This is a genomic window from Rhizobium tibeticum (genome assembly GCF_900110205.1).
In the GTDB taxonomy this organism is placed as follows: Bacteria; Pseudomonadota; Alphaproteobacteria; order Rhizobiales; family Rhizobiaceae; genus Rhizobium; species Rhizobium tibeticum.
This window is the reverse complement of sequence record NZ_FOCV01000001.1, coordinates 1-113,769: the sequence shown is the minus strand read 5'-3', so window position 1 is coordinate 113,769 and position 113,769 is coordinate 1. Positions and strand designations below refer to the sequence as shown.

The following is a 113,769-nucleotide window of genomic DNA, read 5'->3' as shown; positions in this document are numbered from 1 at the left end:
GGCGCTCTGCCCTTAACCGCCAGACGGAAACGCGAAAGGGGCGGGCATGAAGGTTCTGTTGATCGGATCGGGCGGACGCGAACACGCATTGGCCTGGAAGCTGGCGCAATCGCCGCTGATGACGGAATTTTACGCCGCGCCCGGCAATCCGGGCATTGCCGAACACGCGACGCTCGTCGTCGTCAATGTCGATGACCACGATGCGTTGATCGCCTTTTGCAAAGACAAGACGATCGATTTCGTCGTCGTCGGCCCCGAAGCCCCGCTAGTGGCCGGGATTGCCGACAAGCTGCGCGCAGAAGGATTTGCCGTCTTCGGCCCGTCGGCTGCGGCGGCCCAGCTCGAGGGCTCCAAGGGCTTCACCAAGGATATCTGCGCCCGCTACGACATCCCGACCGGTGCCTACCAGCGCTTCAACAATGCGCCGAAGGCCAAGGCCTATATCCGCCAGCATGGCGCCCCGATCGTCGTCAAGGCCGATGGCCTTGCTGCCGGTAAGGGCGTGACCGTCGCCATGACCGTCGATGAAGCAATCGCCGCCGTCGACGATTGCTTCGAGGGCGCTTTCGGTGCTGCGGGCGCCGAGGTGGTTATTGAGGCCTATCTCGATGGCGAGGAGGCGAGCTTCTTCTGCCTCTGCGACGGCAAGCACGTCCTGCCGCTCGCAACCGCCCAGGACCACAAGCGGGTGGGCGAGGGTGACACCGGCCCGAACACCGGGGGCATGGGCGCCTATTCGCCGGCTCCAGTGATGACAGCCGACATGGTCGAGCGCACCATGAAGGAAATCATCGAGCCGACCATGCGCGGCATGGCCGAAAGCGGCTATCCCTTCTCGGGCGTCTTCTTCGCCGGCCTGATGATCACCGCCAAGGGGCCGGAACTCATCGAATACAATGTCCGCTTCGGCGATCCGGAGTGCCAGGTGCTGATGATGCGGCTGAAGAGCGATCTGCTGCCGCTTCTCTTTGCCACCGCCAACGGCACACTCGATCAGGTGTCCGCCGAATGGACCGACGACCCGGCCCTGACTGTCGTCATGGCGTCGAAGGGTTATCCGGGCTCCTACGACAAGGGGACGCCGATCCGCCATATCCCGGAAGCGGGTGATGGCGCCAAGGTGTTTCATGCAGGCACAGCCCTGAAGGACGGTGCGCTGGTCGCGACCGGCGGCCGGGTGCTCAACGTCACGGCCACGGGCAAGACGGTTGGCGAAGCACAGGCGCGCGCCTATGCGCTGCTCGACAGGGTCGATTGGGACAACGGCTTCTGCCGCCACGACATAGGCTGGCGCGCGATCGAACGGGAAAAAAGCGCTGTTCGGTAGATCTGCCACCAACTTGCTTTTGTGTCTCGATACGCCCTTTGCGGGCAGCCTGGAACGACGTGGCACCCTTGATGTGAATAGGAACTCAAGCCAGCGGCGTGATGTTCTGATTGAGACGGAACATATTATGCGGATCGAGCCGCGTCTTTAGGCGCGCAAGCCGCTGGTACTTCTCCGGACCATATGCATCTAAAGCTACGACCGTGCCGGCGTCGGCCTGCTCGTTGACGTAATTCCCAGCCATCGAGAATGTGGAAAGCGATTTGCCGGTGATCCGCCCCCAGGCAATGCATCGATCGTCATCGGCAGCCTCGTCCCAAACCGGCTCTGCAAGCCAGTAGTAGCTTGCGCCTCTTCCCGTATACGCAGTTGCCTCGTCCGCTACATCGGCAACTGCTCCGCCGAGCTGCAACACGTAAATTTCGGAATCTGGCGTTGGTGCATCGGCGATGGAAAGCAGTAAGGCGTCGATTGCTTCATCGGTGATATCGGACCAGAATCCTCCCTTGCAATAATAGCGTCGCGACCAGCAAAGATGCTCGTCGTTGCGGCTCTGCAGGCTGAGATAGGGCAGCTTGTCGACGCTCCCGATACCGCCATCCGTCAGCGCTCCGAACGGTGACAGAACTGAGTAAGCGAGGGCAGCATCCCCCGACCAAACGGCCGTCACGCTGAGACCTGTGGCTGTCGCGGTGAAGTTGAGCGTAAAGTCGCGCGGTTGGCCATGCGCGCGGTCGCGCAGCGCCTGTAGGGCTTGCCGCATGTTGGCCGCAGGATAGTTCCATTCGCCGACTATGATGGAACCCAGCGGATGCATCCTGAACTTAAATCGGGTGACGACGCCGAAGTTGCCACCGCCGCCGCGGATGCCCCAGAAGAGTTCGGGGTTAGACGTTGCGCTTGCCCAAACGATGTCGCCAGCCGCGGTCACGATCTGCGCGCCCAGCAAGCTGTCGATGGTAAGGCCGTATCTCCTGCTGGCCCATCCCATGCCTCCACCCAGGGTCAAGCCTGCCACACCTGTATGCGAAATCACGCCTGCCGGTACCACGTAACCTTCGGGAACTGTCGCGCGATCGAGGTCGCCAAGTAGTGCCCCGCCGCCGACCTCGATCGTGCGCGTATCTCGATCGATGGCGATGGCAGTTAGGTCCGATAGATCGAGAACAAGTCCCCCATCGCAGGTTGAGAATCCCGCAAGACTGTGGCCGCCGCCGCGCACCGCAAGCAGGGCGCGAGACGCAGCCGCCGCATGCACGGCCTTCCGGACGTCATCTACACTCTGCGGGCGAACGATCGCAGCAGGCCGCCGATCGGCGACACCATTCCATATTTTGCGATAGCGATCATAATCCTGATGGTCCGCCGTGATGATAGGGCAGCGGTGCCCTGCTAAAGAAAGTTCTCTCAGCAATAAGTTGGACATGTTGCGTCCCCCGACCCTCGCACAACCTCTAGCACATCCCGGTCCGATCCAGAAACATCCTCCGATCGAAAACAATGGAGCTTGCAGCTGCTTTTGTGCGCCGAAGCGGTCACAGGTGGCATGTGCTACCGAACAGCGCGAAAAGGCGTGAGCAAAACGCGAAATCGGGTCAGTTCCCTAAATTTTTACCCTTTCCCCTGACGGGATGGAAACAAAGGCGCGCTAGTCTCTTTTCAACGTGAGACGGAGTGTTCCATGCGTCAGGTCTTCTTTGCTGCGATAGCTGTGTTTGCCGCGGGTTCTGCCTGCGCCTCTTCGATCGAGGTGGTCGGCAAGGACACGCGCATCAATGGCGGGAGCATCAGCCAAGAAAGCTGCCCAAGCTGCCCGGCGCTCGAACCTGTCGAGCGCAAGAAGGACTACGTTGTCCCGACGCTCGCACCCGGCTCGCTGCAATCCTCGGAAATCCGCGATGTCGATGGCGAGAAGAAGCTCTATCGCACCGAGGGCTGGATGGGCGGCTCGCCCGTCGTGTTCGTCACCAAGGCTCCGGCCGAGCCGATGACGGCATCCGCACCGCCTGCCGACAATATCGACCACGCTTCGACGACGGCCGCTGTGATCGGTGGCGACGTCAGGCCGATCGCGGCAAACGTGGTAGGTGCGCCGAAGGAACAAACGGCCCCGCTCGACGTTTCCACCTTCGAGCTTCGGCTCTGATCTCCAGTTCCCTGCCCCAGCCTGACCAAAGTTTCGGTCGACCGGGGTCCACCCCCGCGGTGGATTAAATGCGTCCCTGAGAGAAGCAGGGACGCATTTTTCGTATCTAATGAGCCTTGCCGGCCGGTGTGTTTCCAAAGGTCGGCGTAAGCAAACGCGCAAGTGTGTGCAGTCCACTCAATAAATTCCACCGTCGCAGATGGTGTGATGTGCCATGTATTCTAGCGGGGGGTAGGCATCAGCGCCTCAAGGATCAGATCGCTCGCTCGTCCGGTCAGGTCGATCACGGCGTCCGGCTGGTCGGCGAAGCGGGCGAGGCGCTGAAGCGCATCTCCGATCAGATCAAGGCGGCCAACGAGATCGTTGCCAAGATCGCCCACAGCGCCTCCGCACAGGACACGACGCTGCGTTCGATCTCGTCCTCGATGAACCCAACTCGATGCCGCAATCCAGCAGAACGCCGCGATGGCGGAGGAAACGACCGCTTCGGCAGAGCCGCTGGCGAGCGAAGCGACGAGCTCTTGAACCTGATCCGCAGCTTCCGCGTCGGCGGCGGCAACGACCATGCCGTGCAGGCTCATCGCGCCGCCTGAGGTCCTGCATCGAAACAAAGAACGGCCGCCGGAGCGATCCGGTGGCCGTTTTGGATGGAGGAGGCCAAGCAGAAGCGCTCAGGCGGCGTGGTCGGCCTCGTCGGCGGCGAGCCCTGCAACAAGCTGCTCGACTTCGCGATCGGAGTAGACGGCGATACCAGCCTTCTTCAGAAGCGCGGCAGTTACGCCATTCCCCGCTTGCCTGTGTCCGGAGAACGTTCCGTCATAGACAAAGCCCGAGCCGCAGGAGGGGCTGCCGTCGATCAGCAGCGCATAGCGGCAGCCGGTTTCGGTGGCGAGTGCCAGCGCATTCTCGGCCGCCTGCCCGAACTCTTCCGTCACATCGCCGCCGGTGATGTCGACGACGCGCGCACGGCCGGCGAGCACATCCTCGCCCGTGGCACCGCCTTCGATTTCGGCGGGCGGACGCGGCACCGGCATCCCGGCAGACATCTCAGGACAGATGGTCACCAGCCTGCCTTCCTCGATCCATCGCCCGATCGCCGGGTGGGCAAGGGGCTTCGACTGCCCGTCATAGCGGACAGCATGGCCCATGAGGCAGGCGCTGACGAGAATCTTGTTCATGGCTTTGGCATAGCCGCAGGGACGTGATAGTGCCAGCCCGCGGTCAGGCGTAATGAAAGGGAACAGAGTGCAGCGAAGCATTGGCGTGGACAAGAGATGACCGATCTTGCGGTCTATGCCGGTCTTTTCCTGGTGGCCTTTGCGGCAGCCACGATATTGCCGATGCAGTCGGAAGCCGGACTCGTCGTGCTCATCCTGGCGAAGCAGTATCCGGTCCTTGCTCTGATCGCGGTGGCGACCGTTGGCAACGTCCTCGGCTCGGCCGTCAACTGGCTGCTCGGCGTCGGCATCGAGCGCCTTCGCGGCAAACGCTGGTTTCCAGTAAGCCAACCCGCGCTCGACAAGGCACAACGCTGGTATCGCCGCTACGGCAAGTGGTCGCTGCTTCTGAGTTGGATGCCCGTGGTCGGCGATCCCATCACAGTCGTTGCCGGTGTGCTGCGCGAACCGTTTCCGATATTCCTGTTGCTCGTCACCATCGCGAAAACCGCGCGCTACGGCGTCCTCGCTGCCGCTACTCTCGGGGTGATGAGCTGACGCAGGTTCCAATTCCATCCTTGAATCAAATTCTGAGCAAGGATGGAATTAGATAGAAAGCGCAAGATGTTACGGCGTTGCAGCTTAGCCCGAGATCTTCGAGAAGTCGGCGACGGTGCCGGTTGCCTCGCGGATCAGGCGCAGCAGGGCAAGACGATTGGCGCGGATGGCGGCGTCTTCGTCATTGACCAACACGTCGTCGAAGAAGCGGTCGACCGGTGCGCGCAGCCTGGAGAGTGCTTCCATCGCCGAGCGGAAGTCTTCCTTGGCAACGGCCGTTGAGGCTTCCGCGGAAGCCGTGGTGATGGCGGCAAAGAGCACCTTCTCGGCGTCAAGCCGGAAGAGGTTTTCGGAGACGCCGTCGGCGATCACAGTGCCCTTCTTCTCCTCGGCAGCCAGAATTTGCGTGGCGCGCTTGGTGCCGACCAGGAGATTTTTGCCGTCCTCCGAGGTAATGAACGCCGTCAGCGCCTCGACACGCCGGGCAATCATCAGAAGATCGTCGGCTTCGGGCGTAACCACGGCGTCAATCAGGTCATAGCGCGCGCCTTGATCGCGCAGGTAGACCTTGAGGCGGTCGTGGAAGAAGGAGAGGAGGTCGAGTTGACGCGACATCCCATCGCCGACGATAGCACTGCTCGTGATGTAGTCGCCACTTTGGCGCTTCTTTTCGGCGGATGCTTTGTCTAGGAGATCTTCATCGATCCGCGCCATGTGCGACGCAATTGGCGTTAGCAGCGGGATACGAACCTTGCGCTCGAGCAGGATGCGGATGACGCCGAGTGCTGCGCGGCGAAGCGCGAAGGGATCCTTGGAGCCGGTGGGCTTTTCGTCGATAGCCCAGAAGCCGGTCAGCGTATCGAGCTTGTCGGCGAGCGCGACGGTGATCGCAATCTTGTCCCCCGGAACGCGGTCGTTCGGCCCCATCGGCTTCCAGTGATCCTCGATCGCTGCTGCGACCGAGGCGTCCTCGCCCTGGAGCGCGGCATAGCGGCGGCCCATCAGGCCCTGCAGTTCCGGAAATTCGCCGACGGCCTCGGTGCGAAGATCCGCCTTGGCCAGAACCGCGGCCCGGTCGACGAGCTTGTAGTCTGCGCCGATCTGCATGACGAGCTTGGCCGCAAGCGCGCGGATACGCTTCACGCGTGCGCCCTGCGTTCCGAGCTTGGCGTGGAAGGTCACGTTGAGCGCGTCGAGCTTGGCCATGCGCTGGTCAAGCGGCTTGGAGAGGTTGAGGTCGAATTTTTTCGCCGAAGCTTCCAGCGTTTCGAGGTCCGGCAGATTGCCCTGGTCGCGCTTCCAGAAGTGCAGCGCGTCGGAAAGACGGGCGCGCACGACCTTGCCATTGCCGTGGATAATCTCCTTGCCGCCATCGCTCGCCTGGATGTTCGAAACGAGGACGAACTTGCTGGAAAGCGTGTCGCTGCCGACCGGGCGCGTCACAAAACACTTCTGGTTCGTCTTGATCGTCAGGCGGATGATGTCGGCCGGGATCGAGAGGTAGTCTTCCTCGAAGCTTCCCATCAGCACCTGCGGCCATTCGACGAGACCGGAGACCTCTTCCAACAGGCCCTCGTCCTCGACCAGGTCAAGGCCGCTCGCAAACGCGATGTCGCGGGCATCGTGCAGGATGATGTCCTTGCGGCGATCGGCATCAAGAATGACCTTCGCCTTTTCGAGATTGGCGACATAATCGTCGAAGCGCTTGACGGTAATGGCATCAGGCGCATGGAAGCGGTGGCCGAAGGTCACGTTGGAGGCAACGATGCCGTCGATCGAAAACGGAATGACAACCGTTTCCTCATGCTCGGTGCCGAAGGTGCAGACGATCGACTGCAGCGGCCGCACCCAGCGCAGCGAACCGGGCTTGGCGGATGCAGCACCCCAACGCATCTGCTTCGGCCAGGGGAAATCGCGGATGATGCCGGGCATCACGTCGCTGATGATCTCTTCGGCGGCGCGGCCCGGCTTGGAGATGACCGCGATGTAGAAGTCGCCCTTCTTCGGGTCGCTCTGGATCTGCGCCTCGGAAATGGAGGACAGGCCGGCGCCGCGCAGGAAGCCTTCGATCGCCTTCTCGTTGGCGTCGGTGCGGGGGCCCTTCTTCTCTTCGCGCACGTCGGCGGAGCGCGCCGTCAGGCCACGAATGTCGAGTGTCAGCCGGCGCGGCGTCCAGTATTCGCGCGCACCCTCGTAGGACAGTCCTGCTTCAACAAGCGCATCGGTGACGAGCTTCTTCAGGTCGCCGGCAGCCTTGCGCTGCAAACGGGCCGGGATCTCTTCGGAGCGGAGTTCTAGGAGCAGATCTGGCATGTCACTTTCCTTGCCTTCTCTGGGGAAGGCGCCACAAAGGCGGGGCTGAAAACGGTCGCCTCTGCTAGCAAAGAATGCCGCGCCTGCACAACCGCAAAAACAGCCACCGGCCGTGCTATGTTGCTGTGGATAGGGACGTCGGGCATTGCCTTGCCGCTTTTCGCCGCTATGGTCCCGCAACTTTCGTGAAACGCAGGAACTCTCATGGCCGCTGACCTTCGCTCGCTTGCCGCTGTCATCTCCTCCGAAATCAACGCCCGGCCCGATCAGGCCAAGGCGGCGATCGAGCTTCTGGACGAGGGAGCAACCGTGCCCTTCATCGCCCGTTATCGCAAGGAAGTGACCGGCGGCCTGGACGATACGCAGCTGCGCAATCTCGCCGAGCGCCTGGTCTATCTGCGCGAACTGGAAGCTCGCCGCGACACCATCGTCGAATCCATCACCGGCCAGGGCAAGATGACCGACGAGTTGATGGCAAAGATCGCCAAGGCGGGCACCAAGGCCGAGCTCGAAGATCTTTATCTCCCCTACAAGCCGAAGCGCCGCACCCGCGCCGAGATCGCCCGTGAGCGTGGCCTTGGGCCGCTGGCAGAAGCCATCCTAGCCGATCGCTCGAAGGAGCCTGCGATGCTGGCGGAAGGCTACATCACCGCTGATGTGCCGGATGTGAAGACGGCACTCGAAGGCGCACGCGACATCGTCGCCGAAGGCATTGCCGAAAATGCCGATCTGCTTGGCAAGCTGCGCGCCCATATGCGCAACGCGGCCCTGCTGAAGGCCAAGGTGGTCGACGGCAAGCAGGCATCGGGCGAGAAGTTCTCCGACTATTTCGACCATTCCGAACGTTGGGCAACAGCCCCCGGTCACCGCGCGCTGGCCATGCTGCGCGGCTGGAACGAGGAGGTGCTGACGCTGACGATCGACGCGGATGCGGAGACCGCATCGCCCAACAAGCCGGTCGAGCGCATGATTGCGGCGGCCTACGAAATCGGCAACAGTCGCCCAGGCGACCGTTGGCTGATGGAGGTCGCGAGCTGGACCTGGCGCGTCAAGCTCTCAACGTCGCTGTCGCTCGACTTGATGCGCGAGCTTCGCGAGCGCGCCGAGGAAGAGGCTATCCACGTCTTCGCCCGCAATCTCAAGGATCTGTTGCTGGCTGCGCCCGCCGGTTCGCGCCCGACCATGGGCCTTGATCCGGGCATCCGCACCGGCGTCAAGGTCGCCGTCACCGATGCGACCGGCAAGGTGGTCGCGACGTCCACCGTCTATCCCTTCCAGCCGAGAAATGACGTGCGCGGTGCGCAGGTCGAGCTTGCCTCGCTGATCGGCAAGCACAATGTCGAGCTGATCTCGATCGGCAACGGCACCGGCAGCCGCGAGACGGAAAAGCTGGTGGCCGACATGCTCGCCGAACTGCCAGGCGCCAAGCCGACCAAGGTGATCGTCTCGGAGGCCGGTGCTTCGGTCTATTCCGCCTCGGAAACAGCGGCACTGGAATTCCCGAACCTCGACGTATCGCTGCGCGGTGCCGTTTCCATCGCGCGCCGCCTGCAGGATCCGCTTGCTGAACTCGTCAAGATCGAGCCGAAATCGATCGGCGTCGGCCAGTATCAGCACGATGTCGACCAACAGAAGCTGTCACGCTCGCTGGATGCCGTCGTCGAAGACGCGGTGAATGCCGTCGGCGTCGATCTCAACACCGCCTCCGCGCCGCTGCTCTCCCGTGTCTCCGGCCTTGGCGCTTCGATCGCCGAGGCGATCGTCAAGCACCGCGACAGCGAAGGCCGCTTCGAGACCCGCCGCGATCTCCTGAAAGTTGCGCGCCTCGGCCAGCGCACATTCGAGCAATGCGCTGGCTTCCTGCGCATTCGCGATGGCAAGGAGCCGCTCGACGCCTCCTCGGTCCACCCGGAAGCCTACGGCGTTGCCAAGAAGATCGTTGCCGCCTGCGGTCGCGACCTGCGCTCGCTGATGGGTGACAGCGCTGTCCTAAAGGCGGTCGATCCGCGTCGGTTCATCGATGAGAAATTCGGCCTGCCGACGGTGAAGGACATTCTCGCCGAACTGGAAAAACCCGGCCGCGACCCGCGCCCGAGCTTCAAGACCGCGACCTTCGCCGAAGGCGTTCACGAGATCTCTGATCTCAAGCCCGGCATGATGCTGGAAGGCACGGTCACCAACGTCGCGGCCTTTGGCGCTTTTGTCGACATAGGCGTACACCAGGACGGATTGGTTCACGTTTCCCAGCTCGCCGATCGCTTCGTCAAAGATCCTCACGAGGTTGTAAAAGCCGGCGATGTCGTCAAGGTTCGCGTCGTGGAGGTCGATGCCAAGCGTAAACGCATCGGCCTATCGATGAGAAAGGACGACGGGTCGCAGCCTTCGGCGCCGCGTGGTGAGTCGCGTGGAAACCAGCCGGTGCGCAGCCAGAACGACCGACGCTCGGCCCCTTCAAAGCCGGAGAGCCATGGCGCCTTTGGAGCTGCGTTGGCCGAAGCGATGAAGCGAAAATAAGCGCTTAGCAGTCGCATTTGCAAAAATGTCACACTTCGGCGACCATGTTGCCGAGGTGCGAAATACGGCGCTTGTAAGGCGGATGATAGATACTAAGTTGATCGGACTATCCTGTCACATTGCGAGGCCTTATCAATGGCGTCGGCTTTCTTATCGATTGTCAAAAAACTCATCCGCAAGGGTAACCTGAAGCTCACACTCGCCAATGGCGAGAGGCATATGATTGGCGACGGTACTGGTGATCTGGTCGTCGTTCGCATTGCCGACGAGGAGGCGGAGAAGTTGATCCGCCGCGACCCCACCCTCAAGCTCGGCGAAATGTACATGGAGGGCCGGTTCATACTTGAACTCGGCAGCATCTACGATTTCCTGGAGATGGTGAAACAGAACACCACCAACGAAATCTTCGATATCCCGATGGCGGCCCTCCTGATCGGCCGCATCGCTCTTCAACAGCTGAAAAGCCGTCTGCCGGTCAATCGCAACAAGCGCAACGTTGCACACCACTACGATCTGTCCGAAAGGCTGTTCGAACTCTTCCTCGACGAGGATTGGCAGTATTCCTGCGCCTACTACGACCCGCCGGGCATCAGCCTGGAGGAGGCGCAGGTTGCCAAGAAGCGCCATATTGCCGCCAAGCTCCTGCTGGAACCGAACCAGCGCGTGCTTGAGATCGGCTCCGGCTGGGGCGGCATGGGCATGTATCTGGCGGAAGCCGCGCCCGGCCTCGATGTCACCGGCATCACGCTCAGCGAAGAGCAGCTGAAGATCTCGCGCGTGCGTTCGAAACAGCGCGGTCTGGCCGACCGTGTCCGCTTCGAGCTGCAGGACTACCGGACGATGACCGGTCAGAAGTTCGATCGCATCGTCTCGGTTGGCATGTTCGAGCATGTCGGCATCGGTAACTTCGACAAGTACTTCAAGAAGGTGCACGAGTTGCTGGCCGATGACGGCGTCATGGTCCTGCATTCCATCGCCCGACCGAAACCGAGCTTCGCGACCAACGCCTTCATCGAAAAATATATCTTCCCGCAAGGCTACATTCCCTCGATCGGAGAGACGATCCCCGCGATCGAGAAGGCCGGTCTTCTGGTGCGTGACGTGGAGGTGCTGCCGCTTCACTACGCCCGAACGCTCCGCCATTGGCGCGAGCGCTTCGTGGCGAACAAGGCCGCGGCTGTCGCCCTCTACGACGAGCGCTTCTTCCGCATGTGGGAGTTTTATCTCGCCGGTTCGGAAATTGGCTTCCGCTGGGACGAACTCTTCGTCATGCAGATCCAGATTTCCAAGAACCAGTTTTCCACGCCGGATAATCGCAACTACATCGCGGAGAACGAGGCGAAGTTGAAGGAATTCGAGGCGACGCGTCCGCCGCTCGAAAAGGTTATATTGTGATCACCAGGAAGGCGCGGGCACCCACCCGCGCCTTTTCTTTTTTGGAAAGGGGCCGACACATGAGCAGTGCGTTTCCCGAGATCTATCTCGTCCGGCACGGCGAAACGGAATGGAGCCTTTCTGGAAGACATACCGGCCGCAGCGATATTCCTCTGACAGCAAATGGTGAAGCGGCGGCGCGCCAGGTCGGTCCGCGCCTTGCGGACAAGCGCTTCACCGCTGTGTGGTCCAGCCCGTCGCAACGCGCCCGCAACACCTGCGAACTCTCCGGCTTTGGCGCCGGCGCGATCGTCAAGGACGATCTCGCCGAATGGGACTACGGCGCCTATGAGGGCATCACCACCAAGGAAATCCTTGCAACCCGACCCGGCTGGCAGCTATTTCGCGATGGCTGCCCGAAAGGCGAGGCGGCGCGGGATGTCGGCGCAAGAGCCGACCGGATCATATCGGAACTGCAGCAGGCCAATGCTCCGATCCTGATCTTCTCCAGTTCGCATTTCCTTCGCGTGCTTGGCGCTCGCTGGCTGGGACTGTCGCCGACGGACGGCGCGCGCTTCATCCTCGACACCTCAAGCATCAGCGTTCTCGGCTACGAGCACGACCTGACGGAGCCGGTGATCCGGCGTTGGAATGGCATCTAGCAATACGACGTTGGCGCGCAGTTCCGACTCAGATTGAGTGCGATAGTTGAGACGCGAGGGAGGGGTGCTACGCGAGACTTTCAGCATGATCGGTAGAAACCGGGCTATGGACGCGACGGTGGTCATCGCTACGATCGCGCTTGGGATGTTTTACGCCCTCTCCAGTAAAACGACGTCCAGCGGAGCGACAACCGTCATGTGGAGCTCTCTCGCAATGTGTGTTCAAGGAGCGGTGCTCTACGCCGGACCGTTCTGTGAGGTTGGAAAGCGCGCAGGCTTCGGCAAAACAATTCCTTACTTTCTGAGAACGGCAACGCTCCTGGTAGGGGCGCTCGCCATCTCGCTGCCGGTCTTCATGTTTTTGCCCTCGCATGAGATGTGTCGGCAAGCGTGCTGATCTTTGCTTCGCTACGCTGATTGTTTATGCACTGGTACTGTCGCTTTTGGGAACCTTGCCGACCTCGAGCATCACCGGTCTTGGGACATCGCTTGTAGATGCACTCCGGCGTGGCCTAGCTCGATTTTCCCCAACGTTTTGTCGGCTCATCGCGGGGATCAATTTGCCGGGTCCTTGCGATGCTGCTCATCGTGGTTGCGTCTCAGTTTGAGACCTCGCCATTGCTGCTGGTCGATGGAAAAGCGAACATCCTTAGGTTCGCCGTCTCGGCGACTGCTGCATTCCTTCAGGCGGTCGGCGTGAGCTATGCCGGGTTGTTCTTGCCCGCGTTTACATTTCCTGGGAGCAGGCTCTAAGGAGATTAGCGGTGCGGCCGCATGACGGCTTGACCCGTGCTTCAACCGATCGCTAGATGGCGGCATGCAACAGATCGGCGGAACAAACGGGCGCGTTGCGGATGCGCCTTCGAACAACTGGGTTTATCGGGTCCTGCCTCCCTGGCTCTGGCCCTATGCGCAGCTTGCGCGCTGGGATCGGCCGATCGGCTGGCAGCTCTTGATGTGGCCCTGCTTTTGGTCAGCGGCTATGGCCGCGAATGCGGCGGCTTATGTTGGCCAGTTCTCCGGCGGGGAGTTGATTTTCCATCTCGTGCTGTATTTCATCGGCTCTGTTGCGATGCGCGGGGCAGGGTGCACCTACAACGATCTTGTCGATCACAAGATCGACAAGGAAGTGGCGCGCACCCGCTCACGCCCGCTGCCGTCGGGCCGGGTCACGCGCACGCAGGCCAAGGTGTTCATCGTCTTGCAGGCGCTGGTCGGGCTGCTGGTCGTGCTGCAGCTGAACTGGTTCTCGGTCATTCTCGGCGTCGTCTCGCTCGCCATTGTGGCGCTCTATCCCTTTGCCAAGCGCTTCACGGACTGGCCGCAATTCTTCCTTGGCCTTGCCTTCTCCTGGGGCGCCTTAATGGGCTGGGCGGCGATCTTCGGCAGCCTTTCGCTGGCGCCGATCCTCCTCTACGTCGCCTCGGTGGTCTGGACGATCGGTTACGACACGATCTACGCTCACCAGGATAAGGAAGATGATGAGCTGATCGGCGTTCGTTCCACCGCGCGGCTATTCGGCGACAAGACGAAACAGTGGCTGGTCGGCCTCTATGGTCTGACGCTCGTGCTCGCCTCCTGCGCCTTCCTGGTCGCAGGCGTCGGCCTGTTTGCCTATCTCGGTCTGCTCATTGCGGCCGGCATGTTTGCCTGGCAAATCGTAGCGCTGGATATCAACGACGGCGATCAGTGCCTGGCATTGTTCAAGTCCAACAATCGCGTTGGCCTGATCATCTTTCTCGGCCTCTTTCTTTCGCTTCTCTTCGTCCTGCCCTGAGGCGAAAACGACAATGCCCGGCACAAAGGCCGGGCATTGATGATTTGAAACCCCGCACCGCTCAGCTGCGGGCGATGATTTCCTTACCTTCGATCTTCATGGCGACGCCGAGCTTACCGGTTGTGCGGCGCACGAGGAAGCGCGGACGGCGGTTGGCGAAGTAGGAGTGGCGGCGGCGCGGCTTCAATGCGCTGGTGCGCAGGTCGCCGAGATGTTCTTCCAGTGGACGTGCAACCCCGTCGGCCTCGACCATCAGCATCGGAATGCGGAAGGCCTCCGACCAGCCGCGCCAGTCGGCGGCGATGTCGGAGAGATCATGGGCGACCAGCAACGGCACACAGAGATCGGGATCTTCGTGGTGAAGTTCCAGGGTGACGGTGACTTCGCCGTCGCCATGGTCGATGGCGCGGGCGGCAACGCCCTTGAAGGCGCGCTTGGGAAGGGCGATCGAAAGCGGCAGGCCGCTCGAGGGAAGAACCTTGCGCAGGATCGCGCCACGTTCGTCGATCGTTATGCTCACGTCACTCGAGGAGTCATGGATGGCGTAGCTGACCTGCTGGGGAAAGCGAGACGGATCGAGACGCAGTGTCGTTCCAGCCCATACGGGCTTCATAACGGTGTTGTTCATGTTCATTCTACCCTTGTCTTACCTGAGAGCCGGTTTCCGGTCTTCTCCTCGGGGCTTTTCGCCCTCTATGGCTCGACAATAGGCGGCGGCTGTTCCGGACAACTTAAAAATCGCGGTTAAGAAAACTTTGCCTCGGTGGATGGTTATCAAAACCGAAGCCGGCAAGGTTTCCGGAGGGTGAACGGCGCATGTGCCGTTTTGCAACGCGGTGCGAGTAAGTCTCGGGTAAGCTTTTTGTCGCAGAATACCGCCAACCACTCTGTCATATGTTGAAGACTTTGCCGGAAAAGGGCACGTTATGATCTCTGCTTCGATGGCCTACAACATATTGTCGGGGAACATGAAGCAAAGCCTCGACCGGGTCGCATCGCAGGCCACGGTCAAGCGCGATGCCGAGTACTACGACGACAACATCAACAAGGTCAAAGACGTAGACGATTTCCTCGGCGACTACAGGCTCTACAGCTATGCGATGAAGGCCTACGGCCTCGATGACATGACCTACGCGAAGGCCTTCATGAAAAAGGTCCTGGAGAGTGACCTGACCGACGCCAACAGCTTCGCCAACAAGCTCTCGGATACCCGTTACAAGGAATTCGCGGCCGCCTTCAATTTCAATACGCCGGCGGCGGACGCCCAGAGCGACGCACAGGAAGACGATCTGATCGGTCTCTATACGCAGTCGTTCGCGGACGAGGGTAAGAACGCCGCGACCGAAACGACCTACTACAGCAACGCGATAGACGCCGTGCAGAACGTTTCCGATCTCGTTTCCGACAGCCGGGTCCGCACCTATGTTCTGAAGGCTTACGGCATCGATCCCACCTACGTTTCCAAGGACTTCCTGGCGCAGGTGTTGACGAGCGACGGCAGCGATCCCAACAGCTTTGTCAATCTCAACGGCAACGACAAATACAAGGCGCTTGCCGCACAATTCAACTTCAACGCAGATGGCACAGTCAACGGGGCGGCGCAGACGGCCACCCAGAAGAACGCCGTCATGGAACAGTATAATCTGACTGTCCCGTCGGTCACCACCGCAGCGGCTGCCGATTACAACAAGGCCTACTATCTGTCCAAGATCGGGACGATCACCAACGTCAACGATCTGATCGCTGACAGCCGGCTGACGTCCTATATCAAGACGGCCTTCAGCATGGGGGACGATTTCAGCAATGCAGCGCTCCGGCTCGTGCTTACCGATGCGAGCTACGCAAGTTTGATGGATTTCAGCGCTGTCAATCAGAGCTTCAATTTCAACGCGGACGGAACCGTCAATTCGGCCGCGGCATCCTATGTCGCGCAGACGTCGGACCAGATGAAATCGATGTCCAACCAGGCTGCAATCACCACGAGCTACTACCAATCAAAAATCGTCGGCATCGCCAACGTCGATGACCTGATCGCCGATACCCAACTGGTTCACTACATCAGGGATGCCTACTCCCTTCCCCAGAGCGTCAGCGATGCGGATCTTCGCAGCGTCTTGACGGATGCCAGCTACGCAAGCTTGCTGGGCTACGACGATGTCCATTCGTCCTTCAATTTCAAGGCCGATGGTAGCGTCGCCGATGGCGCAGGTGCACAAACGATCGGTCAGGCACGGGCTACGAGTTCGCAGGTCCGCACCAACGTCTCCTACTTCCAGACCGTGATCCCGACGATTTCCAATGTCGACAAACTGATCGCCGATGGTCAGATGATGAACACCATACGGTCACTCTATGGAGTTCCGGGAAGCGTCAGCGACGCGGATCTGAAAAGCATACTGACCGACGCGAGCTTTGCCGCCAGTAAGGGTTTCAGCACGCTCAACGCGGCATTCAGCTTTGCCGCCGATGGCTCGGCTGCCAGCGCATCCGGTCCGCAATCGAGCGCACAGTTGATGGATACGACGACGTTTTACGGCGCTCGATATGCAGACGCGCAGGACGAGGCGATCGACGAAGCCGTGGCAAACTACAAGAAGCGGATGACTGACGGCAATATCAAGAGGGTCGATGACTTTCTGCGCTCCAACGCCGCCGCAGACTTTGACAGGAAGAACGATGACCTGCCGGAGCTCTATGATATGGCGCTTCGCGCCTACGGGCTGACGGAACAAGACGTGTCTCGTTCAATGTTCCGCAAGCTGCTGAAGAGCGACCCATACGATCCCGACGGCTACGTCGCCTCGCTGAAGGACGAGCGGATCACCAATCTGGTTCGCGCCTTTAATTTCGGAGCAGACGGCAAGGCATCCGCCGAAATACAGCCGCTGCCGTCCGCGGTCATGGCAAAATACGCGACCAACTATAAGTCGCGCACCCTGATGGGCATGAGCGATGGCCCGCTCAGGGACAAGGCTTCCGAGGATGCGACGAAGGCCGTCGATGCTTTCGCAAAGGGCATGGCGAAGGTGAACACTCTCGACGACTTCCTGTCGAACGACAAGCTGACCAGCCTGGTCTTGACCGCAAACGGTCTCGACCCGAAGAAATACGACGAGGAGACGCTGCGGAAGATTTTCACCTCCGATCCGTCTGATCCCAAGAGCTACCTGAACACGAAAGCCGAATCGAAGTTCCAGGAGATTGTCTCGGACTTCAACTTCGATACCAATGGCAATCTGACGCGCGCCAAGATCGGAGCGGTCCAGAACGTGGGTGCCGAAGACCGGACGCAGCAGAAGTATGTTCAGCAGACGCTGGAAACGCAGGAAGGCGAAACGAACGACGGCGTACGCCTCGCGCTGTATTTCGCCCGCAGCGCGCCTGATATCACATCGCTCTACACGATCCTCGGCGACAAGGCGTTGTTCCAGGTGATCACAACCACCTTCAGCCTGCCGAGCAGCGTATCGAACATGGATGTCGCCAAGCAGTTCTCCATGCTTGGGAAGTTCGTCAATCTCGACGATCTTCAAGACTCGAAGAAGGTGGACAAGCTGCTGCGGCGGTTCACCGCGATGTACGATCTCGCCAACAATACCAACAGTTCGCCGGCGCTGCAGCTCCTGACCAACGGCGGCACGAGCAGCTAGTTCGTCGGCAACGTCTGGTCGAGGCTGACGACCTTGCCGGGGTTCATGATGCCAGCCGGGTCGAAGGCACGCTTAATCCTGCGCATCAGGTCCATTTCGATCGCCGGCCGGATCGAGGCCAGTTCATCGCGCTTCAGCTGACCGATCCCATGCTCTGCGGAAATCGACCCGCCATGCGCCAGTACGAAGCCATGGACGATGTGGTTCATATCGCGCCAGCGCGCCACAAACGCCTGCTTGTCCGCGCCGACCGGCTGGGAAATGTTGTAGTGGATATTGCCGTCGCCCATGTGGCCAAAGGCGCAGATGCGGGCGCCGGGCATGGCGGCCATGACCGCATCCCTGGCCTCGCGCATGAAGGCCGGGATCGCCAAAACCGGCACGGAAACGTCGTGCTTGATCGATCCGCCTTCCGGCTTTTGGGCGTCCGACATGCTCTCACGCATATGCCAGAGCGCCTTCTGCTGCGCGACCGACGATGCGATTGCAGCGTCCTGAACCAGCCCGGCCTCGAAACCCTGCTCGAGCAGCGCCATCATCATGCGCTCGGCAGTCTCGGCCGAATCGGACGTCGAAATATCGACGAGCACATACCAGGGGTGAGCCGATTCCAGTGGATCACGCACGCCTTCGATGTTGCGGGCGGTAATCTCGACGCCGAAGCGCGGCATCAGCTCGAAGCCTGTCAGGGAGGTGCCGCAAAGGCTGGAAGCAAGGTTGAAGAACGAAAGGGCATCCTCGACCGAATTAACACCCGCGAACGCGACCTGTTTTCCAAGCGGTTGCGGAAACAGCTTCAGCACCGCGCCGGTGATGATGCCGAGCGTGCCTTCCGCGCCGATGAACAGGTCGCGTAGATCGTAGCCGGTGTTGTCCTTCTTCAGTCGACGCAGGCCGTTCCAGATTTCGCCGGAGGGCAGCACGACTTCGAGGCCGAGGCAGAGATGTCGCATGTTGCCATAGGCAAGCACGGCCGTGCCGCCGGCATTCGTTGAGAGATTGCCGCCGATCCGGCATGAGCCTTCGGAGCCGAGGGACAGTGGAAACAGCCTGCCGTGCGTCTCTGCTGCCTTCTGCACATCTGCGAGGATCGCACCGCCATCAGCGACTATGACATTGGCAACCGGATCGACATCGCGGATCTTGTTCATGCGTTCGAGCGAGATGATGATATCAGATTTGCCCTCGCGCGGCGTCTGGCCGCCGACGAGGCCGGTATTGCCAGTCTGAGGCACGACCGCAGTTCCGGTCTCGGTTGCGAGCGTCAGGATCGCCGACACTTCGTCGACAGAGCCAGGCTTGAGAAGGAGAGGTGAGGAGCCATGGTATAGGCCGCGGTTTTCGATCAGATGGGGCGCGAGATCCGCCTCACTGCGAAGCGCGTGTTTCTCGCCGACGATGGCGGCGAAACGGTCGAGAAGTTCGGGGGAAACGCTGCTCATCGAAACCTTGATCCTTCTTGCTTATTCGCGTGGCGCGGCGGCGCGGCGAAGCCGATCGTTGATTGCCTCGCCGAGCCCTTCGTCGGGGATGGCTGAAAAGGCGATTGTCGCGGCGCCGCTGGCATCGGCTCGCTTCATATAATCGAACAGATTGGCTGCCGCTTCGGCAAGATCTCCGTCCTGGCTGAGATTGAGAACGATTCTGGCGTCATCGGCGCCGGCAACAGACGTCTTGCCGAAGGCAATCAACGCCTCGCCGGCATCGACACGGGTTGCGTCCAGCCGGACGGTTGCGCCGGGCGCATAATGGGATGCCAGCATTCCCGGCGCCTCGATGGCCGCCGAGGCCTTCTTGGATCTCAGAAGCTTTTGCCCTGCAACACGCTCGATCTCAATCGCCGCCAAACCGCCCGGTCGCAGGAGCCTGAGCTTGCCGTCCTCGATCTTGACGATCGTGGACTCGACACCGACGGTGCTCGCACCGGCATCGAGGATCAACCTGATGCGCTCGCCGAGATCGGCGTCGACATGGGCAGCGCTCGTCGCACTGATCTTGCCTGACGTATTGGCGCTGGGCGCGGCGAGCGGTCGCCCGAAGGCGCGGATCAGGTCGCCTGCAAAACCTTTCGGAACACGGATGCCGACGGTATCGAGACCCGCAGTTGCGAGCGAATGAATGGCGCTCTCCGGCTTCAGCGGTAGCACGAGCGTCAGCGGGCCTGGCCAGAAAGCTTCGGCCAGCGCGCGCGAAACGGGGTCAAACGCGGCGTGTCTTTCCGCCATGGCAAGATCGGCCATGTGGCAGATGAGCGGGTTGAAGCGCGGGCGGCCCTTGGTCTCGTAAATGTGGGCGATCGCGATCGGATTGGTGGCATCGGCGGCGAGCCCGTAGACGGTCTCCGTCGGGATTGCTATCGGGAATCCCTCGCCAAGTACGGCACACCCGGCTTCGATAGCCTGCTGCCTGTCCTTCGTGATATCGATCGATCGTGCCATGCGCCGCCCGGATTGCTGTCGGGCAGTCCTTATGCCTTCCGGGCGATCCGATCAATATCAGAGCTGGCCGATGATCCCGATCAGAGTTGACGAATGATCTCGCGCAGTTGTTCGTTGCGCGCGCCGAGCAACAGCACATTCCTGATGGCGATTTGCGGATCGTCGGTACGGAAAAGCAAACCGTTGCCCCGCACCGAGCGGTCGATCGTCATTTTTTCGGGCGTATGCTCGCCCGGCTTGATGGCGACGGCGAAGTACATGCGCGAATACTTCACGTCAATCTGCTGGAAGAAATTGTCGTTGTCGCCAATGTCGGCGTAGAAATTGGCGATGTAGAAGGCCCAGCTGACGTCTTGGTAACGGGCGAATTTCGTCCGCGCCGCCGTCACGTGGCAGTAGCCGAGATGCGGGCTGTCCTGCAGCGTCCGATGGAAGAGCATCTTCGGAAACTGGATCGAATGGTGAAAGCCGTTGATATGCTGATGCGTCTTGGCGCCGGCCGTCTCCAGCTTGCGGCCCGTCCTCTCGGCGACTTCGTCATGCGAGAGGTAGCGCCGCTCTTCGGCGAGCCAGTGCGAGCGGGTCCGCGTAATCTTTCCAGTGCGCAGGAATTCCGAATGCGCGGCGACCGGGACCTCGCGGGCATTGATGCTGTTACCGGCGTCGAAATAGCGAAGCTTCGCCATGGTGGATATCCGCATGCGTGTTTGATGCCGCAAGGATAGGCAATCATGCTTAATGGTATATTAAACGCAGCGGTCATCGCGGCTTCATAGGAATGGACCAATACCATCATGTCGCAAACGCGATGGTCGCGGCAAAGTCGCCCGCAGGCCTAGCTGCGAATTGGGTTGCGCCGATGTCGTAATTTGCCTTGGTCGCCAGCAACAGAGCGTGCAGAGGCGGAATGCTGTCTTCAATTCCGCACTCCTTTGCCGCCTGTCGTCATTTTCGAAGCCGATGTCGCTTTACAACCAAACGCCGCGCGCCGGCGATGCTTAAATGTCTTTCAAGAAAATCTCCTGACGGAGAGGGAGCAAAGCTCCGGCTCCCGCCTTCGACCAAGTGGCGGGGCCACTATACGAGGATGTGCAGATGGATATTCGCAGCAACGTATTGCGGCAACTCAAGACCCGGCGGGAAGGCTTCAGCCTCGAGCAGCCCTTCTATATCGACGAAGATTATTTCAAGCTCGATATGGAAATGATCTACTATCGCGATTGGCTGTTCATGGGCCACGACTGTGAACTGCCGAAGGCCGGTGCCTATTTCACGGTGCAGATCGGCGAATACCCTGTTGTCATCGTTCGCGGCCGCGACAATGTCATTCGTGCCTTCCACAACAGCTGTCGCCATCGCGGCTCGCGTGTCTGCACGAAGGAGCACGGTTCCTCGGTTCGCCTCGTTTGCCCCTATCATCAGTGGACCTACGACCTCGATGGCAAGCTTGCTTTCGCCCGCCATATGGGTGACGATTTCGACAAGACCGGCTACGGCCTAAAGCCCGTTCATTGCGAGAGCTTCGGCGGCTACATCTTCATCTGTCTTGCCCAGAATGCGCCGGACTTCCAGCCCGTCCGCGACATGGTGGCGCCCTACATGGTGCCGCATCACCTGAGCGACGCGAAGGTGGCCTTCCAGAGCACGATCATCGAGAAGGGCAACTGGAAGCTCGTCTGGGAGAACAACCGTGAGTGCTATCACTGCGCGGCCAACCATCCGGAGCTTTGCCGCACTTACCCGGAAGCGCCGAGCGTCACGGGCACGGATGGCGGCGCTGACGATCCCGAGATCGCGGGTCACTGGGCACGCTGCGAGGCGGCAGGATTGCCAAGCAAGTTCCAGATTTCGCCCGATGGTCAGTTCCGCACGGCCCGCATGCCATTGATCGAGGACGCCGAGAGCTACACCATGTCCGGCAAGAGCGCCGTCAAGCGGTCGTTGTCAGACGACGTGACGATCGATCGCATCGGCACGATGCTGCTCTTCCATTATCCGACGACGTGGAACCACATTCTCGGCGACCATGCGATCTCGTTCCGCGTGCTGCCGCTCAGCGCCAACGAAACGGCAGTCACGACGAAGTGGCTTGTGCACAAGGATGCCGTCGAAGGCGTCGACTACGATCTCGCCGAGCTCACCCACGTCTGGACCGAAACCAACGACCAGGACCGCCGCATCGTCGAGGAGAATGCCTTCGGTATTCACTCGCCGGCATATGAGCCCGGTCCCTATTCGATGCTGCACGAAGGCGGCGTCATGCAATTCCTCGAATGGTACTCAACCTTCATGGTCAATCGCCTGCAAGGCGATCAAGCGAAGTTCTCCGTCGTCGCCTGACCTGAGAAACCTACCTCCCGAGTGACCTCGTCTCCCGAGAGGCGGGGTCTTTTTTTGCGCAGCGCTCGTCAGAAGTCGCGACGGGTACGGCCCACGTCGCTCTGCGGAATCGAGGAGGTGACGATGGGGTCCGGCACAACCGGTACGGGGGCCGCCGGGCCTTGGGCGGGTCTTCGGCGCGGCTCCATCTCTATCTTGGCAAGGACGAGCGGCGGGTCGGGCTCGCGCGCAGGCAGAAGATTGCCCCGAGCCCACACCTTTGCGAGCTCGGCCCGGTTCATCGGCGCGACGTTGACATCGATATCGGTCAGGGTGCCGGGGACGCGATAAGGGCACCGGCGCTTGCTGCAGTTCGTTCCGGACGAGAACTGCCACATCAGGAGTTATCCCAGTTTCCCATCGGGAACACGCCCTTCACGTCGGGCTTGTAGCGCGCATACCAGATCGGCAGCCGCGCCAGCACCGGATAGTCGTTGCGGTAGGCGGCGATATAGCGGGCGGTATTGTGATTGGTGTAAAGAACTGGATAGCGTCCGGTCCGCGCCCTGATATGGCCCGCGAATATCTGCGCATCCTCCAGCGACATGAACTTCTGCGGATCGATGCCCTCGAGGTCGAGGATCATCATCTCGTCGTCCTTGGGATCGGCGTAATCGAGGAAATGGTTGGCTTGGTCGACCGGGTTGCCCGGCCGTGCAAGGTGATAGGAGCCCCACAGCAGGCCGGCCGCCCTTGCAACAAGCCGCCGCGTCTGGAAGAGTTCGCGGCTCACCGCGTATTTGCGCCACATGGTCTTGCAGTGCGCAACCGTGTCCCCGGCATGTTCGCCGGTGCAGGAGAAGCTCTCCGGAAGTCCGTCAGAGGCCTTCGAGATGAAGGCGGTTATGCGCTTGTCAGAAAGCAGAGAATCCCAATCGATCGTATTCAATTCGTAGGCGTCGACGACGAGCGCGTTGTTGGGATTCTTCCAGGGGAGAGTGTCGGTTGCCGCAGCCTGAGTGACAGCGCCGGCGGCAAGCGCTGGAACCACCAGGCGAAGCAGAAGATTTCTCCAGGATTGCTTCATGGAAAGAGCCTGGTGAAAGTCGGTTAATGTCGGGTTAATCCGCGATCGCTTAAAAACGGAAAGTCGCGAGAACGGCATGAAAACGGATCATTGGAACGTTTTCATAGCCTTCGCGTTCTCGTGCGCGCATATTCCAACCTGGGAATGGAGTTTCCATGACGGGATTTTTTAAGAAGATAGCGATTGCCGCCGTTTCCTTCGTCACGTTGGCAAGTGGCTTTACGCCCTCGCAGGCGATGCAGATGCCGGCCCTGCCGCATGTCGAAAAGTCTGGTGACGTCCAGAACGTCCAATATTGCCGTGGTCCCTATTGCCGCCCTCCCGGTTATCGCCCGGGATATCGGCCTGGCTACTATCCCGGCTATCGCCCTGGTTATTATCCAAGGTATCGCCCAGCCTATCGTCCTGGCTGGTATGGTGGTTATCGCGGCTATCCCTCTTATCGAAGTGGCTACCGCTACTACAACGGATACTGGTTCCCGCTCGCTGCCTTCGGAGCCGGCGCGGTCATTGGCGGCGCCATCGCCTCGCAGCCGACCTATGTCGCTCCTGCGCCGGCGGCCCCGCTTGGGTCGGGCCATGTGGCCCGGTGCGAAGCGCGCTATCGCTCCTATCGCGCCTACGACAATACCTTCCAGCCCTACAACGGCCCGCGCCAGCAGTGCGTTTCACCGTACGACTGAGGGAAACTGGCTTACGTCTCAACGCCCAGCAGAAATGCAGGCCCGGCAGAAATGCCGGGTTTTTCCATTCAGAGGATGCGAACGCGCTTCAGCAGCCACCATGCCAACAGGATCGACGCGATGATGAGGGCAACGGCATATTCCGTGCCGCCGCTCCCTTCCGCAAAAGGCAGGTTGGCCGTATTCATGCCGAAGAACCCCGTCACCAGGGTCGGCGGCAGCAGGAAGGCGGTCATGATCGATAGAATGTAGAGGTGTCGGTTCGTCTCGGAGGACAGTTTCGAGTCGATCTCCTCATGCAGCAGCCGCGCGCGGTCCTGCAGCGCGTAAATGTCGTGATCGACCGTTTCAAGGCGGCCTGTCAGTCGTCCGGCGACGTCCTCGAAGCCGAAGGGCATTTCGTCATCATGCGAGGCGGCCGCACGCCGCATCAAAGCGAGCACTGTTCGCAGATGTCGGTGGAGCTTGACGACCGTGCGCCTGACTGGCGCCAGCCGCCGACGCTCGTCGCGAGGCGTCGTGTCATAAACGAAGTCCTCGATAACATTGAGCTCGTCGGTCATCTCCATGACGATGGAGATCAGCGTCCGCTGGAATTCGATCATCAGGGTCTCGAACAAGTCGACGGGCCGTTCGAACTTTGCCGGGTTCTTCTCGACGAGCGCGCGAGCGCGTTCGACGCTGCGTAGCGGCTGCAGCCGTGTGGTGATGATGAAGCGATCGGATATGGCAAAATGCAGCCAGCCGAGATCGGCGGTCTCGTGATCAAACTCGCGTTGGCAATCGACAAGCGTGCCGTAGAGCATTTGTTCGTCAACGGTAATTGCGGCATGCGTGTCGCGGGTGATCAGTGCCGCCTTCGCATCGTCGTTCAGCCCCTCGATGCTGTCGAGCAGGCCGGGTACCCGGGCATCGGCAAGACTGAGATGCAGCCAATAGAAGCCGCCGCCGTTCGTCAGTTCGGCTTGCGGCGCGCTGTTTGCAAGGCGAGTCGCCTTGCCGCCGTCCTGCGGAAAGCGGTAGGCCCACACGAGTCCCGGTATGTTGGCGGGCAAAGTATCCATAATGCGCCGGTCCTCTTGCGATGGCGGTCTGTGTCCTTAGAGATTCTCTATGACGGTTGTTTGTGCAAGTGCGTAATAACGAAGAGAACTCGTCCTTCCGCCACTTTTAGAGGGAAAGTTTGAAATTGACGTTTACGTAAAAATCAATTAGCTCTGCCCGTGGAGGTGCCGGAGGGCGTTGTCGCTCGACGGATTGCGATGCGAGGAGATCATGAATGTACAAGGCGCCCGTCGAGGAGATCGCGTTCACGCTGAAGCATGTTGCCGGCTTGGGGAGCGCAATCGAGGCCGGCTTGCTCGGTGATCTCGGCGAGGATCTCGTCGATGCCATCCTTCATGAAGCCGGACGATTCGCCACGGACGAAGTGGCGCCGCTCGCCGAGATCGGCGACCGTCAGGGTTCGCGCCTTGTCGATGGCAAGGTGGTGACGCCCGACGGTTGGCGGAATCTCTATAAGAACTGGATCGCTGGCGGCTGGAATGGCCTGACCGCACCTGAGGAGTTCGGCGGGCAGGGGCTGCCCCATATGTTGAATGTCGCCGCGCTCGAAATGTGGAACTCCGGTTCGATGGCATTCGCGCTCTGCCCGACGCTCACTATGGGGGCGATCGAGGCCATCAATAGCCATGCTTCGGACGAACTCAAGAGTACCTACCTCGCAAAACTTGTCTCCGGCGAATGGACCGGCACGATGAACCTGACGGAGCCGCATGCCGGCTCTGACCTCGGTGTGCTCAAGACGCGCGCCGAACGCCGCGATGACGGCACCTACCGCATCTTCGGCCAGAAGATCTTCATCACCTGGGGCGAACACGACGCCGCCGACAACATCGTTCACTTGGTGCTCGCCCGCCTGCCAGATGCACCGGCCGGAACGCGCGGGATCTCGCTGTTCCTGGTGCCGAAATTCCTCGTCAATCCGGACGGATCGCTCGGTGCCCGCAACGATCTGTTTGCGCATTCGCTGGAGCACAAGCTCGGCATCCACGCCTCGCCCACATGCACCATGATCTATGGTGACGGCAAGTTTGGCGAGGAGCAGGGTGCGATCGGCTGGCTGGTCGGCGAGGAGAGCAAGGGCCTGGCCTGCATGTTCACGATGATGAACAACGCCCGCCTTGCCGTCGGCATGCAGGGCGTTGCGATCGCCGAGGCGGCGACGCAGAAGGCAACGGCCTATGCGAAGGAGCGCACCCAGGGCAAGGCGCCGCGCTGGACGGGCGGCGGGATGAGCCCGATCATCGAGCATCCCGATGTCACCCGCATGCTCCTGACCATGAAGGCGCTGACACAGGGCGCACGGGCGATTTCCTACGCCTGCGCGCATGCCATCGACATGTCGCATCGCGCAGCAGACCGCCTACAGCATTGGCAGGAACGCGCTGCGCTGCTGACACCGATCGCCAAGTCCTTTTCCACCGATGTCGGCGTCGACGTTGCCTCGCTCGGCATTCAGGTCCACGGCGGCATGGGCTTCATCGAGGAAACGGGCGCTGCGCGTTACCTGCGCGATGCGCGCATCGCACCGATTTACGAGGGCACGAACGGCATCCAGGCAATCGATCTCGTCACCCGCAAATTGACGCTAGCGAATGGCGAGCAGGTGCACGGGTTCATCGCTGAGCTGAAACAGATCGCCGATCAGGTCCGCCATTCCAACCTCGATGGCTTTGGCGCGACGGCAAACCGGCTCGACGCAGCCATTACCGACCTCGGGGAAGCGACAGACTGGCTGCTGGCGCAGGTCCGCGATGGCAAGACGACCGAGGCACTGGCCGGCGCCACACCCTATCAGCGCCTTTTCGGCCTTGTCCTGACCGGTTGCTACCTCGCCAAGGGCGGGCTCGTGCAGGCACCGGACGGTCGCACTGGGGGCCGCATCGCGCTCTGCCGCTTTGCTGCGGAGAATCTTCTTTCAGAAGTTACGGCGCTGAAGGACTGCGTCATCACAGGTGCTGCAAGCCTTGCGGCCGCCAAAATCGTTCTCGCCTGAGGGACCATCATGACAGAGCACGTCATCGTCGAGCAGGATGCAGCCCATGCCGGCATCCAGATCATCCGTTTCAACAGGCCGGAAAAGAAGAATGCGATCACCCGTGCGATGTATCGGACGATGACGGACGCGCTGATCGCCGCCGATGGCGACACGGCGATCCGGGCGACTGCCTTTCTCGGCACAAAAGGCTGCTTTTCCGCAGGCAACGACCTGGGTGATTTCCTGGCCGCGGCCATGGGGGGCGCCATGCCGCGGGAGATCGTCGAGTTCCTCTATGCCATGGTCCGCTCTGAAAAACCGATCGTCTCCGGCGTGGACGGGTTGGCGATCGGCATTGGAACCACCATGCATATGCATTGCGACCTGACCATCGCTTCTGCGCGCAGCCAATTTCGGACACCGTTCGTCGATCTGGCGCTCGTTCCGGAGGCGGCGTCCAGCCTGCTTGCGCCGCGCATCATGGGACAGCAGCGCGCCTTCGCGCTGCTGGCAGCCGGCGAGGGGTTCTCCGGCGAGGAAGCACGGGAAGCGGGACTTGTCTGGAAGGTCTGCGCGCCCGATGAGGTCGAATCCACGACACTCGACACCGCCGCCAAGCTCGCGGCCAAGCCGCCGGAAGCGCTGAAGATCGCGCGCAACCTGATCCGCGGCGACCGCGATGAGGTTATTGCCCGCATCGATGATGAGGCCCGCCATTTCTTCGATCGCCTGCATAGCGCCGAAGCGAGGGCCGCCTTCGAAGCCTTCATGCGCCGTTGACGTGGAAATATTTGAACTTCGTCAAATTTTAAGCCTGTTTTAAACGCCCCTCTAATATGAGGGGCATGACGGCGCGCGATGTCGCGGTCGTCCGGGCGCATGAGGCGCTTTGTCCCGCTTTGCCCTTAGCCCGCCGCATCGAGTGGCCCGTGTTCGTCAAGCACTGCGCGGACTGCTCCCGAAAGGAAATAATCCTTGAAAAACAAGACGAATCTGATGACGCGCATCCTCGTTGCCGCGTCCGCCGTTGTTCTCGGGGCTTTCGCCGCCTTTTCCTATTACATCAATTCCGTCGAGCGAAGCACCGCGACGGCCGCGATCGAAGCCAACATCAGCTCTTCCGGCGAGCAGGCCGCCAATAGCCTGGCCAACTGGATGAACGGCCGTGTGACGCTGACGGCAATGGTTGCAAACGCCATCGGCCGCACTTCTGACCAGCCGGGCGTCAAGGGAGTGCTGCAGAACGATGTCCTTAGCAGCCAGTTCGTCAGCACCTATCTCGGCGATGAGCAGGGCGTCTTCACGTCCTGGCCGGATCTTCCGCTGCCAGCCGACTACGATCCGCGCAAGCGTCCATGGTATCAGGATGCCGTCAAGGCCGATGCTCCTGTCTTGACCGAACCCTACAACGACGCGTCGAGCGGTGACCTCATCATCAGCGCAGCCATTCCGGTCAAACGCGACGGCAAGTTGGCCGGCGTCGTCGGCAGCGACTTCTCGCTGAAGACCATGGTGGACATGATCAAGGAGATCGACCTAGGCGGCAAAGGCACAGCCTTCCTCGTCAACAAGAGCGGGCAGATCCTGATCCATCCGGACGCGAAGCTGGTGACAAAGACGATCGCCGACGCTTTCCCGTCTCAGACGCCGGCGATCAAGGCAGGGCTGGCTTCGACGCAGTTTGCCGGCAAGGACGTCCTCGTCAGCTTCATGCCCGTCGCCGGTCTGCCGTCGGTCGAATGGTATCTCGGTTTCGTCGTCGACAGCGGTGCGGCCTTCGCGTCGCTGAACGAGTTCCGCATTGCCGCAACCGTTGCCACGATCCTTGCCGTCGGTCTGATGATTGCCGCCATGGCCTGGCTGCTGCATGGCCTCGTGATCCGTCCGGTGACCGACATGACTGCTGCGATGCAAAAGCTCGCTGCCGGCGATCTATCGGTCGTCGTTCCCGGCGAGCAGCGCCGCGACCAGATAGGTTCGATGGCCGAGGCCGTTGGCGTCTTCAAGAAGAACGCGATTGACCGCGAGCGCCTGGAGGGCGAGGCAGAGAGCGGCCGCGCACTCACCGAGCGCGAGCGCCAGGAACGTGAGCAGCAGAAGAGCCGCGAAGCAACAGAGATCCGCCACGCCGTCGACGCGCTTGCAAGCGCCCTAGGTGCGCTGTCGGACGGCAACCTTGCTCACCGCATCGAGACGCCGTTTGCGTCGCATCTCGACCGCCTTCGCGATGACTTCAATAGCGCAGTCAGCAAGCTCCACGGCGCCCTGCATGCCGTGGGCAACAACGCCCATGCCATCGATGCAGGCGCAAGCGAAATCCGCACGGCTGCGGACGGCCTTGCCCGACGCACCGAGCAGCAGGCAGCCTCGGTCGAGGAAACGGCAGCGGCACTGGAGGAGATCACGACGACGGTCAAGGACACGGCTCGTCGTGCAGAGGAGGCCGGGACACTCGACTCCCGCACGCGCTTCGGCGCCGAAGGGTCCGGCAACATCGTTCGCAAGGCCGTTTCGGCAATGACCGAGATCGAGCAGTCGTCGCAGAAGATCGCCAACATCATCGGCGTCATCGATGATATTGCCTTCCAGACCAACCTGTTGGCGCTGAACGCCGGCGTCGAAGCAGCCCGTGCAGGTGAAGCCGGCAAGGGCTTTGCTGTCGTGGCTCAGGAAGTGCGCGAATTGGCACAGCGCTCGGCTCAGGCTGCGAAAGAGATTGAAGGCCTCATCACAGCGTCGAATGCACAGGTTCGCTCGGGCGTCACCTTGGTCGGGGATACGGGTAAGGCGCTGGAAGAAATCGTCGGCCAGGTTCAGGAAATCAGCCGCCACGTCGACGCGATCGTCACGGCAACCCGCGAGCAATCGACCGGGCTTGCCGAGATCAATACGGCGGTCAACACGATGGATCAGGGCACGCAGCAGAATGCCGCCATGGTCGAGGAACAGACGGCAGCAAGCCACGGGCTGGCGCAGGAGGCGGTCAAGCTGATGCAGTTGCTTGGCCAGTTCAACCTGCAGGCCGCGTCGCAGGCCGGGGCCTTCAGCCGTCGCGCCGCTTGATGGATATCTGTCCGGTGAAATCAGAACGCCCGCGCTTGTCGCGGGCGTTTTTGGAGACCGCGAGCAACCACCCCTTCGCAAGCCACGCTGACCGCTGCCGACGATGATTAAAAGTACTACTTTTAATCAAATCTTACGGATCGTCGTCTCTAGTGAGATCCAATGCATGACGCAGGACGGATATCGTCCGTACCGTTCTCCCCGACACCATCAAGGCGAGTGACTGGGCGGGCGATCGATCCTGATCGGTTGCGCCTTGTCACTTTAGCCGTATGAGACCGCCCATATGTCCAAACTGAAGATAAAAACGCTCCTTCCACTACTCTTTCTGTCTCTTGTTTTCATTGCCTTGGTACAGGGTGCGATCGCGGCCTTCTCCTTGACCAATCTGGAGGCGAACACCCAGCAGATCGGCGCGCAGAACATCCCCAACACGGAGCGGCTCTACGCGATCGTCACGATGCTGAACGACGTTCGCCGTAGCTACGCCGACTATCTCCTTGCAACGGGCAAGACGGACTTCCGTAACGCCGAGACGACGCTGAAGACCCGCCGTCAGCGCCTCGCCACAGCCATCGACGCCTTCGAAAAGCAGCCGAAGAGCGACTACATGAGCCAGAACTTCTCCCGGCTGCAGAAGGCGCTCGCCAACGATGCTGCGCTCGCCGACAAGATCATCGCGCTGGCGCTCGACAGCAAGCGCAGCCAGGCAAACAGCCTCTATCGCGGGGAGCTTTCGATGTCGGCGAACAACATTCAGACCCTCGTCGACGGAATGCTCGCAAAGGACCGGCAGTCGACCGATGCGGCGCTCGCTGCCGCAGCTGGCAATTATAACGCAGGCGTCCTGTCGATCGTCGGTGGTCTCGTCGTCGCGCTCGCCGTCGCCGTCGCTGCTGCCTTCCTCGCGTGGAAGCGCATTTCGCGGCCGATCTCGACGATCGCAGCCCGCATGGCGCGTCTGGCAGACGGCGATCTCGACACCGCCGTCCCTTATGCTGGGCGCAAGGATGAGATTGGCGACATGGCGGCTGCCGTTGCAGTCTTCCGCGACAACTCCTTCGCACGCCTCGACCTCGAACGCAGCGCAGACCATACCCGAGAGCAAGCTCAGCAGGAGCGTTCTCGCAACGAAGCCTCGAAGGCCCGCGAAGCGTCGGAAATCCAGCATGCCGTGGGTGCGCTTGCCGAAGCGCTGGGGGCGCTCTCGGAAGGCGATCTCACTCGGACGATCGAGACACCATTTGCCGATCACCTTGATCGGCTGCGCAGCGATTTCAATGCCTCCGTCGCCAAGTTGCGGGCCGTCCTTCAGGAGGTCGGCGACAATGCTCATGCGATTGATGCGGGCGCCGGAGAAATCCGCACGGCCGCGGACGGTCTTGCCCGGCGCACAGAGCAGCAGGCTGCCTCCATCGAGGAAACGGCAGCCGCACTCGAGGAGATTACGACGACGGTCAAGGACACGGCGCGGCGCGCTGAGGAGGCCGGCACGCTTGTCACTCGTGCGCGCTCGGGCGCCGAAGAGTCGGGCAACATCGTCCGCAAGGCGGTTTCGGCGATGACCGAGATCGAACAGTCTTCCGAAAAAATCTCCAATATCATCAGTGTCATCGACGACATCGCCTTCCAGACGAACCTTCTGGCACTGAACGCCGGCGTAGAGGCTGCGCGTGCCGGTGAAGCTGGCAAGGGCTTCGCCGTCGTGGCACAGGAAGTGCGCGAACTGGCGCAGCGTTCGGCTCAGGCCGCGAAGGAAATCGAAAGCCTGATCACCGCATCGAACGCACAGGTTCGTTCCGGCGTGACGCTGGTCGGCAATACCGGCAAGGCGCTCGAGGCGATCGTCGGCCAGGTTCAGGAAATCAGCCGTCACGTCGACGCGATCGTCACGGCAACTCGAGAGCAATCGATCGGCCTTGCCGAGATCAACACAGCGGTTAACACGATGGACCAGGGGACGCAGCAGAATGCCGCCATGGTCGAGGAGCAGACGGCAGCGAGCCATGGGCTGGCGCAAGAAGCTGCCAAGCTGATGCAGTTGCTTAGCCAGTTCAACCTGCAGACCGCATCGCAGACTGCAGCATCATACGGCCGTCGCGCCGCCTGATTTGTGACCGATGCATCAAGTCGGAACGAACGCCCGCGCTTGTCGCGGGCGTTTTTGGTTTGGAAGACCGCTTCTACTTTTCCAGCGTCGCCACGACTTCGACGTGCGGCGTCCACAGGAACTGATCGATCGGCGTCACACCGGTAATGCGATAGCCTCCCTCCACGAGCAGAGCGAGATCGCGGGCGAGCGTCAGCGGATTGCAGCTGACGGCCACGACTTTCTTAACGTTCGACCGCGCCAATTCCTTGCATTGAAACTCTGCCCCGGCACGCGGCGGATCGAAGACCACGGCATCGTAGACCTTCAGCTCGGATGTCATCAACGGCCGGCGGAAAAGGTCCCGTTTTTCGACGCTAACCGGTTTCAGGCCCTGCGCGTTGCGGGCGGCATGATCAAGCGCTGCGAGAGGTTTATCCTCGCTCTCGACCGCGTGCACGCGACCGACCCGGGCAAGGCGGAGCGAAAATGTGCCTGCACCGGCAAAGAGATCAGCGATGCGCTTCGCCTTGCCGACATGTGCCAGAACGACTTGCGCCATTGCGTCTTCCGCCGGCTTGGTCGCCTGCGTGAAACTGCCGGGCGGAGGAACGACATTGACGCCGCCGAAATCGACGAGCGGCTTGGATGGTTCGACGAGAATCTCGCCATTGAGCGAGACGCGGGCGATGCCACGCAAGGAAAGCACCGTCTCGATTGCCTTGCGACGCTGCTGGTCTGAGAGCTTCTTGATGCCGTCGACCGCAAGATCGAGGCCCGACAAGGTCTCCAATACGGCAATGCGGAACGCTTCCGCGCTATTGGCCAGCGCCGCACCAATCGCCGTGATCGCCGGCAGCCTGGCAATGATGCCCGCCGACGAGATGGGACATTCCTCGATGGCGACGATGTGGTGGCTTTCGGCCTGATTGAAGCCGATCAGCATGTCCTTCTCGGTCCGCCGCGCGGCGAAGACCACGCGCCGGCGCTCGCCGGGATGAGCGGCGACGAGGTCGGCGACGTCGGGCGTCAGTCCCTTCGATTTCAGCGCATCGACAACCAGCTGACGCTTGAAGCTGCGGTAGGCCGCATCATTCATGTGCTGCAGGCTGCAGCCGCCGCAGGTGCCGTTCACGCCGTCGGGTCCGAAATGCCGGCAAGGTGGGTCTTGGCGATCAGCTGATGGGTCCGAGATGGACATCAGCGTGCCATGGGTCTTGATCCGCGCAATGGCGACGGTTTCACCCGGCAGGGTGAAGGGCACGTAGATCGGCCCACCGTCTGCATGCACGATCCCGTCGCCTTGGGCGCCGAGCTTTTCGATCGTAACTGTTTGCGTGCTCACGGTTTTGTTCCTGCGAGTAGAAATTCCTGGTTGCCGTCGCCGCCGGCAATGGGGGAGGGGATCAGTCCGAGGCTGTCCCAGCCCATGTCCTCGACGAACCAATGCTCGAGTTCGGCTGCGACATCAGGCGCAGACGACGGATCCTTGAGAAGCCCGCCCTTGCCGATCGCATCGCGCCCGGCCTCGAACTGCGGCTTGACGAGGAGAGCGGCGACAGCTCCCGCTTCCGCAAGATCAAGGGCAGGGGCCAGCGCCAGTTTCAGAGAGATAAAGGAGACGTCCGACACAATGAAGGTGATCGGGTGCCCGATGTCCTCGGCCGTCAGGTTGCGCGCGTTCAGACCCTCGATGTTGGTCACACGGGGATCGTTCGATATGCGCGGATGCATCTGGCCATGCCCGACGTCGATCGCGGTGACCTGCGCCGCACCGCGCGCCAGCAGGACTTCCGTGAAGCCGCCGGTCGAAGCGCCGACATCGAGACAGCGATGCCCCGACGGATCGAGCTTGAAATGATCCAGCGCGGCGGCGAGCTTCAACGCTGCGCGCGAGACATATTCCTGCGCCGGATCATCGATCTGGATTGCGGCATCTTCGCCAAACAGCGCGCCGGCCTTGGTCACAACCTTGCCACCGACTTTGACGGTGCCGCGCTGCACGGCATCGCGCGCGCGGGAACGGCTGGCGAAGAGACCAAGGCTGACGAGAAGCTGGTCAAGGCGTTGCGTGTTCTGATCTGACATGCGCTGTCCATGACGGGCAACGCCATCGGTTGCAAGCCTTTTGTTGCAAGTGGGCGCGAGGCCTAGTTCCAAGAATTCGTCCCGAGATCTCTCTTGCCGACTATTACTTCGACTGACTTCGGTCCAGTTTTGACCCACGTCTCGCAGATTTCCTTGCCGGCGTCGCGGCCACCCTTCCAGGTTCGACAGAATTTGTCCTTCTTGACTGCCCAGACGCCTTCGATCGGAATCACTTGGCCGCTGTCGAGCTTTACTTGTCCCATTGCTGTCCCGTTGGCGTCGAGCGTAAGGCTGCCCTGGTATCCTTTGCCGGGACCGCCCAACATCAGCTCCTTGCCTTGACCAAGAAGCGCAGTCAGTTCCTTGCCGGTCATCTTTTCGGCGGCTGCCGCGGGACTGCAAATCGCGAGCGTCGTTGCGAGTGCGCTAATAACAACACGCATGGGCATCCCTCCCTTTCTGAGGATGTGTCATCCTACACCTCAGGCAAGAAAAGTGAAGGCCAGAAATGCACATTTAAAGTTGAGAATGGGTTCGGGTCATTGCGACGATACTGCGTCGCACGAACTTAAACAAATTTAAAGTCTGCCGACATAGGGTCAGGCAGATTGCAGCGGCTCGCCGAAGCTGCTTCCCGCCATGATGGCTTCCTCCCATTTGCTGATCATGTTCGCTATCCGAATTTTTTGAGCATGCATTGGCATGCCCGACGTCGCCATGGCCGCAGGCCGCCAGGAGAGATTGACTGATGTTTGCTAGAAGCATGTCCTTGAACGGTAAGCTCGCTGCGACATTCGCAGTGCTGATCCTTATCTTTCTGTCCGTTTCCGCCTTTGTCTACTCGAAAGCAGGCGCCGTTGCGGCCGCCTCCGAGCAGCAGAAGAAGTCCGAGCGTCTCGTCAACCAGATCGACGACGCGCTGCAGGCCATGCTCGAACAGGCGGTCAACCTGCGCGGCTTCCTGCTGTTCCGTAGCGACAGCACCTATGGTGACATCTTTGCCAACCGCGAGCGCATGCTGAAGGCGATCGCCGCTGCACGCGAAACCGCAGCCGGCAATGGTGATTTCGTCCAGCAGATCGACGGTATGCAGAAGGCCGCCGATCTCTATTTCCACGAACTTGCCGAACCGCAGTCCAAGGCTCGCAAGGAGACCGACATGCCGATCGACCAGATCGTCAAGATCGGCGTCAACGAAACAAAGGGCCAACTCGACGGGTTCCGTCAGGCGTCCGCCAAGATCAAGGCTGCTGCGCGCGACGAGTCGAACGCGCTTGCGGCTCTGCAGGCAGATGCCAGCAGCGATCTCCGTGCCACGCTGCTGACCGGCGGCATTGCTGCCGCTTTTGCCGCCGTCCTTCTTGCCTGGATGCTGTCGCGCAGCATCGTCCGCCCGATCGTCGGCATGACCTCGGCGATGGGACGCCTTGCCGGCGGAGAGAACAACATCGACGTTCCGGCCTTGGACCGGCAGGACGAAGTCGGCCGCATGGCCAAGTCGGTTCTCGTTTTCAAGGATGCGGCAATCGAGAAGCTTCGCCTCTCCGGCGAAACAGACCGCATGCGTAGCGACGCCGAGCGTCAGCGTCAGACGGGCGACGAACAGAAGGCCCGCGAGGAAACAGAACTTCGCTTTGCCATCGAAGGCCTCGCAGGAGGTCTGTCGGATCTCGCCAACGGCAACGTCGCCGTTCGCATCACGACGCCCTTCGCATCGCAATTCGATCGCCTGCGCAGCGACTTCAACAACGCCGTCGAGAAGCTGCAGGCTGCTCTTCAATCCGTCGGCCGCAATGCTTCCGCAATCAATGCCGGCGCTGGCGAAATCCGCTCGGCTGCCGACGATCTCGCACGTCGGACCGAGCAGCAGGCGGCTGCCGTCGAGGAAACTGCAGCAGCCCTCGAAGAGGTCACAACCACCGTTCGCGACTCCGCCAAGCGCGCCGAGGATGTCGGCCAGCTGGTCGAGCGCACGCGTCTCGGCGCCGAGAAGTCCGGTGATGTCGTCCGCAAGGCCGTCTCTGCGATGCAGGAGATCGAAAAGTCCTCCGGTGAGATCAGCAATATCATCGGTGTGATCGACGACATCGCCTTCCAGACTAACCTCTTGGCGCTGAATGCAGGCGTCGAAGCGGCACGTGCGGGTGAGGCGGGCAAGGGATTTGCCGTCGTCGCGCAGGAAGTGCGCGAACTGGCGCAGCGCTCGGCAAATGCGGCCAAGGAAATCAAGGTGCTGATCAACACGTCGGGCACACAGGTCAATGCCGGCGTCTCGCTGGTCGATGAAACCGGCAAGGCGCTGGCCGAGATCGTCGGCGCCGTCCAGGAAATCAACAAGCACGTCGGCGCCATCGTCACCGCGACCCGCGAACAGTCGATCGGTCTGCAGGAGATCAACACTGCGGTCAATAACATGGATCAGGGCACGCAGCAGAATGCTGCGATGGTCGAGGAGCAGACGGCGGCCAGCCATTCGCTCGCTCAGGAGGCCGGCGCGCTCGATGATCTGTTGCGGCAGTTCAATCTCGGCAACAATGTCGTCGCCGCAACCCCCCGCGCAGCTTCGGCCCGCCCGGCATCGCGTCCGGTTGCCTCTCCGGCCCGCGCCTTGAACAATCGTGTCGCCAGCGCCTTCGGGGGCCAGGCCGCTACCGCCGCAGCCGTCAAGGAAGACTGGACCGAGTTCTGAGACACGGGCTCATCATTGAACGAATAAGAAAGGGCGCTCCAATCGGGTCGCCCTTTCCAATTGGGTGGAATATACACCCCGCGACACGCTCACCGTCTAGCCGACCGGCCGTGTCTGCTAGGCTATTGGCTGAGCAATACGCCGATCCAGAAGAGATGCGCAGAGTGCCGCCAACAATGCGAGCGACGCCGATATCAGCATCGTTGCGAACAGCGCCTGGATTGTCGCTGACTGCGCGACAAACACGCCGGCAACCGAGACGACAAGCGCTCCACCGGCGATCGACATTGCGGCAGCCAGCCCCGCGGCAGTTCCAGCAAGTTCGGCATTCGCCGAAAGAACGCCGGTGTTGGCGGCAGGCATGGTCAACCCGTTGCTGATGCCGATGAACACGCAAGGTCCAAAGAACGCCAGGACGTGGGTATTTCCCGACATTGACAGGATCAGGCCGGCCAACAGCCCCACGCATGCCAACAGACGCGCGAGAACAAGCATAGTGCCGAGGGAAAGTCTCGAGGCATAGCGGCCAGCCAGATAGCTGCCCAGGATGAAGCCTGCTGGGATCATTCCCATGTAGAAGCCCAGTGTCGCAGTTGAGCCATCGAGCGATCTGCCGATCGCCAACGGGGCTCCTCCGAGGAAGATATAAAGTGTGCCCATGGAGAAGGTCATGCACAGCGTGTAAGTCCAGAACCGTGCCGAACGCAGTAGCTGGCCATATGAGGCAAGGTAGTTCGCCGTTGCTCGGGACGAGAGCACGGCAGTCTCTTTCAGCTCGCGTATGGACAAAGCGAGGGCAGCCGTACCAAGGATCGCAAAGACGAGGAAGATTGCCCGCCATCCGAACAACTCGTCCAGAAGCCCGCCGAACAGAGGACCGAGCATCGGTGCGATCGCCCATCCCATGGCGAGATAGCCAAATTTGCTCGCCGCTTTGCGTTCGGCTGACGTTTCCTTGATGACGATGAGAGCGATGGAGAAGCAGGCCGCTATGGACGCTTGCATCGCCCGAAATAGAAGGAAGACGCCAATATCGGTCGCGAGCGCGCAGCCAACAGAAGCGACAATGAATATGGAAATCGCAATCAATGCGACGGGCCTGCGCCCGTATCGATCCGAGATTGCGCCTGCGAGGAGGTTCGTCAGGGCGGTGGCGATAGCGTAGCCGGCAACCGCGAGGTTGACGAGTGCGAAGTCGGCTCGGAACGCAGCGGCAATATGCGGCAGCGACGGCAAGATCGTATTTACCGGCAGCACCGCGAGCGCCGAGAGAAGGATGAGGGTCGCTAGCCGCGGCGGGCCAGCAGTGGAAGGGACAACCGTTGTGCCGGTCGTTTGTGTGCTCGAAGTGTCAATGAGAGTGTCGCCCGTCATGGCTTTGGTCCGTCTTTTCGGTGGGAGATCGCGAAAGTCTGACGAGGCGCGCTGAACTTCAGGCATAAAAAAAGGCCCCGCCAGGAGCCTGCTTACCGCGCATGGGTGCTTTCGCCGGACGGCTAAACCATCCCGCCCATGCGCTCTGTCACCACGATGAGAACCATTGCGATTTTCATGGTCGTTACAGCTAAAGAGAAATTTGCATGTCGTCAATGCGGTGCAAAGCACAGACGGCCTGCGCTTCAGGCCGCCATTTCACGCCAACAAAGATGCAGGAATTTAGCCTGCGACGCCGACAGCCAGGCCGCGGCCAAGCGCCTTGAAGACCGTCGAAACGATCCCCGCACGATCCAGCCCGGCGTGGGCGTTCATCACTTCCGGCTTTGCCTGTTCCATCCATACGTCGGGCATGACAAGCGATCGGATCTTCAGGCCGTTGTCGAGGAGACCGTCCATCGCCAGGAACTGCATGACCTGGCTGCCGAAGCCGCCGACTGCACCTTCCTCGACTGTGATCAGGATTTCGTGGTGGCGGGCAAGCTGGCGGATCAGTTCGTGATCCAGCGGTTTGGCAAAGCGCGCGTCGGCAACCGTCGTCGAAAGGCCGGCGGCATCCAGATCCTCTGCTGCAAACAGGCAGTCGGCAAGGCGGGTGCCGAAGGAAAGCAGCGCCACCTTCGAGCCTTCCTTGACGACGCGGCCCTTGCCGATCTGCAGGATCTCGCCACGTACCGGCATCTCGACGCCGACGCCTTCGCCGCGTGGGTAGCGGAACGAGATCGGACCTGCATCATAGGCGGCTGCGGTTCGCACCATATGTTTCAGTTCGGCTTCGTCCGCCGCCGCCATGACCACGAAGCCGGGCAGGGTGGCAAGGAAGGTCGTGTCAAAGGATCCGGCATGGGTCGGCCCATCGGCGCCGACGAAGCCGGCGCGATCGATTGGGAAACGAACCGGCAGACCCTGGATCGCGACGTCGTGCACGACCTGGTCGTATGCGCGCTGCAGGAAGGTGGAATAGAGAGCGGCAAACGGCTTGAAGCCTTCAGCGGCGAGGCCGGCCGCAAAGGTCACCGCATGTTGCTCGGCAATCCCGACATCGAAGCAACGGGACGGGAAGACGCTTGCGAGCTTGTCGAGCCCGGTGCCGTTCGGCATGGCGGCGGTGATGCCGACGATCTTGTCGTCGAGCTCTGCTTCCTGCACCAGGGTCTCGGCGAAAACGCTCGTGTAGCTCGGTGCGTTCGGCTTCACCTTCGCCTGCGTACCGGTGATGACGTCGAACTTGTTGACGCCGTGATATTTGTCGGCAGCGGCTTCCGCCGGCGCATAGCCCTTGCCCTTCTGCGTCACGACATGGATCAGAACCGGGCCTTCCGCATGGTCGCGCACATTGCGCAGCACAGGCAGCAGGTGTTCGAAGGAGTGACCGTCGATCGGGCCGATATGATAGAAGCCCATCTCCTCGAACATGGTGCCACCGGTTACGTAGCCGCGGGCATGCTCGACGGCGCGGGTGATGGCGCGATCGACATTCTTGCCGAGGTAAGCCGTCAGTTTCTTGCCGAAATCGCGGAAGCCCATATAGGTGCGGCCGGAGGCAAGGCGTGCAAGATAGGCGCTCATCGCGCCGGTCGGCGGCGCAATCGACATGTCGTTGTCGTTGAGGATGACGATCAGCCGGGCGTCGAGCGCGCCGGCATTGTTCAACGCCTCGTAGGCCATGCCGGCCGACATCGCGCCGTCGCCGATCACGGCGATCACCCGGCGGTCCGTCTTGTCGAGCTCGGAGGCAACCGCCATGCCGAGGCCGGCGGAAATCGACGTGGAAGAATGAGCGGCCCCAAACGGATCATATTCGCTTTCCGCCCGGCGCGTGAAACCGGAAAGGCCGCCCTCCTGACGCAACGTGCGAATGCGATCGCGGCGGCCGGTAAGGATCTTGTGCGGATAGCACTGGTGCCCGACATCGAAGATCAGCCGATCTTCCGGTGTATTGAAGACGCTGTGGATCGCGATCGTGAGTTCAACCACCCCAAGGCCGGCGCCAAGATGACCGCCGGTGCGCGACACCGCATCGATCATTTCGTCCCGGACCTCGCGCGCAAGCTGCGGCAGGTCGCGATCCTCCAGCTTTCGGAGGTCGGCTGGATAGGCAACCTTGTCCAGCAGCGGCGTCTTCGGCGGTTGTGTCACGGGTGGGCGCTCTTTCTTGTCATTCTTGGGCAGGATGCCTTTAAGCCATAAATTGCGGTGAAAAAAGTCGATTTCAAGAACGGCGGAAACTCCTTTCTAAAGGAGATCAGCCTTCCGGCAAAGGTATGAATTCTTCTTCGTCCCCCGGAACGATGTCGAACTTGCCGGTCCGCCATTCCTCTTTTGCCTTTTCAATGCGCTCTTTCGAGGACGAAACGAAGTTCCACCAGATGTAGCGCTTCGAGTTCAGCGCTGCTCCGCCAAACAGCATGAGATGACAGCCCTGGCTGCCGGCTTCGAGCGTGATCACATCGCCGGGCCGAAAGACGAGCAACTGATCGGCGGCAAATGTGTCGCCTGATATCACGACTTCGCCGGACAGCACGTAGGCCGCCCGCTCCTCGTGTCCCGCAGCGAAGGGAAACTTCACCCCTGCCTCGAGACTGATATCGGCATAGAGCGTGTCCGACAACACCTTCACTGGGGAGGACATTCCCTCGAACGATCCGATGACGACACGCCCGCGCACGCCGCGTTCGTCGATCACGGGCATGTCGCTCTTTTCAGTGTGCGCAAAGGAGGGATCGATCTCCTCCTTATCGTCGGGCAGCGCGAGCCAGGTCTGCAGGCCGGACATCAAAAGCGGATGGCCCCGCAGGTTGTCGGGCGTGCGCTCAGAATGCACGATGCCGCGTCCTGCCGTCATCAGGTTGATGTCGCCGGGACGAATGACCTTCTCGGTGCCGAGGCTGTCCAGGTGCCGGATCTCGCCGTCGAAGAGGTAGGTGACAGTCGAAAGCCCGATATGCGGATGCGGCCGTACATCCAGTGCCTCGTTCGGCTTGAGGATCGCCGGCCCCATGCGGTCGAAGAAAATGAACGGCCCGACGAGCCGCCGCTGTCGTGTCGGCAGCGCGCGCCGCACCTCGAAACCGCCGATATCGCTGGTGCGCGGGATGATGAGGTTCTCGATCGCGTCGCAGGCGAAGGCGTCGCCGGGCAGGGGGTCTTTACCGGGGAAGAAAGACATCGCAGATCTCCGATGAGCGTTGTATCTACGCTAGACCCATTGCGGATGGCGGACTAGGAAAACTTGTCGCGCGAAGGGCGACGCTCTGTTCTTCAGGATGATGGTCGTGCTGACGATGGCTTACGCCCCGTCCAGCGGCTCGACGCCTTGTGGCTTGCCGGCGCGGTCGAGGCGGATCTTTTCGATGCGGTTTTCGGCGGCCGAAAGCAGCGTTTCGCAATGCTTCTTCAGCGCTTCGCCGCGCTCGTAGATCTCGATGGATTCGTCCAGCGCCACATCGCCGCGTTCCAGCCGGGCCACGATGCTTTCGAGCTCGGCAACCGCCTTCTCGAAGGAAAGACCGGAAACATCCGGCTTGGCGCTGTCAGTCATACTCAACCCTTCATCATTCTAAGAATATGCAAGCCGGCCGATTCGGCGAGGCCTTCGAGATCATATCCGCCTTCCAGCAGGCTGACGACCCGGTTTGCGGCACTTTTGTCAGCCACCTCGAGCAAGCGCCCGGTCGCCCAGTCGAAATCCTCGCCGACCAGATTGATCTGCGCCAGCGGATCGCGGTGATGGGCGTCGAAGCCGGCGGAGATGATGATCAAGTCCGGCCGGAAATCGAACAGCGCCGGCAGCACGCGCGATTTGAATGCTTCGCGGAAATGATCACTGCCGACATTCGGAGACAATGGAGCGTTGACAATCGTGCCGTGCTTGCCGCTTTCATCCTTCGCCCCGCTGCCGGGATAAAGCGGCATCTGGTGCGTCGAGCAGAACAGCACCGAGGGATCGTCCCAGAAGATGTCCTGGGTGCCGTTGCCGTGATGCACGTCCCAGTCGACGATCGCCACGCGTTCGGCGCCGTGCACCTTCTGCGCATGACGGGCCGCAATGGCGGCATTGTTGAAGAAGCAGAACCCCATCGCCGTCGATTTTTCGGCATGGTGGCCGGGCGGACGCGAGGCGACGAAGACGTTGTCCGCCTTGCCGGTGAAGACGTCGTCGACAGCTGCCATGGCGCCGCCGATTGCCGTCAGCGCCGCTTCCAGACTCTTCTGGCTCGCATAGGTGTCGGCTTCGAGCTGATTGATCTCGCCATCCTCTTGCGGCACCTGGCGCATGACCGAAAGCAGGTGCTCTTCCGGATGGGCGAGCAGAACGGCCTCCTCTGCGGCCTGCGGCGCACGCTTGCGGTCGAGCGATGCGAAATTCGGATGCTCCAGAGCCACGTTGATTGCCCGCAGGCGGTCGGACCGTTCGGGATGGCCGGCGGGCGTTACGTGTTCCAGGAAGATCGGGTGCTCGTAAAGGCGGGTGCTCATGGGATCACTCTATCGTTCCGTCCCGTCATGATCCACAGCAGATGGGGCTCGACACTGCGATTTCAACAAGCGGGCGCCGCTACCACCGCGTCAGTCCGCCGTTTACTTCGGCCGACCTCGCGGCTAGTGTCTGGAGAGGGGAAAATTGGCAGAAAGATCAATGAACGAGGTCACGCGCACCGTTGAAATGAATGTGCCGTTCCGCGACGTCGACATGAACGGCCAGGTATTTTTGGGTTCCTATATTTCCTATGCCGAGTCGGTGCTGGCAACCTTCTGGTCGTCGAGGCCGCAGCTCGAGGATGAGCCGCTTTATATCGCCAGCAAGCTGACCTGCATCCTGCATCGGCCGCTGCATTACGATGAGAGAGTGGTGTTCACTGCGTCGGTCGACAAGATCGGCGTGCGTTCGGTTGGCTTCATGATTGCGGCCGACATTGGCGATGAGCGCTCTGCCGAGGTCGAGATCATCTGGCAGGCGCGCTCGCGCGACGATCGTTCGCCAGTCCCGCTTCCCGAAGACACGCGCGACTGGCTTTATGGCTTTGTCGACTAGCTGCGCACCGGCAGCAGCGGATAGCCGACCATCACCGCGCGGCCGACGAGTGCTGCGACAAACGCCTTGATGACATCGCCCGGGATAAACGCCATCGAGCCAAGGAAGGCCTTGGAGAGGCCAAGCTGGGCGGCGACCGCCAAATAGACGATGCCGAAGGCGTAGAGAACCACGATTCCGCCGATCATCGCCGCAAAGAAAAAGCCGACTGTTTGCACCAGCGCTGACTGTTCGGACTTGACCAGCCGCTCGCTGAGATAGCCGGTGACGAAAGCGGCAAACACCCAGCCGATGAGGAAGCCGGTCGTCGGTGCGGCGAAGGCGGCAAGCCCGCCGCGGCCGCCGGACAGGACCGGAAGGCCGATCGCGACAAGCACCAGCACGATCAGGACAGCGATCGTGCCGCGGCGTGCGCCGAGCACGACGCCTGCCATCATCACGCCAAGCGATTGCGCCGTGATCGGCACCGGAATGAAGCCGAGTGTGATCGGCGGAAGAATACCGAGCGCGACGATGATTGCCGCAAAGAGGGCGGAGAGAACGAGGTCGCGGGTGTTCATGCAGGGCTCCTGTTAGCGAGTTCTCAAATTGACATGCCGCCGAACGCCGCGCGCGTCAATCGCCGCTGCAATGTTATCCGCATCCCTCAGCGTCAGGATGATCAGCGGCACGAGCACTGTTGTCGGCCGCGCCTTGAGGCCGCGCGCTTCGTGCGCTTCGCGGATAGCCTGGTAACGGCCGAGAATCTCTGGAACAAAGCGGACGACGAGCCCGACAGCGAGCCCGACGTCATCGGCCTGCACCAAGCCGATGCTCTGTAATGGTCGAGCGAGCTGCGTAATCTCGTCGATGAATTGCGCGATCGTCGTCGTCGCCGTGACCGTGGCGGCAAACAGCATCAATGCGGTCAGCCGCAGCAACGCGACGACGGCAACAGGCCAGGGATTGAAGGCAAGACTGAACAGCGCAACGACGAGGATGGTCAGGAATATCGGCTTTAGCCGCGCAAGCGCTGACCGCGCCGGGAGGCCGATGCAGAAGTAGATCGTGGCCGCTACGACGACGGCCATAGCAAGCAGCAGAAGGTTCGCCGAAACGAACAGCATGACGCCGAGAGTGGCGAGCGCAAGCAGCTTGGCGCGAGCCGACAGGCGGTGCATGGCGCTATTGCCTTCGACGAAAAGCGACTTCATCAGCTGGCGATCTCCTTGTAGCGGCGGATCGCTTCTGCGGCAGCTGCGTCGGCAACAAGGCTGCCCTCATGGAAAACCAGCACGCGTTCGTAATCCGCAACCAATTCCAGATCGTGACTGATGACGATTGCGCTTTCAGGAAGGCTTTCAACCAGTTTTTGCACGAGGCCGCGGTTCTTGAGGTCCAGCTGGTTGGTCGGCTCATCCAGGATAAGAATGTCGGGTCCGGTGGCCAGCACCGAGCACAGTGCCGCAAGTTGAAGCTCCCCGCCGGAAAGCTCGTGGGCCCGGCGGTCGGCGAGATGGGCGGCGCCAAAGCGCTCTAGGACTGCCTCCACCTTCGCGGTGATTTCTGCCGGCTTGTAGCCGCGGCTCTTCAGTCCGAAGGCAATGTCGTCACGCACGATAGGCAGGATGATCTGGTTTTGCGGCGACTGGAAGATGAAGCCGACATCGGTAAGGACCGCCATCGCGTTGGCTGTGTCACGGCCGTTGACGACGACGCGTCCGACACTCGGCTTGGTCAGGCCGTTGATCAGACGCGCAAAGGTCGTCTTGCCCGAGCCGTTCAGGCCGATGATGCCGACGCGCTTTTCTGTGAGCTGGAGCGTCACCGGCGCCAGGGCGACGCGCGCACCATAGTTAACCCCTGCGCCTTCGAAACGGATATCCACTTGGTCCCTCGTGAATTAAGAGGCCGTTCTATAATGAATTTCGCGCTTTGAAAGCTCAAAATCTCGCAATGAATGCCGCTTGCTCTTCCCGACTGCTCGCGCAAACTTACCGGGTGGCTAGGAACATTTTCCGTCCTATGATGCGCACATGACGAATCTCATTTCGAATTCCGATGCCCGCCGCATATTTCTCGCCAAGCAGGGTCTAAGCGCGCCGCCGAACAAGGCGCTGACGAAGGCCGGACTGCTGCAGCTCATCCACGATCTCGGCTTTGTCCAGGTCGACAGCATCCAGACGGTGGAGCGGGCGCACCACCAGATCCTGTTTTCCCGCAACCAGACCTATAAGCGCGAGCACCTGACGGCACTGCTGGAGAAGGAGGGCTCGCTCTTCGAACACTGGACGCATGATGCCTCGATCCTGCCGAGCGCCTTCTTCCGCTATTGGAAGCACAAGTTCCGCCACGAGGAAGAGGTGATTATCGAGCGTTGGCGCAAATGGCGAGGTGAGGGCTTCGAGCACGCCTTCGATGAGACGTATGAGCGGGTCGTTCGTGACGGCGCGATCATGGCCCGCGAGATCAAGGCCGATGGGCACGCCTCCGGCGGCTGGTGGAACTGGCATCCGAACAAGACGGCGCTGGAATATTTCTGGCGAACCGGCAAGTTCGCCATCGCCGGACGCTCCAATTTCCAGAAGATCTACGATCTCGTCGAACGCGTCATTCCTGTCGAATTTCACGAACCCGAGGTCAGCCACGAAGAATTTGTCGACTGGGCGTGCCGCAGCGCGCTGACGCGACTGGGCTTTGCCACGCACGGCGAGATTGCTGCCTTCTGGGATCTGCTATCGCCCGACGAAGCGAAAGCCTGGGTGAACGCGCATCGCGGCGACCTCACCGAGGTACTGATCGAACCGGCGCTCGGCGGCAAGCCGCGGGCGTCCTGGGCGTTCCCCGATTTGCTCGCGAGCCTTTCGGACTTTCCGGAGGCCCCGCCGCGGGTTCGCGTGCTCAGCCCCTTCGATCCGATGATCCGCGACCGCAATCGCACCGAACGCCTCTTCGGCTTCTTCTATCGCATCGAGGTTTTCGTGCCTGAGCCGAAGCGTGAATACGGCTATTACGTCTTTCCGCTCCTTGAAGGCGACAAGCTGATCGGGCGCATCGACATGAAAGCCGACCGCAAAAACGGAAACCTTGACGTCAAGCGTTTATGGCTGGAGCCTGGAGTGCGCGCATCGACCGGGCGGCAGGACCGGCTCGACGCAGAGCTGCAGCGCCTCGCGCGCTTCTCCGGCCTCGAGAAGATCAATTATCTCGACGGTTGGCGGGCTTAATAGATCTCGGTCTTGGTGATCTTGATGCCGAAGCCTTCGAGGCCGACATAGTGGCGCTCGCGGCTGGTCAGCAGCCGGATCGAGGAGACGCCGAGGTCCTTGAGGATCTGGGCGCCGAGACCGATTTCCAGCCATTCGCTGTCACGGATCTTTGCCTCGACATGTGCTTCCCGGCCCTGGCTGCGCGACTTGCGGCCGCTATCGGAATGACCGACGCCGACAGATCCTTCGCGCAGGTAGACGATGATCCCACGGCCTTCGTCGGCGATCTTCTTCATGTAGTTGTCGACTGGACGGCGCTTGCCGAAAAGGTCCTCGGCGACGTTCTCCGGATGCAGGCGAACCGGAATGTCGATGCCGTCGCGAATGTCGCCGAAAACGACGGCGAGATGCTGCATCGTATCCCAGGGAAGCGAATAGGTACGTGCCTTGGCCTTGCCGAAGGGCGTTTCGATATCGAAGCTCTGACCAAGTTCGATCAGTGTTTCCTTGCGCTGGCGATAGGCAATTAGATCGGCCACCGACACGAGCTTCAAGCCGTTCGTCTCCGCGAATTCGACCACCTGCGGTCCGCGCGTGACCGTGCCGTCATCATTGACGAGCTCGCAGATCACGCCGATCGGCGGAAGCCCGGCAAGCTTGCAGAGATCGACGGCGGCTTCGGTGTGGCCCGAGCGCATGAGCACGCCGCCTTCGCGTGCGACAAGCGGAAAGATGTGGCCCGGACGCACGAAGTCGTGGGCGCCGACATTAGGGTTGGCCAGGTTGCGAACGGTCAGCGTCCGGTCATCGGCGGAAATGCCCGTCGTCGTGCCGTGCTTGAAATCGACCGAAACGGTGAAGGCCGTCGTGTGAGCCGAGTCGTTTTCAGCAACCATCGCATTAAGGTTGAGCCGGCGGGCTTCTTCCTTCGGCATCGGCGTGCAGACGATGCCGGAGGTGTGGCGAACGATGAAGGCCATCTTCTCCGCGGTGCAGTGGACAGCCGCAACGATCAGGTCGCCTTCGTTCTCGCGGTCGTTGTCATCCATCACCACGACGATTTCGCCGGCCTCGAAGGCTCGGATCGCATCGACGACGCGCTTCTGATCGTAAGGCATGTCAGTGTTCCTATTTCAGCCGGCCGGTCTGGCCACGGTCACGCAGATAGTGGTCGGCAAGGGCGCAGGCGACCATCGCCTCGCCGATCGGCACGGCGCGGATGCCGACGCATGGATCGTGCCGCCCCTTGGTGCGAATGTCGACATTTTTGCCGTCGGCATCGATCGATTGGCGTTCGGTCAGGATCGATGAGGTGGGCTTGATGGCGAAACGCGCGATGACCGGCTGTCCTGTGGAGATGCCGCCGAGGATGCCGCCGGCCTTGTTCGACAGAAACAACGGCTTGCCGTCATTGCCCATCCGCATCTCATCGGCGTTTTCCTCGCCGGTGATCTCGGCGGCTTCGAAACCGTTGCCGATTTCGACGCCCTTGACGGCGTTGACCGACATCAGCAGCGAGGCAATATCCTGGTCGAGCTTGCCATAGATCGGCGCACCCAGACCTGCCGGTACGCCTTCGGCCACGACCTCGACAACGGCGCCGATCGAGGAGCCGTTCTTGCGAATGCCGTCGAGATAGTCTTCCCAGACCGGAACGATCTCCGCATCGGGTGCAAAGAACGGATTCTGGTCGACCTGATCCCAATCCCAGTTGTGGCGATTGATCTTGTGCTTGCCGATCTGTACCAGCGCGCCACGTACCTTGACGCCGGGCGCGACAAGACGGGCAATGCCGCCAGCTGCCACACGCGCAGCGGTTTCGCGGGCTGATGAACGGCCGCCGCCGCGGTAGTCGCGGATGCCGTACTTTACATCATAGGTGTAGTCGGCATGGCCCGGCCGGTACTGCCGCGCGATTTCGCCGTAATCCTTGGAGCGCTGGTCGGTATTCTCTATCATCATCGAGATCGGCGTGCCGGTCGTAATCATCGTCTCGCCGTCGGCATCCAGCATCACGCCCGACAGCACCTTGACCAGATCGGCCTCGCGTCGCTGCGTCACAAAGCGCGACTGGCCGGGTTTTCGCTTGTCGAGCCAGGCCTGAATGTCCTCGAGCTTGAAGCGCAGGCCGGGAGGGCAGCCGTCAACGACGCAGCCGAGCGCCGGCCCGTGGCTCTCGCCCCAGGTGGTTACGCGGAAAAGATGACCGAATGTGTTATGCGACATGTGTTCCGACCGGATCGCGCCAACCGGTCGTCACCGGCAGCGTCGTTCATCTGAAAAATGCGCGACACTCATAGGCCAAAAAGCTGCGGCGACAAAAGCCTTTTCTTTGCTCGAAACCGTCAACGAAAGGAAATGGTGTTTCCGCAGATTGTAAACGATGGTTTTCAGGACGCGATGCGCCAGGAACTTTCGGTCGCCATCAGCGTGAAGTCCTCGAAGGACAGCGGGCGGGAGAATGCGTAGCCCTGCAGGAGGTCGCAGCCGAGTTCGTTTAGGAGGGTGGCGTGAGCGGTCGTTTCGACGCCTTCTGCTACCGTCTCGACACCGAGCGAGCGGGCGATCTCGATGATCGAGCTGACAAGGGCGCGCTCCTGCGGCGAATTCATGATCGGCTGGACCAACTGCCGGTCGATCTTGAGCCGCTTCGGCTTCAGCTTGAGGAGGCTGACAATCGATGTGTGTCCAGTTCCAAAATCGTCGATCTCGATGTCGATCCCAAGTGCCTTGATCCGCTCGAGGTTATGGGCAGCCACATCCTCGCTTTCGTCGAGAAAGATCGACTCGACCAGCTCGAAGGACAGTTCGCCGGGCCGAATCTGCAGGCCGCTCAGTGACTCTGCCAGTGTCTCGTCATGCAGCCGTCGCGCCGAAACGTTGACCGAGATCTTCGGAACGTCGATGCCCTTTGCTGTCCAGCGCATCTTATCCTTCAGCGCGGTGTCGAGAACGATACGGTCAAGGGTTTGGACCACATTGATCTCGTCGGCGATCTTCAGGAATTTGTCCGGGGTCAAAAGTCCCCGGGACGGATGATGCCAGCGAACCAGGGCTTCGATGCCGGTCAGTTTCATCGTGCGCGCTGAGAACTGCGGCTGATACCAGGCGGTAAATTCGTCGTTCTCGATACCCGTGAGGATCTCGTCGGCTAGGCGCTTGTTGTTGATGATGTCAGCCTGGAGGTTGTGATTGAAGAATTCGTAGCGATTCCGCCCCTGGCTCTTGGCGCGATAAAGGGCGATGTCGGCGTTGATCAGCACCTTGCGCGCATCGACGCGCACGCCATTGGCGAGTGCGATGCCGATGGAGACACCGCAACGGCAGGCGAACCCTTCGAAGCCGATCGGCTGGCGCATCTGTTCGATGATCCGGCCGGCAAGGGCGGACATATCGGCATCACTGGCATTGAGTGCCAGGATCACGAACTCGTCGCCGCCGATGCGCGCGACGAGGTCATCGCCGCGCAGATTTTGCGACAACACCTGCGACGCATGGATCAGCATCGCATCGCCGGCGGCGTGGCCGAGCGTGTCGTTGATCTCCTTGAACCTGTCCAGGTCGATGTGGAGGATGGCGAACTTCTGCCGTTCGCTGCAGCCGTCGAGTGTGAGCCTTTCAAGCGCGATATCAAGTTGGCGGCGGTTGGCGAGAGCCGTTAGCGGGTCGTGCAGCGAGTTGTGTTCGATGCGGTTCTTGGCAATCTCGAGCTCGATGTTCTTGGCGATCGCCTCGTCCTTGGCCGCCTTGAGTTGGGCCGTCATCAGCGCATCTTCGGTGATATCGAAAGCAACGCCGATGATCTTCATGTGACCGCTCGGGGTCTGGTGAACCTTGCCGGTCGAGCGTACGTAACGCATCGAACCGTCCTCGGTCGGAACGCGACAGATCAGCGTATGAGTGTCACCAAGTTGCTTGAAATGACGGGCACTCTGGAGCGCAAGGTCCCGGTCTTCGGGCAAAATGCAGGAAAGCCAGACCGGTTCGGTCATAAAGCCGGCCCTTGGCTTCAGCCCGTAAAGCTCGTGCATCCGATCGTCCCAAATGGAACCCTCATCGCCGAGCGTCGCTTCCCAGATGCCGCATTGATAAGAGTCGAGTGCCAGGTCGAGTTTGCCGGAGAGCTCGGAAAGTTCGGCCTCGCGCCGTGACAGTTCGTCCAGCGCCATCTCCAGTTCGGCATTCTTGATGTCGCTGACATCCTTTGCCTTGCGCAGGGTCTCGGCCGCTTCCGCGTCGGCGGTGACGTCCCAGACGATGCCGATGGTTTTGTCGTCGCCGGCCGCATCCGTATAGAAGGAGCCGATGGAGCGCAGGTGTCGGACAGTGCCGTCCTCGGCCACGACGCGGTATTGTGTTTCATAGGCGGAACCGGCGACGTTATAATTGAAGAAGTGGACTTCCGCGATGGGCCGGTCTTCGGGAACGATCGCAGCAAGCCAGTCTTCCAGCGAATGACTGCCGTCTTCTGCGGGTTTACCGTGGAGCGCTGCGGCGCGGGCATCCCAGAACAGCGTATGCCCGTGATCATGCAACTCCCATATGCCGATGTTCGACGATTCCAATGCCAGATCGAGGCGTTGCGACAGCTTCAGCAGCGTCGCCTCGCGCACCTTGAGCTGCTCGATGTTGCGGTTGCGCTCGCCAAGTAGCAGGGTCGCAAAGAAGACCGGAATGATCATGATGCAGGCGGCGGCCGCGATGATCAGGCGAAGCGTTGACTGGTTCTCGGGAACCGCATTCCAGCCGGTCTTCGGGACCGCAGCAATCTGCCAGCGCCCACCGGCAAAGGCGATCTTTCGCGTTATCGGTTGCTTCTCGTGCAGATCCTGCGCACCGAAGAAGGGCGTGGCCGAGTTCGCCGTAGCGAGGTCGCGTACCGCGATCGAGAGGTGATCGAGGTGCGGATACTTCTCCTGATTCTCGCTGTTGCGCGCTGGCTGCAAGCCGGTGTTCTGATAGAACATGTCTGCGTCGATCATGACCTCGACCGTACCCCAGACCCGGCGTTGCCCATTCTCCTTCACGAAGACAGGAAAGAAGATCGCGAAGGCTTCCGTGCCGTCGGCCGCCCTGATCGGGCCAGAGAAGCGCGCCTGCTGCGTACCGGTAGTGCGCATCACCGACTGACGCGCAGCAAGAACGTCGCGGACATCTTTCCCGATTCGGCCTTTGCCGGCCTGTGGCGGATAGACGGCGCTGATGATGAAATCCGGTGCGACGGCAATACTCAGGAAGTGGGGGTTCTGGATGAGCAGCCAGTTGATCTGCCGCTCCATCTCTTCGGCGTTTACGCTGGAATTGACCGCCACCATGTTGGCGAGGTCGCGAACGACCGTGATGTCCATGTTGATCTGCGCGGTCATCCGCGCGCGGATCAAACTTACTTCGTTTTCTGTCCGCATCGTCAGTTCGCGCAGATAAGCGGCAGTATTGGCGCGGTCTAGCCCGAAGCCGACGACGACGACAACAATAGCAACGAGGCTGGAAACCAGGAAGGCGATACGGGTATTCCTGAAGACGCGCCGCAACCTATTGCTGCCTTTGAGGCGGAAAAGCAAAACCCAGTCTCCCATGTTCGTGGACGACTTTAGATAGAAGCGGTTAATTTACGATTGCCCGCAGATGCTCTTTGCCGGGCGTGGAAGCGTACTGGAAATGCGATTAACGGACGCATGCGGTTATTGTTAAAATACTATTCACCAATTTGGCGCGATCGATCATTCTTCAGGGCAAATTTCGCCATATTCGGGAGGTTATCTGTGCGCCGTCGGATTATCGAGTCGCGTTTTCGAGGGAATGCCGCCATGCGCTTCGTAGTAGCTACGCTTTTGGCCACAGCCAGTTTTTTGTCGCCGATCAGCGGATTTGCAGAAAGCGCGGATGTCGAGGCGACGATCAAGAAGGTCGATATGACCAATCTCAGCCTCACGCTGGATGACGGAAAAACCTATCAGGCACCGGAGGAGTTCAATTTCGAGGGGCTGAAGGCGGGCGTGAAGGTTATCGTCTTCTACACTGAGGTCGATGGCAAACGCGTCATCAACGATCTCGACATCGTCCAGTAGGCGGACCTAGATCCAGCCGATCAACCCGTTCTCCCGATCGATCTTCAGGATGCGGTCCTGTGGAATTTCACCTTCGGCAGCCTCTTCCTTGGGCAATGCGGCAATCGTCCTGAACAGACTGCGTATGACGCCGCCGTGGGTCACGCAAACGGTTGGTTTGTCGACGGAACTCAGCCAGGATGCAACGCGCCAGGACATGATTTCGTAGCTTTCCGCGTCGTCTCCCGGCGGAATGAAATCCCATTTGTTGAGATTGCGTTCGGTGACGCGGTCACGGGCCGTTGCCTTCAATTCCTTGATCGTGAAACCTTCCCAATCGCCAAAGGAAACCTCGACCAGGCGCTCGTCGGTCCGATAATCCTTCGATGGAAGACCCATTGCTTCGCGCATGATCTCCATGGTGGCGCGGGTGCGCGCCAGCGGGCTTGCTACGAAATCGAAGGGGATTGCCTCGACTTGGAGGATTTCTGCTAGATCGGTACCGTTCTGCCATGCTTGCGCTCTGCCGACGGCATTGAGCGGAATGTCCTTCTGCCCCTGCAGGCGACGTTCCGCGTTCCAGTCTGTCTGGCCGTGTCTGACGACGTAGATAAGCAATGACCGGCTCCGTTTAGGGCGCGCAACCCCTCAATCGCTGTCGCGAAGGAAGGGGTCGCGAGCACGACGCAGCAAAGGGAGCGCGATCAGTCCTTTATGACGGAAATGTCCGGCGCGTCTACCGCCTTCATGCCGATGACATGATAGCCGCTGTCGGCGTGGTGGACTTCGCCAGTGACCGAGCGCGAGAGATCGGAAAGCAGATACAGGCCGACATCGCCGACTTCTTCGATCGTCACGGTGCGACGCAGCGGCGCATTGTATTCGTTCCACTTCAGGATGTAGCGGAAGTCACCGATGCCGGACGCCGCAAGCGTCTTGATCGGGCCGGCGGAAACGGCATTGACGCGAATGTTCTTCGGTCCGAGGTCGACCGCCAGATACTTGACGCTGGCTTCGAGTGCCGCCTTGGCAACGCCCATGACGTTGTAGTTCGGCATAACCTTCTCGGCGCCGTAATAGGTGAGCGTTAGCATCGAGCCGCCGTCAGTCATCAGCTTCTCGGCGCGACGCGCGACCGAGGTGAACGAATAGACGGAGATCTGCATCGTCTTGGCGAAGTTGTCAGCCGAGGTATCGACATAGCGACCGGTCAGTTCGTCCTTGTCGGAAAAGCCGATCGCGTGAACGATGAAGTCAATCTTGCCCCACAGCTTTTCGACGTGGTCGAAGACGGCATCGATGGTCGACTCGTCGCTGACATCGCAATGTCCGGCAAGAACGCCGTTTACCTCGGCAACCAGTGGCTCAACGCGCTTCTTCAGCGCATCGCCTTGGTAGGTAAAGGCGATTTCGCCGCCCTGTGCATGAATAGCCTTGGCAATACCCCACGCAATCGAACGATTGTTGGCAACGCCCATGATGACGCCGCGCTTGCCTGACATGAGGCCTGTTGCCTGAGCCATATTTTGCCCCCTAAGGAATTCTGATCGGTCCTGCCTATGGCATAGGCTGTTAATCGGTTCAAGATTGGCAGCAATCATCAACTGTTAGGGATCGTAACAAAGGGTGCGTATGTCACCAAAATTTCACAGAAACAGCCCGTTCTTCATGATTCGCATCAGATCGGTGACTTTGTCGTCGGGTTTTTCCCACAACATAATACGCAGTTCGACGACGAGATCGCCCCTGCTGCCCTCGGCGTTCGCCAGCCCCTGACCCTGTAGTCGGATTGTCTTGTCGGAGCCTGACCAGGCGGGAATCGTCACGGTGATGGGACCATTGGGGCCTTCGATACGCGCCTCGGTTCCCAGTACGGCATTTTCGATCGTTACCGGCAGCGCCGTATGCAGATCGAAGCCATTGACCGTAAACCGTTCATCGGTAGCAATGTGGATGCTGACGACGGCATCGCCGCGCTGCATGCCGGCGAGCTTGTGACCCTGGCCCTTCAAGCGGACCTGATGACCTTCCGTCGTGCCGGCCGCCAGCGCAAATCCGATGTCCCGGCCTTCACCGAGGTCGACGGTGACCCAGCTGCCCTTGATGACCTCGTCGACTGTGACGGTCTTGGTTACGACTTGGTCCGGCGCTTTTTCCGGCGCGGCAGCGCCGCTGCCGGTAAAGCGGCGAACGAGCGAGGTCAGCAAGCTAAGCGGCTGCATGACCGCAGATGCCTGAGCGGCTGCGTCCTCGGCAGCCTGCTGTTCAGCCTCGGCCTTACCGGCATCCGGCTGTTTGTCTGAGGTCGCAGGCTCCGCGTCCGGCCGCTTTGCAGCACCGGCGGTAAAGCCTTGGGGGCGGCCGCCACCGGCCGCAGCGCGTGCCTGCGTGCCGAAGATGCGTTCGACCATTTCTTCGGGCAGCTCGGCCGTGCCAGTCTTCTGCTGCTTTGCGACGTCGGCTGCAGCCTTTTGCGCGGCGGCGCGGGCAAGCTCTTCCATCACGCGCTCGGCATTGGCCTGCGCTGCCTTGGCACGCACGGCAGCTTCACGGGCTGCCTGGCGCTGCTGCATGATCGTACCTTCGTTAACCTTGGCTTCGGCCATGCGGGCGGCATTGTCGAACAGAACCCGCTTCTTCGGATCTTTGAGTGTTTCATAGGCACGGCCGATTTCGGCAAAGCGGGCGCTAGCCGTCGGGTCGCCCTGATTGTGATCAGGGTGAACTGCCTTGGCCATGTTGCGCCAGGCTGCCTTGATTTCGTCCTGCCCCGCGTCACGCTTGACGCCCAAAATCTTATAAGGATCGCGCATGTTCCAAACCGCCGGTGTTCCGATGCGGTGTGCCTGTCCACTGCCCTAGCACCCCGAAGCCTCTCATTCGGCGCCCGAGCTCATCCCCAGGAAGAAGCCGAGCGCACATGAGGAACGATTGTCGGGAGAAGTTGCTAATCAGTTCTTATTCGGCGCGGCGCACATCTCGCTTTTGCGCCGAATGGTTAGCCTTTGCTAAACATCAGAAGAGAAGGGGGAGCGCGTGTTAAGCATGCTCCCGGTGTCAATTAGCTTTCCGGCTGGAAACTCATGAGTTGCCAGTTGCCACCGCCGACCAGGCAGGTCTTGCCGTAGAATTTTGCGATGCCGACATAGGAGTGCCGCGTTGTGCGGAACTGGCGGCAAACCTGGCCGGAATCCGTATTCTCGACAATAGTGTCGATGACACCGGCGCTGCCGGTCGAAGCATTGGCCCAGGGAAGGGGGCGCCCCTCCAGCCCCTGGATATCGGCCGAGGTCACGGCGTTGCCGACGGTCATTTCGTCGGAAATCGAGTCACTCGTCGGCGCCGGCTGTGGCACGGTGCCTGTGGCAACCGACCGATCGACCTTCGAACTGCCGAAGAGATCCAACCCGCTGGAGACGCAACCGGAGAGGGAGAGCACCGCCGTACCGACAATGCAGAAGGTCGCGCTACGACGCAGCAGACCCTTTGTATGACGATCTGACTTTGCTATGACTTCCACCCTGCGTCCTGTCCAGTAGCTAATGGCTGGGCAAATTTCGAATAAACCCGGGGCATTTGAGCTAATATGTCGGCAAATGAGTTAATAAGCGGTGACTTCACCGAGCGAAACGAACCGTTCGATCTTTTTGCCGAGTGGCTGAAGGAAGCGGAAGCTTCCGAGATCAATGACCCGAATGCGGTAGCGCTTGCGACGGTCGATGAGGACGGCCTTCCCAATGTCCGCATGGTTCTCCTTAAGGGATTCGATCACGACGGTTTTGTCTTCTACACGAATTTCGAGAGTCAGAAAGGCCAGGAAATTCTCGGGCAGAAGAAAGCGGCCATGTGTTTCCACTGGAAAACGCTGCGCCGGCAGGTTCGGCTGCGCGGGCCTGTGGAAGTCGTGACGGACGAAGAAGCTGATGCTTACTTCAAGACGCGAGCCCGCGGCAGCCGGATCGGCGCCTGGGCATCGAAGCAGTCGCGGCCTCTGGAGAGCCGATTCGCGCTGGAGAAAGCCGTGGCCGAATACACTGCCCGCTATGCAATCGGCGAGATTCCGCGTCCGTCGCATTGGTCAGGCTTCCGGATTCGGCCAGTGTCGATCGAGTTCTGGAAGGACCAGAAGTTCCGTCTGCACGATCGCATCGAGTTCCGTCGAGCCTCGCCCGAAGGCGATTGGACGAAGGTTCGCATGTATCCCTGATCAGGCATAAGCAGGAGTGCTCATGCCCTGTTTGATGCAAACTGGAACGGGATCCCCGAGGCCAGCCCGGAAACGTACCGCACCTTCTGGTAAAGGCCGTTGATCGAGAGCCTAGGCAGATAGGTGATGCTGCCGATCGAGCGCTGGGTGACGACGCCGGGCTGCGTCGTCACAGCAATGTCAAAGCCGACCTCGCGTGCGATGGCGGCTTGCCTCTGCGTTACCGCCTCGCGAGTGCCGTAGGGGTAGGCGAAGGAGCCCGGTCGGGCGCCGGTGATCGCTGCGACGTAGTCGCGGGAAGCCTCCATCTCGTCGCGAACCTCCCGGTCGGAGAGGCGCGAGATCGCCCTATGGCTGATTGTATGAGCGCCGAGCGAGACCAGCGGGCTAGCTTCAAGCAAATTGAGTTCCGCCGGTGTCATGACGAGGTCATCAACGATTTCGTCCGGATCGATCTCGTGCGTTCGCGCCATCGCGTCGATGGCTGCGACGGCGGCGGTCTCGTCATGTCGATGAAGATGGTTGGCGAAACGCGCGAAGGCGCGTTCCTTGGCGAGTGGAACCGCGACGTCCAGCATTTCATGGCCGTGGCCGAAATCGAAGCCGAGCTTCTCTTCCTTGCGCAAAAGCGCCGCCAGCGTCTCCCACCAGATCGTATGCGTGCGCTCGGAAAGACCCCTAGCGACGAAGACGGTGAAGGGCACCTTGTGTTTCTCGAAGATGGGCAGGGCGTAGACAAGATTGTTGCGGTAGCCGTCATCGAGCGTGAAAGCGGCGAAGGGTTGGCTGGAGCCGGATTGCGAAAGCAGCGCGGGAATCTCGTCAAGCGCCACGAAGCGATAGCCGTCCCTTTTCAGGCGATCGAGGACTAGATCGAGGAATTCCGGCGTGATCTCCAGATGCGCATTCGGCGCGAAGGTGGTCTCTTCATGTGGGCGCACATGGTGGAGCGTGAAGATGGCGCCAAGTCCGCGGGCGCCGCGCATCACGCCGGCTGCACGCAGGAGATTGGCAGTCTCAAGGCTGCCTGCAATCGCAATCCGCTTCGCAAGCGTTTTGACACTCGCCGTCATCTCATCTGCCCGCTGGTTTCTGAAGCGGCGAAACTAGCAAGTCCGCGGTTAAGTCTTGCTGAATGAAGATTTTGGAGTGTCCTCTTTACGGGATTTTCACTATGAAGGATAAAACTTGGCAAGAATGGTACCAGTTGCCGCAAAGTCGCGCCACATTGGCGGCTTCTGTCGCGGAACGGGACAAATCCGAATGGCGGGCGCTATTCGTTCATCGAGGGGAATTGCATGAAGAAGCTGTTGGCCGCGATTATGACCGCGACGCTCGTCGTTACGGCGCCGTTGACGGCAATCGCAGGCAGTGCCTCCCTCATCCTGGATGCCCGAACTGGCAAGGTGCTCAGCGCCGAAAATGCCGACGTCCTGAACCACCCCGCTTCGCTGACGAAGATGATGACCATCTATATGGCTTTCGAGGCGATCAACCGCGGCAAGCTCAGCTGGAACACGCCGCTCGTCATGTCGAAATACGCCGCCTCGCGTCCACCGACGAAGCTCGGCGTTCGCGCTGGTGATTCCGTTACGGTTCGCGACGCGATCCTTGGCATGATCACCAAGTCGGCCAACGATGCCGCCGCTGCCATGGCCGAAAAGCTCGGTGGTTCGGAAAGCAATTTTGCTCGCATGATGACGCAGAAGGCACGGCAGCTCGGCATGACCCGTACGGCCTTCTATAATGCGTCCGGCCTCCCGGATGGACGCCAGGTCACCACGGCGCGCGACATGTCCACGCTTGCCGTGGCGCTCATGCGGAATTTCCCAAGCGAGTATCGCCTGTTCTCGACAGCCAGCTTCACTTTCCGTGGGCGCACGATCCGAGGCCACAACAACCTGATGTACCGCTATCAAGGCATGGATGGCATCAAGACCGGCTACACCAATGCGTCCGGCTTCAACCTCGTCAGCGCCGTAAAAGACGGCAACCGCCGCGTCGTCGGTGTCGTGCTTGGCGGCCGCACCGCCCGCAGCCGCGACGCCAAGATGGCGGGTCTGCTCGACAAGTATCTCGGCCGTGCGTCAACCGGCGGCAAACTGGTCGCAAGCGTCAATGCGCGCCAGCAGGTGGAAGTCGCCTCGGCTGCCGATGACAGCGACATGCAGGTCCCCGAAACCGCGCCGCGCACAAATGAACTCTCGCCGAAGGCGCTCGGCTATCTGAGCGATGCGACGGTTCCGATGGAGCGCCCGTCCGCTCTTGCCGAAATAGCCAATGCCGGCAAGTCCGCCGGCGCGCCGTCTGCCTCCGGCGACTGGCAGATTCAGATCTCGGCGGCACCGAGCGATGATGCCGCTCGCGCTCTCCTTGCCCAGGCCAAGGCCGAGGGTGGTCCGGCCCTGAAAACCGCGTCGCCCTTTACCGAGGCTGTCGGCAATGGTGCCAACAAGATCTATCGCGCTCGCTTCGTCGGATTCCAGAGCCGCGAAGCAGCCACGGCAGCCTGCGATGCCCTGAGACAGCGCTCCTACGACTGCATGCTGCTGCCCGACCACGGCTGAACCTTCTGGACTTTCCAGCAGAATCAAGGTCCTCCTTTGTAGACAAAAGGAGAACACCATGCTGAATGATCTCGCCGAAAAATTCGAGCACGCTTCGCGCACCTATGCCGATGCCAACGGCATAGAGCGCGACGCCGACTGGTTTCTCCTGAAGCTTCAGGAGGAAATCGGCGAGCTCACCCAGGCCTGGAACCGCATCAGCGGCAGAGGGCGTCGGAAAGGCAGGTCGGATGAGCAACTGGCGCGCGACCTCGCTGATGAAGCAGCCGATGTGCTCGGCCACATCCTGCTTTTTGCGCATAGGAACGATCTGGATCTCGCAGCCGCGATCAAGCGCAAATGGCTGTTCCAGCCGGAGCGGGGCTAGCTTTTAGGCGGCGCCGACCCTGCGCCGGTAGAATTTGGTATCCACGGCCATCAGCGGAAACGATCTCGGAAGATCGCCCTTGGGAACCTCCGTGAATCCGTTCTTCTCGTAGAACCGATGCGCGGCGAGGAATTTGTCCGTCGTTCCAAGAAAGATCTCCTTGATCCCCTGATTCTCTGCGTGTTCCACCAGTTCCGCCAGAAGTCGTGCCGCGACGTTGTGCTCGCGACCGCGCACGTCGGCCGCGACAAACATCTTGCGCAACGCCGTCTGGTTGTTGCCGATGTCCTTCAGCCCAAGCGTGCCGACAACCTCGCCGTTACGGCGACCCAGAACTGACCCTTTCCGGACTGGTAGAAATCAGAAATAACCGCGAGATCCGGCTGGTCGTCGGCCGTGATCGCGATGCCGAATTCCTCACGCTGGATCGGCAGGATGACCGAGAAAACATCATCGAGATCGGCGGCAACGAACGGTCTGATCTCGATTTCGCTCATCACCGCTCCTCGTTCCCGACTAGGCCTTCGTGCCGCCAACGGTCACCTGGTCCATCCGCAGGTGCGGTTGGCCGACACCGACGGGAACCCATTGCCCGGCCTTGCCGCAATTGCCGATGCCGGTGTCGAGTTTCATGTCGTTGCCGACCATCGAAACACGCTTCATCGCCTCCGGGCCGTTGCCGATCAGCATCGCGCCCTTGATCGGCGCGCCGATCTTGCCGTTCTCGATCAGGTAGGCCTCGGTGCAGCCGAACACGAACTTGCCGGAGGTGATATCCACCTGGCCGCCGCCGAAGGAGACGGCATAGATGCCCTTCTTTACGGAAGAGATAATTTCCTCCGGCGTCTTGTCGCCGCCGAGCATGTAGGTGTTGGTCATGCGAGGCATGGGAACGTGCGAATAGCCCTGACGGCGGCCGTTGCCAGTTGGCTTCATGCCCATCAGACGGGCATTCTGTCGGTCCTGCATGTAGCCGACGAGCTTGCCATTTTCGATCAGCACATTGTAGGCCGAAGGCGTCCCTTCGTCGTCGATGGTGATCGAGCCGCGGCGGTTGTCGATCGTGCCGTCGTCGACGACGGTCACGCCGGGTGCCGCGACCATCTGGCCGAGCAGGCCGGCAAAGGCGGAGGTCTTCTTTCGGTTGAAATCGCCTTCGAGCCCGTGCCCGACGGCTTCGTGCAGCATGACCCCCGTCCAGCCGGAGCCGAGCACGACATCCATGGTGCCGGCCGGCGCGTCGATTGCCTCCAGGTTCACCAGTGCCTGGCGCAACGCTTCGTCGGCGCCGTACTGCCAGCTGTCCTCGGCGATGAAATCGCCAAAGCCGATACGCCCGCCGCTGCCATAGGAGCCGCTCTCCTGGCGCTCGCCTTCACCGACGATGACCGAGATATTGATGCGCGTCATCGGCCGGATATCGCGAACGCGGTGACCATCGGCGCGCAGAATGTCGACGACCTGCCAGCTGGCGGCGACCGATGCGGTCACCTGGCGCACCTTGTCGTCCCTGCCGCGTAAATAAGCGTCGATATCCTGCAGCACCTTGACCTTCGCCTCGAAGGTCGGCGTACCGATCGGGTTCTCGTCCGAATAGAACTTCTTGTTGGTTCGCTGGGGAGCCGCTGCATAGCTGCCGGTATGGCCACGGGTGACGGCGCCAACTGCATCGGCTGCACGCTTCAATGCCGCCACGGAGAGGTCGCCCGCATGCGCATAGCCGACCGCTTCGCCGGCAACCGCGCGTAGGCCAAAGCCCTGCTCGGTGTTGAAGCTGCCGCCCTTCAGGCGCCCGTTGTCGAACATCAGCGATTCCGCCTGGGCGTGCTCGATGTAGAGCTCCCCGTCGTCGGCGCCCGAAAGCGCCTCGGCAACGAGCGAGCGCATCTTCGCTTCGTCGGCATCGAAAAGCGTGAGGAGATCCGTATTCATGTCTTTATGCTCCGCTGAAGCAGGAATGCTTTCAGCCGATGTAGGTCCGGCTTACGGTTGCAGCAAGGCCCGAAATCGAGACGATCAGGGGAGGGCGTCGTAGCCTTCGGCAAAACCCTTGAGATCGACGGGGATGCCGATGCCTTCCTCAGGCGTCTGGAAGACGATAAAGGTGGCGCTGGCGCCGCTGCGGAAGGTCTTCAGCAGTTCGTCCTCGAGCACGACTTCGGCATAGCAGCCATCGGCGAAGCAGCGGACGAAATAGGCGCGGCCGATGTCCTTGCCGTCGACATTGAGGCCAAGCCCGTTCGGCAGCAACACGCCGAGCGGGGCCAGAACGCGCAGAATCTTCGATTTGCGGTCGGCGGTCTTCAGCACGACGACCGAGAGGCCGACCTCCGGCCGGTCTTCGGCAATGACGTTCTGCATCAACGCGCACTGCTCGGTCGCGGCGCCCGCCGGCTTGTCGCATACGACCGACCATGCGCCGTGGTTCGACTTTACGGTGCCGGGTGCCTGCGGCTGCGTCTGGCCGGGCGTTGCCCGCGCTGCCGGAGGCGGTGGCGCAGGTTGTGCCGGCGCAGGTTGCTGCTGGGCGAAAGCGGGAGCAGTCGCTGCGGCCGCGATGCACGCTGTCAGCACGAACGGCCGTGCGAGGGAACGGAAACCCATGAAAACCTCTGCAATTCGAATCAGTGCCGCTAAGTTGGGGCGCGCCATCAAAAATGAAAAGCCCCACCCGCTGAAAAGCCGGGGACTACGGCGGAAATGGGACGTTTCCCAGAGAATGTTGGCGCGGCGGCGCGACTCGCAAGCTATATTTCGCGAATGATAACGAAAAGGGGGAATGTTTCGTTATGGTTGGGTCAACCTGTTTGAAAGCGAAAATGCCGCACAGACAAATGCTTTGGCCTGTTGCGGCGAATGGCAAACTGTGGTTTGAAGCGCAGAAGATGGCAAGGATTCTGCGTGCATTTTACGCAGATCAGCGCTCGAGGGAGATATTAACGTGATTAAGAAGGCTTATGCAGCTCTGACCGCGCTGGTCTGTCTGCTTTTTGCTTCCGGCAGTTATGCCGACCAGCCGAAGCCGTGGCAGGCAACCTTACAGCCGGCAGCCACGCCCATCATGCGGGACATTCATTGGTTCGAGCAATATACCTTGTGGTTTATCGTTCCGATCACGCTCTTCGTACTGGTTCTTTTGATCGTTGCCTGTTTCAAGTTTCGTGCCGGTGCGAATCCGGTGCCGTCCAAGACGAGCCACAATACGCTGATCGAAGTCGCCTGGACCGTGGGGCCGGTTCTCGTTCTTCTGTTTCTTGCCGTTCCCTCCTTCAATTTGCTGACCGCCCAGCTCACGCTTCCGGAGAATCCGGATGTGACGATCAAGGCGACCGCAACCCAGTGGCAATGGAATTACGAGTATGAAGGCACCGGCGACAGCCCGCTCGCCTTCGATTCCTTCTTGCTCAAGGATCAGGACCGTGCCGCTGCCGGCAAGGAAGACAAGGCGATCTATCCGCGCCTTCTGACTGTCGATAACGAGCTTGTTCTGCCCGTCAGCAAGACGGTCCGCGTTCTTGTGACCGCCGCTCCGACCGACGTCATTCACGCATTCGCCATGCCGTCCTTCGGCGTCAAGATCGACGCCGTTCCGGGTCGTCTAAACGAAACCTGGTTCAAGGCCGAGCGCGAAGGTCTCTTCTATGGCCAGTGTTCCGAGCTCTGCGGCAAGGACCATGCGTTCATGCCGATCGCCATTCGCGTTGTCTCCGAGGACAAGTACAAGCAGTGGCTCGCCGCTGCCGCTACCGATCTGCCTGGGGCGTACAAAACACTCACGGCCGCAACCGATGGTCCCGCAAAGACCGTCGACGTTGCCGAAAACGTCGCACAGTAAGGGAAGAGGGAACGGGATATGGCTGGACCTTCCGCACACGACGATCATCACTTGCATGATCACGCTCATGGCGCGCACGCCCATGACGACCATCACGATCACTCGCACAAGCCGAGCTTCATCAATCGTTGGTTCTTTTCGACGAACCACAAGGACATCGGCACGCTTTACCTGATCTTCGCGATCATCGCCGGCATCATCGGCGGCGCGCTCTCCGTTGCCATGCGCATGGAGCTGCAGGAGCCGGGCATCCAGATCTTCCACGGTCTGGCATCGATGGTTTACGGTTACGAAGGAGACGCCGCCATCGACGGCGCCAAGCAGATGTTCAACATGTTCACCACCGCTCACGCGCTGATCATGATCTTCTTCATGGTCATGCCGGCGATGATCGGCGGCTTCGCCAACTGGATGGTGCCGATCATGATCGGCGCGCCTGACATGGCATTTCCGCGTCTGAACAACATCTCCTTCTGGCTGATCGTTCCGGCCTTCCTTCTGCTCATCCTGTCGATGTTCGTCGAAGGACCTGCCGGCGCTTACGGTGCGGGCGGCGGCTGGACGATGTACCCGCCGCTGTCGAGCTCGGGTACGCCGGGTCCTGCAGTCGACCTTGCGATCTTTGCGCTCCACATTGCCGGTGCGTCCTCGATCCTCGGTGCGATCAACTTCATCACCACGATCCTGAACATGCGCGCTCCGGGCATGACGCTGCACAAGATGCCGCTCTTTGCCTGGTCGGTGCTGATCACCGCCTTCCTGCTGTTGCTGTCGCTTCCGGTTCTGGCCGGCGCCATCACCATGATGCTGACGGACCGCAACTTCGGTACCTCCTTCTTCGTACCGGAAGGCGGCGGTGACCCGATCCTTTACCAGCACCTGTTCTGGTTCTTCGGTCACCCGGAAGTGTACATTCTAATCCTGCCGGGCTTCGGCATCGTCAGCCACATCATCTCGACCTTCTCGAAGAAGCCGGTCTTCGGCTACCTCGGCATGGCCTACGCCATGGTCGCGATCGGCGCCGTCGGCTTCGTTGTCTGGGCGCACCACATGTACACGGTCGGCCTGTCGCTCGATGCACAGCGCTACTTCGTGTTTGCAACGATGGTCATCGCCGTTCCGACGGGCGTGAAGATCTTCTCCTGGATCGCAACGATGTGGGGTGGCTCCATCAGCTTCCGCACGCCGATGGTCTGGGCGATCGGCTTCATCTTCCTGTTCACGGTCGGTGGGGTGACGGGTGTTCAGCTCGCCAATGCCGGTCTCGACCGCTCGCTGCATGACACCTACTACGTCGTGGCCCACTTCCACTACGTTCTATCGCTTGGCGCCGTCTTCGCCATCTTCGCTGCCTGGTACTACTGGTTCCCGAAGATGACCGGCTACATGTACAACGAGTTCCTTGGCACGCTGCACTTCTGGGTCATGTTCATCGGCGTAAACCTGGTGTTCTTCCCGCAGCACTTCCTGGGCCTCGCGGGCATGCCGCGCCGCTACATCGACTATCCGGATGCATTTGCCGGCTGGAACTACGTTTCCTCGATCGGCTCCTACATCTCGGCCGTCGGTGTGCTGATCTTCCTGGTCGGCGTCTTCGAAGCCTTCGCCAAGAAGCGCGTTGCCGGCGACAATCCGTGGGGTGAGGGCGCAACGACGCTCGAATGGCAGCTGTCTTCGCCGCCGCCGTATCATCAGTGGGAACAGCTCCCGCGCATCAAGTAAGATGCAAGGATGATGCAAGAAATTGCGACCGCCGCGTGCTACAGTGCGGCGGTCGGCTTAGAAGTTTGCAGGACAAGAGAATGACAGTCATCGGCAATCGCAAAGCTCTGGCACACGACGGCGAGTTCCGCCTGTCGGAGGCGAGTGCGCGCGATTATTTTGAGCTCCTGAAGCCGCGCGTCATGTCGCTCGTGGTCTTCACGGCATTTGCCGGTCTCGTTATGGCGCCGGGCCACATCAATGCAGTTCTCGGCCTGATTGCCATCCTTTGCATCGCCATCGGCGCGGGCGCTTCGGGCGCACTGAACATGTGGTACGACGCCGATATCGATGCGATCATGACCCGCACCGCCAAGCGCCCGATCCCGGCCGGCCGGATTGCGCCGCGCGAGGCGCTGGCATTCGGTCTGGTGCTTTCCTGTTTTTCGGTGACGATCCTCGGCCTCGCCGTCAATTGGCTCGCAGCCTTCATCCTCGCCTTCACGATTTTCTTCTATGCCGTGATCTACACGATGTGGCTGAAGCGCTCGACGCCGCAGAACATCGTCATCGGCGGCGCTGCCGGTGCCTTTCCTCCCATGATCGGCTGGGCCTGCGTGACCGGTACGGTCACGATCGAAAGCTTCGTCCTTTTCATGATCATCTTCCTGTGGACACCCGCGCATTTCTGGGCGCTGGCTCTGTTCAAGATGGAAGACTATGAGGCGGTCGGCGTGCCGATGCTGCCGAATGTCTCGGGCGAGCGCACGACCAAGCATCAGATCGTCGCCTACGCCGTCCTGACGGCGGTCTGCGGTGTCCTGCCGACAGCCCTCGGCTTTGCGAGCCTCGGCTATGGCCTGGTCGCCGCGGCGCTCGGCGCGATCTTCATCTACTGTTCCATCGCCGTCTGGCGGATGCCGGACGGCGATGAGAAGATGATCCCGGCGAAGAAGCTCTTCGGCTTCTCCATCCTGTATCTCTTCGCGATTTTTTCCGCCCTGATGTTCGACCGGCTCGCGGCCGTGCTCGTTTCACATGCGGGAGGCATTTTCTGATGGACGTCGTCAAGCTCACGGAAGCGCAGCGCAAGTCGCGCCGCAACCGCAACGTCGCTCTTGGTCTGGTTCTGGCCGGCCTCGTCGTGCTCTTCTACGCCATCACGATCGTGAAGTTTACCTCGGGGCATATGTGATGAGCGAGATGCAGAGCGCACCGAGGAAGCCGCGCAACAACGGCGCCATCGTTCTCATGTGCCTTTCCTTCGTCGTCGGCATGGGTGCTGCGAGCTATGCCGCGGTGCCGCTCTACAGGATGTTCTGTCAGCTCACTGGCTACAATGGGACGACACAGCGCGTCGAGCAGGCCTCCAGCGTAGTTCTCGATCGCAAGATGCGCGTCACCTTCGACGCAAACATTGCGCCGGGTCTCGACTGGGAGTTCAAGCCGGTCGAGCGCGAGGTCAATCCGCGCATCGGCGAAACCATTCAGGTGAATTTCGTCGCGGTGAACAAGTCGAACGAGCCGCAGCGTGGTCAGGCCGTATTTAACGTGACGCCCGGTGAGGCGGGTGCCTATTTCAACAAGGTGCAGTGCTTCTGCTTCAATGAAACCATTCTGAAGCCGGGCGAAAAGCTCGAAATGCCGGTCGTGTTCTATATCGATCCTGATATTACCAAGGCTGTGGAATCGAAGGATATCCACACCGTTACCTTGTCCTATACGTTCTATCCCAAAGAGGGTTCGAAGCCGCTCGCTTCGAACGAGGGTGGAACGGTAAAGCTTGAAAAGAAACTTTGATTGAGGTTCGTTTCCGGCTATGCCGGAGCGGAGAGGAAGAGATCCGGGGATAGCTTACATGGCTGATGCTCATCAGAAACATCACGACTACCACATCATCGACCCGAGCCCGTGGCCAATAATTGCGTCGCTAGCGGCTTTCATCATTACGTTCGGTGGCGTCGGCTTCATGCGCTACCTCAACGGCGGCTCGCTGCACCTCTTCGGCGTCGAATGGGCTCATCCGTGGCTGTTCTTCATCGGGCTTGCGATCATTCTCTACGTCATGTTCGGCTGGTGGTCGGACACTGTGAAGGAAGCTGACGAGGGCGCCCATACGCGCGTCGTCTCGCTACACCTTCGCTACGGCATGATCATGTTCATCGCTTCGGAAGTGATGTTCTTCGTCGCCTGGTTCTGGGCTTACTTCGACGCGAGCCTCTTCCCGAATGAAGCGATCCAGGCCTCGCGCCTTGCCTTCACCGGTGGCCAGTGGCCGCCGAAGGGCATTGAGGTCCTCGATCCGTGGCACCTGCCGATCTACAACACGGTCATCCTGCTGCTCTCTGGCACGACGGTGACCTGGGCGCACCACGCGTTGCTGCACAACGATCGAAGGGGCCTGATTCAGGGCCTGACGCTGACCGTTCTGCTCGGTATCCTGTTCTCCACGGTGCAGGCTTACGAATACGCCCACGCTCCGTTCGCCTTCAAGAATTCGATCTACGGCGCGACCTTCTTCATGGCGACCGGTTTCCACGGTTTCCACGTTCTGGTTGGTACGATCTTCCTGCTGGTCTGCCTGCTGCGCGCGATCCGCGGCGACTTCACGCCAAAGCAGCATTTCGGCTTTGAGGCAGCGGCCTGGTACTGGCACTTCGTCGACGTCGTCTGGCTCTTCCTGTTCTTCTGCATCTACGTCTGGGGCGGCTGGGGCGCGCCGCTGGCGGCAGGCTGAACGGGCTGCATGGAATCGAAAAGGGCGGGTGCGACGGCACCCGCCCTTTTTTCCGTCACCGCATGGCGGCGATGCGCTCGAATGCGGAGGGTTCGGGAATGCCGAGGTCCAGGCGCTGCCGGATTGCTTCGGCGCATTCGAAGGGTGTCAGCACCGAGGTATCGACCTCAAGATCGTAGATACCGGGAATATGGACCTGCTCCTGCCAGAGCTGGACGGGATTGGGCACGGCGTCGTCTTCGGTTGCGCGCACATACAGCGTGTGTCGTCCCGGCGAAGGGATGTCCCGTCTCTTCAAGATGACCTCGATCGGACATCTGACGCCGACGAAAAGTACTGGCAATCCCTCAAGCCGGCGCGCGCAATCGGCGAGGATGCCGAGCGGCTGAGAGTAGCTGTCGTGGTGGCCGAGGTCGGCAACCACATTGAGGCCTAGTCCGGCATGAATGGCGATCGACTCGTAGAGTGCCACATAGAAAAACGGCACCATCTCCTCAAGATCGGGCCGTTCCCCTCCCGGGCGCAGGCCTATACCCGGCAGATAGCGCTCGGGCGTCATCTCGTTGTAGGTGTCGACGCCAAGGTTCATCCAGGGGCCCTCGAAGTGCTCCTGGATCACGTTGGCGATCGACGATTTTCCACTGCGCGGGGCGCCGTTCAGAATAATGATCTGTCCGGACGAGCTGTCATATGTCATCAGTTTTCTTCTTCTGTTTGGCGCGAATCGCTGAGGCGAAAGAGCGCAGGTATTTCCTTTCCCTCTGCGAATACTTTATGGGTGAGTTAAGGCGGACGCTCCGGTTGGCCATAGGCAATTGGAAGGATGGCATGAACGACGACAGCGCGCATTTCCCACCGGTCGATCCGGTGAAGACAGGCATCAAGGGGTGCTGCCCGCGCTGCGGCCAGGGAAAGCTCTTCAACGGCCTGCTGGCGCTGAAACCGCGCTGTTCTGCCTGTGGCCTCGATTACGCCTTTGCCGATGCCGGCGATGGTCCCGCGGTGTTCGTCATTCTCATTGTCGGCTTCATCGTTATAGGCTCGGTGCTGTGGCTGGAGGTCAATTACGCGCCGCCGATCTGGCTGCACATTCTGCTGTTCGCACCCCTGACGATCGTTCTCTCCCTGGTTGCTCTTCGTTGGTGTAAGGGAATTCTGATCGCGATGCAGTATCGCCACAATGCCAGGGAAGGGCGCCTTTCGCGTGACTGAACTTCAAGTGTCGGCGCACCGCCGAAAGCGGTCGGTCCTGACCGGCATCGCCGTGCTGGTCGCGCTCGCCATCCTCGGTTCGCTCGGGACGTGGCAGGTCGAGCGGCTGCGTTGGAAGGAGAAGCTGCTCGCCGATATCGCCGAGCGCCGCCAGGCGCCGCCGGCATCGCTTGCAGATATCGAAGCGTTGGCGGCAACAGGTGAGGATATCGACTATCGTCACGCCACGGTCAGCGGCGAATACGTGAACAGCAAGGAGCGGCACTTCTTCGCCACCTGGCACGGCCGGACGGGCTTTTACGTTTACACGCCGCTGCAGCTTGCCGATGGCCGCTATCTCTTCGTCAATCGCGGGTTCGTTCCCTATGAGAATAAGGAACCCGAAATGCGCATGCAGGGCCAGCTGACCGATCAGCAGACGGTGACCGGTCTTGCCCGCGCGAAGCTGCCCGGCAAGCCATCCTGGGTCGTGCCCGACAACGACGTCGCCAAGAACATCTTCTACTGGAAAGACCTCGATGTGATGGCGTCCAGCGTCGAGCTCGACAAGGCGCAAGTCGTTCCCTTCTTCGTCGATGCGGACGATACCCCCAATCCGAAGGGTCTCCCGATCGGCGGCGTCACCGATGTCGATTTGCCCAACAACCATCTGCAATATGCCTTCACCTGGTACGGCCTGGCGGCAACGCTTGTTGTGATCGTCGTGGTGGCCCGTTTCCGCAAGCGCGGTCCGGCGCAATAGTATCGCTTCAATTCTTGCCTATATTGGGCTAGAGAGCCCTATCCCTACAAACCGGAACAGACATGAATATTGCGGCGAAACCTCCTTTGACGATCAGGCTGTGCGGACCGCGCGGCTTTTGCGCCGGCGTCGACCGTGCCATCCAGATCGTCGTGCTGGCGCTGAAATCCTACGGTGCGCCGGTCTATGTCCGTCACGAGATCGTCCACAATCGTTATGTGGTCGAAGGCCTGGAAGCCAAGGGCGCCGTCTTCGTCGAAGAGCTCGCCGAGATCCCGGAAGAGCACCGCGCCCAGCCGGTCGTTTTCTCCGCCCATGGCGTGCCGAAATCCGTGCCGGAAGACGCGAGCGCCCGTAATCTCTTCTACCTCGACGCCACATGTCCGCTGGTGTCGAAGGTTCACAAGCAGGCGATGCGCCACAACCGCCTCGGCCGCCATGTGGTACTGATCGGTCATGCCGGTCACCCTGAAGTCATCGGCACGATGGGCCAGTTGCCGGAGGGATCCGTGTCCCTGATCGAGACCGTCGAGGACGCAGACGCCTACAAGCCCGCCGACCCGGATAATCTGGGGTTTGTGACGCAGACGACGCTGTCGGTGGACGACACGGCCGGCGTGATCGCGCGCCTGCAGCAACGCTTCCCCAATCTGACGGCGCCGGCCGCCGACTCGATCTGCTACGCCACGACCAACCGTCAGGAAGTGGTCAAGCAGGCTGCCCCCGGCTGCGATCTGTTCATCATCGTCGGTGCGCCAAATTCGTCCAATTCCAAGCGGCTGGTCGAGGTTGCGTTGCGGGCAGGGACCAAGAAGTCGCTGCTCGTGCAGCGCGCTTCGGAACTCGATTGGGCCGACATCGGCCCGATCTCGACGCTCGGACTTTCCGCCGGGGCATCGGCGCCGGAGGTGATCGTCAACGAGATCATCGAGGCCTTTCGCGCCCGCTTCGATGCCAAGGTCGAGCTCGCCGAGACGGTTCAGGAGAACGAACATTTCCTCGTCAACCGCGAGCTGCGCAACATAGAGCTGACGACATCAGACATGGCTTTCGTAAACGGGTGAGCCGTGATCCCGCTTAAGCGGGAGCAATCGTCGAGGGGATGATTGCAGCGGCCGCCAGCGCCCGGACCGGGCGTGGCCTTCAATTGATCAAACACTTTCGCGGGACGTAAATTGGCAGTCTACACCGACATTTCCGAAGACGATTTGAAGTGGTTCCTGACGGAGTACGATACCGGCACGCTGCTGTCCTACAAGGGCATCGCGGAAGGTGTCGAGAACTCGAACTTCCTGCTGCACACCACCAAGGACCCGCTGATCCTCACGCTTTATGAAAAGCGCGTCGAAAAGAACGATCTGCCCTTCTTCCTCGGGCTGATGCAGCATCTGGCTGCCCGTGGACTGTCCTGCCCGCTGCCGCTGCCGCGAAACGATGGTGCGCTGCTCGGGACGCTCTCCGATCGCCCGGCCGCACTGATCTCGTTTTTGGAAGGGATGTGGCTGCGCAAGCCGGAGGCCAAGCATTGCCGCGAAGTCGGAAAGGCGCTCGCGCAGATGCATGTCGCCGGCGAAGGCTTCACGCTGAAGCGGCCGAATGCGCTGTCGGTCGATGGTTGGAAGGTGCTGTGGGAGAAGTCGGAGGCCCGCGCCGACGAGGTGGAAAAGGGCCTGCAGAACGAGATCCGCGGCGAACTCGATTTCCTCGCCGCCAACTGGCCGAAGAACCTGCCGGATGGCGTCATCCACGCCGATCTCTTTCCCGACAATGTCTTCTTTCTCGGCGACGAGCTATCCGGTCTGATCGACTTCTATTTCGCTTGCAACGACCTGCTTGCCTATGACGTGTCGATCATCCTGAACGCCTGGTGCTTCGAAAAGGACGGCGCCTACAACATCACCAAGGGAATGGCGATGCTGGAAGGCTACCAGAGCGTCCGACCGTTAAGCGCTGCCGAGCGCGCCGCGCTGCCGATGCTGTCGCGCGGCTCAGCGTTGCGCTTCTTCCTGACGCGCCTGTACGACTGGCTGACGACGCCCGAGGGCGCGCTGGTCACCAAGAAGGATCCGCTCGAATATCTGCGCAAGCTGCGCTTCCACCGGCAGATCGGCTCTGCCGCCGAATATGGGCTTGCGGCATGAAACACGTCGATATCTTCACGGACGGCGCCTGCTCCGGCAATCCCGGGCCTGGAGGCTGGGGCGCGGTTCTGCGCTATGGCGAGGTCGAAAAGGAGCTCTTCGGCGGCGAGGCCGAGACGACCAACAACCGCATGGAACTGCTCGCGGCGATCTCAGCTTTGTCAGCTTTGAAAGCACCCTGCGAGGTCGATCTCTATACCGACAGCGTCTACGTCAAGGACGGGATCTCCAAGTGGATCTTCGGGTGGAGGAAGAACGGCTGGAAGACCGCCGACAAGAAGCCGGTGAAGAACGCCGAGCTCTGGCAGGCGCTCGAGGAAGCCCGCAACAGGCATAAGGTCACGCTGCACTGGGTCAAGGGCCACGCCGGCCATCCGGAAAACGAGCGCGCCGACGAACTCGCCCGCAAGGGCATGGAGCCGTTCAAGAAACGCTAGAACGTTCTGCGCAAAATTTCGTAGAAACAAAGATGTGGGGCGTTTGGCTGAATCAAGTCGGGAAACGCGTTAGCGCGAAGCGGGGAGGAATGCCGTGCGGATTGTCTCGCTGAATGCATGGGGTGGAAAGCTGCATGCGCCGTTGCTTCACTACCTCGCCGAGATCAACGCCGATGTTCTCTGCCTACAGGAAATCACCCGTTCTATTGCCGTTGCCAGTGACTGGCTGGTCTACCGCGACGGCAGCCATATCCTGCCGCAGCGCGCCAATCTGTTTGCCGAGATCAAGGCGATCCTTCCCACGCACGATGCGTTCTTCGCGCCGACCGCCAGAGGCGAGCTTTTCGAGGGCGATGCGTCGGTCATGTCGGAATTCGGTCTGGCGACTTTCGTGCGCGCGTCTCTTCCGGTCATCGGCCAGGCCACGGATTTCGTCCATGGCGACTTCTCGGGTGATGGCTATGGGCCGCATCCTCGGGCGCGTAACGCCCATTGCCTTCGCCTGTTCGATTATCGCGCCAACCGCGCGATCACCGTCTCCCAGCTGCACGGCCTGCGCGATCTTGCCGGCAAGGGCGACACACCGGCGCGTCGCGGGCAGGCGCATGCCTTGGTCGCTCTCATCCGCCGCATATGGCGCGAAGGCGAGCCGCTGGTCGTCTGTGGCGACTTCAACGTTCTCCCCGAAAGCGGGATGTTCCAAGCACTTGCCGCGCTCGGCCTCAGCGACCTCGTGACATTCCGCGGCCACACGGACACGAGAACCTCGCACTACGTGAAGGAAGGCCGCTACGCCGACTACATGCTGGTGAGCGCCGATGTGGAGGTCAGGTCCTTCGAGGTCGTCGAGCAGCCTGAGGTTTCCGACCATCGTGCCCTTCTGCTGGAGCTTGAATAGGCAAGCCTTGCCGCAGCAGCCGTTCGGGGCGACGCCGAGCATATCCGTACCATCGCGCCCGTGGCCCTCGGCATCGGCCACAACGCGAGCGGGCTATTTGCCCATGAGGGGGCAGGGGGCGATACGTCGCTCCCTGCCAAAAGCCTGGGAGGCTTATCGATTACGCTGCCTTGGCGACCTCGCCATGCGGATCAAGGACGAACTTCGTCGCTGCGCCGTGGTCGAAGCTTTCGTAGCCCTGCACCGCCTCTTCGAGAGGAATGACCTTGGCATTGACGATATCGGCAATCGGCAACCGGTCGTGCAGGATCGCCTGCATGAGCTGGCGATTGTACTTCAGCACTGGCGTCTGACCCGTATGGAAGGACTGGGCCTTTGCCCACCCTAGGCCGAAGCGCAGCGACAGGTTGCCGTGCTTGGCGGCATTGTCGACGGCACCCGGATCCTCGGTCACGTAGAGGCCGGGTATGCCGATTGAGCCGGCCGCGCGTGTGATTTCCATCATCTGGTTCAGCACGATCGCCGGCTGTTCGCCGCCGCTATGGCCGCGCGCCTCGAAGCCGACGGCGTCAATGGCGCTATCCACCTCGTTGCTGCCGGTCACCTGCGCGATCATGTCGCCCAGGCGATCGCTCTTCGAAAGATCGATCGGTTCGAAGCCAACCTTGGCTGCATGGGCAAGGCGATCCTTGTTGAAGTCGCCGATCATCACGACAGCGGCGCCAAGAATGCGGGCGGAAGCAGCTGCCGCGAGCCCGACGGGGCCGGCACCGGCAACATAGACGGTGGATCCGACGCCGACGCCGGCGCGCACCGCGCCGTGGAAGCCGGTTGGCAGGATGTCCGAAAGCATGGTCAGGTCGCGGATCTTCTCCATCGCCCGGTCGCGATCGGGGAATTTCAGCAGATTGAAATCGGCATAGGGAATGGTGACGTAGCGGGCCTGTCCGCCGATCCAGCCGCCCATATCGACATAACCATAGGCACCGCCGGCGCGCGACGGGTTGACCGTCAGGCAGACGCCGGTGTCCTGCGACTTGCAGCAACGGCAGCGGCCGCAGGCGACGTTGAACGGCACGGAGACGATATCGCCGACCTCGAGCATCTCCACGTCGATGCCTTTTTCGATGATCTCACCGGTGATCTCGTGACCGAGGACGAGGCCGGGCATGGCAGTGGTGCGGCCGCGGACCATGTGCTGGTCCGACCCGCAGATATTGGTGGAAATCACTTTCAGGATGACACCGTGCTCGATTCTGCGGCCATCGGGCGCTTCAAGCTTCGGATCGTCGATGTCGTGGATTTCGACCTTGCCGGGTCGCATATAGACGACGCCTCGGTTCTTGCTCATTTCCATCTCCTCCGTTGAAAAGCTGCCGACCGTGTGTGGCTCCTCAACCCCATACGGCCGTTGATGACAGACTAGCGAAGAATGACCGCAGCACCGTTCCGATTACGACGGTTTGAGGGACGGAAATGGTCGTCGGCCGCGGAGGGCTTCGTTTCCTGTTGAGAGCAGGCTTTATTGTTGCCCCGTCGACACTTCTCTCTCTATGTTTGCAGGCAATGTTGTTTGGGAGGATGCCATATGATCCTGCACTGCGTGCTGATGCGGTTGAAAGCCGCGATGACGGCCGAAGAGAAGCAGTCCTTATTTGAATCGATCGTCGCGTTGCAGCAGGTTATCCCCGGCATCATCGATATCAAATACGGTCCGAACGTCTCGCCGGAAGGTCTGCATGCCGGTTACGTTGACGGTTTTGCCGTGACGTTCGAAAGTGCCGAGGCGCGCGATGCCTACCTTGTGCATCCGCAGCATGTGGATGTCGGCGAGCGAATCGTCTCCTCGACAGATGGCGGATTGGGTGGCTTGATCGTTTTCGATCTCAATTGTTGAGGCCGGGCCGCGTCTTTGCGCGACCCGGTGTTTGCCGTCAACTGGCCTTTGCCATGGCCGCCACGAGTTGGTCGACATTATAGCGGAACATCTTTTCGTAGGTTGATGCAGGTCCTTCGGCGTCGGAAAGAGATTCGACATAGAGCTCGCCACCGGGCTCGGCGCCTGTCGCCTTGGCAATCTGCCTGACGAGACGCGGGTCGTTGGAGTTCTCGAAGAAGTACGTCTTCACGTGCTCGGCCCTGATCTGTTCGATCAGCTTGGCGATCTCGGCGGCCGAGGCTTCGCTCTCCGTCGATACGCCGATCGGCGCGAGGAACTGCACGCCGTATTCACGCCCGAAATAGCCGAAGGCGTCGTGGCTGGTCAGGACCTTGCGATGGTCCAGCGCGATCTTTCCGAGTTTCGAATGCGCGTAGGCATCGAGCGCATCGAGCTTCTTCATGAAGGTCTCGGCATTGGTTTTGAACGCCGCCGCATCTGCCGGAGCTGCCTTCGCAAGCGCTTGCTCGATGTTGGCGACCCAGACCTTGACATTGACGGGGCTGTTCCAGACATGCGTATCGGTCACGGTTTGCCCATCCTCGTCCATGGTCCGGAACTTTATCCCGTCTGAGACGACGACCGGCTTGCCCTTGTAGCCTGAGGCGCTGATCAAGCGATCCATCCAGGCCTCCAGACCATCGCCGCTGACGAAAGCGATCTGTGCCACATTGAGGTTCTTCGCGTCGCTTGGCGATGGTTCAAACTCATGGGGATCGCCGTTCGGGCCGACGAGGCTCGTGACCGTTACGTGGTCGCCACCGACTTGGTGGACCACGTCGGCAAGCACGGTGAAGGAGGCGACGACCTTCAGCGGCGCGGCGGAAGCCGACGTCGTCGACAGCGCCACCAGCGCCGGGATCATCACTGAGAGAAGCAGTTTGCGGGAAATCATGCAAAGTCTCCGGGGTTATCAGCCCTTCAGGTGCGGGCGAGGGAAATACCGCCGGGCGAGGCCCGACGGGGCGAGGAAAATCGAAAGGCCGTAGATCAGCGCCGCCGTCATGATGATCGTCGGTCCGGACGCGAGTTCGAGATGGTAGGAGGCGACGAGCCCGAGATAGCCTGCGGCAGTTGCGCTCGCAGCCGCAATCGCCATCATGGACGGGAGCTTGCGTGACCAGAGTTGTGCGATCGCCGACGGTAGCATCATCAGGCCGACCGCCATCAGCGTCCCCAAGGCTTGGAAACTGGCGACCAGATTAAGCACGACCAACAGCAGGAAGAGAAAGTGATAGATCGGTCCGCGCCCGCCGATGGCCCTAAGGAAACCGGGATCGAAGCATTCCGCGACCAGCGGCCTGTAGATGATCGCGAGCACGGCCAGTGTCACCGTGCTGATGGCGCCGATCTCATAAAGGGCCGGACTGTCGATTGCGAGGATGGTGCCGAAGAGGACGTGCAACAGGTCGATATTCGAACCGCGCAACGAAACGATGAGGACGCCGAGCGCCAGCGAGGACAGGTAGAAACTGGCGAAGCTCGCATCCTCTTGCAAGGAGGTCACGCGGCTGACCATGCCCGACAGGACTGCAACCGAAAGCCCGGCAACGAGCCCGCCGAGGCCCATTGCCGTCAGCGAGAGCGAGCCGGCAACAAGATAGCCGATGGCGGCGCCAGGCAGCACGGCATGGCTCATCGCATCGCCGACGAGACTCATGCGCCGCAACATCAGGAAGACCCCGATCGGACCGGAGCCAAGTCCCAGGCACAGGCAGGCGACAAGCGCGCGGCGCATGAAGCCGTAGTCGGCGAAGGGCGCGAAAAGGAGATCATAAGCCGTCATGCTGCGGGCTCGCACATGCCGGCGCTTTCGTCCCACCGCTCGGCCATGGCACGCGCTTTGCGAAGGTTGAGGGGAGACATCACGTCTGCCGTCGCGCCCCAGCCGATGGTTTCGCGCGCAAGCAGGAGCGTTTGCGGAAAATGCGCCCGGACTTGCTCGAAATCATGAAGGACGGCGAGTACCGTGCGCCCTTCGGCGTGCCAGCGTGCGACGATGTCCAGCAGATCCCGCGTCGTGCGAGCATCGATGGCGGTGAACGGCTCGTCGAGAAGAATGACGCTGGCATCCTGCAGGAGAAGTCGCGCAAACAGAACGCGCTGAAACTGGCCGGCAGAGAGGGACCCAATGCTGCGCCTCTCGAAGCCTTCCAGTCCGACCACGCCAAGCGCCTCGTGCGCTCTGTTTCGCGCCGCCGGTACGACGCAGCCGAAGGCTCCAGTTTGCCGCCAGGATCCCAACAGGACCGTGTCGAGCACCGAAATCGGGAACCGGCGGTTGATGTCGGCAGCTTGTGGCAGGTAGCCGAAATCGGTGCGCTTCAACTCGTGCCTGACCATCCCCGAGGTGGGACGAAGTTCACCGATGATGGCCTTCAGCAGGCTGGATTTGCCGGCTCCATTCGGGCCGGCGATCGCGGTCAGGCTTCCAGCCGCAATCGTTCCGGAGACGTGATGGACGGCGGGATGCCGCTCGTAGGCGACGGTCAGATCCACAAGTTCGATCGCGGCGGTGCTCATGGCAGCAGCGTCGCCCAGTGGATCGCCGCAAAGAGCGGGAGGCTGATCAACGCGACGTAGAAGATACGACGCACGGCAGAAAGCTCCATCAGCCCCGCCGGAATATGATCTCGATTCTTTGAGAAACGCATATCGCACCAAAATGTAATAACATTACAGTTATGTTATAACGATTAAGGCGAAAAGGTGGCGATGGTCGATCTTAGATGTGAAAACAAAAAAAGCGGCCGCAGGGCCGCTTTCTGATGATCGAGATGCGAAGGCTTACAGTTGCCCCAGCATGGTCGCGGCGCCGGAAACGGTGGCCTGACCGGGGCTCTCTTCGATGTTCAGCGATTTCACGACGCCGTCCTCGACCAGCATGGAGTAGCGCTTTGATCGCACGCCAAGGCCGCCGGTCGAAAGATCGGTGTCGAGACCGAGGGCTTTGGTAAAACCTGCATCCCAGTCGGCAAGGAAGTGGATCTTGCCCATGCCGCCGGAGGACTGAGCCCAGGCCCCCATCACGTGCCAATCGTTGACGGCGACGACGGCGATGTCATCAACGCCCCTGGAAAGAATGGTATCGCGGTTCTCCAGATAACCCGGCAGATGGTTCAGCGAGCAGGTGGGCGTAAACGCGCCAGGGACCGCAAAGAGGACAACGCGCTTGCCCTTGAAGAGTTGCTCCGTCGTGATTTCGACCGGGCCATCCGACGTCTTTTCCTTGAAGGTGGCCGTAGGAAGCTTGTCGCCGATTGCGATGGTCATGGTCGTCTCCTTGTCATGTCTACTCAGGCGGCGCAAATACCGCGATTTGGGCGCGACTATAGAACGCGATCACTCAAAGGCAAGCGGTGCCTCGATGGCGCGCGCTCCGTCGATGATGAGTGCGCTCCATGTCTTTCCATGGACATCGTATCCCTTGGGAAGCTTGCCAACGGAAAGCGTTGTCGCAAAGCTTTTGCCGTCGCGGTGGGTGGCCATCTGCCTGGTAAAGACGTACCCGCTCGGGCCCGCCACGATCACCTCAGGTGCGCTCTCGCCGCTCTCCGGCAGGGTAATGTTGAGGGAGAGTTCCTTCATGTCGGTCGACAGCTCGTGGTGGTCGACTTTGAATTCGGAAGAGGCGGCTTCCGGCAAGGTAGAATCGGCGTCCCTGAGAATTGCCTCCTCGGTCGGGCGCGATTGCGCCGATGGCTCAAGGGTCAGCGACAACTCGGCTTGAAAGGGGATACAGATTTCCTTGCAGATGCCGATGAAGGCATTCGCCTTGAGCTCGCGGACAGCGGGGTTTTTCGCCGTCAGCTGCAGCGGGAACGTCACCGACGCGTCGTAGGCGACCTCGTCGACCTTTCCATCGACGATATGTTTCGGGATCGGATAGCTCATCCTGTCAAGGGAAACACCCACGGACGACAAGGTGACTTGCGGCGGAATGCCGCTGTTCCCGGGCTCGCGCCAATAGGTGATCCAGCCTGGCTTAGGCTCGATCTGCAGTCCGGCGCGTATCGTCCCGCTTTCGTCGGGCGGAAGCGCGATCAGCCGCATCCGACCGCCTTCATTGTCGGCCCAAGCGCTCGTCTCCGCCCGCGCTGACTGGGAAAGCTGCAGCATGGCCACAAGCAGGCACGAGGCGGGCCAGAGTTGGCGAACGGCGAGTGAAATAGTCTTCATGGATCAACCGTTTATTGAAAATCCCCATGCTCGGCTAGAACTCACCATCGTTCAAGCTTTCATTTTCAGTTGATTGATCTGTGACATTGGCTCATGCTCATGGTGTCGGGGCCTCGTGCGGTCTGGCAGCAGGAGGAATAATGTCCTTAGCAACCCTGAAAAACAGACGCGAACGTGGCTTCTTCGATGGCCAGTTCCTCATTGCCATGCCGGCCATGGAGGATCGCAACTTCGCCCGCACGGTAATCTACATCTGCGCCCATTCTGATGCCGGCGCGATGGGGTTTGTGATAAACCGCCCTCAGAACCTGACCTTTACCGATGTTCTCCTGCATCTCGAAATGATCAAAGATGATGAGGCGATCGTACTTCCCGCTCATGCGCGCGACTGCCCAATCCAGACCGGTGGGCCGGTGGAGAGCGGCCGCGGCTTCGTGCTGCACTCCGACGACTATCTGTGCGATTCCAGCATTCCGGTCAGCGACGATATCTGCATGACGGCGACGCTCGACATCATTCGGGCGATCTCCAAGGGCAAGGGACCGAAGCGGGCCACCATGCTGCTCGGCTATGCCGGCTGGGGCGCCGGCCAGCTGGAGGCCGAAGTCGGAAACAATGGCTGGCTCACATGCCCGGCGAACGAGGAACTGATCTTCGATCGCGGCCTCGACGACAAGTACGAGCGCGCGCTGGCCACCATGGGCATCAATGCTGCCATGCTTTCGGCCGAAGCAGGCCACGCATAATCCGCGGCAACGAGCGCATTTTCTCCTGGCGCCCGGCGCAGCAAGCCTGAGCTTTGAACGCCGCCTGACGACAGTCGAACACGCCCGCTGCGTTCCGCCTCGCGGGCTTTTTCGATGATGATATAGGCGAGGACCGCGATGAGACTGTTTGCCTGCGACAACTGCGACCAGGTCGTGCATTTCGACAACCGTCAATGCGTCCGGTGTAACCATCGGCTCGGCGTCCTGCCGAATGACCTTACCATGCATGCGTTGGAGCCCCTGGACGGTGATGTGTGGCAGCTTGCAGGCCGCCCGGATCGATCCGTCCGCTTTTGTGCCAATGCGGGGCTCGATATCTGCAATTGGCTGCTCGGTGAGGGGGATGACGGCGATTTCTGCGTCGCCTGCCGCCACAATCGATTGGTACCGAACACCAACACGCAGGACGGCGTGGACCGTTGGCGAAACATCAGCCAGGCACAGAGGCACTTGTTCTATTCCCTCCTGCGGCTGAAGCTTCCGCATCCGGATCGGCAGCAGGATCCAGAGGGCGGCCTGGTGTTCGATTTCCTCGAGGACACCGTGCAGAGCGACGGCAACGTCGTTGCCGCGATGACGGGCCACGAAGAAGGGGTGGTTGCGATCCGTGCGGCGGAAGCCGATGGCGTCACCCGCGAACTGGCGCGCTCGTCGATGAACGAGCCCTATCGTACGCTGCTCGGTCACTTCCGTCATGAAGCCGGACACTTTATCTGGAACAAACGGGTTCGCGACCGCAATGCCCTCGAGGACTTTCGCAAAATCTTCGGCGACGAGCGACAGGACTACGCCACCGCGCTGCAGAACCACTATGCAAACGGCGCGCCGCTCGGGTGGCAGGAAAACTTCATCAGCGCCTATGCGGCAGCACATCCCTGGGAGGATTTCGCCGAGTGTTTCGCCCACTATCTCCACATTGTCGACACTCTGGAGGCGGCGCGCGCATTTGGGATTGCGATCGATCCCCGAGGACATGAGGAGATGGCGGCGGAGGTGGACTTCAAGCCGTATCGGGCGCGCAGCGCCGAGCAGCTTGTCAGCGCCTGGATTCCGCTGAGCGTGGCGATCAACGCCATCCAGCGCAGCATGGGGCAGCCGGATTCCTATCCGTTCGTCCTGTCACCGCCTGTGGTGGCCAAGCTTGAATACGTGCATCAACTCGTCCAGTGACGCGACAGCAAAGCTGCCGCGACCAGCTTACGCGCGTTTCGTCAGCGGGAACCGCTCCTTCAGCAAGCGCAATACGGATTCCGATGCCATTGGCGGCCCGAAAAGATAGCTCTGCCCAAAGGTACAACCCATCTTGGCGAGCTCGATCGCATCCTCGTTCGACTCGATCCCCTCGGCAACGACCTTCATATCAAGTTCGCGCGCCATGGCGATCACGGAGCGAAGCACGGTTGCCTTCTTGTCGCTGGCGTCGCGCACCATCGTCTTGTCGAGCTTGATCGTGTCGAACGGGAAGCGCGTCAGGTAGGCCAGCGAGGAATAGCCGGTTCCGAAATCGTCGAGAGCAAGGCCGAGACCCATGTCCCTCAACTTCTCGAGCACAAGGCGTGCCTGCTCCGGGTTCTCCATGACCATGGATTCCGTGAGCTCGAGCTTCAAGCGCGAAGGATCGCAATGGGTCTTCGCCAGCACCGACCGCACGTCGTCGTAGAGCTCGTTGTTCAGCAGCTGCGCACTGGAGAGATTGATCGAGACGAAGATCGGCAGCTCGCCGGTCTGGTTTTCCCAGCCCATCAGGTCGTTCGTCGCCTGCTCCAGAGCAAAGATCCCGAGCATGTCGATGATATCGGATGTCTCCGCAATCGGAATGAACTCCGAAGGCGGGATGCTGCCGCGCTTGGGATGCTCCCATCGCATAAGGGCTTCGAAGCCAGCGATCTCCACGTCCTCCAGCCCGGCGATCGGCTGGTAAACCATCGACAGTTCCTTGCGCTCGATGGCGCGGCGAAGATCGGATTCGAGCTGCAGCCTGTCGGCGCCGAAATCGCGGAAGGCTGGTTGGAACGGCTCGACGCGATTGCCGCCGGCGCGCTTGGCGCGGTACATCGCGAGCTCCGCGTCGCTGAGCATGCCAGCGGCGCTTTCCTGTTGATCAACGAAGGAGGCAAGCCCGATCGATGCCGTCAGGATGATCTCGCGATTGGCGAAGTTGATCGGCACCATGATCGCCTTGCTGATTGCATCGGCGAAGTCGGCAACCTTGGTCGGATCACGCTCGGAAGTCAGGATGAGGCCGAACTGGTCGCCCGAGAGACGGGCGAGCGTATCCTGCGGTTTGAGCAGACGACGCAGGCGGCGCGTGAGCGCGATGAGGATATTGTCGCCAGCGGCGATCCCGAGCGTGTCGTTCACCAGCTTGTAGCGGTCGATATCGATCACCATCACGGTCGGGCGCAGCGTCTCGCCGCCGGGTGCCAGCGCAAGCACGGACTGCAAGCGATCGAGGAACAGCTGGCGGTTCGGCAGACCGGTCAGGTTGTCGTGCAGCGCGTCGTGCAGCAGCCGCTCGACGGAATTCTTCTGTTCGGTGACGTCGACGATCGTGCCGACGCAGCGGATGATCTCGCCGTTGGAGCCAAGCACCGGCCGGGCGCGGATGAGAAGCCAATGGAAATGACCGTCTTCCGCGCGGATACGGAATTCGTGGTTCAGCCGCCCGCGGCGATGTTCGAGCAGGACGTCGAGCGTCGCCCGGAAGCGATCGCGATCGTCGGGATGGAGCCGCGGCAGCCAGTTGCGGGCGGCGCCATGCATCGCGCCGGCCGGAAGGCCGAGCTTGACGGAAACATCCGGGATCGTGACGACGCGGTCGCGCGCCACATCCCAATCCCACACCATGTCTCCCGATCCCGTCAGAGCCAGCGATTGACGCTCCAGATCGGAAAAAAGACCCTGCTGGAACGCGCCGCCGGCAAAGGCGTGCTGCATGACGGTAAAGCCGATCAGCAAGACGATGAGAACGAGGCCGCCGCCGAGGGCCGGCTGGATAATGTCGTTGTCGAGCCGGCCGGTGATCGTCAGCCAGGCTCCGAAGATCCAGACGAGGATCAGCGCCCAGGCAGGCACCAGCAGGATCGCGCGGTCATAGCGGTTGAGACCGAGATAGACGATCAACAGAAGGCCCATCGTCGCGGTCAGCGCAAACGACAGGCGTGCGATGCCGGCGGCGATTGCCGGGTCGTAGATCGCGACGCCGAAGAGCAGCGCCAGGCCGAGCACCCAGGCAAGCGTCAGGTAACCGAGATGCGTGTGCCAGCGGTTGAGGTTGAGGTAGGTAAACAGGAAGATGACGAAGCTGGAGGCGAGGGCGACTTCCGCACAGGCACGCCATATTCGCTGGTCGGTCGAAGCAATGCTGATCAGCTTGCCGAGAAAGCCGAAGTCGACGCAGATATAGCCAAGCACCGCCCAGGCGAGCGCGGCCGTTGCCGGAAGCATCGATGTGCCCTTGACCACGAAAAGGATCGTCAGGAACACCGCAAGCAGGCCGGCAATGCCGAGCACGATGCCGCGGTAGAGCGTGAAGGCGTTGATCGTGTCCTTGTAGGCGTCGGGTTCCCAGAGATAGATCTGCGGCAGCTCCGGCGTCGTCAGTTCGGCAACGAAGGTGATCACCGCACCGGGGTTGAGCGTGATGCGGAACACGTCGGCCTCGTCGCTCGGCTGCCGATCGAGTGCGAAGCCTTCGCTCGGCGTGATGGCGATGATGCGTTGCGAGCCGAGGTCCGGCCAGAACAGCTTCGAATTCACGAGACGGAAGTGGGGCGCTACGATCACGCGCTCAAGCTGCTCGTCGGAGACGTTGGCGAGCGCGAATACGGCCCAGTCGCCCTGATGGTTGTCGGAGCTGGCACGTACCTCAATACGGCGGCGGATACCATCGGCAGCGGCAGCAGTCGAGACCTGAAAGGCTTCCCCCTGATTGGCGTAAATTTCCGTCGTAGCAGTCAGATCGAGTGCGGTATCGTCGCGGGAGATCTTGACCGGTTCGGCTGCCTGAACATGACCTGCCGCTAGCATGAAGGCCGACAGCAAGAGAGCTGCGATCACCGCGATCAATCGTCCGGCCGGTGATGAGAGCAGCATGCGGTTGTTAGTCATCGGCTGTCGGTTATCCTGCCTTTATCCGTGTCGGTGGCGAGCAATGAGAACATCACATGGTCGTGCCACTGACCGTTGATTTTCAAGTATCCGCGCAGATAGCCTTCCCGCTGAAACCCGGCTTTTTCAAGCAGGCGGATGCTCCGAGCATTGTCTGGAATACAGGCTGCTTCGATACGGTGCAACTCAAGCCCTGCGAAGATGTATGGTATAACCAATTGAAGTGCGGCGAACATATGGCCCTGGCCGGCGTATGCCTCGCCCATCCAGTAGCCGATCATACAGCTTTGTGCTGCTCCACGGCGGATGTAACCGATCGTGATGCCGCCGAGCAGCGTCGCGTTCTGCTTGTGAAACAGGAAAAGCGGAATGGCCTGGCCGGAGGCGTACTCCTGCTTGCCGCGGATGACGCGGGCGCGGTAGGCGCCCTCCGTCAACTCATCGCGGCGCCATGTCGGCTCCCACGGTTCCAGAAACTGCCGGCTGGCCGCCCGCAGCTTGTGCCACTGGTTGAAATCCTGGTAGCGCGGCAGTCGCAGCACATAGTGCTCGTTCTCGAGCTCCACTGAATCCGGCTGCCGCGACAGGAACCGAAAAACCGATTTTGGCATCGATCACTCCCGGCAGGATGGATGTCGGATCAGACGAGGGCCTGTTTGCTCTGAGGAGCGGGCGAGGAAAGAGACGCGGCGATGTCTTCCATCGGCGCCAGATGTTCGAGCGGGCCGATGGCCGAGAGCGTCGGCACGGTATCGAAGAACAGGCGTCCTGCGAGATCCGTCAAGCGTTCGACCGTGATACCTTCCAGCCGTTCCATCATCTCCGGGTTGGAAATGGGGCGGCCGTAGAGCATCATTTGCCTTGCGATCTGGCCGGCGCGGGCAGCCGGGCTTTCCTGGCCCATCAGCAACTGGGCGCGGATCTGGGCGCGGGCGCGTTCGATTTCCTTCTGCTCGATGGTCGCTGCCGACTTGTGCAGCTCGTCAATGATAACGGGCACCAGCTCCGGCAGGTTCTCGCCGCCGGTGGCGGCATGGATGCCGAAGATGCCGGTATCGGAAAAGCCCCAGTGGAAGGCATAGATGGAGTAGCAGAGGCCGCGGATCTCGCGCACTTCCTGGAACAGGCGGGACGACATGCCGCCGCCGAGGATGTTGGCGAGAATCTGCGAACAGTAGAAGTCGCGGGCGTGATAGGCCTTGCCTTCGAAGCCGAGCAAAATCTGCGCATCCATCAGGTCGCGCGTCTCGCGGATATTGCCGCCGATATATTTTGCCGGCTCCATGACGGGCGTTGCCGATGGAGAGGTCGGAAGGCTGGCGAAGCGTTGCTCGACCATGCGGACGAATTCGTCGTGCTGGACGGCCCCGGTCGCGACGACGAACATCCGGTCGGTCGTGTAGTTGCGGCTGAGATAGCCGCGAATCTGCTGCGGCGTGAACGAAACCACCGTCTGCGGCGTGCCGAGGATCGCCCGGCCGAGTGTCTGGTCGCGATAGGCGGTCTCGGAAAACTTGTCGAAAACCACGTCGTCAGGCGTGTCGTTGGCGGCGTTGATTTCCTGCAGGATGACCTGCTTTTCGCGCTCGAGTTCTTCCTCCTCGAAGGCCGATTCCGTCAGGATATCGGCAAGGATGTCGACCGCGAGCGGGACGTGGTCCTTGAGGACGCGGGCATAGTAGGAGGTCGTTTCCGTGGACGTCGCGGCATTGACCTCGCCGCCGACATCCTCGATCTCTTCGGCGATTTCACGTGCGCTGCGGCGTGCAGTGCCCTTGAAGGCCATATGCTCGAGCAGGTGGGCGATGCCATGCTCGTCTGTCGTCTCGTTGCGCGATCCTGATTTGATCCAAACTCCCAGCGCAACGCTTTCCAGATGCGGCATGGTCTGTGTGACTACTGTCAGCCCGGATTTGAGCCGGGTGCACTCAACTGTCATTGGCTATCTTTCTGCGCCTGCGTTACTTAGGCCCGAGCATGCTCGCCGATGAAGGTCTCAATGGCTTTGAGCTCAGGCTTCACAATCTGAAAGCGCTCCTCCTTGTGCATCAGATCAGCAAGCCACGTCGGAAGCGCGGGGTCAATACCGGAGGCCGATTTTACGGCGGCGGGGAATTTCGCCGGGTGTGCGGTGGCAAGGGTCACCATCGGCGTGTTCGGCTTCTCGTGCTTTGCTGCAACGAAGGTGCCGATCGCCGAATGCGGATCGAGAAGATAGCCGGTTTCGGTGTAGGTTTTCTTGATCGTCTGGGCGACCTGCTTCTCGCTGGCGCGGCCGGCGCGGAAGTCCTTCTTGATGAAGGCTAGGGCGTCCTTTCCAATTTCGAAGCCGCTGGACTGCTTCAGGCTGTCCATCGCTGCGCGAACCTTGGAGGCGTCGCGATCATAGGCTTCGAACAGCAGCCGCTCAAAGTTCGAGGAGATCTGGATGTCCATCGATGGCGAGGTCGTGGCCTTAACGGCCTTCATCTCGTAGCGGCCGGTTTTCAGCGTGCGGTCGAGGATATCGTTCTCGTTGGTGGCGACCACCAGCTTGCCGATTGGCAGGCCCATGCGGCTTGCGCAGTAACCGGCAAAGATGTCGCCGAAATTGCCAGTCGGTACGGTAAACGAGATCTTGCGATCCGGCCCGCCGAGCGCGATTGCAGTCGTGAAGTAGTAGACGATCTGGGCCATGATGCGGGCCCAGTTGATCGAGTTGACGCCGGAGAGCTTGACGCGGTCGCGGAACGGCGCGTCGTTGAACATCGCTTTGACGAGGTTCTGGCAGTCGTCGAAATTGCCTTCGACGGCAAGCGCGTGAACATTGGAGGCGGTGGAGGTCGTCATCTGGCGCTGCTGCACCGGCGAGACCTTGCCGTGCGGGAAGAGGATGAAAATGTCGGTGCGTTCGCGGCCGGCAAAGGCGTCGATCGCAGCTCCTCCCGTGTCGCCCGAGGTGGCGCCCACGATGGTCGCGCGCTGGCCGCGCTGCTCCAGTGCGTAGTCCATCAAGCGGGCGAGCAGCTGCATGGCGACATCCTTGAACGCCAGCGTCGTGCCATGGAAGAGCTCCATGATGAAGCTGTTCGGGCCGGTCTGCACGAGCGGGGCGATCGCCGGGTGGCGGAAAGTGCCGTAGGCTTCATCGATCATCGCGCGGAAGGTTTCGTCCGGAATTTCGCCGTTGGTGAAGGGCGACAGGATCGCAAAGGCGACCTCCTGATAGCTCTTGCCGCGAAGCGCGCGGATTTCCTTTTTCGAGAAATGCGGCCACTTGCGCGGTACATAGAGGCCGCCATCGCGCGCCAGACCCGCCAGCAATGCATCGCAGAAACCGAGGGAAGGGGCTTCGCCGCGGGTCGAGATATAATCCACTGTCGTCATCCTTGATGTGCCGGCCGGAGAATGTCCGGGTTGGAGGGAAAGTATGCCTCGCGCCGCATCTCTCTTGCTCTGCCGGCCGTCGCCTGCGATCCCGAAATGTGCATCAAAACGGTTCTTACCCAATCGATTTTTGTTTGCGCCGCTGATATAGACCATCGCAAACTGTCACGAAAGGCCTGCCATCAAGTGATTGGGCCTGCCAAAAACTTTTGTGGAGAGGGTGGAATAATCGTGCTTGGCAAGGTCTCGCGTCTCATCGTTTCGGCTTCGTTTGCGACAATGCTCGCCGGCTGCAATTCACTCGGCGTCGGCGGTGGCTCAGACAGCGCAACGGCACCAGCCCAGCCGAATGGCAATGGGCAGATCATGCCGCTGGCGCCGGCCAATCCGTCGTCCAACAATCCTTCGATCGGAACCGCCACGACTGCGTCGGGCACAACTGCCCCCGTCGTCCAGGGTGCGTGCCCGCAGATGTTCATGAAGGATAGTGATGCGATCTTCCGCAGCTATGCGGGCGGCGCCAAGACCGGCGATGCGCAGAAACTTGCCTACCAGGCATCGATCGGCGACTACACGCGCCAGTGCAGCCTGAACGACACGAACCTGACGATGACCGTGGTCGCGCAGCTTCGCGTTCTCGCCGGGCCGAGCGGTTCGTCCGGCAAGATCACACTCCCGGTTCGCATCACGGTCTACGACGGTGAGGATGCGCTCTATTCGGAGGTGACGAATTTCCCGGTCGAGGTTGGCTCGGGAGGAGCCACGCAGGCCTTGTTCCGCAAGGACGGCATCAAGCTGCCGGTCGGTTCCGGCGCGCTGGTTCGTGTGAACATTGGCTTCGACCAGGGGCCGGTGCCGACGAGCAAGAAAAAGAAGACCTGAGGAACGCCCGTGTTTCCGCATCGCCATGCTGGCCGGCGCGGGGAGAGCAGATCGCTTGAAAATCGGTATCGTATTGAATCCGGCGTCGGGCCGTCGCGGGAAGAGGTTGTTCTGGTCGGCGCTGCGGCGCGCCATCGAGGCGAGATTCACCGATCTTAGCCTGCGTGAAACCAAGGGCTTCGGCGATGCCGCACGCTTCGGGCGCGAACTGGCGGATGATGGAGCCGATCTGGTGATCGCCGTCGGTGGCGACGGGACGATCGGCGAGGTGGCCGGCGGCATTCTGAAGTCGCATCGGCCGGCCACGGCTTTCTCTTTCATCGCCACTGGCACCGGATGTGATTTCGCCCGCAATTTTCCGATGTCGCGCGATCCTGCCAAGATTGCCCATGAGCTGATCTCTCCTTCCGTTCGGCAGATCGATGCCGGATTGCTCACCTGCGACGATGAGGACGGCGATACGGTCGCGCGCCACTTCGCCAACATCGCGAGCTTTGGCGTGTCCGGTCATATCGTGCGTGCCGTCAATGCGGCGCGCAGGGGCAGACGCCTGCCGGGGCCGACAGTTTTCTTCTTCCACAGCCTGTTGCAGATCCTGCGCTACAAGCCTCCCAATATCCGCCTTCGGCTCGATGAAGAGGATATTTACGAGGGTCCGATCACGGCGGTCGCCGTTGCCAATGGCGCCTGGTTCGGTGGCGGCATGAAGGTGGCTCCCGACGCGGATGTCGCCGATGGCCTGTTCGACGTGGTCATCATCCGCGGTGCGGGCAGGCTGAAGGTGTTGTCGCTGATGAACAGCATCTACAGTGGCGGCCACCTCAAGAGCCCGCTTGTCAGCATCCATCGCGCCAGGCTCGTTGAGGCTTGGCCGATTGGCAAGGCCGCAGTCCCGATCGACAGCGACGGCGAGGCGCCCGGGCAGCTCCCGGCGCGTTTCGAGATTTTGTCCGGCGCCCTCAGCTTGAAAGTGTAGTCTTTGCGGAGGAATTTGTGGCTGGCCTCGAAAACCGCCGCCTGGTCAAGCTGGGCGCCGGCGCACACGACCTGCAGGAAGGTCACCCCGAGGCGATCGGCAGGGCGGTGGCTCAGTGAATGACCGAACACAACAGCGCAGATCCGCGGGAAAGCAAAGGTTCGGAGCCAGATCCACGTTGCACCCTGTGGAATTGTGCGCGAGCCAGCGAATGAAGCCGCTCGTTGCAGCAGGCCGCGAACGGCTATCTTATGCGAAATTCAACCCTTCTATGCGTGCCTGAACCGTCGCGCCGAGGTTGGTTTCGTGGCATTTCTCATAGAATTCCACCACATGCTGTGCCATGTCGGCCGGGATTGCGACGAAATCCTGAAGCCGAAGGCCAGTTGATTTGCCTAGCTCGGGATTCGCGAGCTGTGCCTCGCTTAAATTTTCGACGCAGCCGGCTAATGCTTTGAAGTATAACAAGTTGTCGTTCACCGTCGAAGGAGAGAGCGTCCTTCCATGGGCAGGGATGACGAATTCTGCGTCCAGGTCGCGTATTCGTTTGAGGGATGAGCAGATCAGCCGAAGATCACGCGCATTTCTGCCCCAGACCTCCGGGATGGGGTACTCCACGGCATCAACGGCCAAGCACACGCGGATTTCAGGAATCCATACCGCAATATGGTCAGGCGTATGCCCCGGTGTATGAATCAATTCGAGGGTGAGATCGCCGCCATGAAGGACCGTTGAATCTGAAAAGGTAATGTCTGGACCTATCAGTTCGACGTTTCGAAATCGCGAATCCTCACGCGTCTTATCTTTCAGAACTTGAAGAGAAGACGGATCACTCAACCGTTCACGCGCTGCAGCGTGCGCCACAACAAGGGCTTTCCCTGCAATCGCGGCGTTACCCCAGAAGTGATCCCAGTCCATGTGGGAGTTCACGACGACCAAGGGACGTGCGCGCACTTCCTCACCAAGTAGGTCCAGCGCCATCCGGCACAGCTCAGGCGTTCCGAGAGTGTCGATCAGGACGTTCAATCTCTCGGTGCGTACGAACATGGCATCAACTTCGTCTCCTGCCCTGACAACGGTGATCCGATCGTCGAGTTCGGGAAGAGAGCACAATTCCACGGAAACGGTCATGCGAGACAGCCCTACTAGACGGAGATTGTTGCTTCGATATCTGAACAGGTCCGCTTTGTCGCAGAGAGCAGACGTTCCGCTGCGACGGCGCAATTTCTGGTACCGGCTTGGAACTCGCTTCGAATAGGGCTGGGCGCGAGCGCCGCCTGCGCTCGCGCGCAAGCGAAGTTACAAAACGCCTTCCCACTCGGCGAGCGCTGCGACGACGCCGGGCAGATCGCTCATGCGGGAAATCACCGTTTCAGCGCCGGCATCGGTCAGTTTGTCGGCATGGGCGGGATAGGTGTGCGAGGCGCCGGTAAAGCCGATGACGCGCATGCCCGCAGCCCGCGCGGCGTGGATGCCATGAACGGAATCTTCGACGACAACGGCGCGATCAGGCGAAACGCCCATCTGCCTGGCGCCGTGCAGGAAGATATCCGGCTTCGGCTTCACGCGATCGGGTCCGAGGTCCTTCGCCGAGAAGATGTGGGGCGCAAAGAGTGGCTTCAGGCCCACCTTGCCGAGCATCATGTCGAGCCGCGCGCTGCCGGAGTTCGAGCAGATGCAACGCTTCAGCTTCAGTCGCGAAATCGCGGTTTCGGCGCCTGATATCGCCTGCACCTCTTGCTCCAGACGGAGATCGAGCAACCTCTCGGACTTATCAAGCAGGGAGGCCGGAATCGGAATGCTGGCCTCGCGCTCGACCTGGAAGAGAATGTTCTGCCAGGTCATGCCCGCGAAGCGCTCGCCCATTTCCTCGACGCTGATCGGGTAGCCCGCTTCGGTGAGAAGCTTGGATTCCACATCCGCAGCGATGATTTCCGAATCGACCAGAACGCCGTCGCAGTCGAAGATGATGAGGTCGAAGCCGTCCATTTACTCGCGCCTTGTTTGGGATGGTGCCCCTTTACACGATGCCTGGGCGAAGCTCAACCGATAGCAGGGCATGGCTGGATTGCGCGCCGCGGGCGGCTTGGATCTTGCGGTCGTTCGCGGCTATTTGGTGGCGGGAAACAGGGCAAGAAACTGGCGTTCGCCTTCCGGGGAAAATATGACGGAGCGGCTTTCCGCGGTGCGACGGGCCCAACCCGTCTCCAGGAAATTGGAAAGCAGCGCCTTGCCGAGGCTGCCGGCGAGATGCGCCCGTCGCTCGCTCCAGTCCAGGCAAGAGCGGCAGAGCGGCCGGCGCGACGACTTCAGGGCATGCACATCTATGCCGATACGCTTCAGTTCGTTTTCGCCGTTCTCCGTTAATGCTAGGCCTTCGCCGATCGCATCGATCGCGCCCCGGGCAATCAGGCTGTCCAGCATCCGCACGCCGTAATCGCCGGCGAGGTGATCGTAGCAGATGCGGGCTTTGCGCAAGGCCGGCTCTTTCGGCCCTGGCTTGTGGCGCAGATGGCCGCGCCCTGCCGCAAAGCCCATGATGCTTTCCAGGAATTTGCCGACGCTGTCATCTGCGAAGGTGAAATAGCGATGGCGGCCCTGCTTGCGTTGCGCGAGGAGATTGCCTGCCTCGAGCTTGGCGAGGTGCGTGCTTGCCGTCTGCACGGTAATGCCGCCCGCCGCCGCGAGCTCTGTCGCCGTCAACGCCTTGCCGCCCATTAGCGCGGTCAGCATGTTGGCACGGGCGGGGTCGCCGATCAGCGCACCGATCTGGGCTATGTCAGGTCCTTCATTCATACTTCGATCTTAACCGAAGCATCGTCGTCCGGCAATGTGCGAAAACGGCTTCCAGATAACAAGGAGACGACGATGATTACCTGTTTCATCCGCTATGAGATCGATCCGTTCAAGAAGGACGCCTTTGCCTCATATGCCCGCAACTGGGGCCAGGCGATCCCGCGCAATGGTGCCGATCTGATCGGCTATTTTGCACCGCATGAAGGCTCGGCGACGACCGCCTATGGGGTCTACAACATCGAGAGCCTCGCCGCTTACGAAGCCTATCGCGCTCGCCTTGCCACCGATCCGCTCGGCAAGGAAAACTATGAGTTTGCCAAACGCGAACGTTTTCTCCTGAAGGAAGATCGCATCTTCCTCAGGAACATTTCCCTGCCTCACGCAAAGCTGGTGATGCCATGATCGCTGTAATCTTCGAAGTCCTGCCCTTCATGGGCGAACGCCACACCTATCTCGATCTCGCCGGCGAGCTTCGGGGTGAACTGGAAAAGATCGACGGCTTCATCTCGATCGAGCGCTTCGAAAGCCTCACCAACCGCGGCAAGCTGCTCTCGCTGTCCTTCTGGCGCGATGAAGAGGCAGTAAGGGCATGGCGAAACCTGGAGGCACATCGCGCCGCCCAGCACGCCGGCCGCAACGGTGTCTTCGCGGACTATCGGCTGCGCATCGGCCATATCGTCCGCGACTACGGCATGAACGAGCGATCGGAAGCTCCCGCCGATAGCCGCAAGGTGCATGACGTCGCGGCTTAGGCCTCGTTCGCGAAACGCTCGCACAGATCGTCGATGGCGCCGCGGAGCCGCGGAATCTCATCGACGATTACCCCGCAAAATATCTTGCCGGAGAGACCGTGATATTCGTGGCGTCCACCGCTTCCGATTGCTTTGACCTGCGGCCAAGGAACCTCCGGACGGATTGCCTTGACGTCTTCTGGTAGGGCTCGGCTTGCTTTCGAGATGATTTCAATAGAGCGTTGCAGGCATGGCGAAGCGGCCGGTCATTCTGGTGGTCGGAGTAGGACTTTCCGGCAACCGCACGGACGATGCCTTCAACCGTCTCGCGCATGTCATCGACCACGAGCCGGATTTCGTGCGGCATCAAAAGACCTGCCTGGTCGATTTTTCGATCCTTGATCGAAGGCGCGGATGCAAACCGTCACGCCTTGTAATGTCCACGGAGGCGTCAGACCTTGCCCCGAGCATCAGCTTGACGCTGATCAGGTCGAAAGCGTTGAAACGACTGCTCGGGTCGTCATCGATGAACAATCGATATCACTTTCCCCGCCTCATCACGGGCGAGTGAGCCAAACAGATAAAGCGAAGTAGCACCGAATGCGCGGATCGCTTCGGCGTTGCTCTTCAATCGTTCGATTGTTTGCTCCTTCTCATGAAATCTGTCTAAGCATTCCGCTGCGCTTTTCCACGAGACAAGTTATTTTCCCGAAATCGCTCATGCCTTCAGGCTTTGGTAACCAAACTGAGTAACCATAACAGACAGTAAAAGCGTAATGTGTATGAGCGAGTTTCCAGATGGCGTCAGTATTTCCGCTTGCCGATCTCAAGGCCTCCGCAAAGCCGGACTCCTGGATCGACACGATCATCAAGGGCGATTGCGTTGCTGCCCTTGAAGCCCTGCCGAACCACTCCGTAGACGTTATTTTCGCTGACCCGCCCTACAACCTCCAGCTCGGCGGCACCTTGCATCGTCCCGATCAGTCGCTGGTCGACGCCGTCGATGACGAATGGGATCAGTTTGCCTCCTTCGAAGCCTATGATGCCTTCACCCGCGCCTGGCTGCTCGCCTGCCGCCGCGTGCTGAAGCCGACGGGCACGATCTGGGTGATCGGCTCCTATCACAATATTTTCCGCGTTGGCGCCACGCTGCAGGACCTGAACTTCTGGATCCTGAACGACATCGTCTGGCGCAAGACCAACCCGATGCCGAACTTCAAGGGCCGTCGCTTCCAGAACGCGCATGAGACGATGATCTGGGCGAGCCCGAACGCCAAGGCCAAGGGCTACACGTTCAACTACGACGCAATGAAGGCGGCGAACGACGACGTGCAGATGCGCTCCGACTGGCTGTTCCCGATCTGCAGCGGCAATGAGCGCCTGAAGGGCGACGACGGCAAGAAGGTGCATCCGACACAAAAGCCGGAAGCGCTGCTTGCCCGTGTCATCATGGCCTCCTCGAAGCCAGGCGACATCATCCTTGACCCGTTCTTCGGCTCGGGCACGACGGGGGCCGTCGCCAAGCGCCTCGGCCGCCACTTCGTTGGCATCGAGCGCGAGCAGGATTATATCGACGCAGCTTCCGCTCGCATCGAAGCGGTCGAGCCGCTCGGCAAGGCCGAACTGACCGTCATGACCGGCAAGAAGCAGGAAGTCCGCGTGGCTTTCAACGTGTTGGTCGAAAGTGGATTGATCAAGCCCGGCCAGGTGCTGACCGATGCGAGACGCCGTTATAGCGCGATCGTTCGCGCTGACGGCACTGTCGCCTCCGGTGGCGAGGCAGGTTCCATTCATCGCCTTGGGGCAAAGGTCCAAGGCCTTGACGCATGCAACGGATGGACATTCTGGCACTTCGACGACGGGCAGTCCCTGCGCCCGATCGACGATTTGCGGTCCGTTATCCGCAGTGATCTGGCAAAGGCGGAATGACACCCGCCTCGACGTGATCGAGACTGCCTTCTTCCGGTGTTTTGTACCTCCAGTTACGGAAGAAGGCCTGGCGCCCGGGGATCAACACCCCGGGCGCTCTTCATTTTGGCTCGCGCGGCAGCGCAATTCCGTGTCATGTATCGGCGGCTGATGATCCGAAGCAGGCAAGGAACCCGCCATGTATTTTGCGATCATACTGTTGCTGATGCTTGTTCTGCCGTTGGGCTCCGTTGTCGCCGAAGCGCTCTGGAGCACAGATGCCAACCTCGTCTTCCTCGTCGGAAAATGGTTCGTCTTCTGGGGCGTAGGCCTGCGTCTGCTTGTTGCCAGCCTGAAGCAGATCATCAATCCGGCCTTCACGGCCGAGACGATTTTCGGTGTGACCGATCACAAAGCCCAGTCGCTGGTGCAGGAGATCGGCTTTGGCAACCTGTCGATCGGTATGTTCGGCGTGCTCAGCCTCTTCGAGCCGCAGTGGATTGTCCCAGCGGCGATTACCGGCAGCCTGTTCTACGGGCTTGCCGGTCTCAAGCATCTCCTTGAGCCGGCCAGGAACCGGCCGAGGAACATCGCCATGATCTCCGACCTGTGGCTCTCTTTTGTGCTCGTCTTCTATCTTTCCGCAGCGTTGTTTCAGAACGCCTGATAGTCCGTCACTTCGACGTGGGTGACGCGACCATCTTCGTTGAAGGTGATCGTCTCTTCGCCCTCCCGCACCAACGGTTTTCCGGTTTTGCTGTGCGTGGCGCGAACCGACCACACGGCGCGGCCGGCATTCGGGCTGACCTTCTCGACCAGCGTGTCGATTGCCGTCTGGTCCGGGTAGTCGTCGAAATACTTGCGGAAGGCGACCATGATGTCGGCTCGCCCGGAAAGGCTTCCAACACCATTCGAGACATAGGTCGCATCTTGCGCGAAGCAGTTCTCGATCGTATCGAAATCGAGCGCATTGATGGCGCCGTGGAAGCGCTTGATTTCCTCAACCGGATCGAATGCCATGGTCAGACCCTCACGCCGCGCGCTGCAAGATCGGCACGCAGCTTGTCAGCGCCGGTAAAGAGAACCGCATCCCAGCCGGCGGCTTTGGCGCCCTCGACGTTGGGCGCGGAGTCGTCGATGAAGATCGTCGCCGCCGGCTTGAGGCCGAAGCTCTTCGCATGCGTTTCGTAGATTGCGATATCGGGCTTGATCAGGCCGACGTCGCCGGAGACCGTGACGCCGCGCGGCTTGGTCAGGAACGGGAAGCGGACCTGTGCCTCGCGGAAGGTGTCGGATGCGAAGTTGGTCAGCATCGTCACATCCTTGCCGTCGGCAATCAGGCCTTCCATGATCGCGACGCTGTCGTCGTAGGAGTGCGGGACCATCTCATGCCAGTGCTTCCGGAATGCGCGGATATGCTCCTCACGATCCGGATGAACCTCGATCAGCAGGGCTTCGGCATCGGCCCAGGTACGACCGCGGTCCTGCTCGACGTTCCAATCATGGGTGCAGACATTCTCGAAGAACCACTTGCGCTCGCCATCATCAGGAATGAGGCGGCTGAATGGAATACTCGGATCGTAATGGATGAGAACTTTTCCGATGTCGAAGACAATATGATCAATGGGCATCGATTAATCCTTGGAATATTTGAACGCGAGCGGGATAGCCGCGGCGATTGCTTTTTTCATGACAGTCGGCAGCGCCTGCGAGTCAAGATTTGTAACCGGTTCCCACCAACCGTTATCTGTTTGAATTAGCGAAGGGATCGCGGCCCGGTAGATCGAAAGCCGGAGTTCGAAATGGGTGAAGACGTGGATCACTGTCCCACAAGGCTCCCAGGCTGCCGGGAAAGGCGCCGCACCGGCCGACGTCGCTCCGTCCTGTCGAGCCGTCCAATTCGTCGTCGGCACTTCGGTCATGCCGCCGAGCAGGCCGCTCTCGATGCGCCGCCGTAGGAAAATGTCACCATCCGCCGTCACCGCGATGAAGGCTGCGCCATGGCGAACCGGCTTTTCTTTCTTGGCCGCCTTGACCGGGAAATGCTCGGGATCGTGCAGGCGCAACGCTTCGCACGATCCCCTGAAGGGACAGAGCGAACAAGCTGGCCGCTTCGGCGTGCAGATGGTGGCGCCGAGATCCATCATTGCCTGCGCAAAGTCGCCGGGCCGGTGCTGCGGCGTCAGTAGCCCAACCTTCTGCTTCATCAGTGGCTTGGCTGCTGGCAGCGGCGTGGCGATCGCGAAGAGGCGGGAGATCACACGCTCGACATTGCCGTCCATGACCGCGGCTTGCCGGTTGAAGGCGATCGCTGCCACTGCTGCAGCGGTATAGTCGCCGATGCCGGGAAGCGATTTCAGACCCTCTTCGGTGCTTGGAAAGACGCCATCATGAATGCGTGCCACGGCCTCGGCGCATTTCTTGAGGTTGCGGGCGCGGGCGTAATATCCGAGCCCGGCCCAGGCCGCCATCACGTCTTCGCTGGCGGCATCGGCAAGATCCCGCACGGTCGGCCAGCGTGCCAGGAAGTTGGCGAAGTAGGGCTTTACCGCTGGCACGGTGGTCTGCTGCAACATCACCTCGGAGAGCCAGACATGATAGGGATCGGCCTTGATGCCGCGCGCCGCCATCGGCGGCGAAACCCGCCACGGCAGGTCGCGATGGTGCCGGTCATACCAGTCGAGAAGGGGTTTGGCGGCGGGCGCGTCCAGTGTCGTCGATGTCATCATTTGCCGTCATCAGGGGATGTGCCCTATACTTGGCGAAGCAATGCCGCGCGATCAAGGTAGTGGCGCAGGATGGCCGCGCGATATGAAGGTTTCGATGAGTTATCCACGCAAAGGTGAAAAGCAGATCTCCGAATTGGCGAACGGGCTGATCGATCCGGTGCTTGCAAAGCGCGCCGGCATCAACACGGCGCTGCTCGGCTCGTGGGACGAGATCGCCGGCTCGGAATTTGCCGATTGCACCCGGCCCGAAAAGATTGCCTGGGCGCGCGGCAATGATGACGGAGGCTTCCGTCCAGGCGTGCTCACGATTGCCTGCGAGGGCGCCCGAGCACTCTTTTTGACCCATGCGCAGGGTGAACTCATCCAACGCGTCAACAGTTTCTTCGGCTTCGCCGCCGTTCACCAGATCCGCATCGTCCAGAAGCCTGTCTATCAAGCGATCAAGCGCTCCCGCACACCCCCGCCTCTGAAGGGTGCGGCGGCCGCAAAGCTGGAGGATATGATGGAGGGCATCGAGGGCGACAGGCTGCGCGAAGCGCTGAAGCGTCTCGGCACGGCTGTGCTGGGGAAGCGCGGTCGCTAACGCCTTCCAAGTATTGTCGCGGCAATTCTGTCCGCGATTTAATCTGGCCGTCCAACCAAGGTCACAATTCTTTGAAGAAAGTTGGCGAAGCGTGCCTTGTTCAGGGCTTCGAGCCGTTATATCGCACTGTCAGCCACTACTCTCATTCATGGGGAACTTCATGCCGATTTCCGAAATGCAACTGACGAAACGCCAGCTCCTGGGCGGCGTGGCTGCCGCGACCGCGACGACCCTGGCGGGCTTCGGCACCGCGCATGCCGCCACCGAAATGCCGCAGTCCGATGGCGACGTCGACATGGCCGCCGTGCTGAAGCCGGGCGAGTTGCCGGAAATGGCACTCGGCAAGGAAGACGCCCCGGTCAAGATCGTCGAATACATGTCGATGACCTGCCCGCACTGCGCCCATTTCCACACGACGACCTTCGACGAGATCAAGAAGAAGTACGTCGATACGGGCAAGGTGCGCTTCATCATCCGGGAATTCCCGTTTGATCCGCGTGCGGCTGCCGCCTTCATGCTGGCCCGCTGCAATCCTTCCAAGCCGGAAGAATTGAGCACGGCCGAACAGTATTTTCCGATGGTCGCCATGCTGTTCAAGCAGCAGCAGACCTGGGCTGCCGCGGACGATGGCCGCGCTGCACTGCTTCAAATGTCCAAACTTGCCGGATTTACTGAGGATAGCTTCACGAAGTGCTTGACGAACCAGAAGCTGCTGGATGAAGTGAATGCAACGCGGGAAAGGGGTTCCAAGGAGTTTGGCGTCAATGCCACGCCGACTTTCCTCATCAACGGCAAGCGCTATTCTGGAGACATGACGGTTGACACCATGTCGGCCCTTATCGAGAGCCTGCTCTAGACTGAACCGTATCCGATCGACGGGCGACGGCGGAAGCCGTGCGCCCGTCGTTTGCTTTGTGCGGCGCGGGGGCGCCGCATGAAGTTCAACAAGCTTCGCGTCGTCGGCTTCAAGTCTTTCGTCGAACCCACCGAATTCATCATCGAGCGTGGATTGACTGGTGTCGTCGGCCCGAACGGTTGCGGCAAGTCGAACCTCGTCGAAGCGCTCCGCTGGGTGATGGGCGAGAATTCCTACAAGAACATGCGTGCGTCCGGGATGGACGACGTCATCTTCTCCGGCTCCGGCAATCGTCCTGCCCGCAACACCGCCGAAGTCGCTCTCTATCTCGACAATGGCGAGCGCACCGCGCCTGCCGCCTTCAACGATAGCGACGAAATCCAGGTCACTCGCCGCATCGAGCGCGAGCAGGGGTCGATCTATCGCATCAACGGCAAGGAAAGCCGCGCCAAGGATGTGCAGCTTCTCTTCGCTGATGCCTCCACCGGCGCCCGTTCGCCGTCGATGGTGGGGCAGGGGCGTATCGGTGAGCTGATCTCGGCAAAGCCGCAGGCCCGCCGCCAGCTCCTGGAAGAGGCTGCTGGCATTTCCGGCCTGCATTCGCGCCGGCATGAAGCCGAGCTTCGCCTGCGTGCTGCCGAAAGCAATCTCGAACGCCTCGACGACGTGACCTCTCAGCTTGAGAGCCAGATCGAGAGCTTGAAGCGTCAGGCCCGTCAGGCGAGCCGCTTCAAGTCGCTGTCCGCAGATATCCGCGCCCGGGAGGCGATGCTTCTGCATATCCGATGGGTTCAGGCCAAGGAAGCGGAAGCCGAGGCAGAGAGCGCGCTCAATCAGGCCACGGTCATCGTCGCCGAAAAAGCGCAGATGCAGATGGAGGCTGCCAAGGCCCAGGGACTTGCGAGCCTCAAGCTGCCGGAACTGCGCGAGGGCGAAGCGCGTGCCGCCGCCGCGCTGCAGCGCCTGCAGATCGCCAAGACGCAACTCGAGGAGGATGCCAACCGCATCCTGCGCCGTCGCGATGAACTGACCCGCCGCCTTGCGCAGCTCGGCGAGGACATTCGCCGCGAGGAGCGGCTGGTCGCAGACAACGCCGCAATCTTGGCGAGGCTCGATGCCGAAGAAACCGAAATTGCCGAGATCCTTGCCGATTCCGGTCGTCTTGCCGAAGAGACGCGCGAGGCTTTCGAAGAGGCGGCCGCCAAGCTTGCCGACAGCGAGCGTGTCTTTGCAGCGCTGACCGCCGAACGCGCCGAGGCTGCAGCCGGGCGCAACCAGCTCGAGCGCGCCATCCGCGACCTTGCCGATCGCAAGATGCGCCTTGAGCGGCAGATGGACGAGGCCAATCGCGAGCTCTCCGCAATAGGCGAAAAGATTGCCAGCCTGCCCGATCCGGACGAGAAGCGGGCCGTGGTGGAGGCGGGCGAGCAGGCTGTTGCCGAGGCGGAAGCCGCGATCCAGGGTGTCGAGCAGGTTTTGGCCGCTGCCCGCCGGACCGAAGCTCTTTCGCGATCACCGGTCGATCAGGCGCGAGCCAAGCTGAACGCCATCGAAACCGAAGCCCGGACCATTTCGCGCATGCTCGCTGCCGGTGCCGCCGCAGGCGAATTTGCGACGGCAGCCGATCAGCTGCGCGTCGACCGCGGCTTTGAAACGGCGCTCGGCGCCGCGCTGGGCGACGACATTGAATCCCCGCTTGATCCCAAGGCGCCGGCTCATTGGTCTGGCAATGGCGACGGTGCCGCGGATGAAGCGCTGCCAGCCGGCACGACGCCGCTAATTGACTACGTTCGCGCCCCTGCCGCGCTGATGCGTCGCCTGAAGCAAATCGGGCTTGTCTCCGGTTCGGATGCTGCTGCCTTGATGAGGGACCTTAAGCCCGGCCAGCGTCTTGTGACCAAGGAGGGCGCCGTCTACCGCTGGGACGGCCATGTCACCGGTGCCGATGCACCGAGCGCGGCCGCGCTGCGGCTGGCGCAGAAGAACCGACTCGCCGAACTGGAAAACGAAGCCGCACTTGCCCGCGACATACTCACCGAAGCAGAGGAACGGTTGGCGGGTGCGGTCGATGCCATTGGCCTTCAAGAACAGCGCCTCGCCGAGGCGCGTGAAACAAGCCGCATCTCCGCTCGGCAACTCGCCGAGGCGCGCGAAGCGCTGGCCGTGGCGGAACGAGCCTCCGGCGATCTCATCCGTCGCCGCGATGTCATTGCCGAAGCGGCTAGCCAGCTTCAGATCCAGCTTGAGGATCTCTCTGTCCAGGAAGAGAACGCCCATATCGAGCTGGAAGATGCCCCTGATCTAACGGCGATCGACGAGCGGCTTCGGTCGCAGCAGGTCGAGGTCACGACCGACCGTGGCGCGCTCGCCGAAGCACGGGCCCGCCACGAAAGCCTCAACCGCGAAAACGAGGCCCGCCAGCGCCGCATCGTTGCCATTGGGCAGGAACGCGAGACCTGGCGCCAGCGTGCCGCGAGCGCCGAGGATCACATCACCACGCTTCGCGACCGCGAGGAGGAAGCGCGCGAGGAAGCGGCCGAGCTCGAAATGGCTCCCGATGAGTTCGACGACAAGCGACGCGCGCTGTTGAACGAACTTCAGAAGACTGAGGATGCGCGCCGCCACGCAGCCGATGTGCTTGCCGAAGCCGAGCTCGTGCAGCGCGATGCCGACCACAAGGCGGCGACGGCTCTCTCCGAGCTCGCCGAGAGCCGCGAGCGCCGCGGTCGCGCCGAAGAACGCCTGGTGTCCGCCCGTGAAAAGCGGCAGGAAACGGAGGCGCGAATTCGCGAGACCCTGAACGTCTCGCCCCATGAGGCACTTCGGCTTACGGGACTGGAGTCGCTGCAAACAGCACCTGACCTTCGCGAGGTCGAGCGCGAACTCGAGCGCCTCAAGATGGAGCGCGAGCGACTTGGCGCGGTCAACCTGCGCGCCGAGGAAGAACAGAAGGAGCTGAGCGGGAAACTCGAGGCACTGATCAAGGAGCGAGACGACGTGATCGACGCGATCCGCAAGTTGCGTGGTGCGATCCAGAGCCTCAATCGCGAGGGCCGCGAGCGGCTGATCGTTGCGTTTGATGTCGTCAACGGCCAGTTCCAGCGCCTCTTCACCCATCTTTTCGGCGGAGGCACGGCCGAACTGCAGCTGATCGAGTCCGACGATCCGCTCGAAGCCGGTCTCGAAATCCTCGCCCGTCCGCCAGGCAAGAAGCCGCAGACGATGACGCTCCTTTCGGGCGGCGAGCAGGCGCTGACGGCAATGGCGCTGATCTTTGCGGTCTTCTTGACCAATCCGGCACCGATCTGCGTTCTGGACGAAGTGGACGCCCCACTGGACGACCACAATGTCGAGCGCTATTGCAACCTGATGGACGAAATGGCTGCGTCCACCGAGACGCGTTTCGTCATCATCACGCACAATCCGATCACCATGGCGCGCATGAACCGGCTGTTCGGCGTGACGATGGCGGAGCAAGGGGTATCGCAGCTCGTGTCGGTCGATCTTCAGACGGCTGAGCAACTGCGTGAGATCGCCTGAGCAAGCGGCTGAGAAAAGCCCAAAAAAAGTCTGCCGGAATTGGGATATCTCCCCCTTCAGATGATGTTTTCGAACCGATCTTGTATTAGAGATTGCTTCATGTCGCCGCCGAATGACCGCGAAAGCGGATCGGCTCCAGAGTTTCCTGCGCGACGCGCTCGGAGCAATATGCTTTTGGCTCTGACAGTCGTATGGGCGGAACCCCCCGTCCGGTTTTCCTGGCCGGACGGACATAAGGCTTTGCGGGACTTTGTTGCAGTCCCGCAAAGCTTTTTCTCCCTTCAAACGCTTCAGTCTGTCGCAGTTATTGTGCGTCGCAACATTTCGGCCGCATTTGTCGATTTTCATTTCAACACCAACGGATTAAGTTGATCCGGATTTGGTGTTGGGGGGAATATGACCAAGTGGGTCTATACATTTGGCAGTGGTCAGGCAGAGGGCAGTGCCCTCGACGGTGAGCGCTTGGGCGGCAAAGGCGCAAACCTCGCGGAGATGTGCAATCTCGGCCTTCCTGTCCCTCCCGGTCTGACGATCATCGCTGACGCCTGCTCTGCTTACTACAAGAACGAGCGCCAGATTGCCGAAGAGCTGAAAGTGCAGGTGCGCGCCGGCATCGAACGCATCGAGGAAATCACCGGCCGGCGGTTCGGCGCGGGTGATCGGCCGCTGCTGCTGTCCGTGCGCTCCGGAGCGCGGGTTTCGATGCCAGGGATGATGGACACCGTCCTCAATCTCGGCCTCAACGACGAAACCGTCCAGGCGCTCGGCCACGACGCCGGCGACGCACGTTTCGCCTGGGATAGCTACCGGCGTTTCATCCAGATGTATGCCGACGTCGTCATGCGTCTCGATCATGAGGTGTTCGAGGAGATACTCGAGGATGAGAAGGCGCGCCTTGGCTATGAGTTCGACACCGAACTGACTGCCAGCGAATGGCAGCACGTGATCTCGCTCTACAAGAGCGTGATTGAGGAAGAACTGGGTTTGGAATTTCCCCAGGATCCAGAGGTGCAGCTTTGGGGGGCAGTCGGCGCCGTATTCGCCAGTTGGATGAGCGCCCGCGCCGTGACCTATCGCCAGCTTCACAATATTCCCGAAGGCTGGGGGACGGCGATCAACATCCAGGCCATGGTCTTCGGCAATCATGGCAATTCGTCCGCGACGGGTGTTGCCTTTACCCGCAATCCTTCGACGGGCGACAAGTCGCTCTACGGCGAATTCCTCGTCAATGCGCAGGGCGAGGATGTCGTCGCCGGCATCCGCACGCCGCAGAGCATTACCGAGGAAGGCCGCATCAGTTCCGGCTCCGAGCGGCCGTCAATGGAAAAGCTGATGCCGGATGCCTTCAAGGAGCTGTCGCGCATCTGTTCCGAGCTTGAGACGCATTATCGCGACATGCAGGATATCGAGTTCACCATCGAGCGCGGAAAACTCTGGATGCTGCAGACGCGGTCCGGCAAGCGCTCCACGCGCGCAGCGATGAAGATCGCCGTCGACATGGTTGATGAGAAGGTGATCACCGAAGAGGAGGCGGTGCTGCGCATCGAACCTTCGTCCCTGGATCAGCTCCTGCATCCGACGATCGATCCGCGTGTGGCACGCGAGGTCATCGGCAGCGGCTTGCCGGCGTCGCCCGGCGCAGCCACCGGTGAAATCGTCTTCACAGCCGAGGAGGCTGTGACGGCGTCCGAGGAGGGGCGCAAAGTCATCCTGCTGCGCGTCGAGACCAGTCCCGAAGACATCCATGGGATGCATGCGGCCGAGGGCATTCTGACGACGCGTGGCGGTATGACCAGCCATGCCGCCGTCGTCGCGCGTGGCATGGGTATCCCCTGTGTCGTCGGGGCCGGCAGCATGCGCATCGACGCCCGCAACGAGCGCCTTATTGGCGTCGGTGTCACGCTGAAGAAGGGCGATGTCATCACCATCGACGGCTCGGCTGGACAGGTGCTGAAGGGCGACGTGCAGATGGTCCAGCCTGAGCTTTCGGGTGATTTCGGGCGCATCATGCAATGGGCCGATCGGGCACGCCGCATGACCGTGCGCACAAATGCCGATACGCCGGCAGATGCGCGCGCAGCTCGCTCCTTCGGGGCCGAGGGCATCGGCCTTTGCCGCACCGAGCACATGTTCTTCGAGGGCGACCGCATTCATCTGATGCGCGAGATGATCCTTGCTGAGGACGAGACCGGCCGCCGTACCGCACTCGACAGGCTGTTGCCGGTGCAACGGCACGATTTCACCAGCCTGTTCAATGTCATGCACGGACTGCCGGTGACGATCCGGCTACTCGACCCGCCATTGCACGAATTCCTGCCGAAGACGGACGAGGAGATCGCCGACGTTGCCGCTGCGATGGGCATGGACGCGGCGGCGCTGCGCCAGCGCGTCGACGCGCTGCACGAATTCAATCCGATGCTCGGGCATCGCGGCTGCCGGTTGGCAATCTCCTATCCTGAAATTGTCGAAATGCAGGCGCGCGCCATTTTCGAGGCGGCCGTCGCGGCAGCCCATGAAACGGGTGCGGCTGTCGTGCCAGAGATCATGGTGCCGCTTGTCGGATTGCGTTCGGAACTCGACTACGTCAAGGAGCGCATCGACGCCATCGCCGGGGACGTAATGGCGGAGGCGGGCATGCGGATCGATTACTTGGTCGGCACGATGATCGAACTGCCGCGCGCAGCTCTCAGAGCCCATATCATTGCAGAAGCGGCGGAATTCTTCTCCTTCGGCACCAACGACCTGACGCAGACGACCTTCGGCATCTCGCGCGATGATGCATCCGCCTTCATTCCCACCTATCAGCGCAAGGGAATCATCGAGCACGATCCCTTCATTTCGCTGGATTTCGATGGTGTCGGAGAGTTGATCCGCATTGCCGCCGAACGCGGCAGACGGACGCGCAACGACATGAAGCTCGGAATCTGCGGCGAACATGGCGGCGATCCCGCATCCATCCATTTTTGCGAGGAAATTGGATTGGACTACGTGTCCTGTTCACCCTTCCGCGTGCCGATTGCGCGGCTGGCCGCGGCGCAGGCGGTGATTACCAATGGCGCCAGTATCGGCGGCCATAATAAGGCTGGTCGAGATCGTAAGCCATCTGCATCATGAGCATATCACTGTCGTAGCGGGCCTGTGCACGGCGATAGAGATCGATGCGTTGCAGGCACGCCGCGAAGCCATCCGTGCCACGTCTGAAACCATAGTGTAGGCATTGAGTCTCGTCGGCGGCGCGCCGCTGCTCCGGCGTCAGCGTTTGACATGCCGAGAGGCAAGTGGCGGCTGCGACAGCGGCAAGAGATAAAGCGAGAATGCGCATCGGCGTGTCTTTGCAACGAAAAATTCCCACAGGCAGATGACGCCGATCGGGGCTTACAGTCAACTAAAAGAACGGCTTAGGGTTGTTGGTTGCTCTTTGGGATCGCGCCCAGCCACCCAACTTGGCGCACGGACCGCTTTCGCCGGTCGGGGATCATCTGTAAGAAGGCGCGGCTCGGACGACATTGGAAGGCAAGCATGGCACTGCGCGATCGATTCTCGAAGAAACTGACCTGTCCGCAATGCGGCAATACCGGCTTTGCAGAAGCCTCCGAGATCGACGATCCAAAACGCAAGCATCCGGGCTTCAGCGTCGATCACCTGCCGCGTGGCTTCTTCGTCCAGCGCGCATCCAATCATCAGGAAACCTGCATGATCAAGTGCGAATGCGGGCGAAAATTCCCATTCCGCAGCGTGGCGGAGGCGGCAGCCCAGCGCGACTAGGTCAGAACCGTTCGAGGACCTTGACGAAGGCCTCGGCGAAACGGGCGAGGTGGGCTGTGGCAGGGTCCGGCGCTTCCATGCGGATTTCGGTGCCGCTGTGATCGAGCACGGCAAGAACGACGCGCATCTTCTGTTCGGATGAGGGGATACGAAGCACTGCGATCCGCTTGCAGTCGTCCATCAATCCTTCGGCCGGAAGATCGAAGAGAAGTTCTCCCCCGGCCTTGGCCGAAGCCACGCGGACTGTCTCGCAGAAGTCGGATTTGCCATCATATCCGTCGAGCGACAGTTCCAGTTCCAGAAGCTCCATCGGCAGAAGTGGATCCGCATGATCGGCCCTCCTCGGCGACCGCGCCTGGGTTCCCGATGCAAGCCCCGGTGCAATCATTGCCCTTCTCCTGTTGGTCGGTGTGCGACGCAATCTACACAACCGCAAATCACTGAATATCAGAAAATGCTCACGCACGCCATTGTCGTCTTCTTCGTGGATTGCGCCCCCCGGATCGACACAACAGTTTCAATTTAGGCGAATCTTGCACTAAACAAGTCGAGGGCGATTTTGCGCGTTCGTGCGGGACGCGCCGCTTGCGACTAACCGGTAAGATTGATGGCAATCCGTTTCGACCGCCCTGTTTCAAATGCCGCCCGCTTCTCGCGGCGCTTCGGGGCATTTGCACTGGTTCTCTGCGTTGCGGCTCTGGTCGGTCACCGCTTCGCCGGCCTTGTCACGCCATACCTGGTACTGGTTCTGCTCGTTTCGGCCGGTTTCGCGCTGCTGGCGGCGCTGCTTGCCGTTGCCGGGCTGCGCAGCCTTTGGCTGACCGGTGCCGAAGGCGGGCTTCACGCGCTGAAAGCCCTGATTTTTGCTGCTCTTCCACTTGCGATCGGCGGGATTGCGGTCGAGCGTTATTTCATGCTGCCGGCCATCTACGATGTATCGACCGATCTCGTCTCCGCGCCGGATTGGCTGAAGACGCCGAACGCCGATCAGATCTGGCTGAAGCGCCAGCCGGCGGTGACGTCGGAGGACCGTGAAAAGCAGCTCGAAGCCTATCCGGAACTCACAGGCCGTCGCTATGACGGCGCGATCGACCGTGTGCTCGAAGCCGTCAAGAAGGTCGCCAAGCAGGGCGGCATCCGTATCACCCGCGCCGACGGCGACAGCGAGCCAAACCGCGATCTCGAAGATCGGCCGGTGAAGCCGCAGCAAGACGAAGGCGCGGTTGCCGAAGCGCCGGAGGCCGTGCCGATCCCGACACCGCGGCCCTATGACGACGATGTGGCGCTGTTGATTCGCCGGGCTAATGGCGTGACGCTGCAGGGCGAAACCCGCACCCTCGTCCTCGGCCTGCGTTTCGACATCGTCATCCGCCTGCGCGAAGAAGCAGAAACCACCCTCGTCGACGTTCGCGTCGCCTCGCGCTACGGCCCGCACGACCTTGGCCTCAGCGCCGATATAGCTGAGGATTATCTAAAGGCTCTCGATTCCGAATTGCTCGGCATCGCCGGCAGCTAATCGGTCCGCATCTTGGCGATCGATTGAGCGCGGCCTTCGCTGCCGGACAGCTATCCCAGGAAGCGGTCCTTAAGCTCCGGGCTCGGCACGAAGCAGGTCTGGCGTTGGCCGGCAATTCGAAGCCGGTTGCGGGCCATAAATTCGTAAAGCCTGTCGGCAAGTCCCTGCGGCAGCACCCGAAGGATCTTGACCAGCGACCACGAAAGCCGAGCCCTGCAAGCATCCGGATGGTGCCTCTCGACTTGAAGTAGGCGCTCCCGTCTTCGATCAGGATGTTGGTCTCGTAGTCGCGCTCGTTCAGTTCATAGTGCCGGTAAAGCGCTTCCCCGAGCGGCGACTGCGCCGCGAGGAAGCGATAGCGCTTCGCCTTGTCATGCCTCAGGACGAACTGGACCCAGGCGGAGCAGAACACACACGCTCCATCGAAGACGATGAGCGGCTTGTCATCGGCAAAGGTCGGCACAGCGACGTCGGAACGGTAACTGTAGGCATTGCCCATGAGCTATCTCCGCGTCGCAGCCCGGTACGATCCGAGCAGGGCAGGCGGGCCGTCCGTTTCGACCTCGCCGCGTTCCACCAGGTCCTCGATATGGGCAAGAACCGAGAGGGCCGCGGCGCCGTGGAGGCGCGGATCGGTCTCGCGATAAATCACCTTCACCATCTCGGGAATATTGCGATCGCCGGCACGGATGCGGCCGAGCACGGCGCGTTCGCGCATCCGCCGATGGGTCTTGAGCGCCCGCATGAACGAGATCGGCTTGCGGACCGGGCCGCCATGGCCGGGAAGCAGGAGACGATCGTGCCGCGCGATCAGCTTGTTGAGGGAAGTCATGTAGTCGGACATGGAGCCGTCTGGCGGCGCGACAATGGAGGTGGCCCATGCCATCACATGATCGGCGGAAAACAGAATGCCCGTTCCCTCGAGCGCGAAGGCCGCATGATTGGCGGTGTGGCCCGGCGTCAGCACGCCCGTCAGCCTCCATCCGTCGCCCTCTATCGTCTCTCCGTCGCCGATCGCAATGTCGGGCAGGAAATCCACGTCAGAGCTCTCGGTGAAGGGATTGACCTCGCCTTCGTGCAGCGGACGGGCTGCGCGGTGTGGCCCCTCCGCAACGATCTGCGCACCGGTAGCGGCCTGCAGGCGCCGACACAGTGGGGAGTGGTCGCGATGCGTATGGCTGACGAAGATATGCGTGACCTCGCGTCCCCCGAGCGCTGCCATCAACGCCTGGAAATGTTCCTCGTCCTCAGGGCCGGGGTCGATGACCGCTGTGGAAGCATGACCGACGATATAGCTGTTGGTGCCGTGGAAGGTGAAGGCACTCGGATTGTTGACCGTGATCCGTTGCACGCCGGGGGCAATCGGAACCGCCTGGCCGTACGCTGGCTCAAAGGCAAGATTGAACTCGGGACTTGCCATCTACTTGTATTCGATCTCGATGAAGGACATCGGCTGATCGCCGGCGTTGACGACATTGTGCTCGATGCCGGCATCGCGCCGGTAGGCCGCGCCCTTGGCGACATCGACCCTGCGGCTTTCACCCTTTTCCTCAAGCAGAAATTGGCAATCGGTCATCGGTACGACAACGTAGCCCAGACCATGCGTGTGAACGCCCGTGTCCGCCCCCGGCTCGAAATCCCAACGCGTGATCCGAACCACGGCATCGTCGAGCAGCAGTGTTGCAAGGGCAGGCGGGCGGGCGCGGTACTGGCTCATCGTCACTCCGGATCGTCTTGGACGGCTGACCCGAGACCTAGCATGGCGACGCAAAAAGCGCACAGAAATATGCCGTGGCGCGCAACTTAATGATTGTGACGGCAGGCGAGCTTTGCTAAGCAGGCGTCGATTTGAAAGCGGTCTTCGCTTTCAAGCTCTGGTGGGGCGTCGCCAAGCGGTAAGGCACCGGTTTTTGGTACCGGCATTCCCAGGTTCGAATCCTGGCGCCCCAGCCATCCGTTTCTTGTCCATACCGAAGACATAGGTAACAGAGCGTCCCTAAGACATGGGTGACAACCTCGTGCCGAACGGGTTGTCTGGTCCGTTCTGGACACATAGGTTACGTTTTATTCCTGAGGCATAGGTAACACTTTTGGACCGAAAGGGTTCGGCAAAAGTTCAAGGCTGCATGTCTCATCATCGAAGTATCCCAGATCGTCATCCATAAAGCTTGTAAGCCAGATATGGTCTTCGACCTGTTTGATGCGCCGCCTACCGTGCTTGACCAGGCCGTTGCGGTCGAGGACGGCATGCACGGTTGAGATCGCCGGCGTGTGAACATCCCGAAGTAACCGCGCCAGCCGCTCCCTGATCTTCGGTGCGCCCCAGTTGGGCTTGTCCTGCTTGGTCCGCACAATCAGCTTCTCGATTTGGAAAGGAAGCTGATTGGCGTGCCGGTAAGGCCGTCGCGATCGATCTGCCAGTCCTTCCAGACCGCTGTCGTTATAGCTGCTGATGATCTTGTGACCGGTCTTGCGCGAGATGCCGAATTCGCTGCACAGCGCCGCTATCTTCTCGCCATCCAGAACCCGCGCAACGAATTTGAGACGCTCGTCCATGCGGTTGCACTCCTGCCAAGGCACCTTCGTCCTCCTCGCAAAGGCAAAAAGTGTAACCCATGTGTCCGGTATGAACTGTCACCCCGCTCTCGGGAAGGACAGCTTGCTCGCCACATACCTCTGAACCTTCGCCACGGAAATTGAGCAAAGCAGAATCGCAGGTGGCGGATTCACAATGCGTGCTCTGCTATCTTCGGTTGCGCTGGTGGCGCGGCATCTCGTTCCGCAACGAGCGAGGATTGGGCGAAGCTTCTCGTCTGGTCGTTCATTGCCGGCTTCTCTGAAAGGTTGGCAGAACCTGGACAATCTGTCTGCCAGAGTGCGCACCCAGCCGGCTTTGCCAGGCAGCCGAGCCAAAGGGGAACGCGACCAAGCGTGTGGCCGTCGATTGACGATCGGTGTTTGCGCTCGCCGAAAAGGCGACCCGCCGGGCCGCCTTCCAAAATTCGCTCGCTATGACTCTCTTACTGCGCGGGCTGGGCCGGTGCCAGAAACTCGGCGCAATAGGACGGGCCGTTGACGCCGGGGATGTCGCCGACGACGCGGATGCTGCGGATCGTGTAGTCGGAACTCGTGGCGATTTCCGCCTGGCAGCGCAGGTACTGCGTGCGGGCAGGCGAGATCTGCTTGCCGCGCTTACCATCGGCACCTTCTGCGTATTTCGCCGGGACGCGAACCGTCTTGTAGCCGCCCTTCCAGGTGTAGTTGACGCCGGCGCCGTTCTCGGCGTCGCTGATCGGCGGGCCGAAGGCGGCGAAGAACTTGCCAGCCGACTGACCAACCCAGCGGCTGGAGATCGGATCGGCGGAGGTCGGAATCGTCGTGCAGCCGGCAAGCACAATGGCAAGCCCAGCCGCGGCAAAGGTGCGGAGTGTCATTCTATCGTCCCTGAAGTTGTCGCGCATTCGACGGCGGGAATCGCTGGTCTGCAGCGGTTTCCGCTTGTCCCGCCGAGCGCTTTAGCGCGGAACCCGACAAAAGAAAATCGACCCACCTTCGCAATCGCAAAATTTGCCGCAAGTGTGTCTTTTTGCTCCAGTTAGCCCTGCGCAGAGGTGCGCCAGCCGCGCCGGCGAAAAATGCGCCGGCTTTTGAATTTTCGTGCTTGCGCAACAGGATGGGCCGGTCTATAGAGGCGCCGCTGGTCACGGAGTGTAGCGCAGTCTGGTAGCGCACCACGTTCGGGACGTGGGGGTCGAGTGTTCGAATCACTCCACTCCGACCAGCCGATAACCTCTTAAATTAAAAGAGGAAATTCCGCTCTCCCGAAACGCTCTCCGAATTCACGTCTCCTGAAAGTCTCCGGCTTTGGCTCGGGGCAGACCCTTTATGCCTTCCTTCAAGTCTGCCAAACTTGCGGCAACATAGGCGCGCGCCGGCGAACCGTGACGATGTCCGTGTTCGGTGTATGGCAGGATGGCCGGCCACACAAGACACTTCGCGAAGCGAAAAGGAAGCTTGAATTTGCACTAGGGAGGCCGAAAGCACCAAGAATGCTAAAGCGCTTTTTGGGAGCTTCTGACTGATAAACCATTGTGCCTGTGACCGGCCCCGGCGGTCGGCAGGATCGGTAGCGGATCGACTTGCGGTCGGCGGATATTAATCTGGCAGGCCTGCCGTTCCGAAAGACCCATGACGGCCTTCAGATGCGTGACGGCATCACGCTTGGCGGCAGGCAATACCATCTTTTTGGAGAAGCTTGCGGAGTGCGGCTGCAGCATCTGCTCGGCAAGCAGTTTCTTCAGTCTGGCAATCTCATCTTCCAGCGCCTTCAACCGCTTCGCCTCGGACACTTCCATGCGCGCCATATTTGGCTTTCCAGGTCGCTTCCGAGATGCCGTGGTTGCGGCAAAGGTCGGCCGTCTTCGCGCCAGCATCCTGCTCACGCAAAACGCCGATGATCTAATCAATTCTGGAGCAAATTCGCAGTGGCAGGTCACAAAACTTCTATCTTGGGATGGTGACTAGTCATAATGGGCACATTACTTCGCAGACTTATCAAGTGGGAGATCGTGTCCGGATATTTGCGGGGCCGTTACACAAAACGAGACATAACTTGAGGGGAATAACGGTACATTAACTCATAATTAGTGGTTGCAGCATAATTGTTTGCTCAGTCAGTCTATGACGAATCTCATCGTCTAGGCTCAACGATGTTCGGGTTTGGTCCTGTCGAATGTCGAGGTTTAGGAGACGGTCGCTTCACGCACCGTGCGCATGATGCCTTATCCTAAACATTAGCTCCTTCGAGCGATGTCTTCCGAAATATTTTGTCTAAGCGTCCCGGCCATGCAGTTGTGCACGGCGCGAAGCCTCCACCTATGGACTGGCGCGCGCCAGCTTTTGCGACGAGACGCGAGACGAAAGACACCGTCACCGCCAACGCCAGTGCAAGGGCAATTTCATGACCTCGATCGTTTCTTCTCTTTCCAATACCCAGATCAAATCTCTGTCGGCAAAGACGATTAAGGGCTTCTCTACCGAGGATGTCGCGGCGCTTTCCACAGAGCAGCTCAAGATTTTCAACAAAGATCAGATATCTGCCCTTGAGGCTGAAGATATCGAAGCGCTCGACTCAGATCAGCTCGGCGCGATTTCAACGACCGCGATCGCAGGATTGAAGCCGGAACTGCTTGCCGCACTCGACGCCACGAAAATCGGGGCTCTGGGGAACGATCAGATTGCAGCCTTCAGCGCCACGCAGATTGCGGCTCTTACTCCCGACCAGATCGAAGGCCTCACGGCTGATCAGATCAAGGGCCTAAATGCGACACAGATCGGCTCCATCGGTGCGGACGATATTGCCAAGTTCTCTGACGACGAAATTGCAGCCATCAACACCAAGGCCATCGGCAGCCTGAAGAACGAAGCGATCGCTGTGTTGAGCGACAGCCAGGTCGGCAAGCTCAGCGCCGATCAGATCAAGGCGATGACGCCGAAGCAGATCAGCGGCTTCACGGCTGGCCAGATCGGCAAGTTCAGCGACGAGCAGATCGGTGCCCTGTCGGCAGCCCAGGTCGGTTCGCTGACCGACGGTCAGATCGGCGG

At 60.9% G+C, this 113,769-nt stretch carries 100 protein-coding genes, 2 tRNA genes and 7 pseudogenes; 53 read left to right on the top strand and 56 right to left on the bottom strand.

The window, feature by feature from the left end; all coding sequences use genetic code 11:
- Positions 1-46 precede the first annotated feature (46 nt).
- Positions 47-1,327, top strand: a complete 1,281-nt coding sequence (purD, locus tag BSG20_RS00550) for a phosphoribosylamine--glycine ligase (RefSeq protein WP_072370451.1) — start codon at positions 47-49, stop codon at positions 1,325-1,327.
- An 85-nt stretch (positions 1,328-1,412) separates the two neighbouring features.
- Here purD and BSG20_RS00545 read toward each other — a convergent pair whose 3' ends face one another.
- On the bottom strand, positions 1,413-2,753 hold the full coding sequence (locus BSG20_RS00545) for an FAD-binding oxidoreductase (RefSeq protein WP_072370448.1): 1,341 nt from the start codon (positions 2,751-2,753) through the stop codon (positions 1,413-1,415).
- Between the two features lie 255 nt (positions 2,754-3,008).
- Here BSG20_RS00545 and BSG20_RS00540 point away from each other — a divergent pair, with 255 nt between their 5' ends.
- Positions 3,009-3,473 (top strand): plant virulence effector HPE1-like domain-containing protein, encoded by a 465-nt coding sequence (locus tag BSG20_RS00540; protein ID WP_072370445.1) that lies wholly within the window; start codon positions 3,009-3,011, stop codon positions 3,471-3,473.
- 239 nt (positions 3,474-3,712) lie between these two features.
- Positions 3,713-4,066, top strand: a pseudogene (locus BSG20_RS36260) (methyl-accepting chemotaxis protein); the annotation flags it as partial.
- Between the two features lie 78 nt (positions 4,067-4,144).
- On the opposite strand, the gene BSG20_RS00535 reads toward BSG20_RS36260, so the two are convergent.
- Positions 4,145-4,651, bottom strand: coding sequence for a 2-thiouracil desulfurase family protein (locus BSG20_RS00535; RefSeq protein WP_072370442.1), 507 nt, complete (start codon positions 4,649-4,651; stop codon positions 4,145-4,147).
- 96 nt (positions 4,652-4,747) lie between these two features.
- On the opposite strand from BSG20_RS00535, the gene BSG20_RS00530 reads away from it, so the two are divergent.
- Positions 4,748-5,188: a YqaA family protein gene (locus BSG20_RS00530; RefSeq protein WP_072370439.1), complete on the top strand. Its 441-nt coding sequence runs from the start codon at positions 4,748-4,750 to the stop codon at positions 5,186-5,188.
- Positions 5,189-5,272: 84 nt separating this feature from the next.
- Here the strand turns inward: BSG20_RS00530 and glyS are convergent, their stop codons facing one another.
- A complete protein-coding gene (gene glyS / locus BSG20_RS00525; RefSeq protein ID WP_072370436.1) occupies positions 5,273-7,501 on the bottom strand; it encodes a glycine--tRNA ligase subunit beta in 2,229 nt (742 codons plus the stop codon).
- Positions 7,502-7,705: 204 nt separating this feature from the next.
- Here glyS and BSG20_RS00520 point away from each other — a divergent pair, with 204 nt between their 5' ends.
- From BSG20_RS00520 to ubiA, 4 genes are all read left to right on the top strand, one after another.
- Positions 7,706-10,015: a Tex family protein gene (locus tag BSG20_RS00520; RefSeq protein ID WP_072370433.1), complete on the top strand. Its 2,310-nt coding sequence runs from the start codon at positions 7,706-7,708 to the stop codon at positions 10,013-10,015.
- A gap of 135 nt (positions 10,016-10,150) precedes the next feature.
- Positions 10,151-11,410 (top strand): SAM-dependent methyltransferase, encoded by a 1,260-nt coding sequence (locus tag BSG20_RS00515; protein WP_072370430.1) that lies wholly within the window; start codon positions 10,151-10,153, stop codon positions 11,408-11,410.
- Between the two features lie 59 nt (positions 11,411-11,469).
- Complete coding sequence (locus BSG20_RS00510) at positions 11,470-12,051, top strand: histidine phosphatase family protein (RefSeq protein ID WP_072370427.1); 582 nt, start codon at positions 11,470-11,472, stop codon at positions 12,049-12,051.
- A gap of 817 nt (positions 12,052-12,868) precedes the next feature.
- Positions 12,869-13,828, top strand: coding sequence for a 4-hydroxybenzoate octaprenyltransferase (gene ubiA, locus BSG20_RS00500; protein ID WP_072370422.1), 960 nt, complete (start codon positions 12,869-12,871; stop codon positions 13,826-13,828).
- Between the two features lie 61 nt (positions 13,829-13,889).
- On the opposite strand, the gene BSG20_RS00495 is transcribed toward ubiA, so the two are convergent.
- Positions 13,890-14,456 carry a DUF6101 family protein gene (locus tag BSG20_RS00495; protein ID WP_024314278.1) on the bottom strand — a complete coding sequence of 189 codons (567 nt, stop codon included), beginning with the start codon at positions 14,454-14,456 and terminating at the stop codon, positions 13,890-13,892.
- Between the two features lie 298 nt (positions 14,457-14,754).
- On the opposite strand from BSG20_RS00495, the gene BSG20_RS00490 reads away from it, so the two are divergent.
- The gene (locus BSG20_RS00490) at positions 14,755-17,478 is read left to right on the top strand and encodes a DUF1217 domain-containing protein (protein WP_072370419.1); all 2,724 of its coding nucleotides are present in this window, start codon (positions 14,755-14,757) and stop codon (positions 17,476-17,478) included.
- Here the strand turns inward: BSG20_RS00490 and BSG20_RS00485 are convergent.
- The 3 genes from BSG20_RS00485 to BSG20_RS00475 all read right to left on the bottom strand — a co-directional run bounded on the left by BSG20_RS00485 (position 17,475) and on the right by BSG20_RS00475 (position 20,602).
- Positions 17,475-18,920: an FAD-binding oxidoreductase gene (locus BSG20_RS00485; protein WP_072370416.1), complete on the bottom strand. Its 1,446-nt coding sequence runs from the start codon at positions 18,918-18,920 to the stop codon at positions 17,475-17,477. The genes BSG20_RS00490 and BSG20_RS00485 overlap by 4 nt on opposite strands.
- A 21-nt stretch (positions 18,921-18,941) precedes the next feature.
- Complete coding sequence (locus tag BSG20_RS00480; protein ID WP_072370412.1) at positions 18,942-19,916, bottom strand: L-threonylcarbamoyladenylate synthase; 975 nt, start codon at positions 19,914-19,916, stop codon at positions 18,942-18,944.
- 80 nt (positions 19,917-19,996) lie between these two features.
- Positions 19,997-20,602, bottom strand: coding sequence for a DUF6656 family protein (locus tag BSG20_RS00475; RefSeq protein WP_072370409.1), 606 nt, complete (start codon positions 20,600-20,602; stop codon positions 19,997-19,999).
- A gap of 409 nt (positions 20,603-21,011) precedes the next feature.
- Between BSG20_RS00475 and BSG20_RS00470 the strand changes: the two genes are divergently transcribed.
- Positions 21,012-22,256 (top strand): aromatic ring-hydroxylating oxygenase subunit alpha, encoded by a 1,245-nt coding sequence (locus tag BSG20_RS00470; protein ID WP_072370406.1) that lies wholly within the window; start codon positions 21,012-21,014, stop codon positions 22,254-22,256.
- Between the two features lie 68 nt (positions 22,257-22,324).
- Here the strand turns inward: BSG20_RS00470 and BSG20_RS00465 are convergent.
- A pseudogene (locus BSG20_RS00465) lies at positions 22,325-23,322 on the bottom strand (glycoside hydrolase family 25 protein).
- A gap of 155 nt (positions 23,323-23,477) precedes the next feature.
- Here BSG20_RS00465 and BSG20_RS00460 point away from each other — a divergent pair.
- Positions 23,478-24,005, top strand: coding sequence for a BA14K family protein (locus BSG20_RS00460; protein WP_072370403.1), 528 nt, complete (start codon positions 23,478-23,480; stop codon positions 24,003-24,005).
- Between the two features lie 68 nt (positions 24,006-24,073).
- Here the strand turns inward: BSG20_RS00460 and BSG20_RS00455 are convergent, their stop codons facing one another.
- Positions 24,074-25,069 (bottom strand): transporter, encoded by a 996-nt coding sequence (locus tag BSG20_RS00455; RefSeq protein WP_072370400.1) that lies wholly within the window; start codon positions 25,067-25,069, stop codon positions 24,074-24,076.
- A 215-nt stretch (positions 25,070-25,284) separates the two neighbouring features.
- Between BSG20_RS00455 and BSG20_RS00450 the strand changes: the two genes are divergently transcribed.
- From BSG20_RS00450 to BSG20_RS00435, 4 genes are all read left to right on the top strand, one after another.
- Positions 25,285-27,063: an acyl-CoA dehydrogenase family protein gene (locus BSG20_RS00450; RefSeq protein ID WP_072370397.1), complete on the top strand. Its 1,779-nt coding sequence runs from the start codon at positions 25,285-25,287 to the stop codon at positions 27,061-27,063.
- 9 nt (positions 27,064-27,072) lie between these two features.
- A complete protein-coding gene (locus BSG20_RS00445) occupies positions 27,073-27,825 on the top strand; it encodes a crotonase/enoyl-CoA hydratase family protein (protein WP_072370395.1) in 753 nt (250 codons plus the stop codon).
- A 216-nt stretch (positions 27,826-28,041) separates the two neighbouring features.
- Positions 28,042-30,108, top strand: coding sequence for a methyl-accepting chemotaxis protein McpU (gene mcpU / locus BSG20_RS00440; RefSeq protein ID WP_072370736.1), 2,067 nt, complete (start codon positions 28,042-28,044; stop codon positions 30,106-30,108).
- A 286-nt stretch (positions 30,109-30,394) separates the two neighbouring features.
- A complete protein-coding gene (locus BSG20_RS00435) occupies positions 30,395-32,218 on the top strand; it encodes a HAMP domain-containing methyl-accepting chemotaxis protein (RefSeq protein WP_072370392.1) in 1,824 nt (607 codons plus the stop codon).
- 73 nt (positions 32,219-32,291) lie between these two features.
- Here the strand turns inward: BSG20_RS00435 and BSG20_RS00430 are convergent, their stop codons facing one another.
- The 3 genes from BSG20_RS00430 to BSG20_RS00420 form a co-directional block, all read right to left on the bottom strand.
- Positions 32,292-33,542: a class I SAM-dependent RNA methyltransferase gene (locus tag BSG20_RS00430; protein WP_072370388.1), complete on the bottom strand. Its 1,251-nt coding sequence runs from the start codon at positions 33,540-33,542 to the stop codon at positions 32,292-32,294.
- Complete coding sequence (locus BSG20_RS00425; RefSeq protein WP_072370386.1) at positions 33,539-34,285, bottom strand: TlyA family RNA methyltransferase; 747 nt, start codon at positions 34,283-34,285, stop codon at positions 33,539-33,541. The genes BSG20_RS00430 and BSG20_RS00425 overlap by 4 nt, the downstream gene beginning before the upstream one ends.
- A gap of 62 nt (positions 34,286-34,347) precedes the next feature.
- Positions 34,348-34,728 carry a hypothetical protein gene (locus tag BSG20_RS00420; protein ID WP_072370384.1) on the bottom strand — a complete coding sequence of 127 codons (381 nt, stop codon included), beginning with the start codon at positions 34,726-34,728 and terminating at the stop codon, positions 34,348-34,350.
- A 305-nt stretch (positions 34,729-35,033) separates the two neighbouring features.
- On the opposite strand from BSG20_RS00420, the gene BSG20_RS00415 reads away from it, so the two are divergent.
- Positions 35,034-36,974, top strand: coding sequence for a methyl-accepting chemotaxis protein (locus BSG20_RS00415; RefSeq protein ID WP_072370381.1), 1,941 nt, complete (start codon positions 35,034-35,036; stop codon positions 36,972-36,974).
- Positions 36,975-37,091: 117 nt separating this feature from the next.
- On the opposite strand, the gene BSG20_RS00410 is transcribed toward BSG20_RS00415, so the two are convergent.
- The 5 genes from BSG20_RS00410 to BSG20_RS00390 all read right to left on the bottom strand — a co-directional run bounded on the left by BSG20_RS00410 (position 37,092) and on the right by BSG20_RS00390 (position 42,887).
- Entirely contained in the window at positions 37,092-38,348 is a 1,257-nt protein-coding gene (locus BSG20_RS00410) for an MFS transporter (protein ID WP_072370378.1), read from the bottom strand.
- A 282-nt stretch (positions 38,349-38,630) separates the two neighbouring features.
- Positions 38,631-40,547: a 1-deoxy-D-xylulose-5-phosphate synthase gene (gene dxs, locus BSG20_RS00405; RefSeq protein ID WP_072370375.1), complete on the bottom strand. Its 1,917-nt coding sequence runs from the start codon at positions 40,545-40,547 to the stop codon at positions 38,631-38,633.
- A 106-nt stretch (positions 40,548-40,653) separates the two neighbouring features.
- On the bottom strand, positions 40,654-41,577 hold the full coding sequence (locus tag BSG20_RS00400) for a pirin family protein (RefSeq protein ID WP_072370372.1): 924 nt from the start codon (positions 41,575-41,577) through the stop codon (positions 40,654-40,656).
- Between the two features lie 120 nt (positions 41,578-41,697).
- Positions 41,698-41,949 (bottom strand): exodeoxyribonuclease VII small subunit, encoded by a 252-nt coding sequence (locus tag BSG20_RS00395; RefSeq protein ID WP_072370369.1) that lies wholly within the window; start codon positions 41,947-41,949, stop codon positions 41,698-41,700.
- A 2-nt stretch (positions 41,950-41,951) separates the two neighbouring features.
- On the bottom strand, positions 41,952-42,887 hold the full coding sequence (locus tag BSG20_RS00390) for a histone deacetylase family protein (RefSeq protein ID WP_072370366.1): 936 nt from the start codon (positions 42,885-42,887) through the stop codon (positions 41,952-41,954).
- Between the two features lie 160 nt (positions 42,888-43,047).
- Between BSG20_RS00390 and BSG20_RS00385 the strand changes: the two genes are divergently transcribed.
- The gene (locus BSG20_RS00385; protein WP_072370363.1) at positions 43,048-43,443 is read left to right on the top strand and encodes an acyl-CoA thioesterase; all 396 of its coding nucleotides are present in this window, start codon (positions 43,048-43,050) and stop codon (positions 43,441-43,443) included.
- Here BSG20_RS00385 and BSG20_RS00380 read toward each other — a convergent pair.
- Genes BSG20_RS00380 through BSG20_RS00370 form a run of 3 tightly spaced genes read right to left on the bottom strand, consistent with a single transcriptional unit; the run spans position 43,440 to position 45,310 of the window.
- A complete protein-coding gene (locus BSG20_RS00380; RefSeq protein WP_072370361.1) occupies positions 43,440-44,003 on the bottom strand; it encodes a biotin transporter BioY in 564 nt (187 codons plus the stop codon). The genes BSG20_RS00385 and BSG20_RS00380 overlap by 4 nt on opposite strands.
- 12 nt (positions 44,004-44,015) lie before the next feature.
- Positions 44,016-44,636 carry an energy-coupling factor transporter transmembrane component T family protein gene (locus BSG20_RS00375; RefSeq protein WP_072370358.1) on the bottom strand — a complete coding sequence of 207 codons (621 nt, stop codon included), beginning with the start codon at positions 44,634-44,636 and terminating at the stop codon, positions 44,016-44,018.
- Complete coding sequence (locus tag BSG20_RS00370) at positions 44,636-45,310, bottom strand: energy-coupling factor ABC transporter ATP-binding protein (protein ID WP_072370355.1); 675 nt, start codon at positions 45,308-45,310, stop codon at positions 44,636-44,638. The genes BSG20_RS00375 and BSG20_RS00370 overlap by 1 nt, the downstream gene beginning before the upstream one ends.
- A gap of 148 nt (positions 45,311-45,458) precedes the next feature.
- Between BSG20_RS00370 and BSG20_RS00365 the strand changes: the two genes are divergently transcribed.
- Positions 45,459-46,649: a winged helix-turn-helix domain-containing protein gene (locus BSG20_RS00365; protein WP_072370352.1), complete on the top strand. Its 1,191-nt coding sequence runs from the start codon at positions 45,459-45,461 to the stop codon at positions 46,647-46,649.
- Here the strand turns inward: BSG20_RS00365 and ribB are convergent.
- From ribB to BSG20_RS00350, 3 genes are all read right to left on the bottom strand, one after another.
- The gene (gene ribB, locus BSG20_RS00360) at positions 46,646-47,749 is read right to left on the bottom strand and encodes a 3,4-dihydroxy-2-butanone-4-phosphate synthase (RefSeq protein ID WP_072370349.1); all 1,104 of its coding nucleotides are present in this window, start codon (positions 47,747-47,749) and stop codon (positions 46,646-46,648) included. The two genes, BSG20_RS00365 and ribB, sit on opposite strands and share 4 nt — an antisense overlap.
- Before the next feature lie 10 nt (positions 47,750-47,759).
- Positions 47,760-48,857 carry a chorismate synthase gene (gene aroC / locus BSG20_RS00355; RefSeq protein WP_072370346.1) on the bottom strand — a complete coding sequence of 366 codons (1,098 nt, stop codon included), beginning with the start codon at positions 48,855-48,857 and terminating at the stop codon, positions 47,760-47,762.
- A gap of 164 nt (positions 48,858-49,021) precedes the next feature.
- Complete coding sequence (locus BSG20_RS00350) at positions 49,022-52,192, bottom strand: bifunctional diguanylate cyclase/phosphodiesterase (protein WP_072370343.1); 3,171 nt, start codon at positions 52,190-52,192, stop codon at positions 49,022-49,024.
- A gap of 246 nt (positions 52,193-52,438) precedes the next feature.
- Between BSG20_RS00350 and BSG20_RS00345 the strand changes: the two genes are divergently transcribed.
- The gene (locus tag BSG20_RS00345; RefSeq protein ID WP_024314249.1) at positions 52,439-52,699 is read left to right on the top strand and encodes a DUF1344 domain-containing protein; all 261 of its coding nucleotides are present in this window, start codon (positions 52,439-52,441) and stop codon (positions 52,697-52,699) included.
- Positions 52,700-52,705: 6 nt separating this feature from the next.
- Here the strand turns inward: BSG20_RS00345 and BSG20_RS00340 are convergent, their stop codons facing one another.
- The 4 genes from BSG20_RS00340 to BSG20_RS00325 all read right to left on the bottom strand — a co-directional run bounded on the left by BSG20_RS00340 (position 52,706) and on the right by BSG20_RS00325 (position 56,198).
- Entirely contained in the window at positions 52,706-53,296 is a 591-nt protein-coding gene (locus tag BSG20_RS00340; protein WP_072370340.1) for a histidine phosphatase family protein, read from the bottom strand.
- Positions 53,297-53,382: 86 nt separating this feature from the next.
- Positions 53,383-54,201, bottom strand: coding sequence for an enoyl-ACP reductase FabI (gene fabI / locus BSG20_RS00335; RefSeq protein ID WP_007793163.1), 819 nt, complete (start codon positions 54,199-54,201; stop codon positions 53,383-53,385).
- A gap of 123 nt (positions 54,202-54,324) precedes the next feature.
- The gene (locus BSG20_RS00330; RefSeq protein ID WP_072370338.1) at positions 54,325-55,491 is read right to left on the bottom strand and encodes a DnaJ C-terminal domain-containing protein; all 1,167 of its coding nucleotides are present in this window, start codon (positions 55,489-55,491) and stop codon (positions 54,325-54,327) included.
- A 248-nt stretch (positions 55,492-55,739) separates the two neighbouring features.
- Positions 55,740-56,198, bottom strand: a complete 459-nt coding sequence (locus tag BSG20_RS00325) for an RT0821/Lpp0805 family surface protein (RefSeq protein ID WP_072370335.1) — start codon at positions 56,196-56,198, stop codon at positions 55,740-55,742.
- Positions 56,199-56,264: 66 nt separating this feature from the next.
- On the opposite strand from BSG20_RS00325, the gene pdxH reads away from it, so the two are divergent.
- Positions 56,265-56,885, top strand: coding sequence for a pyridoxamine 5'-phosphate oxidase (pdxH, locus tag BSG20_RS00320; protein WP_037122773.1), 621 nt, complete (start codon positions 56,265-56,267; stop codon positions 56,883-56,885).
- 20 nt (positions 56,886-56,905) lie between these two features.
- On the opposite strand, the gene BSG20_RS00315 is transcribed toward pdxH, so the two are convergent.
- On the bottom strand, positions 56,906-57,958 hold the full coding sequence (locus tag BSG20_RS00315) for a polysaccharide deacetylase family protein (protein ID WP_072370332.1): 1,053 nt from the start codon (positions 57,956-57,958) through the stop codon (positions 56,906-56,908).
- Between the two features lie 225 nt (positions 57,959-58,183).
- Here BSG20_RS00315 and BSG20_RS00310 point away from each other — a divergent pair, with 225 nt between their 5' ends.
- Together BSG20_RS00310 and BSG20_RS00305 are read left to right on the top strand one after the other, a co-directional pair.
- Positions 58,184-59,452 (top strand): D-alanyl-D-alanine carboxypeptidase family protein, encoded by a 1,269-nt coding sequence (locus BSG20_RS00310; protein ID WP_072370329.1) that lies wholly within the window; start codon positions 58,184-58,186, stop codon positions 59,450-59,452.
- A 58-nt stretch (positions 59,453-59,510) separates the two neighbouring features.
- Complete coding sequence (locus BSG20_RS00305) at positions 59,511-59,819, top strand: nucleoside triphosphate pyrophosphohydrolase family protein (RefSeq protein ID WP_072370327.1); 309 nt, start codon at positions 59,511-59,513, stop codon at positions 59,817-59,819.
- Positions 59,820-59,822: 3 nt separating this feature from the next.
- On the opposite strand, the pseudogene BSG20_RS00300 reads toward BSG20_RS00305, so the two are convergent.
- The 3 genes and pseudogenes from BSG20_RS00300 to BSG20_RS00290 form a co-directional block, all read right to left on the bottom strand.
- Positions 59,823-60,316, bottom strand: a pseudogene (locus tag BSG20_RS00300) (GNAT family N-acetyltransferase).
- A gap of 19 nt (positions 60,317-60,335) precedes the next feature.
- A complete protein-coding gene (tldD, locus tag BSG20_RS00295) occupies positions 60,336-61,751 on the bottom strand; it encodes a metalloprotease TldD (protein WP_072370324.1) in 1,416 nt (471 codons plus the stop codon).
- An 84-nt stretch (positions 61,752-61,835) separates the two neighbouring features.
- Positions 61,836-62,423, bottom strand: coding sequence for an invasion associated locus B family protein (locus BSG20_RS00290; RefSeq protein ID WP_072370321.1), 588 nt, complete (start codon positions 62,421-62,423; stop codon positions 61,836-61,838).
- 337 nt (positions 62,424-62,760) lie between these two features.
- On the opposite strand from BSG20_RS00290, the gene coxB reads away from it, so the two are divergent.
- The 6 genes from coxB to BSG20_RS00260 all read left to right on the top strand — a co-directional run bounded on the left by coxB (position 62,761) and on the right by BSG20_RS00260 (position 68,092).
- Positions 62,761-63,654 (top strand): cytochrome c oxidase subunit II, encoded by an 894-nt coding sequence (gene coxB / locus BSG20_RS00285; protein WP_072370318.1) that lies wholly within the window; start codon positions 62,761-62,763, stop codon positions 63,652-63,654.
- An 18-nt stretch (positions 63,655-63,672) separates the two neighbouring features.
- A complete protein-coding gene (gene ctaD, locus BSG20_RS00280; protein ID WP_072370315.1) occupies positions 63,673-65,376 on the top strand; it encodes a cytochrome c oxidase subunit I in 1,704 nt (567 codons plus the stop codon).
- Between the two features lie 80 nt (positions 65,377-65,456).
- Complete coding sequence (locus BSG20_RS00275; RefSeq protein WP_072370312.1) at positions 65,457-66,413, top strand: heme o synthase; 957 nt, start codon at positions 65,457-65,459, stop codon at positions 66,411-66,413.
- Complete coding sequence (locus tag BSG20_RS36255) at positions 66,413-66,550, top strand: hypothetical protein (RefSeq protein ID WP_024314234.1); 138 nt, start codon at positions 66,413-66,415, stop codon at positions 66,548-66,550. Before BSG20_RS00275 ends, BSG20_RS36255 begins: the two co-directional genes overlap by 1 nt.
- Complete coding sequence (locus BSG20_RS00265) at positions 66,550-67,155, top strand: cytochrome c oxidase assembly protein (RefSeq protein WP_072370309.1); 606 nt, start codon at positions 66,550-66,552, stop codon at positions 67,153-67,155. Before BSG20_RS36255 ends, BSG20_RS00265 begins: the two co-directional genes overlap by 1 nt.
- A 58-nt stretch (positions 67,156-67,213) precedes the next feature.
- On the top strand, positions 67,214-68,092 hold the full coding sequence (locus BSG20_RS00260) for a cytochrome c oxidase subunit 3 (protein ID WP_072370307.1): 879 nt from the start codon (positions 67,214-67,216) through the stop codon (positions 68,090-68,092).
- A 55-nt stretch (positions 68,093-68,147) separates the two neighbouring features.
- Here BSG20_RS00260 and BSG20_RS00255 read toward each other — a convergent pair whose 3' ends face one another.
- Positions 68,148-68,789: a chloramphenicol phosphotransferase CPT family protein gene (locus tag BSG20_RS00255; RefSeq protein ID WP_072370304.1), complete on the bottom strand. Its 642-nt coding sequence runs from the start codon at positions 68,787-68,789 to the stop codon at positions 68,148-68,150.
- 131 nt (positions 68,790-68,920) lie between these two features.
- On the opposite strand from BSG20_RS00255, the gene BSG20_RS00250 reads away from it, so the two are divergent.
- From BSG20_RS00250 to BSG20_RS00225, 6 genes are all read left to right on the top strand, one after another.
- Positions 68,921-69,304, top strand: a complete 384-nt coding sequence (locus BSG20_RS00250; protein WP_072370301.1) for a DUF983 domain-containing protein — start codon at positions 68,921-68,923, stop codon at positions 69,302-69,304.
- Positions 69,297-70,046 (top strand): SURF1 family protein, encoded by a 750-nt coding sequence (locus BSG20_RS00245; protein WP_072370298.1) that lies wholly within the window; start codon positions 69,297-69,299, stop codon positions 70,044-70,046. The genes BSG20_RS00250 and BSG20_RS00245 overlap by 8 nt, the downstream gene beginning before the upstream one ends.
- A gap of 62 nt (positions 70,047-70,108) precedes the next feature.
- A complete protein-coding gene (gene ispH / locus BSG20_RS00240) occupies positions 70,109-71,110 on the top strand; it encodes a 4-hydroxy-3-methylbut-2-enyl diphosphate reductase (protein WP_072370296.1) in 1,002 nt (333 codons plus the stop codon).
- Positions 71,111-71,221: 111 nt separating this feature from the next.
- Positions 71,222-72,187: a homoserine kinase gene (locus tag BSG20_RS00235; protein ID WP_072370293.1), complete on the top strand. Its 966-nt coding sequence runs from the start codon at positions 71,222-71,224 to the stop codon at positions 72,185-72,187.
- Positions 72,184-72,624, top strand: coding sequence for a ribonuclease HI (gene rnhA, locus BSG20_RS00230; RefSeq protein ID WP_072370290.1), 441 nt, complete (start codon positions 72,184-72,186; stop codon positions 72,622-72,624). Before BSG20_RS00235 ends, rnhA begins: the two co-directional genes overlap by 4 nt.
- Positions 72,625-72,718: 94 nt before the next feature.
- Entirely contained in the window at positions 72,719-73,522 is an 804-nt protein-coding gene (locus tag BSG20_RS00225) for an endonuclease/exonuclease/phosphatase family protein (protein ID WP_072370287.1), read from the top strand.
- 160 nt (positions 73,523-73,682) lie between these two features.
- Here the strand turns inward: BSG20_RS00225 and fdhA are convergent, their stop codons facing one another.
- On the bottom strand, positions 73,683-74,873 hold the full coding sequence (gene fdhA, locus BSG20_RS00220) for a formaldehyde dehydrogenase, glutathione-independent (protein WP_024314224.1): 1,191 nt from the start codon (positions 74,871-74,873) through the stop codon (positions 73,683-73,685).
- Positions 74,874-75,110: 237 nt separating this feature from the next.
- Between fdhA and BSG20_RS00215 the strand changes: the two genes are divergently transcribed.
- Positions 75,111-75,419, top strand: coding sequence for a Dabb family protein (locus tag BSG20_RS00215; protein WP_072370284.1), 309 nt, complete (start codon positions 75,111-75,113; stop codon positions 75,417-75,419).
- Positions 75,420-75,456: 37 nt separating this feature from the next.
- Here BSG20_RS00215 and BSG20_RS00210 read toward each other — a convergent pair whose 3' ends face one another.
- The 5 genes from BSG20_RS00210 to BSG20_RS00190 form a co-directional block, all read right to left on the bottom strand.
- Entirely contained in the window at positions 75,457-76,356 is a 900-nt protein-coding gene (locus tag BSG20_RS00210) for a metal ABC transporter solute-binding protein, Zn/Mn family (protein WP_072370281.1), read from the bottom strand.
- Between the two features lie 18 nt (positions 76,357-76,374).
- Positions 76,375-77,247: a metal ABC transporter permease gene (locus tag BSG20_RS00205; RefSeq protein WP_072370278.1), complete on the bottom strand. Its 873-nt coding sequence runs from the start codon at positions 77,245-77,247 to the stop codon at positions 76,375-76,377.
- On the bottom strand, positions 77,244-77,984 hold the full coding sequence (locus BSG20_RS00200) for a metal ABC transporter ATP-binding protein (RefSeq protein WP_072370276.1): 741 nt from the start codon (positions 77,982-77,984) through the stop codon (positions 77,244-77,246). The genes BSG20_RS00205 and BSG20_RS00200 overlap by 4 nt, the downstream gene beginning before the upstream one ends.
- Positions 77,985-78,248: 264 nt before the next feature.
- The gene (locus BSG20_RS00195; RefSeq protein WP_072370273.1) at positions 78,249-78,734 is read right to left on the bottom strand and encodes a peroxiredoxin; all 486 of its coding nucleotides are present in this window, start codon (positions 78,732-78,734) and stop codon (positions 78,249-78,251) included.
- 69 nt (positions 78,735-78,803) lie between these two features.
- Positions 78,804-79,640 carry a protein-disulfide reductase DsbD domain-containing protein gene (locus BSG20_RS00190; RefSeq protein WP_083539845.1) on the bottom strand — a complete coding sequence of 279 codons (837 nt, stop codon included), beginning with the start codon at positions 79,638-79,640 and terminating at the stop codon, positions 78,804-78,806.
- Positions 79,641-79,780: 140 nt separating this feature from the next.
- On the opposite strand from BSG20_RS00190, the gene BSG20_RS00185 reads away from it, so the two are divergent.
- On the top strand, positions 79,781-80,386 hold the full coding sequence (locus BSG20_RS00185; RefSeq protein ID WP_072370270.1) for a YqgE/AlgH family protein: 606 nt from the start codon (positions 79,781-79,783) through the stop codon (positions 80,384-80,386).
- A 138-nt stretch (positions 80,387-80,524) separates the two neighbouring features.
- Positions 80,525-81,577, top strand: a complete 1,053-nt coding sequence (locus BSG20_RS00180; RefSeq protein WP_072370267.1) for a zinc-binding metallopeptidase family protein — start codon at positions 80,525-80,527, stop codon at positions 81,575-81,577.
- 27 nt (positions 81,578-81,604) lie between these two features.
- Here the strand turns inward: BSG20_RS00180 and BSG20_RS00175 are convergent, their stop codons facing one another.
- Genes BSG20_RS00175 through thrC form a run of 4 tightly spaced genes read right to left on the bottom strand, consistent with a single transcriptional unit; the run spans position 81,605 to position 88,039 of the window.
- On the bottom strand, positions 81,605-84,517 hold the full coding sequence (locus tag BSG20_RS00175; RefSeq protein WP_072370264.1) for a sensor domain-containing phosphodiesterase: 2,913 nt from the start codon (positions 84,515-84,517) through the stop codon (positions 81,605-81,607).
- Positions 84,514-85,128, bottom strand: coding sequence for a GNAT family N-acetyltransferase (locus tag BSG20_RS00170; protein ID WP_025582160.1), 615 nt, complete (start codon positions 85,126-85,128; stop codon positions 84,514-84,516). The genes BSG20_RS00175 and BSG20_RS00170 overlap by 4 nt, the downstream gene beginning before the upstream one ends.
- A 29-nt stretch (positions 85,129-85,157) precedes the next feature.
- On the bottom strand, positions 85,158-86,456 hold the full coding sequence (locus BSG20_RS00165; protein WP_072370261.1) for a M16 family metallopeptidase: 1,299 nt from the start codon (positions 86,454-86,456) through the stop codon (positions 85,158-85,160).
- Positions 86,457-86,482: 26 nt separating this feature from the next.
- The gene (gene thrC / locus BSG20_RS00160; protein ID WP_420884113.1) at positions 86,483-88,039 is read right to left on the bottom strand and encodes a threonine synthase; all 1,557 of its coding nucleotides are present in this window, start codon (positions 88,037-88,039) and stop codon (positions 86,483-86,485) included.
- Between the two features lie 72 nt (positions 88,040-88,111).
- On the opposite strand from thrC, the gene BSG20_RS00155 reads away from it, so the two are divergent.
- A complete protein-coding gene (locus BSG20_RS00155) occupies positions 88,112-88,765 on the top strand; it encodes a hypothetical protein (RefSeq protein WP_177309797.1) in 654 nt (217 codons plus the stop codon).
- A gap of 55 nt (positions 88,766-88,820) precedes the next feature.
- On the top strand, positions 88,821-89,741 hold the full coding sequence (locus tag BSG20_RS00150; protein WP_072370729.1) for a diacylglycerol/lipid kinase family protein: 921 nt from the start codon (positions 88,821-88,823) through the stop codon (positions 89,739-89,741).
- Between the two features lie 249 nt (positions 89,742-89,990).
- Here BSG20_RS00150 and BSG20_RS00145 read toward each other — a convergent pair whose 3' ends face one another.
- From BSG20_RS00145 to BSG20_RS00135, 3 genes are all read right to left on the bottom strand, one after another.
- The gene (locus BSG20_RS00145; RefSeq protein ID WP_072370255.1) at positions 89,991-90,872 is read right to left on the bottom strand and encodes an MBL fold metallo-hydrolase; all 882 of its coding nucleotides are present in this window, start codon (positions 90,870-90,872) and stop codon (positions 89,991-89,993) included.
- A 168-nt stretch (positions 90,873-91,040) separates the two neighbouring features.
- Complete coding sequence (locus BSG20_RS00140; RefSeq protein WP_072370252.1) at positions 91,041-91,730, bottom strand: HAD family hydrolase; 690 nt, start codon at positions 91,728-91,730, stop codon at positions 91,041-91,043.
- Between the two features lie 120 nt (positions 91,731-91,850).
- Entirely contained in the window at positions 91,851-92,537 is a 687-nt protein-coding gene (locus BSG20_RS00135) for an ArsR/SmtB family transcription factor (protein WP_072370249.1), read from the bottom strand.
- Positions 92,538-92,609: 72 nt separating this feature from the next.
- Between BSG20_RS00135 and BSG20_RS00130 the strand changes: the two genes are divergently transcribed.
- The 5 genes from BSG20_RS00130 (at position 92,610) to BSG20_RS00105 (ending at position 95,843) form a co-directional block, all read left to right on the top strand.
- The gene (locus tag BSG20_RS00130) at positions 92,610-92,939 is read left to right on the top strand and encodes an NIPSNAP family protein (RefSeq protein ID WP_072370246.1); all 330 of its coding nucleotides are present in this window, start codon (positions 92,610-92,612) and stop codon (positions 92,937-92,939) included.
- Complete coding sequence (locus BSG20_RS00125; RefSeq protein ID WP_072370243.1) at positions 92,936-93,289, top strand: antibiotic biosynthesis monooxygenase family protein; 354 nt, start codon at positions 92,936-92,938, stop codon at positions 93,287-93,289. The genes BSG20_RS00130 and BSG20_RS00125 overlap by 4 nt, the downstream gene beginning before the upstream one ends.
- Positions 93,290-93,518: 229 nt before the next feature.
- Entirely contained in the window at positions 93,519-93,839 is a 321-nt protein-coding gene (locus BSG20_RS36250; protein ID WP_167371537.1) for a hypothetical protein, read from the top strand.
- Between the two features lie 227 nt (positions 93,840-94,066).
- Entirely contained in the window at positions 94,067-95,197 is a 1,131-nt protein-coding gene (locus BSG20_RS00110; protein WP_072370240.1) for a site-specific DNA-methyltransferase, read from the top strand.
- A 178-nt stretch (positions 95,198-95,375) separates the two neighbouring features.
- The gene (locus BSG20_RS00105; protein WP_072370236.1) at positions 95,376-95,843 is read left to right on the top strand and encodes a DUF6790 family protein; all 468 of its coding nucleotides are present in this window, start codon (positions 95,376-95,378) and stop codon (positions 95,841-95,843) included.
- Here the strand turns inward: BSG20_RS00105 and BSG20_RS00100 are convergent.
- The 3 genes from BSG20_RS00100 to mutY are packed head-to-tail and all read right to left on the bottom strand — an operon-like array spanning position 95,831 to position 97,902.
- On the bottom strand, positions 95,831-96,196 hold the full coding sequence (locus BSG20_RS00100; RefSeq protein ID WP_072370232.1) for a nuclear transport factor 2 family protein: 366 nt from the start codon (positions 96,194-96,196) through the stop codon (positions 95,831-95,833). The two genes, BSG20_RS00105 and BSG20_RS00100, sit on opposite strands and share 13 nt — an antisense overlap.
- 2 nt (positions 96,197-96,198) lie before the next feature.
- Positions 96,199-96,807, bottom strand: a complete 609-nt coding sequence (locus tag BSG20_RS00095; RefSeq protein WP_024315812.1) for an HAD family hydrolase — start codon at positions 96,805-96,807, stop codon at positions 96,199-96,201.
- Between the two features lie 3 nt (positions 96,808-96,810).
- The gene (gene mutY / locus BSG20_RS00090) at positions 96,811-97,902 is read right to left on the bottom strand and encodes an A/G-specific adenine glycosylase (RefSeq protein WP_072370726.1); all 1,092 of its coding nucleotides are present in this window, start codon (positions 97,900-97,902) and stop codon (positions 96,811-96,813) included.
- A gap of 97 nt (positions 97,903-97,999) precedes the next feature.
- Here mutY and BSG20_RS00085 point away from each other — a divergent pair, with 97 nt between their 5' ends.
- From BSG20_RS00085 to ppdK, 4 genes are all read left to right on the top strand, one after another.
- Entirely contained in the window at positions 98,000-98,488 is a 489-nt protein-coding gene (locus tag BSG20_RS00085) for a DUF721 domain-containing protein (protein WP_072370723.1), read from the top strand.
- Positions 98,489-98,648: 160 nt separating this feature from the next.
- Entirely contained in the window at positions 98,649-99,344 is a 696-nt protein-coding gene (locus BSG20_RS00080) for a DsbA family protein (RefSeq protein WP_072370230.1), read from the top strand.
- Between the two features lie 78 nt (positions 99,345-99,422).
- A complete protein-coding gene (locus tag BSG20_RS00075) occupies positions 99,423-102,884 on the top strand; it encodes a chromosome segregation SMC family protein (protein ID WP_072370228.1) in 3,462 nt (1,153 codons plus the stop codon).
- Between the two features lie 396 nt (positions 102,885-103,280).
- Positions 103,281-105,998 (top strand): pyruvate, phosphate dikinase, encoded by a 2,718-nt coding sequence (gene ppdK / locus BSG20_RS00070; RefSeq protein WP_072370226.1) that lies wholly within the window; start codon positions 103,281-103,283, stop codon positions 105,996-105,998.
- Here the strand turns inward: ppdK and BSG20_RS37180 are convergent.
- Positions 105,931-106,206, bottom strand: coding sequence for a hypothetical protein (locus BSG20_RS37180; protein ID WP_072370224.1), 276 nt, complete (start codon positions 106,204-106,206; stop codon positions 105,931-105,933). The genes ppdK and BSG20_RS37180 overlap by 68 nt on opposite strands.
- A gap of 197 nt (positions 106,207-106,403) precedes the next feature.
- On the opposite strand from BSG20_RS37180, the gene BSG20_RS00060 reads away from it, so the two are divergent.
- Positions 106,404-106,649, top strand: coding sequence for a hypothetical protein (locus tag BSG20_RS00060; protein ID WP_072370222.1), 246 nt, complete (start codon positions 106,404-106,406; stop codon positions 106,647-106,649).
- Between the two features lies 1 nt (position 106,650).
- On the opposite strand, the gene BSG20_RS00055 is transcribed toward BSG20_RS00060, so the two are convergent.
- Positions 106,651-107,037: a hypothetical protein gene (locus BSG20_RS00055; protein ID WP_072370219.1), complete on the bottom strand. Its 387-nt coding sequence runs from the start codon at positions 107,035-107,037 to the stop codon at positions 106,651-106,653.
- Between the two features lie 219 nt (positions 107,038-107,256).
- Between BSG20_RS00055 and BSG20_RS00050 the strand changes: the two genes are divergently transcribed.
- Entirely contained in the window at positions 107,257-108,165 is a 909-nt protein-coding gene (locus tag BSG20_RS00050) for a DUF1499 domain-containing protein (RefSeq protein WP_072370216.1), read from the top strand.
- A gap of 50 nt (positions 108,166-108,215) precedes the next feature.
- On the opposite strand, the pseudogene BSG20_RS00045 reads toward BSG20_RS00050, so the two are convergent.
- From BSG20_RS00045 to BSG20_RS00035, 3 genes and pseudogenes are all read right to left on the bottom strand, one after another.
- Positions 108,216-108,664, bottom strand: a pseudogene (locus BSG20_RS00045) (thiol-disulfide oxidoreductase DCC family protein).
- 3 nt (positions 108,665-108,667) lie between these two features.
- Complete coding sequence (locus tag BSG20_RS00040) at positions 108,668-109,585, bottom strand: MBL fold metallo-hydrolase (protein ID WP_072370213.1); 918 nt, start codon at positions 109,583-109,585, stop codon at positions 108,668-108,670.
- A complete protein-coding gene (locus BSG20_RS00035; protein WP_072370210.1) occupies positions 109,586-109,882 on the bottom strand; it encodes a cupin domain-containing protein in 297 nt (98 codons plus the stop codon).
- A gap of 161 nt (positions 109,883-110,043) precedes the next feature.
- Between BSG20_RS00035 and BSG20_RS00030 the strand changes: the two genes are divergently transcribed.
- A tRNA-Gln gene (locus BSG20_RS00030) sits at positions 110,044-110,118 on the top strand.
- A 249-nt stretch (positions 110,119-110,367) separates the two neighbouring features.
- On the opposite strand, the pseudogene BSG20_RS00025 reads toward BSG20_RS00030, so the two are convergent.
- Together BSG20_RS00025 and BSG20_RS00020 are read right to left on the bottom strand one after the other, a co-directional pair.
- A pseudogene (locus tag BSG20_RS00025) lies at positions 110,368-110,745 on the bottom strand (helix-turn-helix domain-containing protein); the annotation flags it as partial.
- 440 nt (positions 110,746-111,185) lie between these two features.
- The gene (locus BSG20_RS00020; protein ID WP_072370719.1) at positions 111,186-111,599 is read right to left on the bottom strand and encodes a hypothetical protein; all 414 of its coding nucleotides are present in this window, start codon (positions 111,597-111,599) and stop codon (positions 111,186-111,188) included.
- A gap of 270 nt (positions 111,600-111,869) precedes the next feature.
- Here BSG20_RS00020 and BSG20_RS00015 point away from each other — a divergent pair.
- Positions 111,870-111,946, top strand: a tRNA-Pro gene (locus BSG20_RS00015).
- Positions 111,947-112,276: 330 nt separating this feature from the next.
- Here the strand turns inward: BSG20_RS00015 and BSG20_RS00010 are convergent.
- Positions 112,277-112,623: pseudogene (locus tag BSG20_RS00010) on the bottom strand (transposase); the annotation flags it as partial.
- A 502-nt stretch (positions 112,624-113,125) separates the two neighbouring features.
- On the opposite strand from BSG20_RS00010, the pseudogene BSG20_RS00005 reads away from it, so the two are divergent.
- Positions 113,126-113,769 (top strand): annotated as a pseudogene (locus BSG20_RS00005) (beta strand repeat-containing protein); the annotation flags it as partial.

Excerpts from the sequence above, each read along its gene's own strand:
- BSG20_RS00480 (WP_072370412.1), bottom strand. The coding sequence starts at position 19,916 with ATGGCACGATCGATCGATATCACGAAGGACAGGCAGCAGGCTATCGAA.
- BSG20_RS00365 (WP_072370352.1), top strand. The coding sequence starts at position 45,459 with ATGACGAATCTCATTTCGAATTCCGATGCCCGCCGCATATTTCTCGCC.
- BSG20_RS00110 (WP_072370240.1), top strand. The coding sequence starts at position 94,067 with ATGGCGTCAGTATTTCCGCTTGCCGATCTCAAGGCCTCCGCAAAGCCG.
- BSG20_RS00095 (WP_024315812.1), bottom strand. The coding sequence starts at position 96,807 with ATGCCCATTGATCATATTGTCTTCGACATCGGAAAAGTTCTCATCCAT.
- BSG20_RS00145 (WP_072370255.1), bottom strand. The coding sequence starts at position 90,872 with ATGACCGTTTCCGTGGAATTGTGCTCTCTTCCCGAACTCGACGATCGG.
- BSG20_RS00375 (WP_072370358.1), bottom strand. The coding sequence starts at position 44,636 with ATGAAGTCGCTTTTCGTCGAAGGCAATAGCGCCATGCACCGCCTGTCG.
- BSG20_RS00265 (WP_072370309.1), top strand. The coding sequence starts at position 66,550 with ATGAGCGAGATGCAGAGCGCACCGAGGAAGCCGCGCAACAACGGCGCC.
- thrC (WP_420884113.1), bottom strand. The coding sequence starts at position 88,039 with ATGGTCTATATCAGCGGCGCAAACAAAAATCGATTGGGTAAGAACCGT.
- BSG20_RS00485 (WP_072370416.1), bottom strand. The coding sequence starts at position 18,920 with ATGAGCAGCGTTTCCCCCGAACTTCTCGACCGTTTCGCCGCCATCGTC.
- BSG20_RS00195 (WP_072370273.1), bottom strand. The coding sequence starts at position 78,734 with ATGACCATCGCAATCGGCGACAAGCTTCCTACGGCCACCTTCAAGGAA.
- BSG20_RS00415 (WP_072370381.1), top strand. The coding sequence starts at position 35,034 with ATGTTTGCTAGAAGCATGTCCTTGAACGGTAAGCTCGCTGCGACATTC.
- BSG20_RS00315 (WP_072370332.1), bottom strand. The coding sequence starts at position 57,958 with ATGACGGCGAGTGTCAAAACGCTTGCGAAGCGGATTGCGATTGCAGGC.
- fdhA (WP_024314224.1), bottom strand. The coding sequence starts at position 74,873 with ATGAGCAAGAACCGAGGCGTCGTCTATATGCGACCCGGCAAGGTCGAA.
- BSG20_RS00200 (WP_072370276.1), bottom strand. The coding sequence starts at position 77,984 with ATGAGCACCGCCGCGATCGAACTTGTGGATCTGACCGTCGCCTACGAG.
- BSG20_RS00455 (WP_072370400.1), bottom strand. The coding sequence starts at position 25,069 with ATGGATACTTTGCCCGCCAACATACCGGGACTCGTGTGGGCCTACCGC.
- aroC (WP_072370346.1), bottom strand. The coding sequence starts at position 48,857 with ATGTCGCATAACACATTCGGTCATCTTTTCCGCGTAACCACCTGGGGC.
- BSG20_RS00180 (WP_072370267.1), top strand. The coding sequence starts at position 80,525 with ATGAGACTGTTTGCCTGCGACAACTGCGACCAGGTCGTGCATTTCGAC.
- BSG20_RS00105 (WP_072370236.1), top strand. The coding sequence starts at position 95,376 with ATGTATTTTGCGATCATACTGTTGCTGATGCTTGTTCTGCCGTTGGGC.
- fabI (WP_007793163.1), bottom strand. The coding sequence starts at position 54,201 with ATGGCTCAGGCAACAGGCCTCATGTCAGGCAAGCGCGGCGTCATCATG.
- BSG20_RS00050 (WP_072370216.1), top strand. The coding sequence starts at position 107,257 with ATGGCAATCCGTTTCGACCGCCCTGTTTCAAATGCCGCCCGCTTCTCG.
- rnhA (WP_072370290.1), top strand. The coding sequence starts at position 72,184 with ATGAAACACGTCGATATCTTCACGGACGGCGCCTGCTCCGGCAATCCC.
- BSG20_RS00540 (WP_072370445.1), top strand. The coding sequence starts at position 3,009 with ATGCGTCAGGTCTTCTTTGCTGCGATAGCTGTGTTTGCCGCGGGTTCT.
- BSG20_RS00260 (WP_072370307.1), top strand. The coding sequence starts at position 67,214 with ATGGCTGATGCTCATCAGAAACATCACGACTACCACATCATCGACCCG.
- BSG20_RS00055 (WP_072370219.1), bottom strand. The coding sequence starts at position 107,037 with ATGATTGCACCGGGGCTTGCATCGGGAACCCAGGCGCGGTCGCCGAGG.
- BSG20_RS00075 (WP_072370228.1), top strand. The coding sequence starts at position 99,423 with ATGAAGTTCAACAAGCTTCGCGTCGTCGGCTTCAAGTCTTTCGTCGAA.
- BSG20_RS00435 (WP_072370392.1), top strand. The coding sequence starts at position 30,395 with ATGTCCAAACTGAAGATAAAAACGCTCCTTCCACTACTCTTTCTGTCT.
- BSG20_RS00135 (WP_072370249.1), bottom strand. The coding sequence starts at position 92,537 with ATGAATGAAGGACCTGACATAGCCCAGATCGGTGCGCTGATCGGCGAC.
- tldD (WP_072370324.1), bottom strand. The coding sequence starts at position 61,751 with ATGAATACGGATCTCCTCACGCTTTTCGATGCCGACGAAGCGAAGATG.
- BSG20_RS00125 (WP_072370243.1), top strand. The coding sequence starts at position 92,936 with ATGATCGCTGTAATCTTCGAAGTCCTGCCCTTCATGGGCGAACGCCAC.
- ribB (WP_072370349.1), bottom strand. The coding sequence starts at position 47,749 with ATGCCTTACGATCAGAAGCGCGTCGTCGATGCGATCCGAGCCTTCGAG.
- ctaD (WP_072370315.1), top strand. The coding sequence starts at position 63,673 with ATGGCTGGACCTTCCGCACACGACGATCATCACTTGCATGATCACGCT.
- BSG20_RS36255 (WP_024314234.1), top strand. The coding sequence starts at position 66,413 with ATGGACGTCGTCAAGCTCACGGAAGCGCAGCGCAAGTCGCGCCGCAAC.
- glyS (WP_072370436.1), bottom strand. The coding sequence starts at position 7,501 with ATGCCAGATCTGCTCCTAGAACTCCGCTCCGAAGAGATCCCGGCCCGT.
- BSG20_RS36250 (WP_167371537.1), top strand. The coding sequence starts at position 93,519 with ATGGCGAAGCGGCCGGTCATTCTGGTGGTCGGAGTAGGACTTTCCGGC.
- BSG20_RS00290 (WP_072370321.1), bottom strand. The coding sequence starts at position 62,423 with ATGGGTTTCCGTTCCCTCGCACGGCCGTTCGTGCTGACAGCGTGCATC.
- BSG20_RS00085 (WP_072370723.1), top strand. The coding sequence starts at position 98,000 with ATGAGTTATCCACGCAAAGGTGAAAAGCAGATCTCCGAATTGGCGAAC.
- BSG20_RS00140 (WP_072370252.1), bottom strand. The coding sequence starts at position 91,730 with ATGGACGGCTTCGACCTCATCATCTTCGACTGCGACGGCGTTCTGGTC.
- BSG20_RS00080 (WP_072370230.1), top strand. The coding sequence starts at position 98,649 with ATGCCGATTTCCGAAATGCAACTGACGAAACGCCAGCTCCTGGGCGGC.
- BSG20_RS00390 (WP_072370366.1), bottom strand. The coding sequence starts at position 42,887 with ATGAGCACCCGCCTTTACGAGCACCCGATCTTCCTGGAACACGTAACG.
- BSG20_RS00530 (WP_072370439.1), top strand. The coding sequence starts at position 4,748 with ATGACCGATCTTGCGGTCTATGCCGGTCTTTTCCTGGTGGCCTTTGCG.
- BSG20_RS00130 (WP_072370246.1), top strand. The coding sequence starts at position 92,610 with ATGATTACCTGTTTCATCCGCTATGAGATCGATCCGTTCAAGAAGGAC.
- BSG20_RS00040 (WP_072370213.1), bottom strand. The coding sequence starts at position 109,585 with ATGGCAAGTCCCGAGTTCAATCTTGCCTTTGAGCCAGCGTACGGCCAG.
- BSG20_RS00510 (WP_072370427.1), top strand. The coding sequence starts at position 11,470 with ATGAGCAGTGCGTTTCCCGAGATCTATCTCGTCCGGCACGGCGAAACG.
- purD (WP_072370451.1), top strand. The coding sequence starts at position 47 with ATGAAGGTTCTGTTGATCGGATCGGGCGGACGCGAACACGCATTGGCC.
- BSG20_RS00190 (WP_083539845.1), bottom strand. The coding sequence starts at position 79,640 with ATGAAGACTATTTCACTCGCCGTTCGCCAACTCTGGCCCGCCTCGTGC.
- BSG20_RS00385 (WP_072370363.1), top strand. The coding sequence starts at position 43,048 with ATGAACGAGGTCACGCGCACCGTTGAAATGAATGTGCCGTTCCGCGAC.
- BSG20_RS00400 (WP_072370372.1), bottom strand. The coding sequence starts at position 41,577 with ATGTCTTTCTTCCCCGGTAAAGACCCCCTGCCCGGCGACGCCTTCGCC.
- BSG20_RS00175 (WP_072370264.1), bottom strand. The coding sequence starts at position 84,517 with ATGACTAACAACCGCATGCTGCTCTCATCACCGGCCGGACGATTGATC.
- BSG20_RS00345 (WP_024314249.1), top strand. The coding sequence starts at position 52,439 with ATGCGCTTCGTAGTAGCTACGCTTTTGGCCACAGCCAGTTTTTTGTCG.
- BSG20_RS00425 (WP_072370386.1), bottom strand. The coding sequence starts at position 34,285 with ATGTCAGATCAGAACACGCAACGCCTTGACCAGCTTCTCGTCAGCCTT.
- BSG20_RS00470 (WP_072370406.1), top strand. The coding sequence starts at position 21,012 with ATGGATATTCGCAGCAACGTATTGCGGCAACTCAAGACCCGGCGGGAA.
- BSG20_RS00495 (WP_024314278.1), bottom strand. The coding sequence starts at position 14,456 with ATGAACAACACCGTTATGAAGCCCGTATGGGCTGGAACGACACTGCGT.
- ubiA (WP_072370422.1), top strand. The coding sequence starts at position 12,869 with ATGCAACAGATCGGCGGAACAAACGGGCGCGTTGCGGATGCGCCTTCG.
- BSG20_RS37180 (WP_072370224.1), bottom strand. The coding sequence starts at position 106,206 with ATGCGCATTCTCGCTTTATCTCTTGCCGCTGTCGCAGCCGCCACTTGC.
- mcpU (WP_072370736.1), top strand. The coding sequence starts at position 28,042 with ATGACGCGCATCCTCGTTGCCGCGTCCGCCGTTGTTCTCGGGGCTTTC.
- BSG20_RS00450 (WP_072370397.1), top strand. The coding sequence starts at position 25,285 with ATGTACAAGGCGCCCGTCGAGGAGATCGCGTTCACGCTGAAGCATGTT.
- BSG20_RS00490 (WP_072370419.1), top strand. The coding sequence starts at position 14,755 with ATGATCTCTGCTTCGATGGCCTACAACATATTGTCGGGGAACATGAAG.
- BSG20_RS00305 (WP_072370327.1), top strand. The coding sequence starts at position 59,511 with ATGCTGAATGATCTCGCCGAAAAATTCGAGCACGCTTCGCGCACCTAT.
- BSG20_RS00330 (WP_072370338.1), bottom strand. The coding sequence starts at position 55,491 with ATGCGCGATCCTTATAAGATTTTGGGCGTCAAGCGTGACGCGGGGCAG.
- mutY (WP_072370726.1), bottom strand. The coding sequence starts at position 97,902 with ATGACATCGACGACACTGGACGCGCCCGCCGCCAAACCCCTTCTCGAC.
- BSG20_RS00185 (WP_072370270.1), top strand. The coding sequence starts at position 79,781 with ATGTCCTTAGCAACCCTGAAAAACAGACGCGAACGTGGCTTCTTCGAT.
- BSG20_RS00255 (WP_072370304.1), bottom strand. The coding sequence starts at position 68,789 with ATGACATATGACAGCTCGTCCGGACAGATCATTATTCTGAACGGCGCC.
- BSG20_RS00535 (WP_072370442.1), bottom strand. The coding sequence starts at position 4,651 with ATGAACAAGATTCTCGTCAGCGCCTGCCTCATGGGCCATGCTGTCCGC.
- pdxH (WP_037122773.1), top strand. The coding sequence starts at position 56,265 with ATGTCGGCAAATGAGTTAATAAGCGGTGACTTCACCGAGCGAAACGAA.
- BSG20_RS00380 (WP_072370361.1), bottom strand. The coding sequence starts at position 44,003 with ATGAACACCCGCGACCTCGTTCTCTCCGCCCTCTTTGCGGCAATCATC.
- BSG20_RS00475 (WP_072370409.1), bottom strand. The coding sequence starts at position 20,602 with ATGGCGAAGCTTCGCTATTTCGACGCCGGTAACAGCATCAATGCCCGC.
- BSG20_RS00410 (WP_072370378.1), bottom strand. The coding sequence starts at position 38,348 with ATGACGGGCGACACTCTCATTGACACTTCGAGCACACAAACGACCGGC.
- ppdK (WP_072370226.1), top strand. The coding sequence starts at position 103,281 with ATGACCAAGTGGGTCTATACATTTGGCAGTGGTCAGGCAGAGGGCAGT.
- BSG20_RS00520 (WP_072370433.1), top strand. The coding sequence starts at position 7,706 with ATGGCCGCTGACCTTCGCTCGCTTGCCGCTGTCATCTCCTCCGAAATC.
- BSG20_RS00445 (WP_072370395.1), top strand. The coding sequence starts at position 27,073 with ATGACAGAGCACGTCATCGTCGAGCAGGATGCAGCCCATGCCGGCATC.
- BSG20_RS00170 (WP_025582160.1), bottom strand. The coding sequence starts at position 85,128 with ATGCCAAAATCGGTTTTTCGGTTCCTGTCGCGGCAGCCGGATTCAGTG.
- BSG20_RS00035 (WP_072370210.1), bottom strand. The coding sequence starts at position 109,882 with ATGAGCCAGTACCGCGCCCGCCCGCCTGCCCTTGCAACACTGCTGCTC.
- BSG20_RS00250 (WP_072370301.1), top strand. The coding sequence starts at position 68,921 with ATGAACGACGACAGCGCGCATTTCCCACCGGTCGATCCGGTGAAGACA.
- BSG20_RS00100 (WP_072370232.1), bottom strand. The coding sequence starts at position 96,196 with ATGGCATTCGATCCGGTTGAGGAAATCAAGCGCTTCCACGGCGCCATC.
- BSG20_RS00310 (WP_072370329.1), top strand. The coding sequence starts at position 58,184 with ATGAAGAAGCTGTTGGCCGCGATTATGACCGCGACGCTCGTCGTTACG.
- BSG20_RS00460 (WP_072370403.1), top strand. The coding sequence starts at position 23,478 with ATGACGGGATTTTTTAAGAAGATAGCGATTGCCGCCGTTTCCTTCGTC.
- ispH (WP_072370296.1), top strand. The coding sequence starts at position 70,109 with ATGAATATTGCGGCGAAACCTCCTTTGACGATCAGGCTGTGCGGACCG.
- BSG20_RS00420 (WP_072370384.1), bottom strand. The coding sequence starts at position 34,728 with ATGCGTGTTGTTATTAGCGCACTCGCAACGACGCTCGCGATTTGCAGT.
- BSG20_RS00060 (WP_072370222.1), top strand. The coding sequence starts at position 106,404 with ATGGCACTGCGCGATCGATTCTCGAAGAAACTGACCTGTCCGCAATGC.
- BSG20_RS00210 (WP_072370281.1), bottom strand. The coding sequence starts at position 76,356 with ATGATTTCCCGCAAACTGCTTCTCTCAGTGATGATCCCGGCGCTGGTG.
- BSG20_RS00515 (WP_072370430.1), top strand. The coding sequence starts at position 10,151 with ATGGCGTCGGCTTTCTTATCGATTGTCAAAAAACTCATCCGCAAGGGT.
- BSG20_RS00205 (WP_072370278.1), bottom strand. The coding sequence starts at position 77,247 with ATGACGGCTTATGATCTCCTTTTCGCGCCCTTCGCCGACTACGGCTTC.
- BSG20_RS00215 (WP_072370284.1), top strand. The coding sequence starts at position 75,111 with ATGATCCTGCACTGCGTGCTGATGCGGTTGAAAGCCGCGATGACGGCC.
- BSG20_RS00275 (WP_072370312.1), top strand. The coding sequence starts at position 65,457 with ATGACAGTCATCGGCAATCGCAAAGCTCTGGCACACGACGGCGAGTTC.
- BSG20_RS00395 (WP_072370369.1), bottom strand. The coding sequence starts at position 41,949 with ATGACTGACAGCGCCAAGCCGGATGTTTCCGGTCTTTCCTTCGAGAAG.
- BSG20_RS00165 (WP_072370261.1), bottom strand. The coding sequence starts at position 86,456 with ATGACAGTTGAGTGCACCCGGCTCAAATCCGGGCTGACAGTAGTCACA.
- BSG20_RS00020 (WP_072370719.1), bottom strand. The coding sequence starts at position 111,599 with ATGACACTCCGCACCTTTGCCGCGGCTGGGCTTGCCATTGTGCTTGCC.
- BSG20_RS00545 (WP_072370448.1), bottom strand. The coding sequence starts at position 2,753 with ATGTCCAACTTATTGCTGAGAGAACTTTCTTTAGCAGGGCACCGCTGC.